Origin of the sequence: Streptomyces sp. NPDC051136 (genome assembly GCF_044455745.1) — a bacterium.
GTDB lineage: Bacteria > Actinomycetota > Actinomycetes > Streptomycetales > Streptomycetaceae > Streptomyces.
In genome coordinates, this window is sequence record NZ_JBITFE010000015.1 from 1 (window position 1) to 115,343 (window position 115,343).

Annotated in this window: 93 protein-coding genes, 1 rRNA gene and 1 riboswitch (1 of these 95 running past the window's edge); of the genes, 25 read left to right on the forward strand and 69 right to left on the reverse strand. The window is 73.2% G+C overall.

The genetic code is table 11. From position 1 onward, the window contains the following. Nucleotides 1-352, reverse strand: a 16S ribosomal RNA gene (locus ACIBCJ_RS33290); the annotation flags it as partial. 562 nt (nt 353-914) lie between these two features. On the opposite strand from ACIBCJ_RS33290, the gene ACIBCJ_RS33295 reads away from it, so the two are divergent. Beyond that, complete coding sequence (locus ACIBCJ_RS33295) at nt 915-1,364, forward strand: PTS glucose transporter subunit IIA (RefSeq protein ID WP_362096790.1); 450 nt, start codon at nt 915-917, stop codon at nt 1,362-1,364. A 98-nt stretch (nt 1,365-1,462) separates the two neighbouring features. Next, nucleotides 1,463-3,133: a phosphoenolpyruvate--protein phosphotransferase gene (gene ptsP / locus ACIBCJ_RS33300; RefSeq protein WP_362096793.1), complete on the forward strand. Its 1,671-nt coding sequence runs from the start codon at nt 1,463-1,465 to the stop codon at nt 3,131-3,133. Nucleotides 3,134-3,205: 72 nt separating this feature from the next. On the opposite strand, the gene ACIBCJ_RS33305 is transcribed toward ptsP, so the two are convergent. Together ACIBCJ_RS33305 and ACIBCJ_RS33310 are read right to left on the reverse strand one after the other, a co-directional pair. Beyond that, nucleotides 3,206-4,108, reverse strand: a complete 903-nt coding sequence (locus ACIBCJ_RS33305; protein WP_365980512.1) for a hypothetical protein — start codon at nt 4,106-4,108, stop codon at nt 3,206-3,208. A gap of 121 nt (nt 4,109-4,229) precedes the next feature. Continuing rightward, nucleotides 4,230-6,206 carry an acetoacetate--CoA ligase gene (locus tag ACIBCJ_RS33310; protein ID WP_365980513.1) on the reverse strand — a complete coding sequence of 659 codons (1,977 nt, stop codon included), beginning with the start codon at nt 6,204-6,206 and terminating at the stop codon, nt 4,230-4,232. A 214-nt stretch (nt 6,207-6,420) separates the two neighbouring features. Between ACIBCJ_RS33310 and ACIBCJ_RS33315 the strand changes: the two genes are divergently transcribed. Beyond that, nucleotides 6,421-8,799, forward strand: coding sequence for a glycoside hydrolase family 31 protein (locus tag ACIBCJ_RS33315; RefSeq protein ID WP_365980514.1), 2,379 nt, complete (start codon nt 6,421-6,423; stop codon nt 8,797-8,799). Here the strand turns inward: ACIBCJ_RS33315 and ACIBCJ_RS33320 are convergent. Next, entirely contained in the window at nt 8,790-9,326 is a 537-nt protein-coding gene (locus ACIBCJ_RS33320; RefSeq protein WP_362096804.1) for an NUDIX domain-containing protein, read from the reverse strand. The two genes, ACIBCJ_RS33315 and ACIBCJ_RS33320, sit on opposite strands and share 10 nt — an antisense overlap. A 47-nt stretch (nt 9,327-9,373) precedes the next feature. Beyond that, nucleotides 9,374-10,183, reverse strand: coding sequence for a M15 family metallopeptidase (locus ACIBCJ_RS33325; RefSeq protein ID WP_365980515.1), 810 nt, complete (start codon nt 10,181-10,183; stop codon nt 9,374-9,376). 150 nt (nt 10,184-10,333) lie between these two features. On the opposite strand from ACIBCJ_RS33325, the gene ACIBCJ_RS33330 reads away from it, so the two are divergent. Beyond that, nucleotides 10,334-11,959: a GGDEF domain-containing protein gene (locus ACIBCJ_RS33330; RefSeq protein WP_365980516.1), complete on the forward strand. Its 1,626-nt coding sequence runs from the start codon at nt 10,334-10,336 to the stop codon at nt 11,957-11,959. Nucleotides 11,960-12,272: 313 nt separating this feature from the next. On the opposite strand, the gene ACIBCJ_RS33335 is transcribed toward ACIBCJ_RS33330, so the two are convergent. From ACIBCJ_RS33335 to ACIBCJ_RS33350, 4 genes are read right to left on the reverse strand one after another with little or no spacing between them, the layout of a single operon-like run. Beyond that, on the reverse strand, nt 12,273-12,878 hold the full coding sequence (locus ACIBCJ_RS33335) for an ATP/GTP-binding protein (protein WP_133888198.1): 606 nt from the start codon (nt 12,876-12,878) through the stop codon (nt 12,273-12,275). Nucleotides 12,879-12,924: 46 nt separating this feature from the next. Further along, complete coding sequence (locus ACIBCJ_RS33340) at nt 12,925-13,320, reverse strand: DUF742 domain-containing protein (RefSeq protein WP_133888197.1); 396 nt, start codon at nt 13,318-13,320, stop codon at nt 12,925-12,927. A gap of 10 nt (nt 13,321-13,330) precedes the next feature. Continuing rightward, the gene (locus ACIBCJ_RS33345) at nt 13,331-13,765 is read right to left on the reverse strand and encodes a roadblock/LC7 domain-containing protein (RefSeq protein WP_362096814.1); all 435 of its coding nucleotides are present in this window, start codon (nt 13,763-13,765) and stop codon (nt 13,331-13,333) included. After that, nucleotides 13,762-16,551, reverse strand: coding sequence for a nitrate- and nitrite sensing domain-containing protein (locus ACIBCJ_RS33350; protein WP_365980668.1), 2,790 nt, complete (start codon nt 16,549-16,551; stop codon nt 13,762-13,764). The genes ACIBCJ_RS33345 and ACIBCJ_RS33350 overlap by 4 nt, the downstream gene beginning before the upstream one ends. 420 nt (nt 16,552-16,971) lie before the next feature. Between ACIBCJ_RS33350 and ACIBCJ_RS33355 the strand changes: the two genes are divergently transcribed. After that, entirely contained in the window at nt 16,972-17,514 is a 543-nt protein-coding gene (locus ACIBCJ_RS33355) for a hypothetical protein (protein ID WP_362096817.1), read from the forward strand. Nucleotides 17,515-17,706: 192 nt separating this feature from the next. Here the strand turns inward: ACIBCJ_RS33355 and ACIBCJ_RS33360 are convergent, their stop codons facing one another. The 7 genes from ACIBCJ_RS33360 to ACIBCJ_RS33390 form a co-directional block, all read right to left on the reverse strand. Further along, nucleotides 17,707-20,688: a hypothetical protein gene (locus tag ACIBCJ_RS33360; protein WP_365980517.1), complete on the reverse strand. Its 2,982-nt coding sequence runs from the start codon at nt 20,686-20,688 to the stop codon at nt 17,707-17,709. Nucleotides 20,689-20,690: 2 nt separating this feature from the next. Beyond that, nucleotides 20,691-22,550, reverse strand: a complete 1,860-nt coding sequence (locus tag ACIBCJ_RS33365; RefSeq protein ID WP_365980518.1) for an HSP90 family protein — start codon at nt 22,548-22,550, stop codon at nt 20,691-20,693. A 91-nt stretch (nt 22,551-22,641) separates the two neighbouring features. Further along, complete coding sequence (locus ACIBCJ_RS33370) at nt 22,642-23,640, reverse strand: hypothetical protein (protein ID WP_365980669.1); 999 nt, start codon at nt 23,638-23,640, stop codon at nt 22,642-22,644. 115 nt (nt 23,641-23,755) lie between these two features. Continuing rightward, nucleotides 23,756-28,429, reverse strand: a complete 4,674-nt coding sequence (locus tag ACIBCJ_RS33375) for a hypothetical protein (protein WP_365980519.1) — start codon at nt 28,427-28,429, stop codon at nt 23,756-23,758. A gap of 78 nt (nt 28,430-28,507) precedes the next feature. Further along, entirely contained in the window at nt 28,508-29,389 is an 882-nt protein-coding gene (locus tag ACIBCJ_RS33380; RefSeq protein ID WP_133888191.1) for a hypothetical protein, read from the reverse strand. A 112-nt stretch (nt 29,390-29,501) separates the two neighbouring features. Next, nucleotides 29,502-31,028 carry a hypothetical protein gene (locus tag ACIBCJ_RS33385; protein ID WP_362096831.1) on the reverse strand — a complete coding sequence of 509 codons (1,527 nt, stop codon included), beginning with the start codon at nt 31,026-31,028 and terminating at the stop codon, nt 29,502-29,504. 91 nt (nt 31,029-31,119) lie between these two features. Further along, complete coding sequence (locus tag ACIBCJ_RS33390) at nt 31,120-31,815, reverse strand: GntR family transcriptional regulator (protein ID WP_365980520.1); 696 nt, start codon at nt 31,813-31,815, stop codon at nt 31,120-31,122. Nucleotides 31,816-31,944: 129 nt separating this feature from the next. Here ACIBCJ_RS33390 and ACIBCJ_RS33395 point away from each other — a divergent pair, with 129 nt between their 5' ends. Together ACIBCJ_RS33395 and ACIBCJ_RS33400 are read left to right on the forward strand one after the other, a co-directional pair. Then, nucleotides 31,945-33,267 carry an MFS transporter gene (locus ACIBCJ_RS33395; protein ID WP_365980521.1) on the forward strand — a complete coding sequence of 441 codons (1,323 nt, stop codon included), beginning with the start codon at nt 31,945-31,947 and terminating at the stop codon, nt 33,265-33,267. Then, complete coding sequence (locus ACIBCJ_RS33400; protein WP_362508663.1) at nt 33,264-34,097, forward strand: putative hydro-lyase; 834 nt, start codon at nt 33,264-33,266, stop codon at nt 34,095-34,097. Before ACIBCJ_RS33395 ends, ACIBCJ_RS33400 begins: the two co-directional genes overlap by 4 nt. Nucleotides 34,098-34,661: 564 nt before the next feature. Here ACIBCJ_RS33400 and ACIBCJ_RS33405 read toward each other — a convergent pair. Further along, nucleotides 34,662-36,080 carry a HEAT repeat domain-containing protein gene (locus tag ACIBCJ_RS33405; RefSeq protein WP_365980523.1) on the reverse strand — a complete coding sequence of 473 codons (1,419 nt, stop codon included), beginning with the start codon at nt 36,078-36,080 and terminating at the stop codon, nt 34,662-34,664. A 334-nt stretch (nt 36,081-36,414) separates the two neighbouring features. Beyond that, the gene (locus ACIBCJ_RS33410) at nt 36,415-36,807 is read right to left on the reverse strand and encodes an ankyrin repeat domain-containing protein (RefSeq protein ID WP_362096843.1); all 393 of its coding nucleotides are present in this window, start codon (nt 36,805-36,807) and stop codon (nt 36,415-36,417) included. Nucleotides 36,808-37,008: 201 nt separating this feature from the next. Here ACIBCJ_RS33410 and ACIBCJ_RS33415 point away from each other — a divergent pair, with 201 nt between their 5' ends. Together ACIBCJ_RS33415 and ACIBCJ_RS33420 are read left to right on the forward strand one after the other, a co-directional pair. Further along, nucleotides 37,009-37,203: a hypothetical protein gene (locus ACIBCJ_RS33415; protein ID WP_115741101.1), complete on the forward strand. Its 195-nt coding sequence runs from the start codon at nt 37,009-37,011 to the stop codon at nt 37,201-37,203. A gap of 53 nt (nt 37,204-37,256) precedes the next feature. Next, complete coding sequence (locus ACIBCJ_RS33420) at nt 37,257-39,032, forward strand: hypothetical protein (protein ID WP_362508657.1); 1,776 nt, start codon at nt 37,257-37,259, stop codon at nt 39,030-39,032. 269 nt (nt 39,033-39,301) lie between these two features. Here the strand turns inward: ACIBCJ_RS33420 and ACIBCJ_RS33425 are convergent, their stop codons facing one another. Continuing rightward, the gene (locus ACIBCJ_RS33425; protein WP_365980524.1) at nt 39,302-40,801 is read right to left on the reverse strand and encodes a PLP-dependent aminotransferase family protein; all 1,500 of its coding nucleotides are present in this window, start codon (nt 40,799-40,801) and stop codon (nt 39,302-39,304) included. 101 nt (nt 40,802-40,902) lie between these two features. Here ACIBCJ_RS33425 and ACIBCJ_RS33430 point away from each other — a divergent pair, with 101 nt between their 5' ends. The 4 genes from ACIBCJ_RS33430 (at nt 40,903) to ACIBCJ_RS33445 (ending at nt 44,412) form a co-directional block, all read left to right on the forward strand. After that, on the forward strand, nt 40,903-41,586 hold the full coding sequence (locus ACIBCJ_RS33430; RefSeq protein ID WP_365980525.1) for a hypothetical protein: 684 nt from the start codon (nt 40,903-40,905) through the stop codon (nt 41,584-41,586). Then, a complete protein-coding gene (locus ACIBCJ_RS33435; RefSeq protein ID WP_365980526.1) occupies nt 41,583-42,350 on the forward strand; it encodes a glycerophosphodiester phosphodiesterase in 768 nt (255 codons plus the stop codon). The genes ACIBCJ_RS33430 and ACIBCJ_RS33435 overlap by 4 nt, the downstream gene beginning before the upstream one ends. Before the next feature lie 54 nt (nt 42,351-42,404). After that, nucleotides 42,405-43,760, forward strand: a complete 1,356-nt coding sequence (locus ACIBCJ_RS33440; RefSeq protein WP_362096859.1) for an MFS transporter — start codon at nt 42,405-42,407, stop codon at nt 43,758-43,760. Nucleotides 43,761-44,037: 277 nt separating this feature from the next. Further along, nucleotides 44,038-44,412 carry an RNA polymerase-binding protein RbpA gene (locus ACIBCJ_RS33445; protein WP_003977404.1) on the forward strand — a complete coding sequence of 125 codons (375 nt, stop codon included), beginning with the start codon at nt 44,038-44,040 and terminating at the stop codon, nt 44,410-44,412. 206 nt (nt 44,413-44,618) lie between these two features. Here the strand turns inward: ACIBCJ_RS33445 and fxsA are convergent, their stop codons facing one another. From fxsA to ACIBCJ_RS33465, 4 genes are all read right to left on the reverse strand, one after another. Continuing rightward, nucleotides 44,619-45,194: an FxsA family membrane protein gene (fxsA, locus tag ACIBCJ_RS33450; protein WP_362096862.1), complete on the reverse strand. Its 576-nt coding sequence runs from the start codon at nt 45,192-45,194 to the stop codon at nt 44,619-44,621. 47 nt (nt 45,195-45,241) lie between these two features. Beyond that, the gene (locus tag ACIBCJ_RS33455) at nt 45,242-46,129 is read right to left on the reverse strand and encodes a polyprenol monophosphomannose synthase (protein WP_365980527.1); all 888 of its coding nucleotides are present in this window, start codon (nt 46,127-46,129) and stop codon (nt 45,242-45,244) included. Between the two features lie 524 nt (nt 46,130-46,653). Next, nucleotides 46,654-48,258, reverse strand: a complete 1,605-nt coding sequence (locus ACIBCJ_RS33460; RefSeq protein ID WP_365980528.1) for an amidohydrolase — start codon at nt 48,256-48,258, stop codon at nt 46,654-46,656. A 101-nt stretch (nt 48,259-48,359) separates the two neighbouring features. Next, nucleotides 48,360-48,800: an Lrp/AsnC family transcriptional regulator gene (locus tag ACIBCJ_RS33465; RefSeq protein WP_104633953.1), complete on the reverse strand. Its 441-nt coding sequence runs from the start codon at nt 48,798-48,800 to the stop codon at nt 48,360-48,362. 266 nt (nt 48,801-49,066) lie between these two features. Between ACIBCJ_RS33465 and ACIBCJ_RS33470 the strand changes: the two genes are divergently transcribed. Continuing rightward, complete coding sequence (locus ACIBCJ_RS33470; RefSeq protein WP_362096872.1) at nt 49,067-49,504, forward strand: hypothetical protein; 438 nt, start codon at nt 49,067-49,069, stop codon at nt 49,502-49,504. A gap of 378 nt (nt 49,505-49,882) precedes the next feature. Further along, nucleotides 49,883-50,086 (forward strand): hypothetical protein, encoded by a 204-nt coding sequence (locus ACIBCJ_RS33475; protein WP_362096875.1) that lies wholly within the window; start codon nt 49,883-49,885, stop codon nt 50,084-50,086. On the opposite strand, the gene ACIBCJ_RS33480 is transcribed toward ACIBCJ_RS33475, so the two are convergent. Then, on the reverse strand, nt 50,049-51,221 hold the full coding sequence (locus tag ACIBCJ_RS33480; RefSeq protein ID WP_362508640.1) for an acyl-CoA dehydrogenase: 1,173 nt from the start codon (nt 51,219-51,221) through the stop codon (nt 50,049-50,051). The two genes, ACIBCJ_RS33475 and ACIBCJ_RS33480, sit on opposite strands and share 38 nt — an antisense overlap. Before the next feature lie 367 nt (nt 51,222-51,588). On the opposite strand from ACIBCJ_RS33480, the gene ACIBCJ_RS33485 reads away from it, so the two are divergent. After that, a complete protein-coding gene (locus ACIBCJ_RS33485; RefSeq protein ID WP_362508637.1) occupies nt 51,589-52,854 on the forward strand; it encodes a glycoside hydrolase family 18 protein in 1,266 nt (421 codons plus the stop codon). A 73-nt stretch (nt 52,855-52,927) separates the two neighbouring features. On the opposite strand, the gene ACIBCJ_RS33490 is transcribed toward ACIBCJ_RS33485, so the two are convergent. The 3 genes from ACIBCJ_RS33490 to ACIBCJ_RS33500 all read right to left on the reverse strand — a co-directional run bounded on the left by ACIBCJ_RS33490 (nt 52,928) and on the right by ACIBCJ_RS33500 (nt 55,361). Beyond that, nucleotides 52,928-53,590, reverse strand: a complete 663-nt coding sequence (locus ACIBCJ_RS33490; protein WP_362096884.1) for a TetR/AcrR family transcriptional regulator — start codon at nt 53,588-53,590, stop codon at nt 52,928-52,930. 128 nt (nt 53,591-53,718) lie between these two features. Next, nucleotides 53,719-53,859, reverse strand: a complete 141-nt coding sequence (locus ACIBCJ_RS33495) for an SCO1431 family membrane protein (RefSeq protein WP_133888172.1) — start codon at nt 53,857-53,859, stop codon at nt 53,719-53,721. A 110-nt stretch (nt 53,860-53,969) separates the two neighbouring features. Then, on the reverse strand, nt 53,970-55,361 hold the full coding sequence (locus ACIBCJ_RS33500) for a peptidase C39 family protein (protein ID WP_365980529.1): 1,392 nt from the start codon (nt 55,359-55,361) through the stop codon (nt 53,970-53,972). A gap of 345 nt (nt 55,362-55,706) precedes the next feature. Between ACIBCJ_RS33500 and ACIBCJ_RS33505 the strand changes: the two genes are divergently transcribed. Continuing rightward, nucleotides 55,707-56,372, forward strand: coding sequence for a hypothetical protein (locus tag ACIBCJ_RS33505; RefSeq protein WP_365980530.1), 666 nt, complete (start codon nt 55,707-55,709; stop codon nt 56,370-56,372). 429 nt (nt 56,373-56,801) lie between these two features. Beyond that, the gene (locus tag ACIBCJ_RS33510; RefSeq protein WP_365980531.1) at nt 56,802-58,658 is read left to right on the forward strand and encodes an AAA family ATPase; all 1,857 of its coding nucleotides are present in this window, start codon (nt 56,802-56,804) and stop codon (nt 58,656-58,658) included. Nucleotides 58,659-58,799: 141 nt separating this feature from the next. Here ACIBCJ_RS33510 and ACIBCJ_RS33515 read toward each other — a convergent pair whose 3' ends face one another. From ACIBCJ_RS33515 to ACIBCJ_RS33555, 9 genes are all read right to left on the reverse strand, one after another. Continuing rightward, entirely contained in the window at nt 58,800-59,837 is a 1,038-nt protein-coding gene (locus ACIBCJ_RS33515; RefSeq protein WP_362096896.1) for a hemolysin family protein, read from the reverse strand. After that, on the reverse strand, nt 59,834-61,165 hold the full coding sequence (locus ACIBCJ_RS33520) for a hemolysin family protein (protein WP_362096899.1): 1,332 nt from the start codon (nt 61,163-61,165) through the stop codon (nt 59,834-59,836). The genes ACIBCJ_RS33515 and ACIBCJ_RS33520 overlap by 4 nt, the downstream gene beginning before the upstream one ends. A gap of 201 nt (nt 61,166-61,366) precedes the next feature. After that, nucleotides 61,367-61,837: a PH domain-containing protein gene (locus ACIBCJ_RS33525; protein ID WP_365980532.1), complete on the reverse strand. Its 471-nt coding sequence runs from the start codon at nt 61,835-61,837 to the stop codon at nt 61,367-61,369. 35 nt (nt 61,838-61,872) lie between these two features. After that, on the reverse strand, nt 61,873-62,730 hold the full coding sequence (hisG, locus tag ACIBCJ_RS33530) for an ATP phosphoribosyltransferase (protein ID WP_362096906.1): 858 nt from the start codon (nt 62,728-62,730) through the stop codon (nt 61,873-61,875). 48 nt (nt 62,731-62,778) lie between these two features. Beyond that, entirely contained in the window at nt 62,779-63,051 is a 273-nt protein-coding gene (locus ACIBCJ_RS33535) for a phosphoribosyl-ATP diphosphatase (protein ID WP_030380826.1), read from the reverse strand. 33 nt (nt 63,052-63,084) lie between these two features. Continuing rightward, the gene (ribH, locus tag ACIBCJ_RS33540; RefSeq protein WP_133888166.1) at nt 63,085-63,570 is read right to left on the reverse strand and encodes a 6,7-dimethyl-8-ribityllumazine synthase; all 486 of its coding nucleotides are present in this window, start codon (nt 63,568-63,570) and stop codon (nt 63,085-63,087) included. A gap of 36 nt (nt 63,571-63,606) precedes the next feature. Further along, the gene (locus ACIBCJ_RS33545) at nt 63,607-64,896 is read right to left on the reverse strand and encodes a bifunctional 3,4-dihydroxy-2-butanone-4-phosphate synthase/GTP cyclohydrolase II (protein WP_362096910.1); all 1,290 of its coding nucleotides are present in this window, start codon (nt 64,894-64,896) and stop codon (nt 63,607-63,609) included. Further along, nucleotides 64,893-65,537, reverse strand: a complete 645-nt coding sequence (locus ACIBCJ_RS33550; RefSeq protein WP_365980533.1) for a nicotinamide mononucleotide transporter family protein — start codon at nt 65,535-65,537, stop codon at nt 64,893-64,895. Before ACIBCJ_RS33550 ends, ACIBCJ_RS33545 begins: the two co-directional genes overlap by 4 nt. Beyond that, the gene (locus ACIBCJ_RS33555) at nt 65,534-66,136 is read right to left on the reverse strand and encodes a riboflavin synthase (protein ID WP_362096915.1); all 603 of its coding nucleotides are present in this window, start codon (nt 66,134-66,136) and stop codon (nt 65,534-65,536) included. Before ACIBCJ_RS33555 ends, ACIBCJ_RS33550 begins: the two co-directional genes overlap by 4 nt. Nucleotides 66,137-66,291: 155 nt before the next feature. Further along, nucleotides 66,292-66,422, reverse strand: a riboswitch (FMN riboswitch). 216 nt (nt 66,423-66,638) lie between these two features. Here ACIBCJ_RS33555 and ACIBCJ_RS33560 point away from each other — a divergent pair. Next, nucleotides 66,639-69,008, forward strand: a complete 2,370-nt coding sequence (locus ACIBCJ_RS33560; protein WP_365980534.1) for a chitinase C-terminal domain-containing protein — start codon at nt 66,639-66,641, stop codon at nt 69,006-69,008. Nucleotides 69,009-69,456: 448 nt separating this feature from the next. Here ACIBCJ_RS33560 and ACIBCJ_RS33565 read toward each other — a convergent pair whose 3' ends face one another. After that, nucleotides 69,457-69,600, reverse strand: coding sequence for a hypothetical protein (locus ACIBCJ_RS33565; protein WP_365980535.1), 144 nt, complete (start codon nt 69,598-69,600; stop codon nt 69,457-69,459). A gap of 40 nt (nt 69,601-69,640) precedes the next feature. Further along, nucleotides 69,641-70,840, reverse strand: coding sequence for an ROK family transcriptional regulator (locus tag ACIBCJ_RS33570; RefSeq protein WP_362096920.1), 1,200 nt, complete (start codon nt 70,838-70,840; stop codon nt 69,641-69,643). A gap of 130 nt (nt 70,841-70,970) precedes the next feature. Between ACIBCJ_RS33570 and ACIBCJ_RS33575 the strand changes: the two genes are divergently transcribed. Then, a complete protein-coding gene (locus ACIBCJ_RS33575) occupies nt 70,971-72,182 on the forward strand; it encodes an MFS transporter (RefSeq protein ID WP_365980536.1) in 1,212 nt (403 codons plus the stop codon). Here the strand turns inward: ACIBCJ_RS33575 and ACIBCJ_RS33580 are convergent. Beyond that, nucleotides 72,142-72,600, reverse strand: a complete 459-nt coding sequence (locus tag ACIBCJ_RS33580; RefSeq protein WP_365980537.1) for a thioesterase family protein — start codon at nt 72,598-72,600, stop codon at nt 72,142-72,144. The genes ACIBCJ_RS33575 and ACIBCJ_RS33580 overlap by 41 nt on opposite strands. A gap of 184 nt (nt 72,601-72,784) precedes the next feature. Between ACIBCJ_RS33580 and ACIBCJ_RS33585 the strand changes: the two genes are divergently transcribed. From ACIBCJ_RS33585 to ACIBCJ_RS33595, 3 genes are all read left to right on the forward strand, one after another. Then, complete coding sequence (locus tag ACIBCJ_RS33585) at nt 72,785-74,206, forward strand: solute carrier family 23 protein (RefSeq protein WP_365980538.1); 1,422 nt, start codon at nt 72,785-72,787, stop codon at nt 74,204-74,206. A 120-nt stretch (nt 74,207-74,326) separates the two neighbouring features. Beyond that, nucleotides 74,327-75,022 carry a DUF5995 family protein gene (locus ACIBCJ_RS33590; RefSeq protein ID WP_362096932.1) on the forward strand — a complete coding sequence of 232 codons (696 nt, stop codon included), beginning with the start codon at nt 74,327-74,329 and terminating at the stop codon, nt 75,020-75,022. A 109-nt stretch (nt 75,023-75,131) separates the two neighbouring features. Next, a complete protein-coding gene (locus ACIBCJ_RS33595; protein WP_362096935.1) occupies nt 75,132-76,064 on the forward strand; it encodes an LLM class F420-dependent oxidoreductase in 933 nt (310 codons plus the stop codon). Nucleotides 76,065-76,101: 37 nt separating this feature from the next. On the opposite strand, the gene ACIBCJ_RS33600 is transcribed toward ACIBCJ_RS33595, so the two are convergent. The 15 genes from ACIBCJ_RS33600 to ACIBCJ_RS33670 form a co-directional block, all read right to left on the reverse strand. Further along, complete coding sequence (locus ACIBCJ_RS33600) at nt 76,102-77,799, reverse strand: NAD(P)/FAD-dependent oxidoreductase (protein WP_362096938.1); 1,698 nt, start codon at nt 77,797-77,799, stop codon at nt 76,102-76,104. Between the two features lie 47 nt (nt 77,800-77,846). Continuing rightward, nucleotides 77,847-78,635: a carbon-nitrogen hydrolase family protein gene (locus ACIBCJ_RS33605; RefSeq protein WP_362096940.1), complete on the reverse strand. Its 789-nt coding sequence runs from the start codon at nt 78,633-78,635 to the stop codon at nt 77,847-77,849. Between the two features lie 220 nt (nt 78,636-78,855). Then, a complete protein-coding gene (locus tag ACIBCJ_RS33610) occupies nt 78,856-80,106 on the reverse strand; it encodes an MFS transporter (protein WP_362511894.1) in 1,251 nt (416 codons plus the stop codon). A gap of 139 nt (nt 80,107-80,245) precedes the next feature. After that, on the reverse strand, nt 80,246-80,698 hold the full coding sequence (locus ACIBCJ_RS33615; RefSeq protein WP_133888152.1) for an Lrp/AsnC family transcriptional regulator: 453 nt from the start codon (nt 80,696-80,698) through the stop codon (nt 80,246-80,248). Nucleotides 80,699-80,713: 15 nt separating this feature from the next. Continuing rightward, nucleotides 80,714-82,204: an amino acid permease gene (locus ACIBCJ_RS33620; RefSeq protein ID WP_362096947.1), complete on the reverse strand. Its 1,491-nt coding sequence runs from the start codon at nt 82,202-82,204 to the stop codon at nt 80,714-80,716. 891 nt (nt 82,205-83,095) lie between these two features. Beyond that, entirely contained in the window at nt 83,096-83,491 is a 396-nt protein-coding gene (locus tag ACIBCJ_RS33625) for a hypothetical protein (protein ID WP_365980539.1), read from the reverse strand. A 69-nt stretch (nt 83,492-83,560) separates the two neighbouring features. Then, a complete protein-coding gene (locus ACIBCJ_RS33630; RefSeq protein ID WP_365980540.1) occupies nt 83,561-85,003 on the reverse strand; it encodes a GuaB1 family IMP dehydrogenase-related protein in 1,443 nt (480 codons plus the stop codon). Nucleotides 85,004-85,111: 108 nt separating this feature from the next. After that, complete coding sequence (locus ACIBCJ_RS33635) at nt 85,112-85,465, reverse strand: barstar family protein (RefSeq protein ID WP_362511888.1); 354 nt, start codon at nt 85,463-85,465, stop codon at nt 85,112-85,114. A gap of 40 nt (nt 85,466-85,505) precedes the next feature. Further along, nucleotides 85,506-86,549: a sugar-binding domain-containing protein gene (locus ACIBCJ_RS33640; RefSeq protein WP_362096959.1), complete on the reverse strand. Its 1,044-nt coding sequence runs from the start codon at nt 86,547-86,549 to the stop codon at nt 85,506-85,508. A gap of 77 nt (nt 86,550-86,626) precedes the next feature. Continuing rightward, nucleotides 86,627-87,313: a ribulose-phosphate 3-epimerase gene (gene rpe / locus ACIBCJ_RS33645; protein ID WP_133888146.1), complete on the reverse strand. Its 687-nt coding sequence runs from the start codon at nt 87,311-87,313 to the stop codon at nt 86,627-86,629. A gap of 149 nt (nt 87,314-87,462) precedes the next feature. Beyond that, a complete protein-coding gene (locus ACIBCJ_RS33650) occupies nt 87,463-88,668 on the reverse strand; it encodes an extracellular solute-binding protein (protein WP_362511885.1) in 1,206 nt (401 codons plus the stop codon). Continuing rightward, a complete protein-coding gene (locus ACIBCJ_RS33655; RefSeq protein WP_365980541.1) occupies nt 88,665-89,603 on the reverse strand; it encodes a hypothetical protein in 939 nt (312 codons plus the stop codon). Before ACIBCJ_RS33655 ends, ACIBCJ_RS33650 begins: the two co-directional genes overlap by 4 nt. Beyond that, entirely contained in the window at nt 89,600-91,063 is a 1,464-nt protein-coding gene (locus ACIBCJ_RS33660) for a VWA domain-containing protein (RefSeq protein ID WP_365980542.1), read from the reverse strand. Before ACIBCJ_RS33660 ends, ACIBCJ_RS33655 begins: the two co-directional genes overlap by 4 nt. A gap of 209 nt (nt 91,064-91,272) precedes the next feature. Then, on the reverse strand, nt 91,273-93,627 hold the full coding sequence (locus tag ACIBCJ_RS33665) for a tetratricopeptide repeat protein (RefSeq protein ID WP_365980543.1): 2,355 nt from the start codon (nt 93,625-93,627) through the stop codon (nt 91,273-91,275). Between the two features lie 49 nt (nt 93,628-93,676). Then, nucleotides 93,677-95,392, reverse strand: coding sequence for a serine protease (locus tag ACIBCJ_RS33670; RefSeq protein ID WP_365980544.1), 1,716 nt, complete (start codon nt 95,390-95,392; stop codon nt 93,677-93,679). Between the two features lie 75 nt (nt 95,393-95,467). Here ACIBCJ_RS33670 and ACIBCJ_RS33675 point away from each other — a divergent pair, with 75 nt between their 5' ends. Continuing rightward, nucleotides 95,468-95,764 carry a trypco2 family protein gene (locus ACIBCJ_RS33675; RefSeq protein ID WP_208298380.1) on the forward strand — a complete coding sequence of 99 codons (297 nt, stop codon included), beginning with the start codon at nt 95,468-95,470 and terminating at the stop codon, nt 95,762-95,764. A gap of 259 nt (nt 95,765-96,023) precedes the next feature. Here the strand turns inward: ACIBCJ_RS33675 and ACIBCJ_RS33680 are convergent, their stop codons facing one another. Both ACIBCJ_RS33680 and fmt read right to left on the reverse strand, forming a co-directional pair. Next, a complete protein-coding gene (locus tag ACIBCJ_RS33680; RefSeq protein WP_362096982.1) occupies nt 96,024-97,451 on the reverse strand; it encodes a transcription antitermination factor NusB in 1,428 nt (475 codons plus the stop codon). A gap of 80 nt (nt 97,452-97,531) precedes the next feature. Beyond that, complete coding sequence (gene fmt, locus ACIBCJ_RS33685) at nt 97,532-98,464, reverse strand: methionyl-tRNA formyltransferase (RefSeq protein WP_362096985.1); 933 nt, start codon at nt 98,462-98,464, stop codon at nt 97,532-97,534. A 304-nt stretch (nt 98,465-98,768) separates the two neighbouring features. Here fmt and ACIBCJ_RS33690 point away from each other — a divergent pair, with 304 nt between their 5' ends. Continuing rightward, entirely contained in the window at nt 98,769-99,320 is a 552-nt protein-coding gene (locus ACIBCJ_RS33690) for a hypothetical protein (protein ID WP_362096988.1), read from the forward strand. A 425-nt stretch (nt 99,321-99,745) separates the two neighbouring features. On the opposite strand, the gene ACIBCJ_RS33695 is transcribed toward ACIBCJ_RS33690, so the two are convergent. The 13 genes from ACIBCJ_RS33695 to ACIBCJ_RS33755 all read right to left on the reverse strand — a co-directional run. Continuing rightward, complete coding sequence (locus ACIBCJ_RS33695) at nt 99,746-101,896, reverse strand: primosomal protein N' (RefSeq protein ID WP_365980545.1); 2,151 nt, start codon at nt 101,894-101,896, stop codon at nt 99,746-99,748. 130 nt (nt 101,897-102,026) lie between these two features. Beyond that, nucleotides 102,027-103,235: a methionine adenosyltransferase gene (metK, locus tag ACIBCJ_RS33700; RefSeq protein ID WP_133888135.1), complete on the reverse strand. Its 1,209-nt coding sequence runs from the start codon at nt 103,233-103,235 to the stop codon at nt 102,027-102,029. Between the two features lie 239 nt (nt 103,236-103,474). After that, nucleotides 103,475-104,677, reverse strand: a complete 1,203-nt coding sequence (coaBC, locus tag ACIBCJ_RS33705) for a bifunctional phosphopantothenoylcysteine decarboxylase/phosphopantothenate--cysteine ligase CoaBC (protein ID WP_362096994.1) — start codon at nt 104,675-104,677, stop codon at nt 103,475-103,477. Between the two features lie 136 nt (nt 104,678-104,813). Beyond that, a complete protein-coding gene (rpoZ, locus tag ACIBCJ_RS33710; RefSeq protein WP_003977348.1) occupies nt 104,814-105,086 on the reverse strand; it encodes a DNA-directed RNA polymerase subunit omega in 273 nt (90 codons plus the stop codon). Between the two features lie 62 nt (nt 105,087-105,148). Further along, nucleotides 105,149-105,742, reverse strand: a complete 594-nt coding sequence (gene gmk, locus ACIBCJ_RS33715; protein ID WP_362096999.1) for a guanylate kinase — start codon at nt 105,740-105,742, stop codon at nt 105,149-105,151. A gap of 37 nt (nt 105,743-105,779) precedes the next feature. Continuing rightward, on the reverse strand, nt 105,780-106,103 hold the full coding sequence (locus ACIBCJ_RS33720; RefSeq protein WP_003977346.1) for an integration host factor: 324 nt from the start codon (nt 106,101-106,103) through the stop codon (nt 105,780-105,782). A 223-nt stretch (nt 106,104-106,326) separates the two neighbouring features. Then, complete coding sequence (gene pyrF, locus ACIBCJ_RS33725; RefSeq protein WP_362513889.1) at nt 106,327-107,172, reverse strand: orotidine-5'-phosphate decarboxylase; 846 nt, start codon at nt 107,170-107,172, stop codon at nt 106,327-106,329. A gap of 5 nt (nt 107,173-107,177) precedes the next feature. Further along, nucleotides 107,178-108,284 (reverse strand): quinone-dependent dihydroorotate dehydrogenase, encoded by a 1,107-nt coding sequence (locus ACIBCJ_RS33730; protein ID WP_362513881.1) that lies wholly within the window; start codon nt 108,282-108,284, stop codon nt 107,178-107,180. Nucleotides 108,285-108,365: 81 nt separating this feature from the next. Next, nucleotides 108,366-111,674, reverse strand: a complete 3,309-nt coding sequence (gene carB, locus ACIBCJ_RS33735) for a carbamoyl-phosphate synthase large subunit (RefSeq protein WP_362097005.1) — start codon at nt 111,672-111,674, stop codon at nt 108,366-108,368. Then, on the reverse strand, nt 111,667-112,809 hold the full coding sequence (gene carA / locus ACIBCJ_RS33740; RefSeq protein WP_362097008.1) for a glutamine-hydrolyzing carbamoyl-phosphate synthase small subunit: 1,143 nt from the start codon (nt 112,807-112,809) through the stop codon (nt 111,667-111,669). Before carA ends, carB begins: the two co-directional genes overlap by 8 nt. Further along, complete coding sequence (locus ACIBCJ_RS33745) at nt 112,806-113,384, reverse strand: hypothetical protein (protein WP_365980546.1); 579 nt, start codon at nt 113,382-113,384, stop codon at nt 112,806-112,808. The genes carA and ACIBCJ_RS33745 overlap by 4 nt, the downstream gene beginning before the upstream one ends. Beyond that, nucleotides 113,381-114,667 carry a dihydroorotase gene (locus ACIBCJ_RS33750; protein ID WP_362097014.1) on the reverse strand — a complete coding sequence of 429 codons (1,287 nt, stop codon included), beginning with the start codon at nt 114,665-114,667 and terminating at the stop codon, nt 113,381-113,383. Before ACIBCJ_RS33750 ends, ACIBCJ_RS33745 begins: the two co-directional genes overlap by 4 nt. Before the next feature lie 4 nt (nt 114,668-114,671). Further along, a protein-coding gene (locus ACIBCJ_RS33755) for an aspartate carbamoyltransferase catalytic subunit (protein WP_061445774.1) crosses the window boundary here: on the reverse strand, nt 114,672-115,343 show its 3' portion. It continues 309 nt past the right edge of the window; the window shows 672 of its 981 coding nt (coding positions 310-981); its start codon lies beyond the right edge, outside the window; the stop codon is at nt 114,672-114,674.

Genomic DNA, 115,343 nt, shown 5'->3' on the forward strand with positions numbered 1-115,343 from the left:
CACTGCTGCCTCCCGTAGGAGTCTGGGCCGTGTCTCAGTCCCAGTGTGGCCGGTCGCCCTCTCAGGCCGGCTACCCGTCGTCGCCTTGGTGAGCCATTACCTCACCAACAAGCTGATAGGCCGCGGGCTCATCCTGCACCGCCGGAGCTTTCGAACCTCGCAGATGCCTGCGAGGGTCAGTATCCGGTATTAGACCCCGTTTCCAGGGCTTGTCCCAGAGTGCAGGGCAGATTGCCCACGTGTTACTCACCCGTTCGCCACTAATCCCCACCGAAGTGGTTCATCGTTCGACTTGCATGTGTTAAGCACGCCGCCAGCGTTCGTCCTGAGCCAGGATCAAACTCTCCGTGAATGTTTACCCGTAATCGGGTGACACCACGAGAGCGGAACAGTCGGAGGAATGATCCGACCGTTCACAGCGTCCTCGCTGTGTGTTTCTTCAAAGGAACCTCGTCCTCCCGAATGGGAGAGACGGGGTATCAACATATCTGGCGTTGACTTTTGGCACGCTGTTGAGTTCTCAAGGAACGGACGCTTCCTTTGTACTCACCCGGAGAATTCTCTCGGGCTTTCCTCCGGGCGCTTCCCTTCGGTGTTTCCAACACTATCAGGCTTTCCCGGTGCTTCTGACCACCGTCCTGCGGGCATGCAGAAGGCGATCCAGCGATAGGATCTGACTCGGTTGGGTACTGCCCGGACGAGGACGCCTTGAACGCATCGCTCAGCCTCAGGCAGGAGTAACGACTGTACACGGGGCCACGGAACGGGTGCAAATCCGTGGCGAGTGTGGTCTAGACCTCTAATCGGAAGACTCATGCGGAACCGGTACTTCCTATGACATACCCTGCTGCTCAGTGTGCCGTCCGGGACAAGCAGTGACGGCTCGTACAGATCTCCGCCCTGGGAGGCTTCCCATGACCACCGTCTCGTCCCCGCTCGCAGGACGCGCCATCGGCCTGGCCGCTGTGCCCGATCCCGTCTTCTCCGGGGCCATGGTCGGCCCGGGCACCGCCATCGACCCCGTGCGGGAGCCCTCCGAGGCGGTCGCCCCCGTCGACGGCGTCATTGTGTCTCTGCACCCGCACGCCTTCGTCGTCGTCGACGAGAGCGGGCACGGCGTGCTGACCCACCTCGGCATCGACACCGTGCAGCTCAACGGCGAGGGTTTCGAGCTGCTGGTGAACAAGGGCGACACCGTCACGCGCGGTCAGGGCGTGGTGCGCTGGGACCCGGCCGCGGTCGAGGCCGCGGGCAAGTCGCCGATCTGCCCGATCGTGGCCCTGGAGGCCACGGCCGAGGCGCTCTCCGATCTCCGCGAGGACGGGGACGTGAAGGCCGGCGAGAGCCTCTTCCTCTGGAAGTGACGTCCGTGCCGTCCCTCCCCGGGCGGAGGGACGGCATCGACGGCTGGCAGGACAACCACCGCGGCGGCGGGACCCGCCGCATTATCGGGACGGGTGAGATGGAGACAACGCTGCGAGGCGTCGGCGTGAGCCACGGTGTGGCGATCGGCGAGGTTCGGCACATGGGGACGGCGGTTCTGGAGCCGCCGGCGAAGCAGATCCCGGCCGAGGAGGCGGAGCGCGAGCAGGGGCGCGCCCGCAAGGCCGTGGAAGCTGTGGCGGCCGATCTGATGGCGCGCGGCAATCTGGCGGGGGGCGAGGCCCAGGCCGTGCTCGAGGCCCAGGCCATGATGGCCCAGGACCCGGAGCTGATGGCCGACGTCGAGCGGCGGATCACCGTGGGGAGCACGGCCGAGCGTGCCGTGTACGACGCCTTCGCCGCGTACCGGGCCCTGCTGGCCGGTGCCGGTGAGTACCTGGCCGGCCGGGTGGCGGACCTCGACGACGTGCGGAATCGTATCGTCGCCCGTCTGCTCGGGGTGCCCATGCCCGGGGTTCCGGACAGCGACGAGCCGTACGTGCTGATCGCGCGGGATCTCGCGCCGGCCGACACCGCGCTGCTCGACCCGACGCTCGTCCTGGGGTTCGTCACCGAGGAGGGTGGGCCGACCAGTCACAGCGCGATCCTCGCGCGGGCGCTCGGTGTGCCCGCCGTGGTGGCACTGCCGGGAGCAGGCGAGCTTCCCGAGGGGACCGTCGTCGCCGTCGACGGCAGCACCGGTGAGATCTTCGTGAATCCCGGCGAGGAGAAGAAGGCGCGGCTGACGGCCGAGGCGGCCGAGCGGAAGGCCGCGCTGGCCGCGTCGACGGGTCCGGGTGCGACCTCGGACGGTCACAAGGTGCCGTTGCTGGCGAACATCGGTGGTCCCGCCGATGTGCCCGCGGCCGTCGAGGCCGGCGCTGAGGGTGTCGGTCTGTTCCGGACCGAGTTCCTCTTCCTCGACGACAGCGAGAACGCTCCCTCCGAGGAGAAGCAGGTCACCGCCTACCGCCAGGTGCTGGAGGCGTTCCCGGAGGGCCGGGTCGTGGTGCGGGTGCTGGACGCCGGTGCCGACAAGCCGCTGGACTTCCTCACGCCGGGCGACGAGCCGAACCCGGCGCTGGGCGTGCGGGGCCTGAGGACGCTGCTCGACCACCCGGACGTGCTGCGGACGCAGCTGACGGCGCTGGCCAAGGCTGCGGAGGGGCTGCCGGTCTACCTCGAGGTCATGGCGCCGATGGTGGCGGACCGGGCCGACGCCAAGGCGTTCGCGGACGCCTGCCGCGAGGCCGGGCTGCGCGCGAAGTTCGGCGCGATGGTGGAGATTCCGTCCGCCGCGCTGCGAGCCCGTTCGGTCCTGCAGGAGGTCGAGTTCCTGTCGCTGGGGACGAACGACCTCGCGCAGTACACCTTCGCCGCCGACCGTCAGGTGGGTGCGGTCTCCCGGCTGCAGGACCCGTGGCAGCCGGCGCTGCTCGACCTGGTCGCGCTGTCGGCCGAGGCGGCGAAGGCCGAGGGCAAGAGCTGCGGCGTCTGCGGCGAGGCCGCGTCCGACCCGCTGCTCGCGTGCGTGCTGACCGGTCTCGGTGTCACCTCCCTGTCCATGGGTGCGGCGTCGCTGCCCTACGTGCGGGCGACGCTGGCGAAGTTCACGTTGGCGCAGTGCGAGCGGGCCGCGGCCGCGGCCCGGGCGGCGGACAGTGCCGAGGAGGCACGGAACGCCGCGCAGGCGGTCCTGTCGGGCGAGTAGCGGCCGGCGGCGGCTGCCGCGCTGACTGTGGTGCGGGGCGCTCCACCTCCGGGTGGGGCGCCCCGCCCGCGTTCAGTGGTGGTGGCCCGGTGGCAGGCGGTCTTCTCCCAGGTCGGGCGGGGCGCAGTAGTCGACGTTGGATTCCGGGGAGATGAGGTCGCCGGACTCGATGTCGGTGCAGTAGGCGTCGAAGACCTCGGCCGCGGTGAGTGGTTCGAGCCCGTAGCCCCGCAGGCGCCAGCCGTGGATGCGGTCCGGGCCGCCCGGTGGGCTGACGCGCATGACGAGTCCGCCGGGGCTGTGGGTCGCCAGGCCGAGCGCGAGGACGCTGGTGAACTCCAGGGCCTCGGCCTCGTCGATGTGCGGGGCGCCGTCGATCTCCTGATCGACGAGGAGGGCGGAGACCAGCGTGTCCTCCGGGTGGCCCGAGACGCTGCAGACCAGGTGTCGACTGCCCGGGGGTGCCGTTTCCAGGACGCGGCGCAGGAGGCGGGTGGCCCGGCTGAAGGCGGCCCGGCCCAGGTCCTCGCCGCATGTGGAGCAGCTGCCGAGGCGGGCGAGCAGGCTCGACGTGTACTCCCAGGTGGCCTGGCGGACGGCTTCGTCGACGAGCGCCGGCAGCAGGTCGGCGAGGGACTGGCCCTCGTACGGCACGGTGGGGCCGTGGGCGGCGAGCTCGGCGGTGAACCTGGCGCGGCTGGCGGGGGCGTCGGCGTCGAGGCCCGCCGCCGTGCAGAACGCGGCGTACTCCTCGGGGTCGAAGAGCGCGAGCGTGGTGTGGGTGCCCTGGGCCGCGCGTGTCCTGAGCACGGCTTCCACCTGGCGGAGGTAGGCGGCGTGGTCGTGGAAGGTGAAGCTGCGGTAGCGCCGCATGGCGCGGAAGTCGTGTTCGTCGGTGAGCAGGCCGATGGTGCCCGCGATCTCGCGGCGCAGGACGCGTCGCTGGGTGTGGTCGGTGCGGTCGGTGTGCGCCATGTTTCCCCCTGTGCACGGTCGATCAATGCTCACTCACAGTAATCGTCGGCACTGACAACGGCGTCGGGCGGGCGCGGGGAGCCGGCCGCCGGTGGGGGCGGCCGGCTCGTCGGTGTCCTGGTCAGGCGCGTTCGCGGGCGAGGTCCTCGTAGAAGTGGAGCAGGTCGAGGTTGTCGATGGAGCCGGGGTTGACGGCCTTGTCGAGCGGGGTGCCCTGGAGGAGTCGCTTGACCGGGACCTCGATGCGCTTGCCGGTGAGGGTGTGCGGGATGCCGGGCACCTCGATGACTTCGTCGGGCACGTGACGTGGGGAGAGCTGGGCGCGGATGGTCTGCCTGATGCGGTCCAGCAGGGCGTCGTCGAGGGTGGCTCCGGGTGCCAGGTGCACGAAGAGGGGCATCCAGTAGCCGCCGTCGGGCTGTTCGATGCCGATGACGAGGGATTCCCTGATCTCGGGGAGCCGCTCGACGGCTTCGTAGATGTCGGCGGAGCCCATGCGGACGCCCTGCCGGTTGAGGGTGGAGTCGGAGCGGCCGTGGATGACGACGGAGCCGCGGGAGGTGAGGGTGATCCAGTCGCCGTGCCGCCAGACGCCGGGGTAGGTGTCGAAGTAGCTGTCGTGGTAGCGGCTGCCGTCGGGGTCGTTCCAGAAGCGGATCGGCATGGACGGCATGGGGTTGGTGACGACCAGCTCGCCGACCTCGTCGGTGAGGGGGGTGCCGTCGGGGTCCCAGGACTGGAGGTCCGTGCCGAGGCCGGGGGCCTGCAGTTCGCCGATGTGGACCGGGAGGGTGGGGACCGCGCCCGCGAAGCAGGAGCACACGTCGGTGCCGCCGCTGACGGAGGCGATCCACAGGTCGGCGCCGCTCGCGGCGAACTCGTCGTGGAGCCAGCGGAAGCCGTCGGGCGGGAGCGGGGAGCCGGTGGTGGCGACGCACTGGATCGCCGAGAGGTCCAGATCGCGTGCCGGGTGGACGTCGGCCTTGCGGCAGGCCATGACGTAGGCGGCGGAGGTGCCGAAGAGGGTGGCGCCGGTGCGTTCCGCGATGCGCCACTGGGCGTCCGTGGCGGGGAAGCCCGGGCTGCCGTCGTAGAGGACGATCGTGGTGCCGGTGAGCAGGCCGGAGACGAGGAAGTTCCACATCATCCAGCCGGTCGAGGTGTACCAGAAGAAGCGGTCGCCGGGGCCGAGGTCGCAGTGCAGGCCGAGCTGTTTGAGGTGCTCGACGAGGATGCCGCCCTGGGACTGGACGATGGCCTTGGGCAGACCGGTGGTGCCGGAGGAGTAGAGCACCCACAGGGGGTGGTCGAAGGGCACCTGCTCGAACACCGGCTCTGTGTCGGCCGAGGTCAGAGCCTGCCACTCCAGGGCGCCGTCCGGGGCCTCGGTGCCGAGGAGCGGGATGTGGATCACCGCGCGCAGGGTGGGCAGTTCCCTGCGCAGCTCCGCGACGGTGTCGCGGCGATCGTGTTCCTTGCCCCCGTAGCGGTAGCCGTCGACGGTGAACAGGACGACGGGTTCGACCTGCTGGAAGCGGTCCAGGACACTGCGGGCGCCGAAGTCGGGCGCGCAGGAGGTCCAGACGCCGCCCACGGCCGCGGTGGCGAGGAGGGCGACGACGGCCTGGGGGATGTTGGGCAGGTAGCCGCTGACGCGGTCGCCGGGGCGTACGCCGAGGGCGCGCAGTTCGGCGGCGAGCGAGCCGACCTGGCGGCGCAGCTCGGTCCAGGTGACGGCGGCCGGTTCGTGGGTCTCGTCGACGTACAGCAGCGCGGGTTCGTCCGCGTGGGTGGCGGCGGCGCGCAGGGCGTGTTCGGCGTAGTTCAGCGTGGCGCCGGGGAACCACTGGGCCCCGGGCATCGTCCGGTCGCCCAGCACGCGCGCGTAGGGGGTCGAGAAGCGGACGTCGAACCATTCCGTGACGGCTTTCCAGAAGGTGTCCAGCTCGTCGACGGACCAGCGGTGCAGCGCGGCGTATCCGCCGTCGGCGGGGGCTCCGTGGTGCTGCGCCGCCCAGGTCTGGAATGCGGTGATGCGGGCCTGGGCGATGCGTGGTGCATCCGGCTGCCAGAGCGGCTGCGGGTTCTCGGTCGGCATGGGGCGGCTCCCGGACTGTGCGCGTCGTGTGCGTCCTGCGCGCACGGGCTGGGGTGTGCGCGTGACGCGGCTGACAGGGACGATGCCATGTGATCGACTTCCGCACCAGGGCGCGCCCCGCATGGTCCGGTGACATGAAGATCTGCTCCGGTCCCGGGTGAACGGCAGTTGAACGAGGCCCGGGTGTGCGGTCGTGGATGGCAGGGTGAGCAGCATGGACGGTCGTGACCTGGTGCGTTCGATGAAGACGGTCGGTTCCGCCGGGGTGGCGCGGGGGTTGCGTACGGTGCGGGTGGCGTGGCGCAGACAGCGTGCCGATGCCGCCGCGCTGCCTCCCCGGGGTGCGGAGCGGGCACGGGTGCCGGGGCCGATGTGTGAGGTGGAGCCCGGACCGGGGGGCGGGGTCGTCCGGTTCGGCCGCTCGGAGCTCTGTGTACTCGTCGCGGTCAACGGCGCCGTCTTCTGGGGCTGGGACGGGGCTGGGCCGGAGCCTTCGTACGCGTTGGCGGGGCGCTGTCCCGAGCCGGATCCGCGTGCGGTGCTGGAGCCGGACAAGGACGGTGGCTGGCGGGTGGTGGCGGAGCGCGCGACGGTGGCCGTGTCCCGGCACGGCGCGGTCGAGGTCCGTACACCGGGGGGTGTGGTGCTGCGCCGTGAGCTGCCGCCTCGCTGGTGGGAGCCGGTGCAGGGGGGTCCGGCCCGCTGGACGCAGCGGTCGGAGGTGGCCGCCGACGCGCGGTTCTTCGGGCTCGGCGGGCGTTCTTCCGGTCCCCGGCTGCGCGACGGTACGTACCGGCTGTGGAACTCCGGTCCGGGACGGCCCGGCGCCGCGGGTGAGAATGTGGCGTCCGTGACGATGCCGGTGCAGATGGTGGTGGCGGACGCGGGGACGCATCTGGTCTTCCACGACAGCACGTGGGACGGCACGGTGGTGCTGCGGGAGGGTGAGGAGGGAGCGGGTTCGGGGCACGACCGGCCGGGGCGGAGTGTGCTGCGGATGGACGGGGGGCCGCTGCGGTGCTGGGTGACGGTGGGCACCCCCGCGCGTGCGCTGCTGACCTGGGCGTCGCTGACCGGTGCGCCCGCGCTGCCGCCGTCGTGGGCGCTCGGGCACCATGTCGCGCGGTCGGGTTGCGGCGACGAGCAGGAGCTGCGGCGGGTCGTGGCCGGTCATCAGGAGCGCGATCTGCCGTTGGACGCGGTGCATCTGGGGAGTGGCCACGCCGATGCCGGCCGGGGGTTCACGGTGGACGAGGAGCGGTTCCCGAAGCTGGCCGTGCTCGCCGAGGAGTTGCGCCGGGAGGGCGTCCGGCTGGTGTCGGCCGTCGAGCCGGCGGTCGCGGCGGCGCCCGGCAGCGCCGTGTACGACGACGGCATGCGCGCGGACGTGTTCGTGCGGGACGCCGTCGGCTCGGTGGTCCGGGGTGCGGGGCGGTCGGGGGACGTGGTCTTCCCCGACCTGACGCGCGCGCGGGTGCGCGAGTGGTGGGGCGGCCTCTACGACGAGCGGCTGGGGCAGGGGTTCGCCGGGGTCTGGCACGATCTGGACGCGCCCACGTCGTTCGCGGCCTTCGGGGAGCCGACGCTGCCGCGCTCGGCACGGCACGCGCTGGAGGGCCGGGGCGGCGACCACAGGGAGGCGCACAACGTCTACGCCTTGTGCATGGCGCGGGCCGGGTACGAGGGGCTGCGGGCGCTGTCGCCGGACGAGCGGCCGTTCGTCCTCGCCCGTGCCGGGTGGGCAGGACTGCAGCGCTACGGCGGTGTCTGGTCCGGTGACGTGGTGTCGGGCTGGGCGGGGTTGCGGGCTTCGCTGGCCCAGGTGCTGGGCCTCGGGCTGTGCGGAGTGCCGTGTTCGGGGCCCGACGTGGGCGGGGCCGAGGGGGATGTGCCGCCCGAGCTGTATCTGCGGTGGCTCCAACTGGCCGCCTACCTGCCGCTGCTGCGGACCCACGCCGGTCCCCGGGCCGGACTCGGGGAGCCGTGGGGGTTCGGGGCCGAGGTCCTCGGGTACGCGCGCGTGACGCTCGCCGAGCGGCGCCGGCTGCTGCCGTACTTCGTGACGCTGGCGCACCTGGCCCGGCGTACGGGGGCCCCGTACGCGCGTCCGGTGTGGTGGCAGTCGCCGGAGGACCGGGCGTTGCGGGACTGCGAGGACGCCTTCCTGCTGGGCGACTGCCTGCTGGTGGCGCCGGTGCTCCGGCCCGGGTCGGACCGGCGGGAGGTGCGGCTGCCGCGGGGGCGCTGGTACGACGTGGCGACGGAACGGGCCTACGAGGGGCCGGCGCAGGTGCTGGCCGAAGCCCCTCCGGGGCGGATTCCGGTGTTCGCGCGAGCGGGATCCGTGGTCCCGGTGCGCGGGGCTGACGGTGCGCCGGAGCTGGAGGTGTGGGCGCCCGCGCGGGGGCGGACCGGCGGCGGGCTGGTCGTACCGGACGCGGGCGACGGCTGGGTGGAACCGGAGATCGAACGGTACGTGTCCCGCTGGGAGGGACACCGGGTGGTCGTGCGGCGGGAGGGCGAGGACGGTCCGGGTGAGCCGTCCTGCCCTGTCCGCGTCCGCGGGCTCGCGGAGCGCCCGGCTCAGATGTAGCGGCCCTCGAAGAAGCCCCGTACCGCCAGGGTGTGGAGCGGGAAGGCGAGCTCCTGCGCCCCGCGCAGCAGGTGCCAGCCCTCGGTCTCGTCCGTGGCGGCGGAGGGCGGCAGGCCCTCGGCCGGACGTTCGGGCAGCAGCCCGAAGAGCAGCAGGTGGCCGTCGGGCGAGCTCATGGCGTCGGCGAGCCGGACGTCGCGGCTCGCCGCGTCGATGCCCGTCTCCTCCTTCAGCTCGCGGACGACGGCCTGCCGCCAGTCCTCCCGGTCGTCGATGTAGCCGCCGGGCAGGGCGACTCCTCCGCGTGCGGGGGTGACGGTGCGGGTGATGACGACCAGGGCGGTGCCCTGCGTGTCGTACACGGGCTGGAGGGCCACCGCGACCGGCAGTGGGTTGCGGTAGGCCACGGTGCCGCACGCGGGGCAGGTGCGGGGCCAGCCGGAGACGCCCTCTCCGTAGGGCGATCCGCAGCGCGAACAGTGGGAGTCGGGCGCGGAGTTGGGAACGGAGGTTTCAGTTTCGGACACGCGGCGGACTGTATCCGATCGCGGAGGGGGCGGCTCCGGCAGGCCGGTCAGCGGCGGCCGGCGAGCGACCTGGCCGAGACCGGGAAGTCGAAGTAGGTGTCCGGGTGGGGCTCCGGCTTGTAGGTGAAGTGCCACCATTCCTCGGGGAGGTTGACCAGCCCGACGGCCTCCAGGGTGTCCTTGAGCAGCAGCCGGTTGGTGCGCTGGGCGCCCTGGACGCGGGGGTCGAGGGTGTGCGAGCGCGTGTCGAAGCAGTCGTAACCGGTGCCCATGTCGACGGAGTTGTCGGGGAAGCGCTCGTCCTGCGCAGCGAAGCACGGGACCAGGGGCTGCCCGGGGTGGTACGGGCGGGTGGGCCGGGCCGGGAGCCGTACGAGGGTGAGGTCCATGGTGGAGCCCCGGCTGTGGCCGGATTTCTCCGCGATGTAACCGTCGGCGAAGAGGCGGGTCTTGTCGACCTCCGGGTAGAACTCGGCCTTCATCTTCTGGTCGTCGAGGTCCTCCGCCCAGCGCACGAAGTGGTCGACGGCACGCTGGGGGCGGTAGCAGTCGTACACCTTGAGGGAGTAGCCCTTGCGCAGCAGCCGGGTCTGGGCGAGGTGCAGGGCCTCGGCGGCGGGGCGGGTGAGGATGCACAGGGGCTGCCGGTAGCCGTCGACCCGCTCGCCGACGAAGTTGTGCGCGGTGACGTAGCGCATCTCCTCGATGATCGTCGGATCGACGCTTCTCAGCGCCACGAAGTCCTCCGGGGCCCGCGGCTCGGGCCGTGCCTGCGCGTCGGCCGGGACGGCCGTGACGGCGAGCAGGGCGGCGAAGGAGGTGACCAGACCGCGGAGGGCGGTGGAGAGTCGTGTCATGTCCCCTGCATCTATCAGGGTCGGGCGCCGCGGGGGAAGGGGCCGGCCCGGCGGGCGCGCCACCGGTACGCCGGGTGAGCGACCCGGAACGGTGCGTGAACGTCGCGTGAACTGGCCCCGGGCGGTAGCCGGTCGCGCCATCCTGCTCCCGTGCGCTCCTGGACGGACACTCTCCGCTTCGCCTTCCAACCGGTGGTCAACCTGATGACCGGAGGAGTCGCGGCGCTGGAGATACTGGCCCGCCCGGAGGCCGGTGACGTGCTGGCCGAGGCCCGGCGCGACCCGGAACTCGACGGTCTGCTCACGGTGTCCGCGCTGCGCGCGGCGGTGCGCCGGGAGACGCTGCTGCCGCTGCACGTCAACGTGTTCGCGGGTACCCTCGCCGACCTCGGCGGCCTCCAGCCGCTGCACGACGCCGTGCGCGAGGCGGGCCGGCTGCCCTGGGAGGTGACGCTGGACGTCTGTCCGCCGTACGCCCATGTGCCGCGGCGGGCCCTGCTGGAGGCGGTGGCCGCCTTGCGGGAGCAGGGGTTCCGGATCTGCGCGGACGGGGTCGGGGACGGGGACGCGCCGTTGCGGCTGCTGACGGATCTGGCACCGGAGCTGGTGAAGCTCGACGCGTCGCTGCTGGCGCGGCCCGCGGCCGTGCGGGCGATGCGGGTGCTGTGCGACGGCTCGGGAGCGCTGCTGGCCGTCGAAGGCGTGGAGACGGAGGCGCAGTACGCCGTCGCACGGTCGGCCGGGGCCCAGTTGGCCCAGGGCGCGCTGTTCGCACCGCCCGCACGGCTGCCCGCGGCGGACGTGTACGTGCCGTCCGGCTCGCCTGGCCCGGCGTCGGCGGCGCGGTCGGGGCCGTCGGTACGGCAGTTCGTGCGGCCGGCGGCGCTGTTGCCGGCGACGGCGTCTGCGGGGCGGGTGCGGGCGCTGCTGACCGGGGCGCCGGACGTGTCCGGGGTGCTGCTCGTGGACCGGGACGGGGTTCCGGTGCGCTCGGTGCACCGCTCCCGCTTCCTGCTGTCGATGTCGGGCCGCTACGGGCACGCCCTGTACGCCGACCGGCCCGCCGCGAAGCTCGGCGACCCGCCGCGGACGGTGGGGGTCGACGCCACGGCCTGGGAGGTGCTGGACGTGGTGGCCGTCGGTGCTGCGAGCCGTACGTCGGACGACGTGGCGGTGGTGGACGCCCGCGGGCGGTGTGTGGGCGTCGTACGCCTCGCCGACCTGGTGCGGGCACTGGCGGAGAGCAGGGTGGAGGAGGCGGTGGGACTCAATCCGCTGACGCGGCTGCCGGGTTCGGACGCGATCACGGACGAGGTGGACCGGCGGATCGCGGACGGGCGGGCGTTCACGTTGAGCTGGCTCGACGTGGACCAGTTCAAGCAGGTCAACGACGGGGCCGGGTTCGCCGCGGGCGACGAGCTGATCCGGGCGGTCGGGCAGACGCTGCTGCGCACGGCGGCCGGGGAGACCCGCGTGGGGCACATCGGTGGTGACGACTTCCTGCTGCTCACCGATCCGGACGGGGTGGATCCGCTGGCCGCCGCGGTGCTGGACGTTCCGTGGTCGGCCGGGGGGCGGCCCGTGACGCTGTCTCTCGCGACGGTCCTGTGCGTGCCGGGGAGCGTGCCGGACCACCGGCGGGCGGCGGCCCGTCTGGCGCCGCTCAAGAGGGCCGCCAAGGCGCTGCGCGGGACGAGTTGGGTGCTGGGCCGGGCGGAGGTCCCGGGGCACGAGGTGCGGCGCGGCTCGGCACGGACGGCGGCACCGACCGGGTGAGCGAGGGCGCGCCGCCGGTGCGGGCAGGAGCCGGGCTGCCCGTCCTGGAGCCGGACGCCCCGTGCACCGAGTCCCTGACGGGGGCCCGGTGCCCGAGACGCCGGGAGCGGCCTCCCGAGCGAGACGCCGGGCGCCGGCCCCGGAGCGGGACGCCGGGCCGGACCAGGACGGCCGGCCGGTCAGCCGGCCGGCGCGGGCACGCCGGTGAGCACCGGGCGGTGTCGCGACCGGCGCAGAGGCGGTGTCGCGACCGGCGCAGGGGCGGTGTCGCGACCGGCGCAGGGGCGGTGCGGAGGATCGGACGGGCGGAGTCTCAGGTCGTGACGGCCCGGCGCCGGTCCGCGGCCTGGGACATGGCGTGCTGGACGACGCCGATCAGGACCTCCTTGACGGACTCCCGGTCCCGGGCGTCGCAGAGCACCAGGGGCACGTCCTCGTCCAGGTCGAGGGCCTGGCGGACGGTCTCGGTCGGGTAGCGCGCCGATCCCTCGAAGCAGTTGACGCCGACGACGAACGGGATGGACCGCCGTTCGAAGTAGTCGACGGCGGCGAAGCAGTCCTCCAGGCGCCGGGTGTCGGCCAGGACGACTGCGCCCAGCGCGCCCTCGGAGAGCTCGTCCCACATGAACCAGAACCGCTCCTGGCCGGGCGTGCCGAAGAGGTACAGCACCAGGTCCTCGCGCAGGGTGATCCGCCCGAAGTCCATGGCCACCGTGGTGGTGTGCTTGCCCTCCACCCCGCTGACGTCGTCGACGGGCCGGCCGGCCTCGGTGAGCAGTTCCTCCGTGCGCAGCGGCCTGATCTCGCTGACCGCGCCGACGAGGGTGGTCTTGCCCACGCCGAAGCCGCCGGCCACCAGGATCTTCAGCGTGACGGGCTCGACCGGCGGCTTGCCGCGCTGAGAACGCCCGAAGATCATCGATCTCTTCTCCTTAACGTGCCGCCCGACGTGCGCGGGGGCCGGTTCACAGTGCCCTCAATCCGCTGATCACGTCGCGCAGTATGTTCTCGTCCGGCAGTTCGGCCGGGGGCACGGGCCGGTTGACGTGCACGAGTTCCCCGTCCACGAGGTCGCCGACCAGGACCCGCACGACCCCGACGGGCAGGTCGAGTTCGGCGGCGAGTTCGGCGACCGACTGCGGGGTGTCGCGGCACAGGCCGACGATGTCCACGTGCTCCGGGGAGAGGGTGACGTCCGCCTCCGGATCGTCCGCGTGGGGTTCCGTGACGACCACCGCGATCAGGTCGAGGCGGTGCTGGGCCGCGCTGGTGGTGCGGCCGCGCGTCATGGCGTACGGACGGACGACGGGCCCGGCCTCGTCGTCGAACCAGTGGTTGCTTCCCTGACCGTCTGCGCTCATGTCATCCCACTTACCCGTCCGAGGGCAGTTCGGTGCGCGGAGCGGTGCCCAGGTGCACGCCGACCCGCTTGACCAGGAGGGTCATCTCGTAGGCGACCTGGCCGACGTCCGAGTCGGCGTCGGACAGGACGGCCAGGCAACTCCCGTCCCCCGCGGCGGTGACGAACAGGAAGGCGTCGTCGAGTTCGACGACGGTCTGCCGGACGCTGCCCGCCTCGAAGTGCCGGCCCACGCCCTTGGCGAGGCTGTGGAACCCGGACGCCACGGCGGCCAGGTGCTCGCTGTCCTCCCTGGTCAGGTCCTTGGATACGCCCGTCGCCAGACCGTCGCCGGACAGCACGACGGCCTTGCGGATGCTCGCGACGCGGTCCACCAGGTCGTCGAGGAGCCAGTTCAGCTCGCCGGACTTGGTCGCGGTGTGGCCGGTCGCCTTCGGTGCGGTCATCGACCGTCCCCCTTTGTCGTTCCTCGTGGTGCTGATGGTGCTGTGCCGCCGGGTGGGTCGTCACCCGCGGCGTTCTCCTTGCGGCCGCGCTGCCAGCCGCGCTGGAGCGAGGCCATACGGCTGCGGACCTCGTCGGCGTCGCGGTCGGCCGGGTCGGAGCGGTCCTCGGCGGAGGGTTCGGGACTCTGCCTGAGCTGAGGGGCCAGGTTGGCCTGGCGTACGCGCCGGGGCAGCGCGCCGGTCCCGGCGCCGGGGGCCTGCGCAACCCCGCTCTCAGGGGGCACGCCGCCGCCGTCACGGCCGGGACGGGGGCCGTCCGCATCCGCACGGCCTTCCCCGCGCTCCCCGGTGCGGTCTCCTCGGCGGCGGGCGGGCAGGGCGGGCAGTTCGTCCGCCCGCGGCGGGGCGGCGGCCGGGTGCTCCGGCCGGTCGGTGCCCGTCGTGCGCGGCTCGTCGGCGTCGCCGCGGGCGGGCCGTTCGGGGACCGGGCGTCCGTGCGAGCTGACCAGCTTGGGGGTACGGCGGCGCGGCAGCGCGACCGGCGCGTTCTCCGCGGTCCCGTCCTCGGCCGGTTCGCCCTCGGGCCGGGTCTCGGGGCGTCGCCGTCCACCGCGGTGGGCCGCCGGGTCGTCGTCGGCCGCGGTCAGTGAGCGGCGCGGGCGGAACAGGCCGCCGCGCTCGCTGTCCTGGTCGTCCAGCGCTCCGGGCAGGCCGTCGAGGGCGTCCAGGTCCACGGGCGCCTCCAGCTCGACGGGGCCGTCCAGCAGCGCGGTCGGCCGGTCCTGGAGCCGGGCGGGCACGTGCGAGAGGCCGGAACGGCGGCTCTCCTCGCGCTCCTTGTCTTTGACGTGCTGAGGACGGTCGAGGCGGAAACCGACGCCGTTGGTGTCCGGGGCGTCGTCGGTGAGGAGGGCGTCGGGGACGAAGACGACCGCGGTGGTGCCGCCGTACGGGGAGGGCTGCAGGGACACCCGGACGTTCTGCCGCTGGGCGAGCCGGCTGACGACGAACAGGCCGAGCCGGTCGGTGTCGGACAGCTCGAACTCGGGTGTCTCGGCCAGCCGGAGGTTGGCGTCGAGGAGGGCGTCGGCGGCCATGCCGAGGCCGCGGTCGTGGATCTCCAGGGTGAAGCCGTTGGCGACGCGCTCGCCGAGCACCTGGACCGCGGTGTGCGGGGGCGAGAACACCGTGGCGTTCTCCAGGAGTTCGGCCACCAGGTGGGTCAGGTCGGCGACCGCGGGTCCGGTGACGGCGACGCGCGGCAGCCTGCGGACCTCGATGCGCTCGTAGTCCTCGACCTCCGCGACGGCGGCGCGGACCACGTCCATGAGCTGGACGGGCTTGCGCCACTGCCGGGAGGGTGCGGCGCCGGAGAGGATGACCAGTCCCTCGGCGTGCCGGCGCATGCGGGTGGTCAGGTGGTCCAGCCGGAACAGGTCCGCGAGTTCCTCGGTGTCCTCGGTCCTGCGCTCCATGGTGTCGAGCAGGGTGAGCTGCTTGTGCAGGAGCACCTGGCTGCGGCGGGCGAGGTTGACGAAGACCTCGGAGACACCCGCGCGGAGTTCGGCCTGCTTGACGGCGGCTTCCACGGCGGCCCGCTGGAGCGTGTTGAGGGCCTGGCCGACCTCGCCCATCTCGTTCCTGTCGTACTCCAGGCGCGGCACCTCGGTCTCGACGTCGACCTCCTCGCCCGCCGAGAGGCGGCGCATCACGCTGGGCAGGCGGACTCCGGAGGCTTCGTGGGCCTCCAGGCGCAGCTGCTTGAGGTCGCGGATGAGGGAACGGCCGACGCGTACGGACAGGAAGAGCGAGTAGAGCAGGGCGATCAGGCCGAGCGCTCCGGCGATGACGGCCTTGGCGATGGTGTTGGTGGCGACCGGGTCGACACGCTCCTGGTAGCGGTCGGCGGCCTGGTCGTCGAGGTCGGCGAGTTCCTCCAGGACGCTCCCGGCGGCGGTGTCCCAGCTCTTGGCGGTGACACCGCGCGGCATCCCGCTCGCGGTGGAGACGGCGGCCTGTTCGGCGACGCGCAGCGGTGCGGAGGCCGCGTTCTTCCAGAAACGCTGGTAGCGGCCGCGTTCGGTGGCGGGCAGCAGCGGCAGGTTGATGTCGTACATCATGGTGCGCTGGGCGACCAGGTCGGAGACGTCCCGGGTCTCGGTGCGGGTGAGGCCCCCGGTGACCAGGGCGGAGCCGAGGAGGGCGTCCTCGCGGGAGAGCAGTTCACGCGCGCGGGAGACGTTGACCAGCGCCCGGTACTGCTTGTCCAGGCCCACGTCGTCGACGACGTCGAGGTTGGCGAGGAGATCGTGGCAGGGGTCCACCAGACGGTTGTAGAGGCCGAGGGCCTGCGCGCGGTCGACGGTGCCGTCCTCGACGCTGCGGCGCAGGGAGCCGATGCTGTCGAAGGCGTCCAGTACGGCGGTGAGCCGTTCCTGTGCGGCCCCGCCGAGGTCGTCCCGTACGTCGGCGTCGGCCGCGTTGCGGCGGATCTCGGCGACGGCCTCGTCCGTGGCGGTGCGGCTGCGCTCCAGGGCGGCGAGTCCGTCGGAGGCACGCGGGTCGGCGAGGTGGACGAGGGTCTGCCTGCGCTCCTGCTGGAGCACGCGGACGGTGTCCTCGACCGGGTAGCCGATCTTCTCGACGACGGTGGAGGCGCTGAACAGCTGTGCCGCCTCGCGTCCCGTCAGTACCGTGGCGAAGGCCCAGATCACGGTCAGGGACACCAGCGGCACGAGAAGCAGCGCCACGATCTTCCGGCGGATCGACTTCCCGCGAAAGCGCATGGCCTCCCCCAGCTCGACCCCCACCGACGGGGGGTACACATGTGCGTCAACAAACGGCGCGAGCCTACTACTGACGCACAGGTAACTCGAAGACCTATCCGGAGGCCGAACCTCCGCACCGGGGACCAGCGATGGTCAGTTGTCCGGTCATTACGGGAGATTGCCTCCCGTGATCGGCTCGCCGGGGCTGGACGGTTCGTCCGGCGTGACGGGCGGATTGGCCGAAATTCTTCGACTGCGCGGGCTTTTCGGGAATCTCGGGGACCCGTCGTTCGTCCTTCACTACGGGAAATGGAGGCGGAATCGGCCACAGGAGCCGCAACCCGTCTCCGGGTGGCGTGAAGCGGCGCAAGCCGGGCAGCCAGAGGGGAGCCGTGTCGGGTGACACGGACGAGCTGTCTGCTGGCGGTGGGGAGTGACATGTTGATGGGCACGGCGGAGCGGCGCGGGGCGCCGGACGGTGGCACGACCGGGGTGGGCGCACCGGTGGCCTCGGGGGCACCCGAGGCACCGGGCCGCGGCATTCCGGTGGCCGGGCCGGACGGACGGGCGCGTGAAGGACAGCCGGAACACCGGCCGTTGTGGCGCGAGGAGCCGGCGCGGCGTCCCCGGTTGCCGGATCCGGTGCGGACGGCGGCCGTGCGGGCGGTGCTCGTCGTCGCCGTGACGCTCATCTCGGCGATGGTGGCCTTCCTGTGCACGATGGCCCAGTCCTGGCTGGCGTTCCCGATGGTGCTCGCGAGCGTCGCGGGCACGGTGGTGGCCACCTGGGGCGTGCTGGACGTGTGGGTGACCCGGCAGGTGTGGAACCAGCGGCACGGGGTGGTGTCGGCGCCGAGCAGCACCGCCCGGGCCATGCGCCGCGAGCGTCGCCGGGCGAGGCGGCAGACCCGGGCCGCCGAGCGGGGCCAGGAGCGGATAGGCCGACGGGGCGGCCGCACGGGACAGCTGTCGCACCCCTGAGCCGACGGCGACGACAGCGGCGTCCGCGACCGAGCGGGGGTTCGGCGGCTGCCCGGTGTGACACGCGGGGCTGTTCGGGGCTCCCGGAGGACGTTCCGGCAGTCCCGCGTGCCGTGGGAGCCCCGGGGATCCTGACAGGTCCCGGAGCCCCCGGAAGCCCCGCTGGGCTCCGGGGGCTCGCGACGGCGCGTGTTACTCCTCGTCGCGCAGCCGGGCCGCCAAGGACGTCAGCGGCTCGGCGACCTCGGTGTGACCCAGGGCGATCAGCCGGGAGGCCGCCGCGTCCAGGCGGGTGAGCGCGGGAGCGGGTCGCTCCAGGTAGAGACCCTCCACCGCGCCCGCGAGCCGGACGCACTCGGCCCACTCGCCGGCGCGCTCGCCGTCCGGGCCCGGCTCGCCGATCAGGGCCAGAGCCTGCTCCAGCGCGCTCAGAGCGTCCTCGTACGCGCCCGCGTAGGCGTTGACCCGCCCGTACTCGTAGGCGAGCGCGGAGTCCAGCGGCCGGCCGTGGGCCTCGTACCCCGCGGAGCGGGCGCCGTCGGCGACGCGGCCCGCGTCGGCGAGGAAGGCGAGGGCGTCGGGCAGTCCGTCGGGCCCCTGCCGCTGGGCCTGGAGGCGGGCCAGTTCGCGCAGGCAGTTGCTGAGCGCCTCATGGCGAGGATCGCGGGCATGGGCGGCGAGCGCCTGGTCGGCCGCCTCGCGGGCCCGGCCGAACTCGCCCGACTCGGCGAGCAGTACGGCCGTCTCCGCGGCGATCATGGCATGGCTCCCGGGGTCGTCGTCCCAGCCCGCCGACTCGGCCGCGAGGGCGACGAGCTCGGTCGTGGCGGCCTTGAGATCGTCCCCCGCGTGCAGCGCGCGAGCGCGGGTCAGGCGCAGCTGGGCGGTCAACCGGTCGTCCAGCTCCCCCGCGGTGACGTCCGGTTCGGCCAGCACGGAGTCGAGCAGGGCGATGCAGTCCTCGACACGGCCGAGGTCCAGGCTGAGCCGGGCGGCGTTGCTGTAGGTGCAGTAGGCGTCGAACCGGCTGCCGCCGCGGAGGCTCAGCTCGGCCGAGCGGGTCAGATGGCGCAGGGCCTCGTCGGGGCGGCCCAGATGCACGCAGGTTTCGGCGAGATCGCTGTGGAGGCGAGCGGTGTCCATGGCATCGGCGGGCCAGTCGGCGGCCAGCCGCAGCGCCTCGCCGAGGTCCGCGTGCGCGGCCGACGCGTCCCGCAGGCCGAGGTGCAGTTTTCCGCGCAGTCCCAGCGCGCGGGGCAGGTGCCAGGCGGGTCCGTGCGCCGTCAACCGGTCGAGGAGCGCGTCGGTCCGGGCGAGGGCGGTGGACAGGTCGCCGGAGATCGCATGCGTGCTGGCCCGCAGCAGCAGGGCGCCGGAGACCTGCCCGTCGATGTCGTGCCGGGTGGCGAAGGCGTGCAGCAGGTCGACCTCGGCGAGCACCGGCGCCACGTGCTCCTCGCGGCCCGAGGTTTGCAGGCGCAGGCCGAGCGCGGTCGCCCGCAGCCGCAGCAGACGGGCCTCCTGGTGCGGGGTGAGACCGGGCGTCCTCTCGTGCAGGCGGACCATGGCCGCGTGCGCGGCGGTCAGCGCGGCGGCCTTCGTCTCCGCCGCCGCCTCGGCAGAGGCGTCCACCGCGTCCTCGGCCGAGGCACCCGCCCGGGCCGTTCCCGCGGCCTCGGCCGTGGCGAGCAGGGCGCACGCCCGGGCGAGTGCCGCGTGGCCGGGGGCTCCGGCGTCGTCGTACAAGCCCGCCGCCTCCTCGTGGAGGTCGGCCGCCTCCGCGAAGTCGTCCCTCTCTCCCGCCCGGCTCCCCTCCTCGGCGAGCAGGTCGGCGCGCAGCCGCGCGAGCGGACCCACGGCCGGGTCGTCGGGGTGCGTGTAGTCACGGGCGGTGACCCGGGTGCGCAGTTCCGCCCAGCAGGCCGCCGCGTCCGGGTGGCCTTGCTCGTGCAGCGCCCGCGCCCTGGTGACGAGTTCGGCCAGTGACTCGGGTACGGCGACGGCCGCGGGGGCGGCGGGAGCGGCGACCGGCACGGCCGGAGCCACGTCTTCCAGGGCACGGGGGCGCAGGGTCAGTTCCAGCGCGTCCAGGAGCGGGGCGCGGTCGAGGCGGGCCCGGCGGCGGTCGCCGTGGGCGGTGGTCCCGTTGCGGACGTCGAAGCGGGAGGCGAAGTCGTCGGCGCGACCCCGTACCTCGGCGCGCAGGGCGGCCACCGTCCAGGTACGGCCCGGGTAGCCGGCGGCGGGCAGTGCGCCGTGGCCGAGGGCCTCGACCCGCTGGAGGAGAACCTCCACGCCGGTGAGGAAGTCGAGCAGGGAGAGCGGGGAGTCGAGCTCCTCGAACAGGTTCCGGTTCTCGGCGAGCAGTTCGAGGCCGCGGGCCTCGTTGCCGGTCAGCGCGCAGAACTCCAGGTGCCGGCCGACCTCACCGGCCATGCCGGGGTTGCGTCGGCAGCCGCGGTAGCCGGCCAGGTGCAGTTCGCGGGCCCGGTCGACGCGACCGGTGCGCACCAGGGGCAGCAGCGCGTACGAGACGGAGCGAGCCGGTTCCTCCTGGCACGACTCCTTTCCTGCCAGGACGGGCTCCCAGACGTCGAGCGCCCGCTCGTCGTCGCCCGCCGCGAGCCGGTACAGGGCGCGTTCGCAGGTCTCGCACGCCTCGCAGTCGCTGAGCCGGGTGCGGGTGCGCGCCGCCCACAACTCGTAGGCGGGGGCGGTGTCCTCGCCGACGTGGGCGGCGAGCTGGTACATCTGCCCGTAGTAGGGCTGGAGGCCGAGGCCGGCCTTCTCGTACCGCTCGCGCATCTCGGTCATCCACCGGCGCAGGCTGGCCAGCGGTATCTCGGGCAGGGCGCGCAGGGCGTTGGCCACCCACTTGAACCGCCAGAAGAGCGTGTGCCGCAGGCGCTCGTCGAAGACGTCGGGCTGCTCGTCGAAGAGGGTGAGCAGGCGGGCGAAGACGACGGGCGACTTACGGGGCTCGGAGCCGTAGGTGTACGCCTCCTGCAGTTCGAGCAGCGCGTGGACGAGCGGGACGGGCTCCTCGAACTGTTCGGCGACGTCGACGAGTTCCTCGGCGGTGACGGTGCGGGTCCGGCCGTAGGGCAGCCGGTCGTTGGCGCGGAGGGCCTCGTACAGCTCGTCCGTGCTCTGGGCGTGGGGTGCGGTGGGCATCGTCAGCTGTCCTTGCGGAGGGCGTGGGCGAGGAGGTCGAGGAAGGAGCGGTTGATGAGGCTCGACTCGGCGGGTCTGAGCGGACGCCGGGACAGCAGCGCGGCCTGGCCGTAGAGGGCTTCGGCGCTGGTGCGGGCCAGTTCGGGTTCGTCGATGGCGACGGCGGTGCGGACCAGCGGGTTCAGCTGGTTGAGGATCAGCTGGGCCCGCGGGGCCTCCTGGCGCAGGGCGCCGAGGATGTCGCCCCACAGGCCGCCCTCCTGCTCGCGGGCGAGCTGGGAGCGGGTGCGCTCGTGCCGGGCCTCGCGGCTGTCGACGAGGAGGGCGGGGGCGGAGGCGGGCTGGAAGGTGCGCAGCGCCACGTCGCAGTCGAAGACGGCGAGGGCGTCCCGGGCGCGGGCGAGGTAGGCCGCGGCGGCCAGCTCCGTCTCGCGGTCGACGGGGTCGAGGTGCGCGGTCAGGGTCGCCGGGTCCAGGTCGGCGACGCTCGCCTCGGGCTTGATCTCGGGCAGCCGGTGGACCAGTTCGCGGTCGTACGTGTAGCCGCCGTTGACGACGCCGAGCCCGGCGGCGGATGCGATGGAGGCGACCTGCCGGAACTCCTCCACGCTGGACGTGACGAGCACGGTGCGGTGGGTGCGGGCGAACTCGTCGAGGGTGGTGTGGCCGTCGGTGGTCTCGAACGGCAGCCAGGGCAGCAGCATCCGCAGGATCTCGTCGTCGTGCACGGCGAGCGACTTCACGGCCAGGTGGTGGGCCTGGAGGAAGCGGGCGAGCAGGTCCGGGTCGCTGGCGGCGGCGCGGGCGATCCAGGCACGCAGCCGCTCGGCGAGGGCGTCGCGGACGGCGGCCAGGGTGTCGTCCTCGTACAGGGACTCGCGGGACGCCGTCGGGCGCAGGCTCTCGGCGTCGACGACGCACCGCACGAAGAACGCCCACTCGGGCAGGATCTCCTCGGCCTGCTCGGACAGCAGCATGCCCTTGACGTGGACGCGGTGGCCGTGGCGCCGCCCGGCGGGCACCGCCTCCGGCAGCACGCACGCGATGCCCTTGAGGCCGACGGCCGGCAGGTCGAGTTCGATGGTGTCCAGCGGCGTGAACCCGAGGACCTCCTGGCCGTACGCGGCCAGCGCACGGGAACGGGCGCCCGGGGTGGGGTACGTACGCGTCCAGGGGGCGGGCTCGGGGTTGACGGGCGCGCCGCCCGGTCCGTCCGTGCCGTGCGTGCCGTCGTCGAAGGTCACCGGGTGACGCAGCAGGGAGCCGAAGTGCCGGGCCAGCGCGTGCACCTGCGCGGGCCGGGTCCACTCACCGGCGTCGGCGCGCGGGGTCAGCGTGACCGTGGTGCCGGGCCGGGGGCGTGCGGAGGCGCGCAGGGTACGGACGGTGTAGCTGCCGTCACCGCGTCCGCGCCACTCCACGGCGGGCGCGTCGGGGGTGCGGGCGGAGCGGCTCAGGACGTGGATCTCGTCAGCGACCAGGAAGCAGGAGAGCAGTCCGATGCCGAACTGGCCGATGAAGTCGGCGCGCTGCTCCGCGACCTGCTCGGCGCGCTTGCTGCTGCGGCCGATCGTGGCGAGGAAGGTGTGCACGTCGGCCTCGGTGAGTCCGACGCCGTCGTCCTCGACCCGGACGACCGAGCCGTCGGCGTACAGGCGGATGCCGAAGGCGCCGGCGGGGGCGGCCGGTTCGAGGCGGTGGCGGGCGGTCAGCGCGTCCACCGCGTTCTGCAGGAGTTCGCGGAGGTAGACGCGAGGGCTGGAGTAGAGGTGGTGGGAGAGGAGGTCGACGAGGCCGCGCAGGTCCACTTGGAAGGTGCGGTCGGCGCCGGCCGGATGCGAGGAGGTGTCGGACGAAGTCATCGTGCGGTCCCGGGGGTGGCGTGAACGAGGGCGGGGGCCGGGTGAGCGGCGGGGTGCGGGGCGGGCGGTGGAGCGCCGGCCCGGTGGTGGCTCAGGCGTGGCGCCGGAAGCGGGCGTAGGCCTTCTCCGGCTGCGCCATGTACGTCCAGGGCCACGGCGTGTAGGCGCCGTCCAGCTCGTGGAAGACGCGCGGGGCGACGACGCCCTCCGAGGCCAGGCTCAGAGCCATGGCGAACACGTTGAAGTCCTGCTGCCAGCCGGGGCGCCGCTCGTAGGCGGGATGGAGGATGCTGTGCTTGGCCGCGTCGCGCAACTCGGCCTGGATGTACGGCAGGTCGAGGCAGCTCGGGCTGTCCGACTCCACCCAGTCCTCGATGTGGGCCATCGCCACCACGCAGCCGAGGCGGTGCCCCTCGGGCGCACGGGTGAAAACCTTGCGCGCGTACGTCATGGCCTGCCCGGGCCGGCCGCCCCAGCGGGGCTGCAGCTGGGAGACCCACTGGATGTGGGTCTCCAGGTCCAGCGGATCGCGGCGCAGGGCGGCCTCACGACGGGCCCGTTTGACGTCGTCTCCCAGGGACGTGCCGCGGGCGGAGGTGAGGAGGCGGCGCCACGGGGTGATCCAGTCGGGTCGCAGCTCGGCGGCCCGCAACAGGTGTTCGTCGGCGGTTTCCAGCCGCTCGTGGAAGACCCGCCACTGCTCCCGCGTGACGTTCGCGGCCCGCCCGGTGGTACGTGCCTCCCAGCCCCAGGCGACGTGACGCGCCCCGGATATCAGCAGGGCCGTCGCCCGGTGCTCCGCGTCCTCCTCGACGGCCCGGCCGATCCAGTCCTGCACACCGTCCAGATCGGCCAGCTGGTCGAGCACCTGGTGGTCCCGGCCCAGGTCGAACGGGGCCAGCGCCGTCTTCACCCCGTCCCAGTCCCCCGCGTCGGCCGCTTCCACCAGGGTCAGCACCCGGGTGTCCCCGAGGGCGCGCAGGGGATAGGTCCCGTTGCGCCGTGCGCGCTGGGCCGGCAGGGCGTGCGGATCCGCCGCCGGTCTCCGCCCCGCCGTCTCCCCCGCCTTGCCGAACAGCTTGCCGAGCATGTCGCGCGCCCTCCCCAGGTGCTGCTTGATCAATCCGGAGCAGCATAAGGGGAAGCACCGACATCGCCTCCACCTCGTTTTCACACCGGCTCCACACCGGTCGGGGCGCGCGGGATTACGCGGGTGCCTGGGCGGGCCGCCTGTACATACGGGTCGCCGTGATCTCGCTGTGCACCGCGTCACCGTCCCCCTCGGCGGCCGGCGTCGGCTGGGGCAGGCCGGGCCGCAGGTGCTCCTCCACGCTGATGTACTTCAGTCCAGCCCTGAGGTCGGCGTCGTTGCGCAGCCGGATGACCAGCGGGAACTCGGCCAGCGCGGTCGTGTCGAACAGGCCGGTGGTGTACAGGAGCTGGACGCCGAGCGCGTCGGAGACGGCGCGCTGGAGCTCCAGCAGGTAGGTGGCGTTGGCGCGGCCGATGGGGTTGTCGAGGAACAGGGTGCCCGCGTGCCGGTGCCGGTCGCGGCCCCGGTCGTTGCTGCGCAGCGCGGCCATCGTGCAGTACAGGGCGATGGCGGCGGTGAGCAGCTGGCCGCCGGAGAACACGTCGCCCATCTGGCCCACGGGGACGCGTTCGGCGCGCAGTACGGCGTCGGGCTTGAGGATCTCCACGGCGACGCCCTTGGGCTGGAGGGCGGCGCCGACTCCGCGCAGCAGCAGGGACATGCCGTCGCGGCGCAGGTCGGAGTTCTTCTTGACGGCGGCGCGGGTGGCCTCGTCGACCACCTCGCCGAGGCGCTCGGTGAGCGTGGCCTGGTCGGGCTCCTCGAAGCGGATGCGCAGGAATTCCTGCCCGGACCACTCGCCGAGGCCCTCCGGCAGCCGGGAGAGCCGCTGGGCGGAGCGGAGGGTGGCGAGGGCGGACTCGACCAGGCCGCGCAGCCGGTCCACGATCGAGTCGCGGTTGCGTTCCAGCTGGGACAGCTCGTCGGTGAGGACGCGCAGCCGGGGCGCGAAGGCGTCCGCCCACTTGGCGGCGTGTTCGGGCAGTGCGGCGGCGGGCAGTTCGCGGATCTGCTGGCGGGCGGGGGTGCGGACCTGCTCGTAGCGGGTGGAGTTGGCGTGCCGGACGAGGACGTCGCTGGCCTCGCGGACGGCCGACTCGGCGGCGGACAGGTCGGCGGCGCAGCCGCGCAGCGAACGGCGGGCCTCCGCGGCCGCCCTGCGGGCTTCCTCCAGGCCGCCCTCGTAGGGCTCGGGTTCCTCCTGCTCCTCGTCGGGCGCGTGCTCGCGCAGCAGGTCGCGGAGCATGGCGGCGACCTCGTCGAAGCCACCGGCCGCGTCCTCGGCGGCGCGGTGCGCGTCGAGCAGTTCGGCGTGGGCCTCCCGGGCCCGGGCCAGTGCCTCGGTGCGGGCGGTGAGTTCGGCGGTCGCCGTGCGCAGCAGGGTCTGGGCGTGCTCGGCGTCGCGCGGCTGGAGTTCCTCGGGGAGGTCGGTGTGGGTGTCGCCGTCCTCGGGCGCGTGCCGCTCGGCCTCGCCGCGCAGCCGGCCGAGCTGCTCGCTCGCGCTGGACATGCGGGTCTCCAGGAGCTGCACCAGCTCTTCGGCGCGGGCGGCGGCGGCCTGCCGGGAGGGTCCGTCGGAGCCGTCGGGCGACTGGAGGAGCTGTCCGGCGCGGGTGCGGACCTTGTTGCTGAGCCGGTCCAGTTCCGCGCGGGCGCTGCTCTCGTCGCTCTCCGCGCGGGCCTGCTCGGCGCGCAGGTCGGCGCCGACGCCGACCTTCTCGTACACCTGCGACGCGGCGCGGTAGGCCTCGCGGAGATCGGGCAGGGACGCCTTCGTCCCCGCCGCCTCCGCGCCGTCCCCGGGCGCGTTCTCCGGTACGTCGTCGGGGGCGCCGGCGATCTCGGAGCGCTCGGCGCGCAGGGCGCGGGCGGTGCGGCGGGCGTCGTCGGCGGCGCGCTGGGCGGCACGCCGGTCCTCGTCGGCGGCGCGGGCGCGCTCCAGGCAGGCCTGGGCGCGGGCCTCGGACTCGGCGCCCTCGTCGGCCAGTTCACGCAGCCGGACCTGCCAGCCGGCGCGTTCGCGCAGCCGGAAGGCGAGTCCGGCGAGGGCGTCGGCGGCGCGGCGGGCCTTCTGCGCGGCCTCCTGCCGCTCGTCGCGCAGGTGGACGGCCTCGGCGGCGCTCTCGTCGGCTTCCGCCCGCACGGTACGCGCCTCGGTCAGCTCGGCCTCGGCCTCCTCGGCGAAGGCGCGGGCCTCCGCTGCGGCCCGGGCCAGTTCCGCGAGGCGCCCGGTCGGGCAGCCGGTGCGCCAGGAGGCGAGCCGGGCCGCCAGCTCGCGGTCCTTGCCGAGGCGTGCCGCGAGGGCGCGGATCTCCTCGTCGCGCTCCCCCGCCCGCGCCCGCAGCGCGTGCCGCTCCTCGTCGGCGGCCTGCTCGTCGTGCATGGCCGGGTTCGGCGGTACGAGGAAGACGTCGCCGGTGCCCGCCGCCTCGGCGGCCGGGGCCGGGGCGAGGAGGGCGGCGGCGGTGCCGACGGCGACGGCGGAGCGCGGCAGCAGGGCCGCCTCGCCGAGGACCTCGCGGGCGCGGGTGTGCGAGTCGGGGTCGGTGATGATGACGCCGTCGACCAGCTCGGGGCGGGCGGACAGCACGCGCGCGTGGTCGGCGGGGTCCACGGCCTGGGCGAGGTAGCGCCAGCCGGGCAGGGCGGGGATGCCGTGCTCGCCGAGGAACTCGACCGTGGCCAGCACGTCCGGGCCCGGCGGCAGCAGTCCCCCGTCGCCGAGTGCGCCGAGGATGCGGGAGTCGTCGGCCGCGGCGGTGCGCAGGTCGAACAGCTGGCGTTCGGCCGAGGAGACGGTGCCGTCGAGCAGTTCGCGCAGCTCGTCGGCGAAACGGTCGAGTTCCTCGGGGGTCAGCGTGCCGTCCGACGCCACGGGAGCGGCGGCCTTCTCGTCGTGGTCCGCGTCCCGGCGGGGCTGGGGGATGCCCGGACGGGTCCCGGCGGCCAGGCCCAGCAGCTCGGCGAGCCGTTCTTCCGCGGCCAGTGCCTCGGCGGTGCGCCGCTCGCTCTCGTGGGCGCGCTCGGCCGCGGTGGCGGCGTCGGCGGCACGGGCCGCGGTCAGTTCGGCGCGGCTCTCCGCGGCCGCGGCCTCACGGGCGTGCTCGGTCGCCCGGCGGGCCGCCTCGCGGGCGGTGTCCCACGCGGCGACGGTCGTCTTCTCCGCGTCGCTGGCGGCGAGGGCGGCGCGGGCCGGGTCGGCGTCGGGTGCGCTGTCGTCCAGCCAGCCGGCCCGGACGGCCTCGGCGGTCTCCTGCTCGACCTCGGTGAGGCGCTGGCGCAGGTGCCCTGCCTCGCTGCGGGCCCGCTGGGCCTCGGTGGCGGCGTTGGTGGAGTCGCGGTGGGCGGCGTCGCTGACCTCCTGGAGGGTGGCGGACCTCGCCTCCTCCTCGTTGGCGTGGTGCTCGGCCTTTCCTGCCGCCGCGTGCAGGGCGCGGACGAGCGCCACGGCGGCTTCGGCGCGGGCCGCCAGCGCGGGAGCGGCGTCGCGCTCGGCCTCCTGGATGGCGGCGGACACGCGAGTGACGCGGTCGGCGGCGGCGCGGTGGCGCAGAACGGCCTCGGCGGCCTGCCAGGCGGAGTGCAGGGTGCGCGCGTCGGCCAGTTCGCGCTTCTGCGCGGCGGCGGACTTCTCGGCGCCCGCCAGGGCCAGGGACGCGTGCCGGTAGGCGAGTTCGGCGGCGACGAGCCCGCTGCGGTCCCGGGCGGACTCGGCGTGGGTGACGGCGTACGCGGCGGCCGTGACCCGCTGGGCGAGGTCGCCCGCCCGGACCCGCTCCCTGGCGCCGCGGGCGGTGAGCCGCCGGGCCAGGTTCCTGGTACGGCGTTCGGCGGCGCCGTGGATGTCCCGCGCGCGGGTGCGGGTCCCGGTGGCCTCGACGATCCGGCCGAGGAGATCGACGGACCCCGCGGTGAAGTCGCGTTCGGCGATCAGCTCGGCGCGCCGGCCGAGCTTGTTGCCGAAGCCGCCGACCAGGTCGGCGAGTCCGTCGGTGTCGCGGGTGTCGGTGACGGCCCGCAGCAGCAGGTCCGTGAAGTCGGAGTCCTTCTTGACCGCGAAGAGTCCGGCCGCCTCGCCCTCGTCGGCGTTCATCTCGCGCTGGTAGCGGAAGAGTTCGGGGTCGAGTCCGAGGTCACCGAGGTGCTCGTTCCAGCGGTCGTGGATCTCCTCCCAGTGCACCTCCAGGTGCGGATAGGCCTTGCCGGCCTCGGTGATCGCGTCCCGGAAGCCCTTCATGGTGCGCCGCCTGCCCTGCGCGCCGGAGGCGCCCTCGACGGGCGGGCGCACGGCGGTCGCCTCGGCGACCGGCAGGTTGTCCAGGGTCAGGCCGGGGCCCGGCCGGAAGGAGTACCAGGCCTCGGCGAACTTCCGCGGGTCGCCGGAGACCTGCCGTCCGCGCCACTCGCTGACCTTGCCGACGACGACGCACTCGCCGGTCTGCACGTGCTGCCACTCCAGCGCCACGTGGCCGCAGTCGTCGGCGAGCAGGAACTTGCGCAGCACGCCGGAGCTGGCGCCGCCCAGGGTGTTGCGGTGGCCAGGCAGCATCACCGAGAAGATCAGTTTGAGGAGCACGGACTTGCCGCCGCCGTTCTCCAGGAAGAGCACACCGGCGGGCGCGGGCCTGCGCGGCGGGCCGACGGGCTCCTCCTCGAAGAACTCCGCCTGCGTCGGCGCGGGGTCGGGCACGGGCTCGCCCACACCGCGCAGGTCAAGCACGGTGTCGGCGTAGCGCGCACCGGCGGGCCCGATGGAGTAGAGGCGGACCCGGGACAGCTCGTACATGGCGGACTCTCGTAAGTCTTCGGACGTCGGGGACGGTCGGGCGGTGCGGGCGGGCGGTGCGGCGGGAGGGCCGGGTGGTCAGGAGGAGTGGAAGGGCAGACCCGCGTCGGCGACGAGGTCCAGATCGTCCGTCTCCTCGGCGGGCAGCAGTGTCGCGGTGCCGTCGGTGACCGGGACGACGCCCAGATCGAGGAGCTCGGCCAGCGCGGCGCTGCCCGCCATGTCGCGCACCTGGAGCTGGTAGCGGGCCGTCGTCCGGTAGGTGCCTCCGTGGTCGTCGCCGGTGCGCTGGAGGAAACCGGACTCGGTGAGGAACGCGGCGGCCTTGCCGACGATGCCGGTGGTGGACCCGGGGAGTCTGCGCGCGTCCTTGGTGGCGCCGGTCGCGCTGCGCCTCACCCAGATCCGCCAGGCGGCCTCGAGACCCGGGGCGTCGGTGGCCGGGTCGGTGTTCTCGCCCTGCTCCTCCGCCCGCTCCTCCAGCCTCCGGCAGGCCTGGCGGACGAACGCGTCCACGCCGTTGACCGTGACGCGGCCGATGTAGCCGTCGTCGGCGAGGTCCTCGGGGCGCGGGTAGGCCATGGCGGCCACGGCGAGGTGGGCGAGGCCGTGCAGGAAGCGGTCGCCGGAGTCGGTGGCGGCGCGACGCGCGTAGTCGCCCATGCGGACGGCGAACACCGAGTCCTCGGCGGCGGCCACGGCCATCCCCGCGCGCGGGGACACCTCCAGGACGATCAGGCCGAGGCCGGCCGCCACGGCGTCGGCGAGCCGCGCGAAGGGCGGGTCCTCGCGGTAGCGCCGCAGCAGGTCGGCGTACTCCTGGTCGCGGGCGGGCAGCAGCTTGGGCTGGAGACCGAAGGAGACGAGCCGCGCCGCGTCGGCGGCGTCGGCGGGCGTGACGGCGGCGGTGGCCGGCGCGGCACCCGCCTCCGGTTCGCTCCGGTCGACGTGCTCGGTCACGGTCGGTACTCCTCGCTGTGCTGGGGCTCGGTGCTGCGGTACTGGGTGCGGCGGTGGTGAGCGGGGCGGCGGTGGTGAGCGGGGCGGCGGCCGGGACGGTGCGGGCCGGTCGTCATGCCGCCTCCTTCCGGTCCGCCGCCATGCCCGCCGCGTCCAGCAGCGCCGTGCCGACGATGAGGTCGGCGCCGCCGAACTCGGGGTCGTCCAGCTCGGTGCCGTCGTCCACGGCGAACAGGAGCTTCGGCTCGCCCTGGCGGTAGGCGGTGCCCACCGGCGGGCTGGCCGCGTGGACGGCGAGCAGGGCCACGAGGTACGGCAGTTCGGCGTCGCGGGCGCGGGCGTCGGCCAGCAGCCCCGACAGCCGGCGTGGGGCGTCGTGCGGCAGGTCGAGCAGTTCCATGGCCGCGGCGAGCTGCTCCTCGCTGAAGCGGCTGTCGTCCGGGGTGGCGATCAGGTCGGGTTCCGGCATCTCGGCGCCCAGGTGCTCGCGTTCCACCGGCGGGGTCAGGAGTATGTCGACGAGGTCGCCGACCCGGACGGAGACGGGTGTGCGCAGCCCGGTGCCGCGGGCGAAGAAGGCGTCGGTGACCCGGAGGGCCTGCTCCGCGGGCAGGGGCAGGACGGGCGCGACGAGGTGGCCGTACAGGTCCAGGCCGGAGGTGGCGAGAGGGGCGGCGAAGGCCTGCCGGTCCTGCTCGGCGCGGAAGAGCGGGCCGGCCTCCAGGAGGCGGGACTGGAGCTGGGTGTGACGGCGGATGCAGTCCTTGACGATGTCGACCAGCTCGGCGGCACGGCGCTTGTGCTCGGCGCCCTCGGTCTCGTCGCGGGCCTTGCGGATGTTGGTGAGGATCGCGTTCTCGTGCCGGTACCGGTCGGCGACGTGGTCCAGGGCCTCGGCGATCATGTCGGGCACGGCACTGAGCCAGTCCACCGCCCGGACGTTGCGCCGGGTGGCGTCCAGGGCCCTGCGCAGGGTCTCGGAGTACTGCACGGTCCGGTACCTGGCCTGTTCGGCGGCGAGCTGCGCGTCGGCGAGGCGGCCGCGGCTGATCAGCACCTCCAGCTTGACCTCGGCGGCGATCTGGGCGCTGGTGACGTCGGTGTCCAGGGCGCCGACGAGGACGTTGACCGCTTCGTCGGTGGTCCGCAGGTAGACGGTGCCGCCGGGTCCCGGGACCTCTTCGAGCAGCTTGAAGTCGTAGTCCCGGCGGACGTAGGTGCCGTCCGCCCCGAAGGTGCCGTACACCGCGCGGAAGCCGCGGTCGACGCTTCCGACGTTGATCAGGTTCTCCAGGACCCAGCGGGCCACCCGCTCGTGCTCGGCGGCGGGGCGGTGCGGGGCCTGGGCGGCGACGCGCGGGATCAGCCTGGCCACTATCTGGTCGTGGTCGGCGCCCGTGTCGAAGTCCATGTTCAGCGTGACCAGGTCGATGGCGGCGAGGGCGACCTCCGCCATGCCGTACACCGAGTACTCGCCGGCCAGGTTGGCCTTGCGCGCGTCGAGGTCGTGCAGCGGTGCCGTGCAGGCGAGGGCACGCAGCCGCCGCGCCAGCCCCTCGTCGGCGGCCGGGCCCGGGGCGGGGCGCGGCCCCGCGCTGAGCTGGGGCGGAACGCTGTCCGTCGATGCAGGCGAAGTCACGGTGCACAGACTAGGTCCTCGGTCTGACATCGGCCCAAACGACGCAGATGTGCCCCGGGCGGCCCGGGGCCGGCCGCCGTGCGCCTGCCGCCTACCCGTCGTCCCCGACCCGGCGCAGGTAGACGTCGACGACACGTTTGAGGGAGTTCTCGAGGTAGACCGCGAGCAGCCGCGCCGCCGTCTCCCGCTCGCCGCTCCGCAGGGTGTCGAGGAGCTCCGCGTTCCGGGCGATGTACGGCTCGTGCAGGCGCCGCGGGTCGTCCACGACGTGGAAGGCGAGGCGCAGTTCGGCGAAGACGCTGCGCATCAGCTCGTCGGTGCGTTCGCTGCCGGCGAGGGCGACCAGCTCCCGGTGGAAGTGGATGTTGGCCGTACCCACGCCTTTCCAGTCACTTTCGCGGGCCGCCGCGCGCCCGTCCTCGACGGCCTCGGCGAGCCCGTCGAGGGCGTAGGGCGGTTCGCCGAGACCGCGGACCACGGCGCACTCGACGAGGGAGCGGGTGCGGTAGATGTCCTCGACGTCCTCGACGGTCAGGACCCTGACGAAGACGCCCCGGTTGAGCTCGTGGACGAGCAGGCGTTCGTGCGTGAGCAGCCGGAACGACTCGCGCAGGGTGTTGCGGGACACACCGAGGGCGCCGCCGATGCTGTCCTCGGACAGCCGGGTGCCGGGCGGGAAGTAACCGTCGGCGATCCGGCTCCTGAGGATGTCCGAGACCCGCTCCGCGGTGCTGGTGCGCCCGAGAAGCGCGCGGTCGTCGGCCAGTCCCGTCAACTGCTCTGCCATGCCCGGAATTCAATCGCAGATGCCAGAACGAAACAACAGGGGTATTGAGGGATCGTTGAACGATCCCCTACGGTGCCAACACGTACCGCTCGACCAGCACCCTCCGTCCTCCCCTCTGCGAGGTGCACCATGAGCACTCCCCCTCCGCCTCCGGCCCCGCCCGCCGGCACCCGTTCCCTCGGTACGGCCGAACACCCCCCGGAGGAGGGCCCGTTCGGCTGGCTGCGCGCCCTCGGCCCGCGGGGCCGCCGTGCCTTCGGCGGCGCGTTCGGCGGGTACGCCCTCGATTCGTACGACTACTTCACGCTGCCGCTGACCATGGTCGCGCTGGCCGCGTACTTCGGTCTGGACAGTGGTCAGACCGGACTGCTCACCACGGTCACGCTGGTCGTCTCGGCGGTCGGCGGCGCGCTCGCGGGTGTGCTGGCGGACCGCGTCGGCCGGGTCAGAGCGCTGCTGCTCACCGTGATCACCTACGCCGTGTTCACGGTGGCCTGCGGTTTCGCGCCCAACTACGAGACGCTGCTGGTCTTCCGCGCCCTTCAGGGTCTCGGTTTCGGCGGCGAGTGGGCGGTCGGTGCCGTCCTCGTCGCCGAGTACGCGAGTGCCAGGCACCGGGGGCGCACGCTCGGCGCGGTCCAGAGCTCCTGGGCCGTGGGCTGGGCGCTCGCGGTGCTCGTGTACACGCTGGTGTTCTCGCTGGCCGGCGACGACCTGGCCTGGCGGATCATGTTCTGGACGGGCGCGCTCCCGGCGCTGCTCGTGGTCTGGGTGCGGCGCAGCGTCCACGACGCGCCCAGGGCCGCCGAGGTCCGCGAGAAGGGTGCGGGCAGGGGGTCGTTCGCGGCGATCTTCAAGCCGGGCACGGCGGCCTCTCCGGGCCTGCTGCGCGTCACGCTCTTCGCGAGCCTGCTCTCCACCGGTGTGCAGGGCGGCTACTACACCCTCGCCACGTGGGTGCCGACGTACCTGAAGGACGAGCGCGACCTGTCGGTCGTCGGCACCGGCGGCTACCTGACGTTCCTCATCTCGGGTGCCTTCATCGGCTACCTCACCGGCGGCCATCTCACCGACGTGCTGGGCCGCAGGCGCAACATCTGGCTCTTCGCGCTGCTGTCGGCGGTCTGCATCCTGGCGTACGCGAACATCCCGAGCGGCGCCGACACCCTGCTCCTGGTGCTGGGTTTCCCGCTCGGCTTCTGCATGTCGGCCATCTTCAGCGGCTTCGGTTCGTACCTGAGCGAGCTGTACCCGACGGCGGTACGCGGCGCGGGCCAGGGCTTCACGTACAACACCGGTCGCGCCGTGGGCGCCGTCTTCCCCACCACGGTCGGCTTCCTCGCCGACAGCTGGGGCGTGGGCGGCGCGCTGGTCTTCGGCGCCATCGGCTACGGCATCGCGGCCCTCGCCCTGCTGGGGCTGCCGGAGACGCGCGGAAGGGAACTGGCATGAACCACCCGCACCCCGCGACCGGGGACCGGCCGCTCGCCCTCGTCGACGAGCACGCGCACGCGTGGAGCCCGAAGGCGGCCCGCTCCCGCTTCCGACGGGGACTGGCCGGCCCCACCGCCGGGATCGCGGCCGGCCACACCCAGGCCAACCTGATCGCGGTGCCCGCCGACTGGGCGTACGACATGCTGCTGTTCTGCACCCGCAACCCGCAGCCGTGCCCGGTGCTCGACGTCACGGACGCCGGGTCCTGGACGACCGTGCTCGCCGACGGCGCCGACCTGCGGACCGATCTGCCGCGCTATCGGGTGTGGCGGGACGGCGTACTGGTGGACGAGCCGACGGACGTGCGCGAGTACTGGCGGAACGACCTGGTGACGTTCCTGATCGGTTGCAGCTTCACCTTCGAGTGGGCGCTGGCGGCGGCCGGCGTCCCGATCCGGCACGTCGAGCAGGGCCGCAACGTCCCCATGTACCTCACCTCCCGCCGGTGCCGTCCGGCCGGGCGGCTGCGGGGTCCGATGGTGGTGTCGATGCGTCCGGTGCCGCCCGCGCACCTGTCGGCGGCGATCCGCGAGAGCAGCCTGCTGCCCGCGGTGCACGGCGGTCCGGTGCACTGCGGAGACCCTTCGGCGCTCGGCATCGGCGACCTGGACCGGCCCGACTTCGGCGACGCGGTGGCCCGCGAGCCTGACGACATCCCGGTGTTCTGGGCCTGCGGCGTGACTCCGCAGGCGGCCGTCATGGCGTCGCGTCCGCCCTTCGCGCTGACCCATGCGCCGGGGCAGATGTTCCTCACCGACGTCCGTGACGAGCAGTACCGCGTGGCCTGACCGGGATGCCACGAGGCGGATGCGGGGCCTCAGCGGCGGCGACAGCCCGGGCGCGCCTGGGAGAGGACCGCGATCGCTCTGAACGCGGATCCGGCCCAAGGCCCGTATGCCGGACGCGGCAGACCGGACGCTGCGAGCCGGAAACCCGGGCGCGGTGCGCCGGACTCGGAAACCCGGGCGCGGTGGGCCGGTCGCGGTGCGCCGGGCGCCGGGCGCCGCATGCCGGACACCGTAGACGGACGCCGTAAGCCGTGCGCCGCGCACCGGACGCCGTAAGCCGTGCGCCGCGCACCGGACACCGTAAGCCGTGCGCCGCGCACCGGACGCCGGACGCCGGACACCGCAGCACGGGCCGCGGCCCCCACGGGCCCCGTCACCGGAGCGGACGCCTCCGGCCGCTCCGCACCGCGCGTCGTGTCCTCGCCGGTCCTGTCCCGTCGCCGCCGTCGTACGACGGCACGTCCGGCCGGAGCCGACCCCGCCCGCCCGCGGGTGCGGCGGGACGGGCCGCCCGCACCGCCGCGCCGCACTCACCGGCACCCGGCAGCTCGGCACCGCCAGTGCTCACTTCGCGGGTGCGTCCGGCCCGAAGCGGCTGCGTACCGCCGTCTGGACCTCGTCCTCCTCGGCCGGATCCGCGGCGAGTCGGCGCAGCCGTTCGACGACCCGGTTGTCACCGGTCTCGGCGTGGCGGGCGGCGACTTCGCGGGTGGACTCCTCGCAGTCCCACAGGCACTCGATGGCGAAGCCCGCCGCGAAGGTCGGGTCGGTGGCGGCCAGCGCGCGGGCGGCCCGGCCCCGCAGGTGGGAGGAGGCGGTCTCGCGGTAGATGTGACGCAGCACGGGCGCGGCGCAGGCGATGCCGAGCCGTCCGGTGCCGTCCACCAGGGTCCACAGCGTCGGCGCGTCGGGGCCCTCGCCCCGTACCGCCTCCCGCAGTGCGGCGAGGACGAGGTCGCGGTCCTGGGCGGCGCCCCGGCAGGCCAGTACCCGTCCGGCGGCGGCGCCCAGGGCGTCGGGCCGGTGCACCCAGCCGCGCGCCCGGTCCACGGCGGCGAGACCGCGCATCCGTTCGTAGGCGGCGACGGCGGCCTCCACGACCGGGGCGGAGCCCGTGGCCACGGCACCCTCGATCAGATCGAGGACGTCCGGATCGTTGCTGTCGGCGAGATGGCGCAGGGCCGTGCAGCGAGCGCCCTCGGTGCCGGACCGCGCGGCCTCGACGATCTCGGGGCGGTCCTCGGGGGCGGCGACGGCCGCGAGGCACCGGGCGGCCGGCACGTGCAGCGGGGTGCCGCGCTCCACGCCCTGCTCGGCCCACTCGAAGACGGCGCGCACGCTCCAGCCGGGGCGCGGACCGGTGGAGTTCATCTGGCGCTGCCAGCGGTCGAAGCAGCCCGCCTCCTGGGCGGCACGCACGCGCGCGGCGATCGGTTCGCGGGGATCGTCGGCCCACAGGCGCCAGGGCCGGGGTTCGAAGGCGTCCCGCACGGCGACGGCCAGCTCGGCGTCGCCCTCGGCGTCGTGCGGGAAGCGGGCCAGGACGGGTGCGGCGAGGGCGCGCAGGCCCGCGTCGTCGTCCCGCAGCGCCAGCTCGTCCAGGGCCCACGCCCAGTTGACGCCGTGGGCGGCGTACCGGCGCAGCAGCCGGAGCGCGTCCGGCCTGCCGTAGGAGGCGAGGTGGCCGAGGACCGCCAAGGCCAGCCCGGTGCGCGACTCGTCGGCGTCCAGGACGTCCTCGGGGTCGAAGAGGTGGGCCTCGATGGCGTCCAGCTCGCCGTTCAGGTCGAGGTAGAGGCGGGCGTAGTAGAGGGAGCGGTTCTCGACCTGCCAGTCGTGGCGGGGGTCGTGGAGCACACAGTGGTTCAGCGCCGCGAGCGCTTCGGCGCGCGGAGCGGTGAGCGCGTGCAGCGTGCCGTCGCCGCGACCCCGCTGAAGCAGGCCGAGCAGCGTACCGCTGGGCGCTATGACCGGATCGAACATGGGAAACAGCCTCACATCAAGCGTCGACGCAACCGGGGAGCACGCGTTACCTGGCCGTGCGCCAACACGTCGGAGCGCCCGCCGTCTCTTGCTTGCTGAAGACCATGTTCCTCTGCCTCTCGTCGGTGGCCCTTGCGGGCCGTGTCACGGCCCGCGCGGTGCGGCAACACCTGCCCAGCCATCACGTCCGTGAACCACGTCGTCATGATGGCCCGGCGGTCACACCTGCCGCGACCGAAATTTCGGCGGCCCTGTACCGCCTCCCCCGTTTTGTGTGTTCTTCCTGGTCAGGACGTATGGAGCGAGACCGGACCCGGTCCTGCCCGCCGTCCCCTCACTGGGTGCCGAACAGCTCCAGCAGGTCCGTCCGGGCGAACATGCGCGCCGTGTCGACGGCCGACGGGGTGCCCGCCGCCGGGTCCGCTCCGGCCTCCAGAAGCGCCCTGGTCACTTCCGTCTCACCCTTGAAGGCGGCTCCGGCGAGCGGGGTCTGCCCCCGGTCGTTGACACGGTCGGCGTCGGCGCCACGCGCGAGCAGTGCGCGCACCGCGTCGTGGTGGCCGTGGTAGGCGGCGAGCATGACGAGGGAGTCACCGCGGTCGTTGGTGAGGTCGGCCGGCACACCGGCGTCCACGTACGCCACCAGTTCCTCGGTCCGCCCCTGCCGGGCCAGATCGAAGATCTTGGTCGCCAGCTCCACGACCTCGGGGTCGGGGGCTTCACTCATCGGCCGGACCACCTCTCACTGCGAACATTCGGCGAATCGCCAGGGTACTGGCTTGCGGGACACCCGAGCGGACCAAGGACTCCTCCGCCACCCGGGGTAATTCCGGCGAATTTCGCCCATTTGCACCTTTTATCGTATGGATACATGCTGTGAGCCTGGAAGTACTCATGGTGACTGTCCCCGTGAACCAGGAGAACTCACATGATCCTCTCGATCTCAGGCGTCGTCCTGCTCGGCATCGTCGTCTTCATCTTCTTCCGCAAGGACGGCCTCAAGGCCTCGCACCTGCTGGTGGCCGTGCTGTTCGGCTTCTACCTCGCGAGCACCGCCATCGCGCCGAGCATCAAGGCGGGCGGCGAGAGCCTGGCGGGCCTCCTCGGCGGCATCAAGTTCTGACGGCCCGCTCTCCCTGCCCGACATCCGTACGTACGCACCTCCAGGAGGCACCTGTGGCCCGGCGGCCCCTCCCCCGCATTCTGAGCAACGGCGGCGCACAGCTCGCCCGGAGCCGGGAGCTGGCCCGGACGGCGGCCGACAGTGCCACCGACGTCCTCCAGCCGCTGATCACGATCGGCCGCGGTCTGCGCCGGCTGGCCGCGGCCGCGCGGCGCAGATTCGCCGAGACCCCCAAGGACCGGCGCGGCGCGCTGCTCTTCCTGGTGGCCTCGGTGGTCCTGGTCGTGGCGCTCGTACCGTACGGACCGCTGCTCGCCGTCATCGCCCTGATGGCGGCGGCAGCCTGGCAGGGCAGGGACCGCACACCGCCCGCGCCCGAGGGTCCCGACGACTCCCAGACCCGGCGCCTGCAGTCGCTCTACGAGGCGCTGGTGCCGTACTTCTCGATCGCCGAGGACCCCGACCCCCTGTACGCCCACGGCGGCGGCTGGGACAGGGCGTTCCCGGCGTACGAGTTCGACGACGGCGGGCGCTTCACCCACCTGGTGATCCACTATCCCGCCTACTTCACCGACGGGGAGGCCGCGTCCCGGGCCCGCATCGAGCACCTGCTCGCCGCCAAGGCCGGCCGGGGCCGGGAGTACCGCTTCACGTGGGACGAGGAGGCCAACCACCTCTCCGTCGACGTGCTGGCGGCGCTGCCCACGGACATCGTCGCCCAGCGGTTCGTGACGGCGCCCGGCGAGACCGTCCTCGGCTTCACCGACCCGACCGGGGTCCAGCGCACGCTCCCGCTCACCCACGGCGTGGAGCAGCGGGACGTACCGCCGGTCGTCTGGCGCACCGGCATCCGCTCGACCGAACCCCATCTGCTGGTCCTGGGACAGCCCGGCACCGGCACGTCCACCCTGCTGCGCTCGGTCGCCCTGCAGGCACTGCACCACGGCGACCTGCTGATCGTGGACGGCGGCGGCACCGGGGAGTACGCCTGCCTGGTCGGCCGGGACGGCGTGCTGGCCGTGGAGTGCGGCCTCACCGGCGCGCTGACCAGCCTGGAGTGGGCCGCCACCGAGACGGAACGGCGGCTGGTCTCCGTCAACCGGGCCCGTCAGCAGGGGCTGGCGGCACCGGACGACACCCGGCGCCCGCTGTGGGTCTTCGTGGACCGTCCGACCGCGTTCGCGCACCTCGCCGGGACGGACGGGCGCCGGGACCCCCAGACCCTCCTCCAGATCCCGCTGCGGCACGGCCGCGCCGCGAACGTGACGGTGGTCGTCGCCGACCAGCTGGACGCCCTCGACGGCCTCACCGACGCGGTACGCCAGCACACGCGCGCGCGGGTCGTGCTCGGTCCGGCCACGGCGGACGAGCTGGCGACCGTACTGGGCGCTCCGCCGCACACCACTCCCCTCGACCAGGTCCCGCCCGGCCGGGGATACGCCAGGCTGGGCACGGGGCCGGTGCACCGCCTCCAGGTCCCGGCCACCCCTGACCCCTACGACGACGCGACGAGCGACGCGCACCGGCAGGCGGTGCTCGATCTGCTCCCCCCGCGCACGACACCGGCGGACGGGGAGAAGGCGCCCCTCCCTCCGGAGGCCCAGGCGGAGAGGGAAGCGGAGGCCGAGTCGAAGTCGGTCTCCATGGAGAAGCGGGACGAGCCGGACCCGAAGTCCCCGGGCGAGTCAGAGGGAAACGCGACGGCACCGGAGCAGGCCCCGGTGCCGGTGGAGAAGACGACGGCCGGGACGCCGGCCGAGCCGGCCTCCGCTGATTCGGCCCCCGCCGAGACGGTGCCCGCCGAAGCGGTCGCCGCGGAGACCGCCTGACACGCCGGCCGGGGCGACGCGGGCGACCGCTCACCCCCCGGCCCCTCGCCCCTCGCCCCTCGCCCCTCGTCCCGCTGCGCCCGCGGTCCGCGCCCTGCCCACGGCGCGACCCACCACGGCACCGAGGGTCACCGGGGCTCGTTCGGGCCCGCCGGGGACCGCGGGAAGACGGGGCAGAGGCGGGGCGCAGGCGGGCCTGTCGCATCCGCCTCTGCCCCGCCGCCCCTGACGGTGGCCGACGCCCCGTTCCGACGCAGGACCGCCGCGAATCAGGCCACGAACGTCCGTGGCGCCTCGCCGCTCCCGGCGCCCCCGTTCTCCACCAGCCGGGCCGCCGCGGCCAGTCGTACGGCCGCCTCCTCGGCCACCGCCCCGCCGACCGTGAACGGCAGCCGGACATACCCCTCGAAGGCACCGTCGACCCCGAAGCGCGGCCCGGACGGAACGCGGACGCCCACCCGCTCCCCCGCCTCGGCGAGCCGGGAGCCCGACAGCCCCCCGGTCCGCACCCACAGGGTGAGCCCGCCCCGGGGCACCTCGAACTCCCAGCCGGGCAGCTCCCGCCGTACCGCCGCCACCAGCTCGTCCCGGTTCTGCCGGGCCTGTTCGCGGCGCACGGTCACGGCCTGCTCCCAGCCGCCGGTGCTGAACAGCCAGTGCACGGCGAGCTGCTCCAGCACCGGTGTCCCCAGGTCGGCGTAGGCGCGCGCGGCGACCAGGCTGCGGATCACGTCGGGCGCCGCCCGGACCCAGCCGATGCGCATCCCGGCCCAGAAGGCCTTGCTCGCGGAGCCGACGGTCACGACGGTGGAGCCGGCCGGGTCGAAGGCGCACACGGGACGCGGCATCTCGACGTCGTCCTCCAGCCACAGCTCGCTCATCGTCTCGTCGGCCACGAGCACCGTCCCCGCCGAGCGGGCGGCGTCCACCAGGCGCCGTCGCTGGTCGTCGTCGGCGAGCGCGCCGGTGGGGTTGTGGAAGTCGGCGACGACGTACGCGATGCGAGGCGCGGCGTCGCGCAGCACCTGGCGCCAGCGGTCCACGTCCCAGCCGGTGAGCCCCTCGGCCATCGCGACGGGCACCAGCCGGGCGCCGGCCTCGCGCATCAGCTGGAGGATGTTGGCGTAGGACGGGGACTCCACGGCGATGCGCTCGCCGCGGCCCCCGAAGAGGTGGCAGATGGCGTCGATCGCGCCCATCGCCCCCGTGGTCACCATGATCTGCTCGGGCATGGTCGGGATGCCCCGCGCGGTGTAGCGCTCGGCGATCATCGCGCGCAGCGCGGGCAGCCCCGCCGGGTAGTCACCGTGGGTGTGCGCGTACGGCGGCAGCTCCTCCAGGGCGCCCTGAACCGCACGGGTGAGCCAGGGCTCCGGCGCGGGCAGTGCCGCGCAGCCCAGGTCGATCACCGAGCCGAGAGCCTCGGGCGGCAGCGGCTCGAGTCCGCGGGCCGGCAGCGGGTTGCCGGCCGGGACCGCGGTCCAGCTGCCCGCGCCGCGCCGGGACTCCAGGAAGCCCTCGGCACGCAGCGCCTCGTAGGCGGCGGCGACGGTGGTCCGGCTGACGGTCAGGGCGAGGGCGAGTTCACGCTCGGCGGGCAGCCGGGCGGCGACCGGCACCCGGCCCTCCAGCACGAGCAGCCGGATGCCGTCGGCGAGCGCGCGGTAGGCGGGCGGGCGGCGGGTACCGGGTCCGGCCGGGCGGTCATGCTGGGAGCCGAGCAGCCGCGCGAGCTGACCCGCCCCCACCGCCGAGGTCCACTGCGCCATGGAAATCAGTCCACCTTCCCCGAATTGGCCATGGTTGACTCTCCTTCTCAAGCCACAGGGTGTCATGTGGCAGGCCACTACCACCACTCAGGGGGCACCTCTTGTCCAGGCAGTCCAGGCAGTCCAGGCGGCCCGCGTCGTCCGGGCCACTCGCTCGGCGGCTGATCCAGCTCTACGGCGGCCTCGCGCTGTACGGCGCCAGCTCCGCGCTGCTGGTCAGGTCCGGGCTGGGTCTGGAGCCGTGGAACGTGCTGCACCAGGGCCTCGCGGAGCACACCGGGCTGTCGATGGGCGTGGTGCTCACCCTTGTCGGCGCGGCGGTCCTGCTGCTGTGGATCCCGCTGCGCCAGCGGCCGGGCCTCGGCACCGTCTCCAACGTGCTCGTGATCGGCGCCGCGATGGACGCCACGCTGAGCGTCGTCCCGGACGCCCAGGGCTGGACGCTGCGGATCGCGGCCATGGTCGCTGGCATCGTCCTGAACGGGGCCGCGACCGGGCTGTACATCGCGGCGCGCTTCGGACCGGGGCCGCGGGACGGCCTGATGACGGGGCTGAACCGGCGCACGGGACTGTCGGTACGCCTGGTGCGGACCGCCGTCGAGATCACCGTCGTCGTGACGGGCTTCGCCCTCGGCGGCACCGTCGGCCTCGGCACCCTGCTCTACGCCGTGTCGATCGGCCCGCTCGCCCAGGTGTTCCTCCGGGTGTTCGCCGTCCCGCCGACACCGGACGGCAGCACGGTGGTTGCCGCCGGTCGGCCGCAGCACGCCATACTGCGTCGGTGACCACCCCGATACGCCACCCGTACCTCGACCATCCCGGCCCGATCGCCTTCGCCCACCGGGGCGGGGCCGCGGACGGCCTGGAGAACACGCTGCGGCAGTTCCGCCGGGCGGTCGAGGCGGGCTACCGGTACATCGAGACGGACGTGCACGCCACCCGCGACGCGAGGCTCGTCGCCTTCCACGACGCGACCCTGGACCGGGTGACGGACGGGGCGGGACGGATCGCCGACCTGCCGTGGGAAGACGTGCGCCACGCGCGCGTGGCGGGGGAAGAACCGGTACCGCTGTTCGAGCAGCTCCTGGAGACCTTTCCCGGGGTGCGCTGGAACATCGACGTGAAGGCGGAGCCCGCGCTGCGGCCCCTCCTGGAGCTGATCGCCCGGCGGGACGCCTGGGACCGGATCTGCGTCGGCTCGTTCTCCGAGGCCCGCGTGGTCCGCGCGCAGCGGCTCGCGGGCCCTCGCCTGGCCACCTCGTACGGCATCCGGGGCGTCCTCGGTCTGCGGCTGCGCTCCTGGGGCGTGCCGGCCGCGCCGCGCCGCCCGGCGGTGGCCGCGCAGGTTCCCGAGGCGCAGTCGGGCATACCGGTGGTGGACCACCGCTTCGTGCGCGCCGCCCATGCGCGCGGACTGCAGGTGCACGTGTGGACCGTGAACGATCCGGACCGTATGCACCGGCTCCTGGATCTGGGGGTGGATGGCATCATGACCGATCACATCGACACACTGCGCAAGGTCATGGAGGACCGCGGCGTCTGGGTCTGAGACCCGGACCGCGCCCCGGGGACGGTGCGCGTTCACGGGGAAGCGAGGGCACGGGTGGGCACCGACACCCTGCGGACGGGCGCGGCCGACGGGGCCGACCCGGTGGCCGAACGGCGGCGCGAGCAGCGCGGCTGGTACTTCTACGACTGGGCGTGCTCGGTCTACTCGACGAGCGTGCTCACCGTGTTCCTGGGGCCCTACCTGACCTCGGTGGCCGAGTCGGCGGCGGACGCGGACGGCTACGTCCACCCGCTGGGCATACCGGTGCGCGCCGGGTCCTTCTTCGCGTACTCGGTGTCCCTTTCGGTGATCGTGGCGGTGCTCGTGATGCCCCTGGTGGGCGCCGCGGCGGACCGCTCGGGGCGCAAGAAGCCGCTGCTGGCCGCCGCCGCGTACACCGGCGCCGCGGCCACGACCGCGATGTTCTTCCTCGACGGCGACCGCTACCTGCTGGGCGGCGTGCTCCTGGTCGTCGCCAACGCGGCGCAGTCGGTCGCGATGATGCTCTACAACTCCTACCTGCCCCAGATCGCCCCGCCCGAGGAACGCGACGCGGTCTCCTCCCGCGGCTGGGCCTTCGGCTACGCCGCGGGGGCCCTGGTCCTGATCGTCAACCTGGTCCTCTACACCGGCCACGACTCCTTCGGGCTGAGCGAGAGCGCGGCGGTCCGCATCTGCCTGGCGTCGGCGGGGCTGTGGTGGGGGGCGTTCGCGCTCGTCCCGCTGCGGCGGCTGCGGGACCGCCGCGCGGTGGCCCGGGAGGCGGCGCTGCCCGGGTTCCGGCAGCTCGCGGCGACCGTGCGCGACATGCGCCGGCGCCCGTTGACGCTGGCCTTCCTGCTGGCGTACCTGGTCTACAACGACGGCATCCAGACGGTGATCTCACAGGCTTCCGTCTACGGCTCCGAAGAGCTGGATCTCGGGCAGTCCACGCTGATCGTGGCGGTGCTGCTGGTCCAGGTACTGGCGGTGGTGGGCGCCCTGGCGCTGGGCCGGCTGGCCCGGAGGTACGGGGCCAAGCGCACGATCCTCGGGTCGCTGGTCGCCTGGACGGTGACCCTCGGGGCCGGGTACTTCCTGCCGGCCGGTGCGCCGGCCTGGTTCTTCGTGCTGGCCGCCGGGATCGGGCTCGTCCTGGGCGGCAGCCAGGCGCTGTCCCGCTCCCTGTTCTCCCACCTGGTCCCGCCGGGCAAGGAGGCCGAGTACTTCTCGGCGTACGAGCTGAGCGACCGCGGGATGAGCTGGCTCGGGCCGCTGCTCTTCGGGCTCACGTACCAGCTGACCGGGAGCTACCGCGACGCGATCATCTCGCTGGTGGCCTTCTTCGTCATCGGGTTCGCACTGCTCGCGCGGGTCCCGGTGCGCCGGGCGATCGGCGACGCGGGCAATCCGATACCCGAAAGGATTTAGCGCTCGGCGCGAAAGGGCTGTAGTGTACGCGTTTGGCCTGCCAGGCGTACCGTTACTGCGCGTCAAAGGTGCCGAATCGCTATGTCACATCTGCCAGCAGAGGTGACAAACCGGACGTCGGCGGGTACTGCACTGGTTGCAAGGCTGCGGCTGCGACGGCGACGCAGGGCCCGGATCGGGAGTCGGGACGGGAATCTTTACCGCCGCCCGGACGTTGACCGGATGACGACGACAGCGACACCTGTCCTGTGGGCGACAAGCCCGGGAGGCACGATTCATGAGTGAGCGAGCTCTTCGCGGCACGCGCCTCGTGGTGACCAGCTACGAGACGGACCGCGGCATCGACTTGGCCCCGCGCCAGGCCGTGGAGTACGCATGTGAGAAGGGGCACCGGTTCGAGATGCCCTTCTCGGTCGAGGCGGAGATCCCGCCGGAGTGGGAGTGCAAGGTCTGCGGGGCCCAGGCACTCCTGGTCGACGGCGACGGCCCTGAGGAGAAGAAGGCCAAGCCCGCGCGTACGCACTGGGACATGCTGATGGAGCGCCGCACCCGCGAGGAACTCGAAGAGGTCCTCGAGGAGCGGCTGGCCGTTCTGCGCTCCGGCGCGATGAACATCGCGGTCCATCCGCGAGACAGCCGCAAGAGTGCATAGCGGGAAACCGTAGGCGACACAACCGAACAACCGCGGGTGCCGTACATGATCTTCATGTACGGCACCCGCGGTTTTGTCGTGTCCCGCGCCCGGCGAGACCTGCGCCCCGGCGCACTCCGAGCCGGGCCTCGCCGGGACCGGACGCGGCCGGGACCGGACGCGGCCGGGGCTCAGCGGTCAGCGCGTCAGCCGAGGACGCTCAGCGGTCAGCGCGTCAGCGGAGGACGGGGTTCCTGCGGGGCGTCGTCCGGCTCGTCCCGCACGACCTCGCCCTGGACGACCTTGCCGTCCGGGCGGTGCATCCGGGCCTGACGGAAGGCGTCGCCCAGGCCGCCCGGGGCGGCGTCGCGGAGCTTGCGCTCCACCGTCCGCTGGGCGTAGCGGCTGACGGCCTTCTGCACCGGGGGCAGCAGCAGGAGCAGGCCGAGCGCGTCCGAGACCAGGCCGGGCAGGATCAGGAGCAGCCCGGCCAGCATCATCAGGCCGTTGCCCTCGCTGTTCGGGCGGGGGGTCCCGGGGGGCATGCCCGACTGCTGCTGGTTGATCGTCTCCGTGAGGTTGCGGAAGGCCCGGCGGCCCGCCGCCTTGATGACCACGGAGCCCAGGACCACGCCGGCGACCAGGAGCAGGAAGACCACGAAACCGCTGGACGCCCCCGCGACCACGGTCAGCAGCCAGATCTCCAGGACCAGCCACGCGGCGACGCCGAGCGGCAGGAAGGTGCGCAGCCGGGAGCGCGGTGGCCGGGCGGGGGACCTGGGGGTCTGGGCGCCAGTCGTCATGCTTCCAGTGTGCCTGGCCCCGGCTCAGCGCGGCATAAGGGGGACGATCAGGCGTTGCCGCCGGACACCTTCGTCGGATCGGTCGGATGCGCCGGCTTCGCCGGGTCGTCGCCCGCCGTGTCCTGCCCGCCGGGCGCCGTCGCGGACCGCCGGTCACGGCCCAGGACCTTGCCGACCCTCTCCCCCACGCCCCACGTGGTGACCCGCCACAGGGCCTCCACCACGATGTCGCGGCTCATCTTGGAGTCACCGAGCTCGCGCTCGACGAACGTGATCGGCACCTCGACGACGTGGTAGCCGGCCTTGATCGCCCGGCGGGCGAGGTCGACCTGGAAGCAGTAGCCCTGCGAGGAGACCTCGTCGAGGCCGAGCCCCTCCAGGGTCTCGCGGCGGAAGGCGCGGTAGCCGCCGGTGATGTCGCGCAGCGGCAGGTCGAGCGCGATGCGCGAGTACATGCTGCCGCCGCGCGAGATGAACTCACGGGACTTCGGCCAGTTCACCACCCGGCCGCCGGGCACCCAGCGGGAGCCGAGCACCAGGTCGGCGCCCTTGAGGGCGGTCAGCAGCCGGGGCAGTTCCTCGGGCTGGTGGGAGCCGTCGGCGTCCATCTCGATCAGCACGCCGTAGTCGTGCTCCAGGCCCCAGCGGAAGCCCGCGAGGTAGGCGGCCCCCAGTCCCTCCTTGCCCTTGCGGTGCATGACCTGGACGTGGTCGTCCGCCGCCGCCAGCTCGTCGGCGAGCTTGCCGGTGCCGTCGGGGCTGTTGTCGTCGGCCACGAGCACGTGTGCTTCGGGGACTGCCTCGCGCACGCGCGTGACGATCGCCTTGATGTTCTCCGCCTCGTTGTAGGTCGGGATGATCACCAAGGCCGTACCCAGGGGGCCGAACCGCCTCTCACGCCCCGCAGCCGCGGGCGTCCCGTCGCCGTCGTTCACCACTGCCCCTTCGTGTCCGTACACAGAGGACCACCATAATCGCCGCGGCCTGCGCCGACGTGTCAGGACGGCCGTACGGTGGTGTCGTTTTCCCAGGAGCGGGGTAGGGATGGCCGTTTCGGGCCGTTGTGCGACGGATGGGGGCCCGGCGCCCTTCGGGCCGGCCCGGGACCCGCCGGCTGCGGGTCGACCTGAGCCGTTGTCTACTGAGCGCCCGGGCCCCACCCGGGTCACACCTCCCGACCGGCCGGAACGTTCCCTCGCCGCGGTGCGGGCGCTGAGCCTGGCTCCCAGTGGCGGTGCCCCGGTGCGGCACACCGTCCCTGACTCAGCGGCGCCACGACGCGCATGCGGAAGGTTCCCCGGTCGGGCGTCCGGTGGTGGACCCGGCCGAACCTACCGGCCCCCAGCCGTCGCCTGTCAACAGTCGTTCGACCTGCGCCTTTGCCCTCAATGCGCAGGTCAGCGCGGAGGAGCCGCAGGTCGCGACCGCGCGAAGATCATCGCCCCGTCGGCGGCGGAGATCACTCGCCCGGCCGTACGAAGACGGTCCGGCCGCCCACCACGGTCCGCAGACAGACGGGCAGGTCCCGGCCGGGGGTGAGGTCGGGCAGGCCGGGGGTGCCGGAGCGCGGGTCGGTCGACCAGCGTGCCACCCGGTCGTCCGGCGCCTGGACCACGAGCTCGCCGGTACGCCACACGGCGTAGTCCGCGGGCACCCCCGGTACCAGGACGCCCGCGTCGTCGCGGCCGATCGCCCGCCAGCCGCCGCGCGTGTGCGCCGTGAACGCGGCCCGCACGGAGACGCGGTGCTCCGGCGTGCGGTGGAACGCGGCGGCCCGGACGGTGCCCCACGGGTCGAGGGGCGTGACCGGGCTGTCGGAGCCGAAGGCGAGCGGGACGCCCGCGCGCAGCAGGGCGGCGTAGGGGTTGAGAGTGCGGGCCCGCCCGGCGCCCAGACGCCGGGCGTACATGCCGTCCTCGCCGCCCCAGAGCGCGTCGAAGGCGGGCTGGACGGAAGCGGTCAGCCCCAGCTCGGCGAAGGCGGCGACGGTCTCCGGGGTGAGCATCTCGGCGTGCTCGATCCGGTGGCGGGCGGCGCGGACGCGGGCGAGGCCGATCTTGTCGGCGGCGGCGCGCACCCCCTGCACCACGGCGGTCACGGCGGCGTCGCCGATGGCATGGAAGCCCGCTTGGAGGCCCGCCTCGGTGCAGGCGACGACGTGGGCCGCGACGGCGGCGTCGTCCAGGTGCACGGTTCCGGTGTGGCCGGCGTCGGCGTAGGGCTGGTGCAGGCAGGCGGTGTGCGAGCCGAGCGAGCCGTCGACGAAGAGGTCACCGGCGGCTCCGACGGCGCCCAGCTCCCGCGCCTTGTCGACGTCCTGTTCGGCCCAGTAGCCGATCACCCTCGGCCCCGGCTCCCCGGCCGACAGGCGCAGCAGGCCGGTGAGGTCGTCCTCGGAGGAGATCTCCGGGCCTGCGCATTCGTGAACGGTTCCGATGCCGAGGGAGGCGGCGTGCGCGAGGGCGGCGCGCTGGGCCCCGGCCCGCTGCGCGGGGGTGACGGCTCCGAGGGCGGCGGCGCGTACCGCGTGGTGGGCGTCGCCGGTGAGCGGGCCGTCGCCGCAGACCGGGACACCGGGTGCCAGGTCGAGCAGGGCGGTGGTGACGACGGCCGAGTGGACGTCGATCCGGCTGAGGTAGAGGGGTCGGCCGCCGGTCGCGGCATCCAGCTCGGCGCGCGTCGGAGGCTGCCCGTCCGGCCAGCGGGCGGCGTCCCAGCCGTGGCCGAGGAGGACCCGGTCGTCCGGCCGGGCGGCGGCGAAGTCCCGCACCAGGGTGAGGGCCGCCGCGCGGTCGGGGGCGCCGGACAGGTCGAGGCCGGTGAGGGCGAGACCCGTGGCGGTGGTGTGCACGTGTGCGTCGGTGAACGCCGGCGTGACGAGGGCGCCGTCCAGGTCGACCACCTCGTCGACCCCGTCCGCGAAGGCGTCCGCGGCGCCCTCGGAGCCGACCCAGGCGACCTGGCCGCGCTCGACGACCATGGCCGTCGCGAACGGGTCGGCGGGACTGTGGACCTCGCCGCGGCGCAGCAGGACGGTCGTGGACGGGGTGGTGGACTCGCTCATGGACACCAGTCTCGCCCCTCGCGGGGTCCGCCCCGCAGCCGGGGCGGCCGCACGGCATGCCGGATCCGGCGCTCCGCCGGCCGTCGCCGGGCGGGCGCCGGTCAGATCCGCGGCGGCCGGGACTCGTAGGGGGTGGAGAGGACCACGGTGGTACGGGTCGACACACCCGCGAGCGAACGGACCCGCGCGAGCAGTTCCTCCAGCTCGTGCGGGGTGGCCACCCGGACCTTGAGGATGTAGTTCTCGTCGCCCGCGACGCTGTGGCAGGCCTCGATCTCGGGGACTCCGGCGAGGCGGTCCGCGATGTCGTCGGGGGCGCTGGGATCGAACGGTTTCACCGAGATGAAGGCGGTCATCGGCAGCCCGACGGCCTCGGGGTCGACGACCGCGGCGTAGCCGCGCACGACGCCGCGCTGTTCCAGCCGTCGCACCCGCTGGTGCACGGCCGACGTGGACAGGCCCGTGGCCTTGCCCAGGTCGGTGTAGCTCATCCGCCCGTCCTTGACGAGCAGCTGCACGATCTGTCGGTCCAGCTCCTCCATGGCGCAAGAACCTACAGTGCGCTTGATCTCCTCGGATACCTGAGCAGTACGGGTCATGCCCTGTTCGTGATGTGACGGGAGGTCGGACGGCGGCCGGGCGGGGACAAATCCGCCGCACGGGGCATCTGCGACAGGCATGTGACGAAGACCACACTGGTTGAACGTTCTCCGTAATGTTCCCGTGATTACCCCGGAGGGGGGACGGGAAGTGCTTGCTGTGGTCGAGGCCGCAGTGCCGTCACGGCCCAGCCCGAGGGGGAGATCCCATGCAGAGTCTTAAGAGCCCTGGTCGTACCGCGTCCAAGCGGCAGCAGCCCGTCGTCGAGCCCGTATCGGAGGGCGTCGAACCCGACGCCTTCGACGACGAGGAGTTCGACGCCTACGACACCTTCGAGATGTACCGGGTCATCTGCCCGGACTGCGCGCAGCCCATCGCGCTTCTCGCGGACGAGGAGAAGCTGCCGGAGCACGCGCTGTGCGCTTCGCCGTGGAACCCGTTCGGGCTCACGGTCTGCGCCGGCACCGGCCGCAGGGCCACCGAGGCGCGTCCGGCGGACGAGTCGTTCCGGCCCCACGAGCAGGACACCGCGCTGCTGTTGACGCTCCCCCGGGGCCTGGACTGGCGGACCCAGCCCTTCTCCCACGTCGGCGGCCCGGGCTCGCGCCCGATGCGGGTGCCGACGATGCGGCGCGAAGCGGCCTGAGGCCCCCGGGCGGCCCGCTACGGGGCTCGCCCACCCCACCCGTGATCCCACCGGCGCCACGGCTCGCAGACCGCCGTGGCGCGGGTCGGCGTGCGCTGCCCGCCCCCGCCGACGGAGGACGGGGGCCGTACGGGTGACTCCGGGAGCACTCCGACGGGGCGTCAGACCGCGGTCGGCAACGGGCACTTGCCCGGGGACACCTGTGAACGCACGCTCGATTGCGCCCACCGGTGACCTGTCCGCGCTTCCCCGCGTTGCCCGGGCATGACCCCCACGTACTCGGCGACCGGGAGTCGCCGCCGCGTGTTCGTACCGGTGCCTGCGGGGCCGGTTCCTCCGGCCCCGCAGATCCCGGACCCGCCGATCTACCGTGAGCTGATGCGGACCTGGGCCGACGGCGGCCGCACCCTGCCGGGGCGCCACGACCCGGAGTGGGTCAGGCTCGCGGAACCCCCGCGCGGACTGGGCGACTTCTTCGCCACGGGTGACGCGTTCACCACCGGCGACTTCCGGGTCACCGCCGATTTCCGGGTCACCGCGGACGTCACCGCTCCTCGGGACCCGCGAGGTGACGTGCGATGACCATCCGCTGAATCTGGTTGGTGCCCTCGACGATCTGCAGCACCTTGGCCTCGCGCATGTACCGCTCGGCCGGGAAGTCGGCGGTGTAGCCGTACCCGCCGAGCACCTGCACGGCGTCGGTGGTGACCCGCATCGCCGTGTCGGTGCAGTGCAGCTTGGCCATGGCGGCCTGCTTGGCGAACGGCAGGCCCGCGTCGCGCAGCCGGGCGGCCGCCAGGTACAGCGCCCGGCCGGCCTCGATCTGCGTCGCCATGTCGGCGAGCATGAAGCGCAGCCCCTGGAAGTCGGCGATCGGCTTGCCGAACTGGCGCCGCTCGGCCGCGTAGGAGACCGCTTCGTCCAGCGCCGCCTGCGCCACGCCGATGGCGCAGGCGGCGATTCCGAGCCGGCCGGAGTCGAGCGCGGACAGGGCGATCGCGAAGCCCTGCCCCTCGTCGCCGATCCGCCGGGCGTCGGGCACCCGCACGCCGTCGAGGTGGACCTGGGCGGTGGGCGAGCCCTTGAGCCCCATCTTCTTCTCCGGCACCGCGGCGCTCAGCCCCTCGGCGTCACCGGGCACCAGGAACGCGGTGATGCCGCGGGCGCCGTCCGGGCCCGTGCGCGCCATGACGGTGCAGAAGTCGGCGATGCCGCCGTGCGTGATCCACGCCTTGGTGCCGGTGATGACCCAGTCGTCGCCGTCGCGCACGGCCTTGGTGCGCAGCGAGGCGGCGTCGGAGCCGGAGGCGGGTTCGGAGAGGCAGTAGGCGCCCAGCAGACCGCCGCCGAGCATCGCGGGCAGGTGCTCCGCCTGCTGCTCCTTGGTGCCGTAGGCGGCCAGGGCGTAGGAGGCGAGCGAGTGGACACTGACGCCGAGTCCGACGGTGAGCCGGGCCGCGGCCAGCTCCTCCAGGACCTGCAGGTAGACCTCGTACGGCTGCTCGCCGCCGCCGAACTCGGCGTCGTACGGCAGGCCGAGCAGGCCGGAGTCGGACAGGAGGGTGAAGACCTCGCGCGGGAAGCGTCCGGCGTCCTCCTCCTCGGCCGCGCTCGGGACGATCTCACGCTGCGCGATGTCGCGGACGAGCGAGATCAGGTCCCGTGCCTCGTCCGTGGGCAGTTGCCGGTCCACCGGCTGCGGGGCGCGGTCGGGCATGGCGACGCTCTCCTCCCTGTCGGGCACATCGGCGGGCGTGCGCCTTGGGTGGAGGCGGCTCCGCCGGGTCGTTCGGCCTGGCCGATGCTCGCACTCCCGGGTCGCGGAAGCTGCTGACCAGCGGCTGTGCGCTGTGAGTATGCCCGATCGGAGGCACGGAGTCACCAGTTAACGACCGCTTACTCCAAGAATTCGGAGAATGGCCGACGCCGGCCCCGCGGAGTCGCGATTCGGGCCCCGGACGGAGCGAGATGGTCCGAACCATTGACCACACTGGTCTAGTCCTCCTACGGTGACGACCCGAACGCGTTACCGCGTTCATGCCAATCGGCGCGCGTTCCCTCTTCCCCCCACGAGGAGACACCCGATGCACGTCCCGCACCTCCCTCGCGTCCGCCCCGTCCGGGCGCTGCTCTCCGCCCTGTGCACCGCCGCCCTCGGCGCCGGCCTGCTGGCCGGCGCCGGTCCCGCGACGGCCACCGCCGCGGCCTCCACCGATCGGGCCGGGGCTCCCGCCGCGCAGGCCGCGGCCGGCTCCAAGGTCGTCGGCTACTTCACCGAATGGGGCGTCTACGACCGCAACTACCACGTCAAGAACATCGAGTCGTCGGGCTCGGCGAACGAACTCACCCACATCAACTACTCGTTCGGCAACGTCACCGGCGGCAAGTGCGCCATGGGTGACGCCTACGCGGCGACCGACCGGGCCTACACCGCTGCCGATTCCGTGGACGGCACGGCCGACACCTGGGACCAGCCGCTGCGCGGCAACTTCAACCAGCTGCTCGAGCTGAAGAAGAAGCACCCGGACCTGAAGATCCTCTGGTCGTTCGGCGGCTGGACCTGGTCCGGCGGCTTCGCGCAGGCCGCGCAGAACCCGGAGGCGTTCGCGCAGTCCTGCTACGACCTGGTCGAGAACTCCAAGTGGGCCGACGTCTTCGACGGCATCGACATCGACTGGGAGTACCCGAACGCCTGCGGCCTGAGCTGCGACACCAGCGGGCGGGACGCCTTCCCGAAGCTGATGGGCGCCCTGCGCGCCAAGTTCGGCCAGGATTACCTGGTCACCGCGGCCATCACGGCCGACGCCACGTCCGGCGGCAAGATCGACGCGGCGGACTACGCGGGCGCCGCCCAGTACGTCGACTGGTACAACCCGATGACGTACGACTTCTTCGGCGCCTGGGACGCCACCGGCCCCACCGCCCCGCACTCGCCGCTGACCTCGTACTCCGGCATCCCGAAGGAGGGCTTCCACACCTCGGCGACGATCGCGAAGCTCAAGGGGCTCGGCATCCCGTCCTCGAAGCTCCTGCTCGGCATCGGGTTCTACGGCCGCGGCTGGACCGGCGTCACCCAGTCGGAACCGGGCGGGACCGCGACCGGCCCGGCGAAGGGCACGTACGAGAACGGCATCGAGGACTACAAGGTGCTGAGGAGCAGCTGCCCGGCGACCGGCACGGTGGGCGGGACCGCGTACGCCAAGTGCGGCGACGACTGGTGGAGTTACGACACCCCGCAGACCATCGCCACGAAGATGTCGTACAAGAACGAGCAGGGTCTGGGCGGCACCTTCTTCTGGGAGCTGAGCGGCGACACCGCGAACGGTGAGCTGATCAAGGCGATCGACTGAGCCACCCGGCCCGCACGGGGGCGGAGGGGCGGAGACCGGCTCGGTCTCCGCCCCTCCGTCACGGCCGGCCCCGTCAGGCGTCGTCCCGGCGGGCGGGGTCCGGGGCCGGGCAGGCGGGGTCCAGTTCCTCGATGGCGCGCAGCGTGCCGCCGAGCGACTTCACCAGCAGCTCGCGCATGGTCTCGCGGGGCAGTTCGGGGCGGCCGATCCAGTCCAGCGTGGCGCCCTCGACGCCGCACACCCAGGCGAGCAGGCCCATGCGGGCCAGCGGGCCGACGTCGGAGCGCCCGTAGGCCCCTTCGGCGATGGTGTGGACGATCGCCTCGCGCACCCCGTCGCGGATGGCGTGCACCTCGGTGTCGAAGCCGACGCCGCCGCTGACGATCGTGCGGTAGGCGGCCTGGTTGTGCTCGGCGTAGCGCAGATAGCCGTCGATGGTGCGCTGGACGCGGTCCACCTGCGGCAGTTCGGTGCCGCGTGCCGCGGTGGTGACCAGGCCGGTGACGGAGTCCTGGATGATCGCCAGGTAGTAGCCCCGCTTGGACTCGAAGTAGTAGTAGATCAGCCCCTTGGCGACATGCGCCTGGCGGGCGATGTCGTCCATCGAGAGCGCGTCGTAGGACGTGTCGGCGAACAACCTCCGCCCGATGGCGATGAGTTCGGCGCGGCGCGCCAGCGAGCGCTCGGTGCCGCGCGCCCGGGGTCGGACCTCGGCACCTTGTTGACTGATATTCAAATTCGACCCTGGTCTCCTACGGGCGGCCGGACACCCGCAGTATGGCAGGTCGCACCGTGGGACAGGTCACACGCGGATCACGCCGGACAAGGCCCGTGGAGCACAGCGGAGAAGACCCGCGGGTCACGTCACAGAAGGCCCAGCTGGACCACGAGCATCGCGACCACCACGACGAGGGTCCAGCCCATGACGTGCTCGAGGATCTGCGGGCCCTCGTCCTTGGGGCCGCCGGTACGGACGCGGGCGGCGGTTGCGGTGTGTGCGGTCATGGCTTCTCGCTGATCTCGGGGTCGGCTGGGCGGAGTCCCCCCGCTCACGGTGTCCACCTTGCCACCGTGAGCGGCTTTTGCGGCCGAGAGCTTGGTCACAGCGGGGCCGGTCAGCGCACCCCCACCGCCGCGAGGGCCTTGCGCTGGCGGGCACTGGGGTGGGCGGGGAAGTACAGGTAGCAGACGCCGCCGGTGCCGGAGACGACCTTGCCACTGGCGTTGTACCGCTTCGTCCGGAGCCAGATGTTCTCCCACTCGCGCCGCTTGTAGACGCGGCGCACGGCCTCGTCGTCGTCCGAGGCCGGGTCGTTGGCGATCACGTCGCCGTCGGCGGTGAAGCCGATCACGGTCATCAGGTGGCCCGAGGTGCCGTAACCCGACCCGGTCAGCTCCTCCTCCAGGAAGGACTGGGACGTTATGGCGGGGATACCGGCCGCGATCAGCGTCTCCAGGTCGGTGAGGGAGCCGAGGCGGGTGACCACGCCCTGGATGCCCTCGAAGGTGGCGGCGTAGGCGGCGTTGAAGGGCCAGTTGCCGCAGCCCGCGTACTGGTTGTCGTACGTGTACCGGGCGGCGTGGCAGACCTGCGGGTCGGCGTAGGAGGGATCGACCCAGGCGAGTTGCTCGGCGGTGAGGCGCCCGCCCCAGTACTCGACGATCATCTGCGAGGAGGTGGGGCTGCACCAGGCCTCGCCGCCGTTGTCGTACTCGGGGTACTGGCCCTTGTGGATCTCCTGCGAGTAGCGCGGGACGCGCAGTTCCCCGGCGTGGCGCGGGACGGAGGCCGGCACGGTGAAGCGGTCGGGGATGTCGGAGGCCATCGCGCCGAGCCGCCAGACGGTGGGCGTGGTGCGCGTGCCGGGGCGGCGGCGCAGGGTGAGCCGGAGCCGGTAGGAAGTCAGGCGCAGGCCGGTGGAGGTGTCGTCGATCGAGAAGGTGTCGGTCCAGATGCTGCTCCGGCCGTCGCTCTGGTCGTCGACCGAGGTGCGCCTGATGTCCTGGTCGCCGTCGCCGGCCGTCCAGCGGCCCATCACGTACCAGGGCGTGTCCGTGCCGTCGGAGTAGGTGCCCTTCAGCTCGACCTCGATCCAGGTCCCGGTCGGGGTGTGCGCGTTCCAGGAGGCGATCACCTCCGTGGCGGGTACGGCGAGCCGGTGGACGGGTGAGGTCCAGGTCGCGTACTCCCAGGCGGCGGTGGTGCCGGTGTGCGGGTCGGTGTAGTCGGCGGTGCCCGCCGGGGTGCCGATCGCCACGCCGGGGCGGGCGCCCGCGACGGGACGGGTCCCCCGCGCGGTTCCGTGCCGCCAGTCCTGGAACGTGGTCCAGGCGTGGTAGTCGACCGGTCGCCGGGCGGCGGCCCGGTCGGGGTCCGCGGTGCCGTCGCCGGTGCCCCCGGTGGGCGTGGCGCGGGCGGCGGCCGGGACGGCGCCGCCCGCCACGGCGGCCGCGGCGACGGCTGCGGCGAGGAGGGCTCTGCGGGACGGCTGTTCGACTCTGCTCATGAGCGGGAGACCCCCAGGTGTCCGGGTCGGGCGGGTCCGTCGTTGCACGGTCGTGCGCCAACTATGGCCGCCGGTGCCCGCTCCTGCCAGCACTTCCACGCACGCCACGCGACCAATATTGGTGTCGACCAGTGGTGGGGCGGGCAGCGGGCCCGGACGGCGGAACCGAGGCAGGGGCCGAGGTCCGGGCAGGAGCCGAGTCCAGGGCGCGAGCCGACGCACGGGCCGATGCGGGAGCCGAGTCCAGGGCGGGAGCCGAAGCACGGGCCGAGGTCTAGGCAGGAGCCGGGGCGCGAGCCGAGGCCGGGGCCGGTCCCGGAGGGCGCGCGGGTGGTGGCGGTTAGAGTGCGGGGAACGCGTCCGTCCCCCTCCCGCCCCACAGGATCCGCCATCCTCGACCTAGCAACCCGGCTCCGCCGGCTTCCCCCCTCCTGCGGACCCGTCCGCCTGATCGGCGTCGACGGCCACGCCGGGTCCGGGAAGTCCACGTTCGCCGGGCGGCTCGCGGCCCGCCTGGACGGGGCGCCGGTGCTGCACCTCGACGACATCGCCAGCCACGACGAGCTGTTCGGCTGGACCGGGCGACTGCTCGACCAGGTGATCGATCCCCTGCGTCGCGGCGAGACCGCGCTCTACACCCCCTACGACTGGCAGACCCGGCGTTTCGGCGCGCCGCGCCCCCTGCCGCCCGCCCCCGTGATCCTGGTGGAAGGCGTCGGCGCGGGCCGCGAGGCACTGCGGCCGCACCTGGCCGGGCTGCTGTGGATGGAGTTGCCGCGGGAAGAGGCGTGGGCGCGCGGACGGGCGCGCGACGGGGCACGGCAGCGGGCGTTCTGGGACGGGTGGATCCCGGCCGAGCGCCGGCACTTCGCCGAGGACCCCTCGCGCCCCTTCGCGCATCTTCTGGTGCGACAGCGCGAACGGGGGTACGAGGTGCTGCCGGGACCCGCGGGAACGGTCACCGGAGCCCACTTTCTCACTCAGAGTGACGACCCCTCCGCAATGTGCTGAACTCGTGAAGATCACATCCGGGCGACCCGCCGACGTGCCCCAACTTCGCTTGACCCAGGGGCCGTACAGGTCTTACGTTCTGGATGTGCGGCAGTTCGAGGCCGCCGACAGACGCGAAGCCCCCGGTTGTTCCCCCGTGACCGGGGGCTTCGTTCTGCCCTGAGCCCGATTTCCGGCTCCTCCCCGACGCCGGATGCTCACCCTCGGTCACCATGCGACCGGTCGCCTCACCCGCTCCCACCTCGCGGAACGACCCCTCCCGCACCCTTCGGAGGAAAGACCGCCGCGGGTACGATGCCCTCGGTGCGACCTGTGGGAGATTGCCGCGCGCACCTGCAACTCCGGTCCGCGGTGGAGCCGTTGACCGAGGCGGCCGACGGGCGACGGCTCGGCGGCTTACCGACGGGGGCACGGTAGGTGGGGGACGTGATGGACTTCGGCACGCAGGGCCCACAGGCCCCGGCCGAACTCGCCTGGCTGCGCGGGGTGGACGCCTACACGATGGGGGCCTACCCGCAGGCGGAGGAGGAGTTCCGGACGGCGGTGCGGATCGATCCCACGATGGCCGACGGCTGGCTGGGACTGCACGCCCTGCGCGTCGACACCACGAACGCGCTCCTGCGAATGTTCCGCAACCGCGACCGCTTCGGCGAGCAGCGAGGGCGTCATCGCCGCACGCTCAACTCCTGGTACTGGCTGGGCTGGTGGGTGCAGCCGGTGCTGGAGAACCCGCGTGACCTGCTGCTGGCGCACGCCTCGCACTGGCTGGACGGCCGGCACGTCCCGGAGCTGGACCGGGCCCTGGCCGGACTGCCGCCGGTGGACTCCGACGCCCAGGTCCGCTTCCTGCACGCCTGCCGCGCCTACCTCGTCAAGGACTGGGAACAGCTCGTCCGGCACACCGACCCCCTGCTCGGCGATCCCTTACTGGGCATCGAGGCGGGCCTGTTCAGCGGCATGGCCCGGGTCCGCCTGGAGATGTACGGGCAGGCCGAACCCTTGCTTTCGGCAGCCCTGATGCGGTGCCGCAGCGAGCAGCCCCAGCGCAAGGAGCTGCGCTACTGGCTGGCGCGGGCCCACGAAGGCACCGGACGCAGCGCCGCCGCGCTCCCGCTGTACCGGGCGGTGCACCGCGTCGACCCGGCCTTCATGGACACCTCGGCCCGGCTGGCGGCGATCGCCGAGGGCGACGACTACGACGATCCGGCCGATCTGGCGGCGCTCGCGCAGACCGGCGCGGGGGTGGACGCCCTGGACGGACTCGACCCCCTGTTCGGCGTCGAGGAGCGCGGCGTCAAGCTCTCGATGCCCGATCCCCCGCTGTCGGCCCCGCTGCCTCCGCTCGGCGGACCGTCGGTGCGTGAGAAGGCGGGCGGCCCCGATCCGTCCCTGCCCACCGGGCCGACCGACCCCGAACTGCTGGAGGAGGCGCTCTCCGAGCTGGAGCGGATGGTGGGCCTCGAACCGGTGAAGCGGCAGGTCAAGGCGCTGTCCGCGCAGCTGAACATGGCGCGGCTGCGGGCCGGCCAGGGGCTGCCCGTGCAGCCGCCCAAACGTCACTTCGTCTTCTCCGGCCCCTCCGGCACCGGCAAGACCACCGTGGCCCGCATCCTGGGCCGCGTCTTCTACGCGCTCGGACTGCTCGGCGGCGACCACCTGGTGGAGGCCCAGCGGGCCGACCTGGTCGGCGAGTACCTGGGCCAGACCGCCGTGAAGGCGAACGAGCTGATCGACTCGGCGCTCGGCGGTGTCCTCTTCGTCGACGAGGCGTACTCGCTGTCCAACTCGGGGTACGGCAAGGGTGACGCGTACGGCGACGAGGCGCTGCAGGTGCTGCTGAAGCGGGCCGAGGACAACCGGGACCACCTGGTGGTGATCCTGGCCGGTTATCCGGAGGGCATGGACCGGCTGCTGGGTGCGAACCCCGGCCTGTCCTCGCGCTTCACGACGCGGGTGGACTTCCCCTCGTACCGGCCGTTGGAGCTGACCTCGATCGGGGAGGTGCTCGCGGCGGAGAACGGGGACGCCTGGGACGAGGAGGCGCTGGACGAGCTGCGGTCGATCGCCGGGCACGTGGTGGACCAGGGGTGGATCGACGAGCTGGGGAACGGGCGGTTCCTGCGGACGCTGTACGAGAAGAGCTGCGCGTACCGGGATCTGCGGTTGTCGGTGTATCCGGGGGCGCTGAGCAGGGACGATCTGGCGACGTTGCGGTTGCCGGATCTGATGCAGGCGTACGGGGAGGTGCTGTCGGGGCGGGGACCGGGGGGACCGTCGGCCGTGTAGGGCCGAGCCTCGGTGCCCAGGGAGGACGGGACGCAGCCCGGCGTGGCGGGGTGCCCCGGAGGGGGGCACCCCAGCGCCCACCGTGCCATCCCAGCGGCACACGACTGCCCGCAGTGGCGGCGGGGGCACCACCGCTCGCTGCTACGTCGCCAACGTCACCTCGCGGTGGGCCGGGTCGTTCACCTCGCCGACCAGGAGTTCCAGTACGTCCTCCAGGGCGACCAGACCCAGCACCCTGCCCGACGCGTCCGCGACCTGGGCCAGGTGGGTGGCCGCCCGGCGCATGACGGTGAGGGCGTCGTCCAGCGGGAGTTCCGGGCGGAGCGTGGTCATCGGGCGCCACAGGTGCTGCGGGACGGCACGGTCGGACTCCTCCAGGTCGAGGACGTCCTTGACGTGCAGGTAGCCCATGAAGGCGCCCTGTTCCGCGGCGATCGGGAAGCGCGAGTACCCGGTGCGGGCGGTGAGCGCCACGATCTCGCCTGGGGTGACCGAAGGGCTGACCGTGACCAGGGACTCCCGGCCGAGCAGTACGTCGGTCACCGGGCGGGAGCCCAGTTCCAGGGCGTCCTCCAGGCGTTCCTGCTCCTCCGGGTCGAGCAGTCCGGCCTGGCCGGCGTCCTCCACCAGGCGGTTGAGCTGCTCGCTGGTGAAGACGGCCTCGACCTCGTCCTTGGGCTCGACCCGGAAGAGCCGCAGGACGCCCTGGGCGCAGGCGCCGAGCGCGACGGTGATCGGCCGGCACAGGCGGGCGAAGGCGACCAGTCCCGGACTGAGCCACAGCGCGGCCTTCTCGGGCGCGGCCATCGCGAGGTTCTTCGGGACCATCTCGCCGATGACCAGATGGCAGAAGACCACGGCGGCCAGTGCGATGACGTAGCCGAGCGGATGGATCATGCCGTGCGGCAGGTGGATCCACTCGAAGACCGGCTCCAGCAGGTGGGCGACGGTCGGTTCGGCGACCGCGCCGAGGGTCAGCGAGCAGACGGTGATGCCGAACTGGGCGGCGGCCATCATCTGCGGCAGCCGTTCCAGGCCGTACAGCACCTGTCGGGCGCGAGCGGTGCCGAGCGGTTCGATCTGGCTGCGGCGCACGGAGACGAGGGCGAACTCGGCGCCGACGAAGAAGCCGTTGGCGAGCACGAGCAGGGCGGCGAAGAGGAGTTGCAGCACACTCATCGGGCCGCCTCCAGGACGGAGACCGGCGCGGTGCGCACCAGTCGTATGCGTTCGGCGCGGTAGTGGCCGACCTGACGGACCGAGAGCCGCCAGCCGGGCAGCTCCGCGCGGTCGCCGACGGCCGGGATGCGGCCGAGCAGGTCGGCGACGAGGCCGGCCACGGTCTCGTACGGGCCCTCGGGCGCCTCAAGACCGATGCGGCGCAGGGCGTCGACGCGGCAGCTGCCGTCGACGTCCCAGGCGGGCCGGCCTTCGTCGGGCGGCGCGGGGGCGAGTTCGGGTGCGTCCAGTCCGTCGTGCTCGTCGCGGACCTCGCCGACGAGCTCCTCGACGATGTCCTCCAGGGTGACGACGCCGGCCGTACCGCCGTACTCGTCGACCACGACCGCGATGGGCTGCTCGCTGCGCAGGCGGGTGAGCAGCGGCCGTACGGGCAGGGTTTCGGGGACGAGCAGCGCGGGGCGGGCGATCCGGCCGGCGGGGGTGCGCAGCCGGTCGTGCACCGGGACCGCGAGGGCGTCCTTGAGGTGGACCATGCCGACGATCTCGTCGATCTTCTCGCGGTAGACGGGGAAGCGGGACAGGCCGGTGGCGCGGGTCAGGTTGACGACGTCCTCGGCGGTGGCCGAGGAGTGCAGCGCGCTGACCTTCACGCGGGGGGTCATGACGTGCTGGGCGGTCAGGTCGCCGAGCGACAGGGTCCGGACGAAGAGGTCGGCGGTGTTCTGCTCCAGGGCGCCGGCCCGGGCGGAGTGCCGGGCCAGGGAGACCAGTTCGCCCGGGGTGCGGGCGGAGGCCAGTTCCTCGGCGGGTTCGACGCCCAGCGTGCGGACCAGCCGGTTGGCCACCGTGTTGAGCGCGGCGATCACCGGGTGGAAGAGGCGGGCGAAGGCGTGCTGCGGGCCTGCGACGAAGCGCGCGACCTGGAGCGGCTTGGACACCGCCCAGTTCTTGGGCACCAGCTCGCCGATGACCATCTGCACCGCGGAGGCCAGCAGCATGCCGACGACGACCGAGACACCGGAGACGGCGCCTTCGGGGACGCCGGCCGCCGTGAACGGGCCGTCGAGCAGTTGGGCGAGCGCCGGTTCGGCGAGCATGCCGACGACGAGGGAGGTGATGGTGATCCCGAGCTGGGTGCCGGAGAGCTGGAAGGACAGCTCCTTGAGGGACTCGACGACCCGCTGGGCGCGCCGGTCACCGGTCGCGGCGGCCTGTTCGGCGTCGGGCCTCTCGACGGTCACCAGGCCGAACTCGGCCGCGACGAAGAAGCCGTTGGCGAGGATCAGCAGGAGCGCGGCTGCCAGGAGCAGCAGGGGGGTGGTCATGATGCCGCCGCCTGTGGGATGTCACAGCAGGGGGCGACGCAGGTACTGCAGGACGATCCGTCCATCGCCGGAGGGAGTCACTCCTCGGGTAGCAGGAACCCCGCGCACCGGGCGGAGCGACGGGGCGAGGACGCGACGGCCGCGTCCTCGTTCCAGATTAATCAGGAAAAGGGTGCCCGCGGCAGGGTCGGCGCTGCCGCGTCAGTCACGCGGGGCCTCGGGGCGGGCACCGGAACGGGCCTCCACGAGGTCGCGCAGGGCACGTGCGTCGGCGAGGGCGCGCTGCTTGGCGATGCCCGGCTGGATGCCGAGCGCGGGCAGGCTGGTGCCGTCGCTGAGGTCGAGGAAGACCCAGGGGTCGCCCTGGCGGAGGTTGACCCGGAGGATCTCCGGCCAGTCGAGGTGACGCCTGGCGGTCAGGTTGACCACCGTGACGCCCGACTCGTCGGCGACGACGCGGGGCCGGGCCAGCAGGAGCAGGACGCCGGCCAGGACGAGGGCGGTCAGCACGAAGCTGAGCCGCTCCCCGGGTCCGAGGCCGCGCAGCAGCATCCCGAGCGCCGTGACGGTCACGAGGGTGACGGCCGCGAGGACGGTCAGGACGGCACGGGTGCGGCCCGGACGGAAGGTGACGGGCAGGGCCGGCAGGTCGTCCGGCGTGGTGTCGGGCATGGTGGGGCTCCGGTCGTGCTCCGGTCCGGCGGGCGTCAGAGCCGGCAGGCGTGGATGGCCGTGGTCAGGATGGCCCGGGCGCCGATCTCGTACAGGTCGTCCATGATCCGCTGCGCCTCCTTGGCGGGGACCATCGCGCGGACGGCGACCCAGCCCTCGTTGTGCAGCGGGGACACGGTCGGGGACTCCAGGCCGGGGGTGAGCGCGACGGCCTTCTCCAGCTGCTCCACCCGGCAGTCGTAGTCCATCATCACGTAGGTGCGGGCCACCAGGACGCCCTGGAGGCGACGCAGGAACTGCTGGACCTTCGGCTCGGTGGTCTCGTCGGGCTCCGCGTCCGAGCGGCGGATCACGATGGCCTCGGACTGCATGATGGGCTCGCCGAAGACCTCCAGGCCCGCGTTGCGCAGGGAGGTGCCGGTCTCGACGACGTCCGCGATGACCTCGGCGACGCCCAGCTCGATGGCGGTCTCGACGGCGCCGTCCAGGTGGACGACGGAGGCGTCCACGCCCCGGTCGGCCAGGTGGGCGGCGACGATGCCCTCGTAGGACGTGGCGACGGTGCGGCCCTTGAGGTCGTCGATGCCGTCCGCGGTGCCGGGCTTGCCGGCGAAGCGGAAGGTGGAGCGGGCGAAGCCGAGCGGGAGGATCTCCTCGGCGCGGGCGCCGGAGTCGACCAGCAGGTCGCGACCGGTGATGCCGATGTCGAGCTTGCCGGAGGAGACGTAGATCGCGATGTCACGGGGGCGGAGGTAGAAGAACTCGACCTCGTTGACCGGGTCGACGATGCGCAGTTCCTTGGACTCGCGGCGCTGCTGGTAGCCGGCCTCATGCAGCATCTCCCCCGCGGGGCCTGACAGGGAACCCTTGTTGGGGACGGCGATGCGCAGCATGAGGTCGGCTTCCTTTGCGTAAGAGGTGGGGAAAGGGGGTGCGGTGACTTACAGGTGGGCGTAGACGTCGTCCAGGGAGATGCCGCGGGCGACCATCATGACCTGGACGTGGTACAGCAGCTGGGAGATCTCCTCGGCGGCGGCGTCCTTGCCCTCGTGCTCGGCGGCCATCCAGACCTCCGCGGCCTCCTCGACGACCTTCTTGCCGATGGCGTGGACGCCCTTGTCGACCAGCTCGGCGGTGCGGGAGGTGGCGGGGTCGCCGTGGGCTGCCTTGTGCTGGAGCTCGGTGAACAGCTCCTCGAACGTCTTCTTGGACATGATGGCCCCCACCTTACGCGTGTGCCGGACGGCCTAGCGCCACGGTTCGGATACTGAGCGGAGCGTGGCCGCCGTGGCGACGGCCGCGGTCACCGCCTCGTGCCCCTTGTCCTCGCGGGAGCCCTCGATGCCGGCCCGGTCCAGGGCCTGCTCCTCGGTGTCGCAGGTGAGGACGCCGAAGCCGACGGGGACGCCGGTCTCGACGGAGACCTGGACGAGGCCCTGGGTCACGCCCTGGCACACGTAGTCGAAGTGGGGGGTGCCGCCGCGGATGACGACGCCGAGGGCGACGATCGCGTCGTAGCCGCGGCCCGCGAGGACCTTGGCGACCACCGGGAGCTCGAAGCTGCCGGGGACCCTGAGCAGGGTCGGCTCGTCGATCCCCAGCTCGTGCAGGGCGCGCAGGGCGCCGTCCACCAGTCCGTCCATCACCTTGTCGTGCCACAGTGACGCGATCACGGCGACCCTGAGGTCCCCGACGTTGCGTACGGACAGTTCCGGTGCACCCTTGCCGCTCACGTGTCTCCTCGTATCGCTTTGCTTACTGCTTACTGCTTACTGGTTGCCGCAGGTGGACACGGGGGTCGTGTCCAGCCAGGGCAGGTCGTGCCCCATCCGGTCCCGCTTGGTGCGCAGGTAGCGGAGGTTGTGCTCGCCGGCCTGGACGGGCATGGGCTCGCGGCCGGTGACCTCGATGCCGTGCCGTTCGAGGGCCTCGCTCTTGTCCGGGTTGTTCGTCATCAGGCGGACGGAGCGCACCCCGAGGTCCGCGAGGACCTGGGCACCCGCGCCGTAGTCGCGGGCGTCGGCGGGCAGGCCGAGTTCCAGGTTGGCGTCGAGGGTGTCGCGGCCGCGCTCCTGGAGTTCGTAGGCGCGCAGCTTGGACATCAGGCCGATGCCGCGTCCCTCGTGGCCGCGCAGGTAGACGACCACGCCCCGGCCCTCGGCCTGGATGCGGTCCAGGGAGGCGTCGAGCTGGGGGCCGCAGTCGCAGCGCTGGGAGCCGAAGACGTCGCCGGTGAGGCACTCGGAGTGGACGCGGACCAGGATGTCCCGTCCGTCGCCGAGGTCGCCGTGCACGAGGGCGATGTGCTCGACGCCGTCGACGGTGGAGCGGTAGCCGTACGCCGTGAACTCGCCGTGCCGGGTGGGCAGGTGGACCTCGGCCTCGCGGCGGACGGTGGGCTCCTCGCTGCGCCGGTAGGCGATGAGGTCCTCGATGGAGATGATCGTCAGGCCGTGCTTGCGGGCGAACGGGATCAGCTCGGGCAGCCGCAGCATGCGCCCGTCCTCGCCGGCGATCTCGACGATGGCACCGGCCGGACGCAGTCCGGCGAGGCGGGCGAGGTCGACGGCGGCCTCGGTGTGGCCGTTGCGGACGAGCACGCCGCCGGGGCGGGCGCGCAGCGGGAAGATGTGGCCGGGCCGGACCAGGTCGGTGGGCTCGGCGGTGCCGCCCGCGAGGAGCCGGAGGGTGGTGGCGCGGTCGGAGGCGGAGATGCCGGTGCTGACGCCGTGCGCGGCGGTGGCGTCCACGGAGACGGTGAAGGCGGTCTTCATCGACTCGGTGTTGTCGTCGACCATCTGCGGAAGCCGGAGCCGGTCCAGTTCCGCGCCCTCCATGGGGGCGCAGATCAGTCCGCGGCACTCGCTCATCATGAAGGCGACGATCTCCTCGGTCGCCTTCTCGGCGGCGATGACGAGGTCCCCCTCGTTCTCGCGGTTCTCGTCGTCGACGACCACGACCGGACGGCCGGCCGCGATGTCGGCGACGGCGCGCTCGACGGGGTCGAGGACCAGGTCCTCGGGGCCGTCGGGGCTGTAGAGGATGGGTGCCGTGCTCATGCGGGCGCTCCTTCCGGGAGGGGGCGGGCCGCGTTGCGCGAGCGCAGCCACCAGTCGCGCAGGCCCCACAGGACGAGCGCGCCGTAGAGGACGTAGACGAAGCCGGAGAAGGCGAAGCCGTTGGCGAAGTTCAGCGGGACGCCGACGAGGTCGACCAGCAGCCAGGCGAACCAGAACTCGACCATGCCGCGGGCCTGGGCGTACATGGCGACGACGGTGCCGACGAAGATGTACGCGTCCGGCCAGGGGTCCCAGGAGAGGGTGGGGTAGGCGGTGAACAGGGCGCCGACCGTGAGGGTGCCGACGGCGGCGGCGGCGACCAGCGCGCCGCGTTCGCGCCAGGTGGCGAACCGTACGGCGACGGAGCCGTCCTGTGTCCGCCGCCGGCCGCGGTTCCACTGCCAGAAGCCCCAGGCGGCGACGACCATGACGACGATCTGCTTGCCGGCGCTGCCGGAGAGGTGGGCGGTGGCGAAGGCCGCGAAGAGGACGAGCCCGGAGACGAACTGCACGGGCCAGGTCCAGATCGAGCGCCGCCAGCCGAGCGCGAGGCCGAGCAGGCCGATCACGTTGCCGATCATGTCCGACCACTTGATGTGCTGGTCGAAGAGCGTGAACGCCTCGGAGTTGAGCCAGTTCACCGGGTGCCCCCCTGCGTGCCGAGCAGCCGCTCGACGTACTTGGCGATGATGTCGACCTCGAGGTTGACCGGGTCGCCGCTCTGCTTGATGCCGAGCGTGGTCAGGGCGAGGGTGGTGGGAATGAGGCTGACGGTGAAGAAGTCCGGGCCCGCGTCGACGACGGTGAGGCTGATGCCGTCGACGGTGATGGAGCCCTTCTCCACGACGTAGCGGGCGAGGCCGGCGGGCAGGGAGATCTTCACGATCTCCCAGTGCTCGGAGGGCTTGCGCTCCAGGATCTCACCGGTGCCGTCGACGTGTCCCTGCACGATGTGGCCGCCGAGCCGGGCGCCGACGGCGGTGGGGCGCTCCAGGTTGACGCGGGAGCCGACGGCGAGGACGCCGAGGCTGGAGCGGTTCAGGGTCTCGGCCATCACGTCGGCGGTGAACTCGTCGCCCTCGTGGTCGACGACCGTGAGGCAGACGCCGTTGACGGCGATGGAGTCCCCGTGCCGGGCCCCTTCGGTGACCGCGGGGCCTCGCAGGCGGAAGCGACAGGCGTCGTCGAGGGTCTCGACGGCGGTGATCTCGCCCAGCTCTTCGACGATTCCGGTGAACACTTCCCGGGTCCTCCTGCCTCTTCGGGCACGGACTCCGGGGCTGTCGACGAACGACAGAAGGGACGAGCGGGAACACCGGGAGCGACGACGCCGGACGGGGCCCGCCCGTGACGGACGCGCCCCAGAGATCGGCGGCGCGCACGTGTGCTCGCCCGCCGCGCACTGCCTCCCATCCGGACTTTAACCGTCGGTCCAGGAATTTCACCTGGTCAACCGGCCGCTGGAGGCGACCGGGTCGCGGACTGTAACCGCCGGTTCGGACTTTCACCGACCCCGGAGTGCGCTGCTTCTGGTACAGGGCCAGTGTGCCACGACTGATCCCCTCCCATACGGACAGTGCGTGTGGGGTGGCTCACAGGACGTCCGGATCCCGGCGGTCGGGGCGCGCCACGGCGGCCCAACCGAGCGGACACGCCGACGTCTTGAGATTGGTCCATACCTATTGACTCACTGGTCTAGTCCTCTCTAGGGTCTGCGCAACTTCCGTGGAGAGGAACCGACTGTGCCTTCCCCGTCACGCTCCAGATCCCGCCACAGAGCGGGTCCGGCCCTGTTCGCGGCGGTCGCCGCCGTGGCCGGCCTGCTGCTCGCCGGTCTCCCGGCCACCGCGTCGCAAGCCGCCGACCAGGAGTCCTGTCGACCCGACGGGCTCTACCGGACCCCCGGCACGGACGTCCCCTACTGCTCGGTCTACGACTCGGCGGGCCGGGAGAAGATGGGCGCCGATCATCCGCGCCGGGTGATCGGCTACTTCACCGGCTGGCGCACGGGCAAGGACGGCAAGCCGGCCTACCTCGCCTCGGACATCCCGTGGGACAAGATCACCCACATCAACTACGCCTTCGCGCACGTCGACGGCGGCAACCGGCTCTCCGTGGGCTCGGACGGCGAGCGGAACGCGGCGACCGGCATGACCTGGCCCGGCGTCGCGGGCGCCGAGATGGACCCGTCCCTCCCCTACAAGGGTCACTTCAACCTGCTCAACAAGTTCAAGAAGCAGCACCCGGACGTCAAGACGATGATCTCGGTGGGCGGCTGGGCCGAGACGGGCGGCTACTTCGCGGACGACGGCTCACGCGTGGACTCGGGCGGCTTCTACTCGATGGCCACCAAGGCCGACGGCTCGGTCAACCAGACCGGCATCGACACCTTCGCGGACTCGGCGGTCGACTTCGTCCGCAAGTACGGCTTCAACGGCGTCGACATCGACTACGAGTATCCGACCACGATGAAGGACGCGGGCAACCCGCTCGACTGGTCCTTCGCGAACGGCCGCCGGGCCGGACTGGTCAAGGGCTACGCGGCGCTGATGAAGACGCTGCGCGAGAAGCTCGACCGCGCGGGCGCCGCCGACGGCAGGCACTACCTCCTCTCCGTGGCCGCGCCGTCCTCCGGGTACCTGCTGCGCGGCATGGAGACCTTCCAGGTCCAGAAGTACCTGGACTACGTCAACATCATGTCGTACGACCTGCACGGCGCCTGGAACGAGTACGTCGGCCCGAACGCGTCGCTCTTCGACGACGGCAAGGACGCCGAGCTGGCCGCCGCGGGCGTCTACGGCAGCGCCCAGTACGGCGGCGTCGGCTACCTCAACACCGACTGGGCCTACCACTACTTCCGCGGCTCCATGCCGGCCGGCCGCATCAACATCGGCCTGCCGTACTACACCCGCGGCCACAAGAACGTCCAGGGCGGAACCGACGGGCTGTGGGGCAAGGCGTCCGCCTCCTCCTGTCCGGCGGGCTCCGGCCTGGCCAAGTGCGGTGACGGCGCCGTCGGCATCGACAACCTCTGGCACGACCTCGACACCGGCGGCAAGGAGTCCCCGGCGGGCTCCAACCCGATGTGGCACGCCAAGAACCTGGAGAAGGGCATCGTCGGCGACTACGTCACCGACTACGGCTTCCCGGCGGACACGAAGCTGACGGGCACGTACGCCCGCAAGTACGACGCGACGCTGGTCGCGCCCTGGCTGTGGAACGCCGAGAAGAAGGTGTTCCTCTCCACGGAGGACGAGCAGTCGGTCGGGGCCAAGGCCGACTACGTGGTGGACCGCGGCATCGGCGGCGCGATGATCTGGGAACTGGCCGGCGACTACGGCTGGAACGCCGCCAAGGGCCAGTACGAGGCGGGCGACACCCTCACCTCGCTGATGTACGACACGTTCAGGTCGGCCGCGCCGTACGGTGCGCGCAAGTCCGGCGCGGACCTGCCGGCGGAGGCCGTGGACGTGGGCGTGGAGTTCACGGACTTCAAGCTGGGCGACTCCAACTACCCGATCACGCCCAAGCTGCGGATCAAGAACAACACCGGGACCGCGCTGCCGGGCGGCACGGAGTTCCAGTTCGACTACGGGACCTCGGCCCCGGGGAACGCCTCCGACCAGTCCGGTTTCGGCACCAAGGTGATCAGCAGCGGCCACACGGGCGGCAACGTGGGCGGTCTGAAGGGCGACTTCCACCGGGTGTCGCTGAAGCTTCCGGCCTGGCAGTCGCTGGCACCGGGCGCGACCGTCGACCTGGCATTCAACTACTACCTGCCGGTGTCGACCCCGTCGAACTGGACGGTGACGATCGGCGGCAAGCCGTACGCCCTGGCCGGCGACCTCGCCCGGGGCACGACCGTGGTGACACCGGGGACGCAGACGCCGACCCCGACGCCCACGGGCACCGGGTCGCCGGAGCCGAGTCCCAGTCCGACGGGCGGCACCGGGCAGTGCGCCGCCCCGGCCTGGGACGCGGCCGCCTCGTACGGCGGTGGCAGCACCGTGTCCCACCAGGGGCACACGTGGAAGTCCAAGTGGTGGACGCAGGGCGAGAAGCCCGGGACCACCGGTGAATGGGGTGTCTGGCAGGACCTCGGCGCCTGCTGACCCCACCCGAACGGGCCCGGCGGCGGTGACGAAGGCCCTTGCCCGCCGCCGGGTCTCCCCACATCCGCCCGCCCGGCCGTCGTCGCACGCCACGGGTGCCGGACGGTCCGCCGGGCGGGTGCCTGACCTGGGCGGCCCCGGGGTGCGCGGCTTCGCTCAGCCGGCCCGCGCCTGTCCGAGCGCGACGGAACACCGGCGGGTCGTGGTCGACGTGCCGCTCGCGGGCGAGGCGTACCCCGCGTTCCGTGCGGGCGGGCACCCCGCGCCCGGGCACCCGTGCCCCTGGATGTCGCACCTGCCGCCCGGCAACGAGCGTCTGCCCCGGGACTTGGCGGCGCGTCCCTCGCGCTCGCCGTGATGCTGTGCGCGGCGGCGGCGACGATGGAGCGCCGCCTGGTGCTGACGGCGCCGGCCGCCCACCTCGTATCCTCCGCCTTCCGCCTCCTCTTCACTGCCCGGCACCGGAGCCGCCGTCGGCGAGCGCCGCGGACTTCCGGGCCCTGCCGGGAGCGGCGACGGTGCCGCTCCCGGCGGTGCTGGTGTGCCCGGCGGCGGACGGCGCGGCGTTCCGGGAGCGGGGTCCCGCGGGCACCGGCCGGCCTCCCGCGTGAGCCCTCTCCCGGCTCGGCGGGCTATCGCTCCGGCGCGCCGAAGAGGTCGTCCTGGGCGCGGTCCCGGGCCGTGAGCAGGGCGCCGCGCAGGACCGCGCCGCCGCCCAGGGTGCTCGGCCGTACCTCCGTGGCCAGCGGGGACATCCGGGTGAGGCGACGCTGGACGCGGTCGGCGAGGGCGTCGGCGCCGGCCCGGCCGACCTCGCCCGCGAGGACCAGGCAGCCCGGGTCCAGGACGGAGACGACGGCGGCGGCGCCGAGGACGACGCGGTCGGCGAGCGCGTCGAGAAAGCGCTCGGCGGCCGGGTCCGCCCCGGCGGACGAGCGCCGCACCGCCTCGCGGACCAGCCCGGCGGCGTGCGGCTCGGCACCGGTGGGCCGTGCCGTCACCCCGTGCTCCGCGGCGAGCGCGGTCACCGCCGCCGCGCCCGCCACGGAGTGGAAGCCGCCGTCGCAGTCGGTCGCGGAGGGCAGGCCCGCGGTACCCGGCACCGGCATGAAGCCGATCTCGCCCGCGCCTCCGGAGACCCCCCGGCGCAGGGTGCCGTCCAGGACGACGGCGGCGCCGATGCCGAGACCGAGCCACAGCAGGACGAAGGTGTCCCGGTCCCGGGCGGCTCCGTCACGCTGCTCGGCGAGGGCGGCGAGGTTGGTCTCGTTCTCCACGCCCACGCGCGCCTCGGGGAACTTCTCCTGGAGCGCGGTCATCAGGCGCCGGTGCCACTCGGGCAGGCCCATGGAGTCGCGGAGTTCACCGCCGGCCGGGTCGATCAGGCCGGGGGCACCGATGCCGACGGTGTGCAGCCGGTCGGCGCCCGCCTCCTTCGCCGCCCGCTCGACCAGGCTCACCGCCTGCTCCACGGCGGGACCGGTGCCGGTGTGGTCGTCGATCGGTCCGGACGCCTCGGCCAGCACCCGGCCGAGCAGGTCGGAGACGAGCACGGCGACCCCTTCGGTGCGCACGTCGAGGGCGGCGAGGTAGGCGCGCTCGGCGACGATGCCGTACAGCTTGGCGTTGGGCCCGCGGCGCTGCTCGCCGGACTCCCCCGCCACCTCGATCAGCCCGGAGACGGTGAGGCGTTCGACGAGGTCGGCGACGGTGGGCCGGGACAGGCCGGTCAGCTGCTTCAACTGGCCTGCCGTCAACGGGCCCTCCTGCTGGAGCAGATGGAGGGCGAGCCGGTCGTTGATGGCCCGGGCGGTGCTCGGGGATGCGGGCATGCCGGGATCCTTCCAGATCGGTGGCGTGGAGGCGCACGCCGGTAATCCACTATCTATCAGGCAGGCTCCCTGATAGTTTACGCCCCGCGCTGCCACACCGCGGCGCGCCGGAGACACGGAGGGGTGGACCATGAGCACAGGGCTGTACGGACGAGGCGAGGTGAAGCGCGCCCGGTACGCGGTGGCGGCCGTGTTCGCCGTGCACGGCGCCGTCACCGGCTCCTTCGCGACCCGGGTGCCGTGGATCCAGGACCACGCCGGGGTGAGTGCGGGCCAGTTGGGACTGGCACTGGCCTTCCCGGCGCTCGGCGCCTCCCTCGCCATGCCGCTGGCCGGGAGCGTCAGCCACCGCTTCGGCGCCCGGACCGCCCTGCGCGGCCTGCTGGCCCTGTGGACGCTGGCGCTGGTGCTGCCCTCCCTCGCGCCGAACCTGCTCACCCTGTGCCTCGCGCTGTTCGTCTACGGCGCCTCGGCGGGCATGTCGGACGTGGCCATGAACGCGCTCGGGGTCGAGATCGAGAACCGGCTCGACAAGTCGATCATGTCCGGACTGCACGGCATGTGGAGCACCGGAGCACTGATCGGTTCGGCGGCCGGTACGCTCGCGGCCCATCTGGGCGCGGACGCCCGGACGCACCACCTTCTGGCGGCCGCGGTGCTGACCGTGACGGGCCTGGTCGCCTGCGCCTGGGTCCTGGACCTCCAGCCCGCCGAGGACGAGGACCCGCCGCCGCGCTTCGCGCTGCCGCCCAGGTCGGCGCTGCTCATCGGCGCGGTCGGCTTCTGCGCGGTGTTCGCGGAGGGTGCCAGCCTGGACTGGTCGGCGGTCTACCTGCGCGACGAGCTGGAGACCTCGGCCGGTCTCGCGGCGGCGTGCACGACGGGCTTCACGCTCACGATGGCGGTGGCCCGGCTCGTCGGTGACAAGGTGGTGGACCGGTTCGGCGCGGTGCGGACCGTCCGGGTGAGCGGTGTGCTGGCCACCCTGGGCGGGCTGCTCGTCGTGGTCGGCGGCCACCCGGCGGTGGCGATGACCGGCTTCGCGCTGATGGGTCTCGGCATCGCCGTGGTCGTGCCGCTGTGCTTCGCCGCGGCGGGCCGGGCGGGCTCCAACCCGAGCCTGGCCATCGCGGGCGTCGCCACCATCACGTACACCTCGGGACTGGTCGCGCCGAGCGCGATCGGCGGCCTGGCCCAGGCGACCAGCCTGGTGGTGTCGTTCGGTCTGGTGACCGTGCTGGCCTGCTGCCTGGTGGCGTTCGCGCGGGTGCTGCGGTCCGGGGACCGCAACCGGCCGACGATCAGTCCGTCGGCCGCAGAAGTGCCCGGCCGGCAGTCCTGAACGTCTCGCTCCACGGCGCCGGGCGCAGCGTCCCGGAGTCCAGCCGGACCAGCACCCGGGTGCCGTGGGCGTAGGTGGTGGCGCCGTCCGCCGAGCAGAACCGGAAGCCGTAGGTCAGGCCGGTGGTGCCCAGCCGGTCCAGCCACAGGTGGACGGCGTACCCGCCGGGCCTCGTGACCGGCGCCTCGTAGCTGATCGTCAGTTCCCTGACCGCGTTGCAGGCGTCGCCGGCCGCCGCCCAGTCGCCCTCGAAGCGGACGCCGTGCCCGGCCCACAGCTCGGTCCAGGCGCGCTCGACCATGACGGGGTAGCGCGCGTTGTGCAGCAGCCCGAGCGCGTCGAGGTCGTCGAAGTGGACGGTGACGGGGACGAGCCGCCCGTAGGACAGGGCGGGGGCGGTGGGGGCTTCGGCGGTCACGGGCGGGACTCCTGGCGGTGCTCGGCGATGCTCACGTACAGCGGTTCTCCCTCATCCTAAGCGGACGCTCACCAGGAACCCGGGGGAAGGTGCTGGTCAGCGGGGGGCGCGGGACGTGAGCACGCCGGGTACCCCTGACAATGGTCCGGACAGACCTCACGTACAGAGAAAGCGAAACCTCACCATGGACCTCGGCGTGCGCTGGAAGCTGCACGGGGACGGAAAGGTACCCGCCCCCGGAGCGGTGGTCCGCCCCGACGAACGGCTCTCGTGGCCCCGCACGGCCGGGCTCGGCGCCCAGCACGTGGTGGCCATGTTCGGGGCGTCCTTCGTGGCCCCGGTCCTGATGGGCCTCGACCCCAACCTCGCGATCATGATGTCGGGCGTGGCGACCGTCATCTTCCTGCTCGCCACCCGCGGCCGGGTGCCCAGCTACCTGGGCTGCTCGCTCTCCTTCGTCGGTGTCGCCGCCGTGATCCGGGCGCAGGGCGGCACCAGCGCCACGGTGACCGGCGCGGTCCTGGTGGTCGGGGTCGCGCTGTTCCTGGTGGGGCTCGCCGTGCAGCGGTTCGGGGCGCGGATCATCCACGCCGCCATGCCGCCGGTCGTCACCGGCGCGGTGGTGATGCTGATCGGCTTCAACCTGGCCCCGGTCACCGCGTCCACCTACTGGCCCCAGGACCAGTGGACGGCGCTGCTGGTGATGCTGTTCACCGGTCTGGCCGTGGTGTGCCTGCGCGGCTTCTGGTCCCGGATCGCGATCTTCCTGGGGCTGGTCTTCGGGTACGTCCTGTCCTGGGCGCTCGACCGGATCTTCGGGAAGATCCACTCGGTGGACGGCAGCGGCAAGCTCACCGACCACTGGCGGCTGGACTTCTCCGCCGTGGGGCAGGCCGACTGGATCGGGCTGCCGGCCTTCCACGGGCCGAGCTTCGAGTGGTCGGCGATCCTGGTCGCCCTGCCGGTCGTCATCGCCCTGATCGCGGAGAACGCCGGGCACGTCAAGGCGGTCGGCGAGATGACCGGCGACAACCTCGACGACCGGCTCGGCACGGCCATCTCCGCCGACGGCATCGGCTCCGTGCTCTCCACCGCGGTCGGCGGCCCGCCCAACACCACCTACTCCGAGAACATCGGCGTGATGGCCGCCACCCGGGTCTACTCGACGGCCGCCTACTGGGCCGCGGCGGGCTTCGCCCTGCTGTTCGGCCTCTGCCCCAAGTTCGGCGCGGTCGTGGCCGCGATCCCGGGCGGCGTGCTCGGCGGCATCACCGTCATCCTCTACGGCATGATCGGGCTGCTCGGCGCGCAGATCTGGATCAACGCCAAGGTGGACATGCGCAACCCGCTGAACCTGGTCCCGGCCGCCGCGGGCATCATCATCGGCGTCGGCAACGTCAGCATGGAGTTCACCGACACCTTCTCGCTCAGCGGCATCGCGCTCGGCACCCTGGTCGTCATCACCGGCTACCACGCGCTGCGCGCCTTCGCCCCGGCCCACCTCAAGACGCAGCAGCCGCTGCTCGACGAGGGCACGTCGTCGTACGACGTGAAGAACGGGAGCGACGACGGTGACGACGGCGGGGCTCGACGCGCCGGGTCGTAGGCGTACGAGGGGTGAACGCGGTCGGTGCCCTCCCCCCGCGCGGCGGGCGCGTTCCCCCGTTCCGGGGAAGCCCCGGGCCCGCCGGCGCTCCGGTCACCCGAAAGCTGCGACGCTGCCGCCATGGCGCACTGCGAGCAAGTCCCGACGGCCACCGTGACGGTGGACAGCGTCCTGTCCCGGATGCGCGCCCTCGACACGGCGCTGCCGGCCCGCGACGGCCTGGCGGTCTTCAACCGCGTCTACCTGGCCGTCACGGAGGCCGTGGACCGGCACATCGACGGCGGCCGGTTCGCGGACGCGGGAGCGGCGAGCGCGCTGGACGTGCGGTTCGCGGAGCGCTATCTGGCCGCCGTGGACGCGGCGGAGGAGGACCGCCGTCCGCCCGCGTGCTGGCGCCCGCTGTTCCAGTTCCGCCGCCACCCCGGGGTACGGCCGCTGCAGTTCGCGCTGGCGGGCATCAACGCGCACGTCGGCCACGACCTCGCGCTGGCCGTGGTGGACACCTGTCGTGCGCTCGGGTGCGAACCGCGCGACCTGGAGGACGAGTTCGACCGCGTGGGCGACCTCCTCGTCTCGCTGGAGGAGCGCATCCGCGACGAGCTGATGCCCGGTCCCGACCTCCTCCAGATCGCCGACCCGCTGACCCACCTGCTCGGCTCCTGGAGTCTCGAGCGAGCCCGCGAGGCCACCTGGGCGACGGCCCGCGCACTGTGGGCGCTGCGCCGGCTCCCGGACGTCGCCGGGGAGTTCACCGAACGGCTGGACGCCGCCGTGGGCTTCGCGGGCCGCATGCTGCTCACTCCGCTGCCGGACTGATCCGGCCGGTTCCCGCCGGGCGTGCCCCCCGACGCCCCGGCGATCGCTGTACGTTGAAACCGGTTGGACCCATGGGCAACATCGCACCCGACTGCGAAGGAGCACCGGCATGACGACCCGGCTCGGACTCGGCCTCCCCCAGATGCGGCAGTACGACCTCGGCAAGGACGTCCCCGACGTGGCCCGCGCGGCGGAACGGACGGGTTACGACAGCCTGTGGGTGTTCGAGCGCGCCCTGTTCCCCGAACCCGCCACCCAGGGCCTGTACGGCATCGAGGGCCTGCCCTGGCCGGACACGTACCGGAACGTGGCCGAGCCGCTGGTCACCCTCGCCCTCGCCGCCGCGGCCACCGAACGGGCCCGGCTGGGGACCAGCGTGCTGGTCGCCCCGCTGCACGTCCCCTTCCAGCTGGCCAAGGCCCTGGCGTCGCTGGACGCGGCGAGCGGCGGCCGGGTGGTGGCGGGCTTCGGCACCGGCTGGTCGCACGACGAGTACGCGGCGGCGTCCGTGCGGCCGTTCGCCGAGCGCGGCGCCGCCCTGGACGAGCTGATCGGGGTGTGCCGCGCGGTGTGGGGTCCCGACCCGGTGGTGTACGACGGCGAGGTCACGAAGATCGCGTCCGCCGTGGTCGGCCCCAAACCGGCCCGGCCGATCCCGATCCTGCTGGCGGCGGGCGGCAGCGGCCGGGCCCGGCGCCGCCTGGTCGACCACGCCGACGGCTGGCTGCCGACCGGCGTCGGCACCGAGGCAGTCGCCGAGCAGTGGCGGCAACTGCGGGAGCTGGCCGCCGAGCGCGGCCGCACGGAACCGATCCGGACGGTGCTGCGGGTCAACGCCCGGTACAGCGCGGCGAACCACGAGGGCTCCGACCGGCGGCCCTTCCAGGGCGGCGTCGACCAGATCGTCGAGGACCTCGCCGCGCACGCCGAGATCGGCCTGGACGAGATCCTCGTGGACCTGCAGAGCGGCACGCGCGACGCCGAGGAACTCAAGGACGTCGCCGCCCGGGTGTACGAGAAGGCGAGGGCGGCCGGGATCTAGACCGCCACGGCCGGCACCCCTGCTCCTCCCGGTTTCCCTAGTCCTCGGGGAGTTCCACCGGCGCGATCTGCTCGTACAGGTCGCCGGGGCCGGGGTTGGTGGCGTCGGTCTCGCCGCCGAAGTGGTGCATGACGCCCCAGACCGCGTTCAGCGCGGTCTGGACGGCGCCCTCGGCCCAGCCGGCCGTCCAGGAGATGTCGTCGCCGGCCAGGAAGATGCCCCGCTTGTCCTCGGGCAGTTCCTCCTGCATGAAGTGCGTGAACAGGCGCCGCTGGTAGCGGTAGTGGCCGGGCAGGTTGGCCTTGAAAGCGCCCATGAAGTAGGGCTCGTTCTCCCAGGAGACCGTCACCGGGTTGCCGATGACGTGCTTCCTGATGTCGACCTTCGGGTAGATCTCGCCGAGCGACTTCAGCATGACCTCCATCCGCTCGTTCGCGGACAGCGGCAGCCACTTCAGGCTGTCGTCGCACCAGGTGTAGGAGAGGCAGATGACGGCGGGCTTGTCGGGACCGTCGTCGAGCAGGTACGTGCCGCGGGTCATCCGGTCGGTGAGCGTCATCGACATCACGTCCCGCCCGGTGTCCTCGTCCTTGTCCAGCCAGAACGGCCGGTCCACCGGTACGAAGAGCTTGGAGGACTCCATGTAGTGGGTCCGCTCGATCGCGGTCCAGTGGTCGATCGGGAAGAGCGAGTCGTCGCAGGCGATCTTCGAGAGCAGCATCCAGGACTGGGCGGTGAAGATCGCCGCCCGGTAGGTGCGGATGTCGCCGTCGGCATCGGTCACCGTGATGCGGTTGCCGGCGGTGCGGTTCAGCCGGGTCACGGCCGGGCGGGGTGCGCCGCCCGGGTGCAGGGAGCTGAGCGAGGTGCCGTGGGGCCAGTGGACGATCTTCTCCGGTTCGCGCTCCCAGAGCCGGAGCGGCAGCTGCTGGGAGCCGCCGACGATGCCGCGGTGGTGGTCGTCGGCCTCGGTGTAGACGACGCGGAGGATCTCCAGGATGGAGTTGGGGAAGTCGGTGTCCCAGCCGCCGGTGCCGAAGCCGACCTGGCCGAAGATCTCGCGGTGCCGGAAGGACTTGAAGGCCTCGGAGTCGCACAGGAAGCCGTAGAAGGTCTGGTTGTCGAGCTTCTCGACCAGCTCGGCCCAGATCTCCCGGATGCGGGGGACGTCGCGCTCGCGCAGGGCGCGGTTCATGTCGGAGAAGTCGGCGCCCTCTTCGAGGCACTTGGCCCAGGCCTCGGCCACGTCCCGGTAGACCTGCGGCAGGTCGTCGAGCGTCTCGGCGTAGTGCGACTCGCCCTTCAGGTCGACGACGGTCGACGGCGTCGCCTCGGCCAGCGGGTTGGGGAAGGCCCGGGTTTCGAGGCCCACCAGGTCGATGTAGTGCTGGAGGGCGGTGGAGGACGGCGGGAAGCGCATCGCGCCCATCTCGGCGGTCAGCGAAGGGTCGCAGCCGTCGAAGCCGACGGTGCGCAGGCGGCCGCCGATCCGGTCGGCCTCGTAGACGACGGGCTTGAGACCCATCTTCATCAGCTCGTAGGCCGCCACGATGCCGGACAGGCCGCCGCCGACGACGGCGACCTCGGTGCCGTGTTCGGTGGCCGGTATCTGGCCGAGTCCGGCCGGGTGGGCGAGGAAGTCGTCGTACGCGTACGGGAAGTCCGGCCCGAACATGGTGATCGGCGGCTGCTGCTCGTCTGCGTGCTCGATCGCGTTGGGCACGGTGGACGTCATGGGGTACGGACTCCTTGCGCGGGTGGTACGGGGGTGGTGGTGGGTGTTCAGACGAGGGACCCGTAGAGACCGGGACGGCGGTCCTTCAGGTACGGGTTGGCCTCGCGGGACGCGGCGAGGAAGGCCGGGTCGGCGTCGGCGAGGACCAGTTCCTCGGCGCGCCCCGCCCTGCCGCGGGCGACGCCGTCGGGCCCCGCGAGGCAGGAGAGGCCGACGAACTCGAACTCGCCCTCCGGGCCGACGCGGTTGACGTACGCGACGTACATCTGGTTCTCGAAGGCCCGCACCGGGACGACGGACTCGGCGACGAACTGGAACGGGTGCATCTGCGCGGTCGGGACGAGCAGCAGGTCGGTGCCGGCCAGGGCGTGGGCGCGCACGTTCTCCGGGAACTCGACGTCGTAGCAGATCATCAGGCCGACGGTGAGGCCGTTCAGCTCGGCCTGCGCGACGGGCCGGTCGCCCGGGGTGAAGTGGTCCCGCTCGAAGCAGCCGAAGAGGTGGGTCTTGCGGTGGTTGACCAGGCGGGTGCCGTCGGCGGAGATCAGCTGGACGCTGTTGAAGACGCGCTCGCCGTCCCGCTCCGGATAGCCGTAGGCGACGGCGAGACCGTGGCGCCCGGCGATCTCCGCGACGGCGTCGGCCGCGTCGCCGTCGGCGGGCTCGGCGAGGACGGCGACGTCGTCGCCGATGGCGTAGCCCGTCAGGAACAGCTCGGAGGTGACGAGCAGCGCGGCGCCCGCGGCGGCGGCGCGGCCCGCGGCCTCGTCGAGGACCTTGAGGTTCTCGGCGGTGGAGCCGGGGCGGCCGGAGCTCTGGAGCAGGGCGGTGCGCATGCGGGGTTCCTCGCCGGGGGGAGGGGGGTCGGGGGGCCAGATAGACGGTACGGTCGGCGGACTCGGCCGGACAAGACGGACCTGTTGCGCGCCGGTGAGCGGATCGTTGCGTCCGCCCGGCGCCTGACGGCTGTTCGTTGCGCGCCTCGCGGACGGCGAGCCGCTCTCCCTCCGGTCACCGGTCCCCCCCCCCCCCGGCGCCACCCTGTGACGCCGGGGATCAGGAGGCGGACCGGCGACGTCGGCGCCGGTCCGCCACGGCCGGCGCCGCGGTCCGGGCCGCGCCCGTCAGCAGCAGCGCCGTCAGCAGGTACGGCACCGCGGACAGCGCGAAGGCGGTGCCGTGGCCCCACGCCGTGGCCGCCGTCGCGTAGGCGGCGTAGGTGGCGAGGTTGCCCAGCTCGCTGCCGAGGCCCGCGACCGAGGTGAGGGTCGCCCGCCCCGAGTCGTCGATGCGCTGCTGGAGGCGGGCGTCGGCCAGCACGGTCGCCAGCTGGAAGCCGCCGAAGGCGACCGCGACCAGGACCAGGGCGACCGGTGTGCCGGCCAGGCCGCCCACGGCCAGAGCGAGCGCGGAACCGGCGAGCAGCGCGGCGAAGCCGTTGCCGGTCAGGCGTTCCGCGGGACCGGCCAGCAGGCTGCCTGCCGTGGCGCCGGCCCAGATCATCAGCAGCAGCCAGGGCACCGTCTCCGATGCCACGCCCGTGTCGCGGGCCAGCAGCGGCGTGTACTCGTCCAGCGCGCCCCACACCGCGGTCACGGCCGGCACGAGGAGCAGTGCGCCGCGCACGGAGCGGTCGGCGCGGGCCTCGGCGAGTCCCGCGCGCAGGGCCGCGGACCAGCGCTCGCCGCCGCCGGAGGGTGTGCGGTGCTCGGTGAACCGGGTCGCCACCACCGCCCCGGCCAGACAGGCCAGCACGCTCGCCGCGCCCACCGCGTCGTAGCCGCCCCAGGCGAACACCGGGCCGGCCAGGCCCATGGCGGACATGGTCGCGGCAATGCCGATGGCCCGGGCGCGGCCCATGACGCGGGCGTAACGGTCGGCCGCGCCGGCGCGTTCCAGCTCGTCGTAGACGAGGGCCTCCAGGGCGCCCGAGCCGAGCGCGCCGCCGGCGCCCCACAGCACGAAGCCGAGCGCGAAGGCGCCGTAGGAGGGCACGAGCACCCACAGGGCGAAGCCGGCGGCGGTGAGCAGCGGGCCGAGGATCAGCAGCAGCCGCCGGGACACGGCGTCGGCCCAGGCGCCGGAGGGCACCTCGAGCAGCACGCCGGTCAGCGACCACAGGGCGAACAGCGAGGTCGTCTGCCAGACGGACAGACCGGTGTCGCTGAACAGCAGCGCGTACACCGGGTAGAGCAGGACGAACTCGTCGCAGAACGCGGAGGCGTACAGCGTGCGCACGAGGCGGCGGACACCGGCGGGCTGGTGGGCACGCTCGGACGAGGGCGAGGGCGGAGGTGTGACGGACATGAGGCCTTCCCGAGGGGGCGGATCGGACACCGGATGCACGGCGTCCGGGGCGGCCCTCGGGAGGAGGCGCTACGGGAGGATCAATGTCGCCAGGTCATGGCACCGATGCTAGACGGCACCCGGGGCGCCGGCCATCGGTTTAGGCGGGTGAGCCCGACGAGAAGCGCCGCAGCAGCGGCGAGAGCACCAGCACGGACTTGGTCCGCTCCACGAACGGCTCTCCGGCGATGCGCTCAAGGACCCGCTCGAAGTGCCGCATGTCGGAGGCGAAGACCTGGGCGACCGCGTCGGCGTCCCCGGTGACGGTGGACGCGGCCACGACCTCCTGGTAGCGCTCCAGGCCCCGCTGGATGGTCTCCGGCGAGGTGTTGCGGCGGCAGAAGATCTCGACGAACCCCTCGGTCTCCCAGCCGAGCGCGGCGGGGTCGACCCGTACGGTGAAGCCGGTGATGGCCCCGGTGGCGCGCAGCCGGTCCACGCGCCGTTTCACGGCGGGCGCGGACAGGCCGACCGACTGCCCGATGTCCGCGTAGGAGCGGCGGGCGTCCTCGGCGAGGGCGTGCACGATGCGTTCGTCGAGATCGTTCAGCACTGCGGGTCGTTCACTTCACTTCTGGTGCGCCCGGACCTCGGACGGGTCCGGCGTGGCGAGTCGGGAGCGGCGGTGGCCGTACAGGAAGTAGAACACGAGGCCGCCGCCCATCCAGACACCGAAGACCACCCAGGTGACGGTGGACAGGCTGCCCATCATCCAGACGCAGAGGCCGAAGCCGAGGGCGGGCAGCACCGGCGACAGCGGCACCCGGAAGGTGCGGCGCATGTCGGGACGGGTCCGGCGCAGCACCACGACGGCGATGTTGACCAGGGCGAAGGCGAAGAGGGTGCCGATGCTGGTGGCGTCGGCGAGCTGCCCGAGGGGGATCGCGGCGGCCAGGACGCCGCAGAACAGCGAGACGATCAGCGTGTTGGCGCGGGGCGCGCCGGTCTTCGGGTGGACCTTGGAGAACACCTTGGGCACCAGTCCGTCGCGGGACATGGCGAACAGGACGCGGGTCTGCCCGTAGAGGACGGTCAGGACGACGCTGGCGATGGCCACGACGGCGCAGAAGGCCAGCAGGGTGCCCCAGAAGCTCTGGCCGGTGACGTCGCTCATGATCTGGGCGAGGGAGGCCTCGGAGTCGGTGAAGGTCCGCCAGGGCCGGGCGCCGACGGCGACGGCGGCGACGAGGACGTACAGCACCGTGACGATGATCAGGGACAGCATGATCGCGCGGGGCAGGTCGCGCTGGGCGTTCTTCGCCTCCTCGCCCGCGGTGGAGGCGGCGTCGAAGCCGATGTAGGAGAAGAAGAGCGTCGCGCCGGCCGCGCTGACCCCGGCCATGCCGAGCGGCATGAAGTGCTCGTAGTTGCCGGAGCGGAAGCCCTGCACGCCGATCGCGCAGAACAGCACCAGCGCCGCGATCTTGACGACGACCATGATGGTGTTGGCGCGGGCGGACTCGCGTGCGCCGCCGAGCAGGAAGGTCATCGCCAGCAGGACCACGATCAGCGCGGGCAGGTTGAAGATGCCGCCGTCGCCGGGCGGCGCCGACAGGGCCGCGGGGAGGGTCACGCCGATGGTGCCGTCGAGCAGCTCGTTCAGGTACTCGCCCCAGCCCACGGCGACGGCGGCCACGGAGACGCCGTACTCCAGGACGAGGCACCAGCCGCAGATCCAGGCGACCAGCTCGCCCATGGTGGCGTAGGCGTACGAGTACGAGGACCCGGCGACCGGGATGGTGCCGGCCAGCTCGGCGTAGGACAGGGCCGAGAAGAGCGCGGTGAGTCCGGCGATGACGAAGGAGAGCGTGACGGCGGGTCCGGCCTTGGGAACGGCCTCGCCGAGGACGACGAAGATGCCGGTGCCCAGGGTGGCGCCGATGCTGATCATGGTGAGCTGCCAGAGGCCGAGGGAGCGGCGGAGGCTGCCGCCCTCGCCCTGGCCGCCCTCGGCGACCAGGCGTTCCACGGGCTTGCGGCGCATGAGGCGCGTGGCCAGGCCCGGGGACGGTGGGGTGGCCGATGCGTCGTGGTGCGGGGGTGCGCCTTGGTCGAGCACGCGTTGACTCCTTTGTCGCTGCCGGGGGCGCCGCCGGGGTGAGCGGGCGGGCTCTCGGCGGGCCTGGGGAGCGGCGGGGACCGGCGGGCGCGCTCGTGCAGAACGGGAACCCACCGAGCGGGGTCCCCGCCACGCCACGTACAGCGCAGAACCCTACGAGCGGGGAGGTGCCTCGGTAATGCAGCAACCTTGCGCGTGTGAGCACGATCGTTGCGTTCGACGGGGCGGCGCGGGTGTTCGTTGCGCGAGGGGCGCGCGGCGTTGCGCGGACGCCCGTGGACGGCGGATCGGACCTGGTCAGCACCGGTACGACGCCCGGGGCCGACGCCCCGCACGCCCTGCACGGGCGACCCGCCGGGAGGAGCGGGCGGGGCGGCGGCCGTGCCGCAGCCGGCGGGCGGCGGTCCGACGGACACGGGTCGCACGGACGGGGCCGGGCTGTACCGCAGCCGGCAGACGGTGATCCGGCGGAGGCGGTCCCGCAGTCGGGGCTCCGCTGAACGCCGGCCCACTCGGCCGCCCGGCGGGCAACGGGCCCCACAGGCACGCGTCCGACGAGCGCCGGCCGCAGACGGGATCAGTCCGTGCCGGTGGGCCCGGCAGGCGGCGGTCCGGCTGGGGCGGTCCCGCAGGCCCTTGTACGGCGAACACCGGCCGCCGCAGACGGGATCAGGCCGTACCGCAGCCGGCGGGCCGCGGTACGGCGAAGCCGGTGCCGGAGGCGGGGGCCGCTGAACGCCAACCCGCTGGCACCCGCCCGGCGGACACCGGCCACGCAGACACCCGCCCAGCGGACACCGGCCACGCAGACACCCGCCCAGCGGACACCGGCCACGCAGGCACGCGTCCCGGGAATGTCGGCCCCACCCCTGCTCGTCCGGCGGACGCCGGTCAGTGGTCGTCCGGTTCGCCTGCCGCGGCGCGTGCCTCGGCCGCGTCGGCGGGGTCGAAGCCGATCTGGCCGGGCCGGCCGCGGGCGGCCTCCTGGGCGTCGATCCAGCGCGTGTGCGCCTCCCAGGCGGCCTGCTTGCTGGTGCCGAGGGCGGCCCCGATCTGCGACCAGGAGGCGCCGGCCTCGCGGGCGGCGCGGACGGTCAGCTGACGTCCATGGGCGGCCTTGCGGGCGACCACCTCGCTCAGTGCGAGCGATTCGAGGAGCTGGGGACGGTCCAGGGCCTCGTCGTCGCTGCCGAAACCGGCGAGGGACTCCCGGGCGCGCAGTTCGTCGAGACGGGCCACGGCGGTCAGCAGGGTGTGCTCCGGCTCGATGCTCTGTGGAGTCGTCATGGCCGCAGCGTCCCGTCAGGCGCACGTGACGTCAAGCACGCCTGACGGGGGTGTCGGCCCCGGCGGGGATCAGCTCCAGCTGGCGTGCAGCGGCTTGCCCTCGGCGTAGCCGGCGGCGCTCTGGACGCCGACGATGGCCTTCTCGGCGAACTCCTCCAGGGAGCCCGCACCGGCGTAGGTGCAGGACGAGCGGACGCCCGCGATGATCGAGTCGATCAGGTCCTCGACGCCGGGGCGGGCCGGGTCGAGGAACATCCGGGAGGTGGAGATGCCCTCCTCGAACAGCGCCTTGCGGGCCCGGTCGTACGCGGACTCCTCCGAGGTGCGGTTGCGCACCGCGCGCGCGGAGGCCATGCCGAAGGACTCCTTGTAGGCGCGGCCGTTCGCGTCGTGCTGGAGGTCGCCCGGGGACTCGTAGGTCCCGGCGAACCAGGAGCCGACCATCACGTTGGACGCCCCGGCCGCCAGCGCCATCGCCACGTCGCGCGGGTGGCGGACACCGCCGTCGGCCCAGACGTGCTTGCCGTACTTCTTCGCCTCGGCGGCGCACTCCAGGACGGCGGAGAACTGCGGCCGGCCCACGCCGGTCATCATGCGCGTGGTGCACATGGCGCCGGGGCCCACACCGACCTTGACGATGTTGGCGCCCGCCTCGATCAGGTCCCGCACGCCCTCGGCGGAGACGATGTTGCCGGCGACGATCGGGACCCGCGGGTCCAGCGCGCGCACGACCCTGACCGCGCTGATCATCGACTCCTGGTGGCCGTGCGCGGTGTCGATGACGAGGGTGTCCACGCCCGCGTCGAGCAGCTGCTTGGCCTTGCCGGCCACGTCGCCGTTGATGCCGACGGCGGCGGCGACGCGGAGCCTGCCGTTCGCGTCGACCGCCGGGGTGTACAGCGTGGCGCGCAGGGCGCCCTTGCGGGTGAGGATGCCGGCGAGGCGGCCGTCCTTGTCCACGGCGGGCGCGTAACGGCGGTTGGCGGCGTCGAGGGTGTTGAAGGCCTCGCGCGGGTCCAGGTCCGCGTCGATGAGGATCAGGTCCTTGGACATGACCTCCTCGAGCTGGGTGAAGCGGTCGACGCCGGTCAGGTCGGTGTCGGTGACCACGCCGACCGGCTTGTGGTCCCCGTCCACGACGACGCCCGCGTTGTGGGCGCGCTTGGGCAGCAGGGCCAGCGCGTCGGCCACCGTCTGGTGCGGGGCCAGCACGATCGGGGTGTCCAGGACGTGGTGGCGGCTCTTCACCCAGGAGACGACCTCGGTGACGACCTCGATCGGGATGTCCTGCGGGATGACCACGAGGCCGCCGCGCCGGGCCACCGTCTCGGCCATCCGGCGGCCCGCGATGGCGGTCATGTTGGCGACGACCAGCGGGATCGTGGTGCCGGTGCCGTCCGGGGAGGCGAGGTCCACGCCCTGCCGGGAGCCCACGGCGGAGCGGCTCGGCACCATGAACACGTCGTCGTACGTCAGGTCGTACGAGGGCTGGATGTCATTCAGGAAACGCACGTGCTGCACATCCCAGTCGATCAGAGGTGGCCCCCGGACAGGTCAGCCAGGGGGAAAGAGCACGTACTTCATTCTCCCATGACGGGTGGCCGATAATCCCCGGGCAGATCATCCAGGCTGGTCAGCGACCTCCTTGGAGGTTCCTCCAGGGCCCAGGGTCACGAAGAGCCCCGGACCGCGGTCGGTGGCCTCGGCGAAGACCTCCTCGGCCACGGCCCACTCCTGCGGCTGTGCCTCGGCGTACGAGCGCCAGCCCTCCACCACGAGGACCAGCCCCCGGTCCGCCGCGCCCTCGGGCCAGACGGAGGGATCGGCCAGGGAGTCGGCGAGCGCGTCCCAGTTGCGGCCGAACCAGTCGGGCAGCGACAGGTCACGGGCGCAGCGGTCCATCAGGCCCGCCTTGTCCGTGACCCCGCCGAGGTCCAGCGTGACCACGAGCCGTCCCGCGGGGTCCTCGGTCATCCCGCTTCCCTCCTGCTGCGCGTCGCGTTCTGCCGGGTGGTCAGATTCCGTCCGGGTCGGCCCGGTTCAGCGTCGACTTCGGTGCCGATCCCGCCGTCATCAGGTAGTCCGCGGCCGACGTGTCCGTCACGAGGCTGGTGACGAGTCCGGAGCGCAGCACCGCGTCGATGGCCGCCGCCTTGCGCTGCCCGCCCGCGATCGCCACCACCTCGGGGATGCGGCGCAGCTGGTCGGCCTTGACCGTGATGCACCGCTCCCCCAGGTCCCGCCCGACCCGGCGGCCCTCGGCGTCGAAGAGGTGCGCGGACATCTCGGCGGCGACCCCGAGCGAGGCGTAGTGCGCGCGCTCCTCGTCGCTGAGCATGTCGTGCACCGTCGAGATGCCCGGCTCCCAGGAGCCGATGGAGACGCAGGCGACCGTGACCTTGTCGAAGTACTCGAAGGCCCGGGCGATCCCGGTCTGGTGCCGCAGCGCCTGCGCGGTGGCGGCGTCCGGCAGCAGCATCGGCGCGTAGATGGGGTGGGCGTCGCCGCCCGACACCTGGGCGGCCCGGCGCACGGCCTCCACCGAGCCGCGCTCGGCGGTGCCGGCGTCGTACACGCCGGTCAGCTGGACCACGGTGCAGGGCGGCAGCCGGTCGAGCGCCGCCGCCATGTGGATGGTGGAGCGGCCCCAGGCCAGGCCCAGCACGTCGCCCTCGTTGACCAGCTCGCCGAGCAGGTCGGCGGCCACCTCGCCCAGGTTCTCCGGGTCGGGTGTCTCCTCGGCGTCGGCCGGGGACTCCACCACGACGGCGTGTCTGAGCCCGTAGCGGGCCCGCAGGGCGTCCGAGCGCTCCGCGTCCAGCTCGGCGGGCACCCGGATCTCGATGCGTACAAGGTCCCGTTCGAGGGCGGTCTCGAGAACCCTGGCCACCTTGAAGCGGCTGACGCCGAACTCCTCCGCGATCTGGATCTTGGACTTGCCCTCGAGGTAGAAGCGGCGGGCCATGGCCGCCGCCTGGACCAGCTCAGCGGGTCCCATCCGCATGGCTGAACGGCCCGCCGACATACCCGACACGGCGATCTCCTCACTGCTGTTCACACTCTGGATACGCCGTTCATCCTTGCAGATTCGGCGCTGTTGATCAGCCCTGATGGGAGCCGTTCACTTTCTGTTCCTCAGTGGTCGCAGGACCAGGATGCCCCGGCGGTGGCCGCGTCCGCCTGCGTGCGCAGTGCACGTACCGCCTCGGCCGGGTCGGACGCCCCGTACACGGCGGAACCCGCGACGAAGACGTCGGCGCCTGCGTCCGCGCACCGCTCGATCGTGGACGCCGAGACACCGCCGTCGACCTGGAGCCACAGCTCCAGACCGTGCTTCTTGATCAGCTCACGGGTGCGGCGGATCTTCGGCAGCATGATGTCGAGGAACGCCTGCCCGCCGAAGCCCGGTTCAACCGTCATGATCAGCAGCATGTCGAGTTCGGGGAGCAGGTCCTCGTAGGGCTCGATCGGCGTCGCGGGCTTGAGCGCCATGGACGCGCGGGCGCCCTTGGCCCGGATCTCGCGGGCCAGCCGCACCGGCGCGGCGGCCGCCTCGGCGTGGAAGGTGACGGAGCCGGCGCCCGCCTCGACGTACTGCGGCGCCCAGCGGTCGGGGGCCTCGATCATGAGGTGGCAGTCCAGCGGCGTGTCGGTCGCGCGGGCCAGCGACTCGACCACCGGCACGCCGAGTGTGAGGTTCGGAACGAAGTGGTTGTCCATGACGTCGACGTGGAGCCAGTCGGCTCCCTCGACCGCCTTGGCCTCGTCCGCGAGGCGGGCGAAGTCGGCGGACAGGATGCTGGGGTTGATCTGCGCGGCCATGGGGCAAGCCTCCCATGCCCGCCGGGGGTGGGTGGGACGGGTCCGGGACGGACGGGGTCGTGCGCCCGCCGCGGGCCCGGTGCCGGTTGCCCGCGCCCGCGCGGCGGAGCCGCACGGTGTCACAGCCCCGCGCCCCTCCCTGGCGCCTCTCAGCCGGTGCTGCACACCGGCAGGTTCTGCGGTCTGCGGAGCGCTTCGAGTTCCCTCAGGCGGCTCTCCAGGTCGGACGGGTCGGCGAAGTGGCGCAGGACCGCCTGGTGGAAGGCGTCACGGGTGGCGCGGGGCATGGCATCGGAGGCGTCCCAGCACCGGGTGCGGCCGGGTTCGCGCAGGAGGGTTCCGATCTCCCGTTCCGTGGCGTCCTGCTCGGTGTCCGCGGCGGCCGCCCTGTTCGCCGTGTACTCCGGCAGCGCGGTGTCCGGGTCGGCGAGGTAGCGGATCAGCCGCTCCGCCTCCGGGGTCGGATCGAGTACGGCCGCGAGGTCGCCGGAGACCTCCCAGGCGCCGGCGTCCGCACCGGCCTCCGGTACCACCTCGGAGAAGTGGACGTAGTCGCCGCTCTCCTCCCGCCAGTGCCCGGCCCGGAACGAACCCTGGTGCTCCAGGCGGCCCGCCGCGCAGTCGGCGTCGAAGGCGGTGGTCAGCACCTGCTCGGCCCGGGCGGCGTCGCCCGCGCCCACCAGGCCGGCCCAGGTCGTCCAGGCCTTGCGCACGGCGTCGTCGGTCCACGGCAGCCTGCCGTTGGCCCAGTCCGCGTACACCCCCGGTCCGGCCTGCTGGAGCAGGATGTCCTCCACCCAGTCGGTGCCGGGCCAGCCGGAGGTCGCCCCGGACTCCAGGCCGGCGCACCAGCGGGCGGGCGGGCCGGCCGACTGCGCGGTCGGCGCCTGGCCGGCGTACCAGACCATGCTCTTCAGGCCGGTCTTCACGGGCAGCCAGTAGGTGTGGGCGCCCTGCCCGGGCACGGTCACCTCGGGAGCCCAGAAGCGGTCGTACTCCCCGGTGTCGAAGAGGCCGTCCAGCGGGTGCAGCCGGCCGTCGACGGCGTACGCGAGCAGTTCGCCGGGCCCGGGCAGCACCGCCACGTCGGGCGGGTCGCCGGCCGCCATGTCGGCGGCCAGCACCTGGCTGAGGGCGGAGCTGCCCTGGTAGACCACGTCGATCCGGTACTTCTCCTCGAACGGCTCGACGACGTGCTCCTCGAACTGCTCGCGTTCCGTGCCGCTCCAGTTGGCGAGCAGGGTGACGGAGCCCTCCCAGTCGCGCGCCCAGCGCACCCCCGCGTACACGCCGGCGCCGAGCAGGACCAGGCACACGCACAGGACGCCCAGCGTGCGGGCGCCGGGGCGGTTCATCGCCGCCCCCGGAACCGGTACTCGGCGATCCGCGGCCACAGTCCCCACAGCGTCAGGGCCACCACCACGGTTCCTCCCAGCAGTATCCAGTCGGACAGGGAGGCCCAGAACCCGGCGTCGGCGAGCGCGCCCCGGACCTCGTCGGCCGCCTCGGGGATGGCGGCCGGGACGGTCGGCGGCACCCGCATCCCGGCGACGGAGTCGGTCATCGCGCGGTGGGCCGAGAGGGTCTGCCAGGCCAGCACCGGCACGGCGACGGCGCAGAGGGCGGTGGCGGCCAGCAACCGCAGCTGCACGGCCCGCCGGAAGCGGCGCCGCAGGAACCGCTGGGTCTCCAGCAGCGCCCCGCACAGCGCCGCGTACAGCACCGCGACCGTGCTCCAGCCCAGCCACAGCTGCCAGGGGAAGGCGGCCTGCCGCCGGGCCTCGGCCAGCTGTCCGGCGCGCAGGGCGTCGAGGCGGCTCATGATGTCGCCCTCGGTGCCCGCCTCGGCCCGCGGACCGAGGACCTTCTCGGCGTAGTGGAGGTAGGCGCCGCGCAGCGGTGAGCCCTCCGGCTCGCGGCCCCGGCGCTCCACCCAGCCCGAGTAGACGGCTATCAGCCCGGTGACGGTCTGGACGTCGTGGCGGCCCGCGAGGCCGGTGACGTTCTCCGAGGCGGCCAGGGCGAGGCTCTGCTGGGCGACGGAGACCTGGGTGAGGAACTCGCCACTGGTGTCGCCCTCGGCGCCGGCCCGGCGGACGATGTCGTTCGCCTGGCGCAGCGCGCTCTGCGCGGTGTCGACGGCGCGGATGCCGGGGGTGCTCGCGGTGGACAGCGGCACGGTGTCGTCGTGCACGCCCCGGTAGGCGAAGAACAGCGCGAGGGTGGTCGCGGTCGTCAGGGCCAGCAGCAGTCTGAGCCGGCGGACCAGGTCCGCGCCGGTGGTGCTCACGGCCGTGCCTCGAAGCGGTGGCCGCACGACGGGCAGAACCGGGCGCCCGCCGGAGCCTTGTGCGAGCAGGCGGGGCAGCGCACGGTGGCCCCGTCGCCCGGAGCGACGCCCGGGGCGGCGCCCGCCGTGCCGGTGCCGGGGGCGGGGCCGTAGGTGCTGTGGCTGCTCGCGGTGATCAGGTGCTGGAAGTCGACGGCCGCCACGTCGGGGCGCAGGGCGACCCGGCCGCCCTGCGCGTCCTCGATCCGCACCAGCCGGGCCAGCCGGGCCAGCTGCTCCTCGGCGCCCATGGCATGGGCGAGCCGTACGGCCCGGCCAAGGTGCCGCTCGGCCAGGTCGTGCTGTCCCCGGCGGTGGGCGTCGGTGGCGGCGGCGACGGCCTCGCCGAGCCGCTGGTGCTGCTCGAAGTGCTCGACCTGGGCGTCGGTGTACCGGGACAGGGCCGGATCGTCGGTCCAGTGCACCAGGCAGGCCCGGGGCTGCGGCAGCCGGACCGCGTCACCGCCGGGCACCTCGACGGCGACCACGGCGAGCTGGAGGTCCTCCCGGCGGGGGCGGCCGGCCGGGTCCGCCGCCAGGCACAGCTGGTAGCGGCGCACCTCGTCGCCCCAGGCCCGGGTGACGAACCGGCCGGTGCCCTCCTCGGCGCTCAGCTCGGCCTCGGCCGGGAAGACCTGTTTGAGGTAGCGCACCGTGCATCCGGGCATCGCCGTCACGGAGATCACCAGCTCGGGGACGGTCTTGGTGAGCAGCCGGTTCATCAGCTGCTCGTACTCCCCCGGCAGCGCCGCCTCCGCACGCACCGAGGAGGCGCTGCCGTGCAGCCGGCGGGTGATGCCCAGCAGTTCCCGGGCGTCCCAGCCGTCGCCGATGCCCCAGGCGTCGCAGACGAACCGGCCCGCGCACTCCTCCAGGACCCGGACCAGCGGCATGTGCTCGTCGTGCTGGTTCTTGCCGTCGGTGAGCAGCAGGACGTGCCCGATGGGCGCGTCCTGTTCCGCCAACAGCCGGCGGCTCAGGTCCAGCCAGGCGCCGATGCAGGTTCCGCCGCCCGCGACCGTCCCGCGCACGGCCCGCTCCGCCCGGGAGCGGGTGTACGCGGAGGCGCGGGCCATGCGCGGGGTGTCCGGGTAGACCACGGTCGCCTCCTCGCTGCCCCGGACCACCGCGAACGGGGTGCCGTCGGGCAGCTTGCGGATCGCCGCGACCGCCGCCTGCTGGGCCGCGTGCAGCTTCTCCACCGGCCAGGTCATCGAGCTGGAGCAGTCCATCACCAGCACCTGAGCGAGCACCGGGCCACCCGGGCCGCCGGCGCTCCCGGTGCCGTCCACGCGCACGCTGAGGATGGCGTGCATCTGCGGGTCGTCCGCCTCGCCGGACAGGTACTTCCACTGGCTGATCTCCAGCCCGGCGGTCACCTGCCCGGCCGTCTCGCCCGCTCGGGACGTTCCTGTCGCCACGATGTCCGTGCCCCCTCGTCCACGTAGTCGCCTGCCTCGCCCGCCTTGCCCTCGTCGCCCGCGTCGCCGCTGCCGTTCCCGGCGTCGTCGCGGTTCCGTCCGCGTCGCCCATGTCGTCGCGATGCCGCCCGCGTCGCCGCCGCCTCGCCCACGTCGCCGTGGTCCCGCCCCCGCCGGGCGGACGGTACCGGTCCCGCGCCGTCACCCGCTCACGCCGTACGCCGCCACCCCCGTACCAGGTCGCGCAGCCCGGCCGGGGCCGGGAGGACCGCGTAGGCGGTGTCCAGCAGATCACCGCGCTCGGCGGCGCTGCCCGCCTGGTCGGCAAGGCGCCTGAGCGACCCGGACAGCAGCCTGCGCAGCGCCTCCTCGGTGTCCTGCGGCCCGAACAGCTCCCCGGCGGGGAAGCCGCTCCCCCAGCCGCCGGGCGGGCGGCAGGCGAGCGCGTGTTCGCGCAGCTCGGTCACCAGCCGGTCCCAGGACCCGCTGCCGTCCAGGTGCAGCCCCGCGAGCCGCTCCGCGGCCTCGTGCAGCTCGTCGGCGAGCGGCCCGGGCGCGCCGGGAAGCCGGCCCGCCAGGACCCGCACCGCGGCGACGCGCGCGGCGTCGTAGTGCCGTGAGGTGGTCGGCACCTCGTCCAGCACCTCCACGGCCCGGCGGCGGCCGCCGCGGCGCAGCCGGACCCGGGCCAGCCCGAAGGCGGCGCTGCCCTGGGTGGGGTCGCGCCGCAGGACGGCCTCGTAGAACTCCTCGGCCTGCGTCTCACGGGCCCGCGCGCGTTCCGCCCGCGGCTCGGCGGGCTCACCGGTGTCCGGCTCCCGCAGCCGCTCGGCCAGGTACTCGGCGCAGTACCCGAGCGCCAGCTTGGGCGCCGCCTCGCCGGGCAGCGCCGCGTAGGTGGCGGCGAACTCGTCCTCCGCCTTGTCGACGGCGCCGCGCGTGAGGTGAACCAGGCCCCGGTGCCAGAAGATCCGCCAGTCGTAGTCGCCGCTCCATCCCTTGGCCCGGGCCACCCACTCCTCGGCCCGCGCGTGGTTGTGGGCGTCCAGGTAGGCGCGGCACAGCCACAGCGCCGTCTCCACGGTGCGCAGTGCCCGGTCGCCCTCCGCGCGTGCGGCGATGCGGTCGGGGGTGTCCGCGGCGAGCCCGCCGAGCAGTACGGCCGCCGGGTCCGACGCGTCCGGCAGCGGGACCGGCAGCGCGCGGGCCGTGGCCCGGGGCTCGGGGGCACCGGCCGGCAGCTCCGGTGCCCCGGTGCCGGGGCGTCGCGTCCACCACTGGAGCGCCGGGACCGTGCCGAGCGCGGCGCCGAAGACCGCCGCGGTGGGCTCGAACCGCGTGGAGCGCTCGGGGTACGGCTCCCGTCCGCCGAGCGCCTGGTCCTCGCGCAGCACTTCCCACAGCTGGCGGGACATCTCGGCGGCGGAACGGAACCGGGCGGCCGGCTCGGGGTGGGTGGCCCGGCGGATCAGTGCCTCGAAGGAGCGGGCGGCCAGTCCGGCGGGGCGGGTGGCCCGTTCGGCGAGCACCTTCAGGGTCCGGCCGACGGTGTAGAGGTCGCTGTCGACGTCGAGGCCGCGCCGGTCGCGTTCGCTCCTGGGCGGGGCGTAGCCGTGGGTGTGGACGAGCCCGGAGGAGTGGTCGTCGATCCGGCGGATGGCGCCCAGGTCGATGACCTTGATCTCACGCCCGTAGTGGATGACGTTCTCGGGCTTCATGTCGCAGTAGAGCAGGCCCCGGTCGTGCAGGTACTCCAGCGCGCCGAGGATCTTGCAGCCGTACGTGATGACGTGCCCGAACGCGAAGCCGCCCGCGCCGAAGAGCCGCGCCAGCTCCTCCTCGGGGGCGAAGCGGATCCAGGCGAGGGAGCGGCCGCCGACGTACTCCATCACGATGTAGCCGGTCGGTTCGGCGTCGCCGGGCGCCCGGTGCTGGACGTGGGTGACGATGCGGACGATGTCTCGGTGGTGGAGCGTGCTGAGCGAGCGGCGCTCCTCGACCGCCGCCCGGCGGGCCACGGCGTCACCGGTGTTGATCAGCCCCTTGAGGACGACGTGCAGTCCGGGCACCCGGGTGTCCTCGGCCAGGTAGACCCAGCCGTGGCCGCCGACCGCGAGGTAACCGAGCACCTCGTAGTGTCCGCCGACCCGGTCGCCGGGACGCAGTTTCGGCCGGAACGAGTACTCCGTACCGCACTGCGGGCAGAACCCGTGGTCGGGAGCGGGACCGCCGTCGTAGGAGACGCCGATGGTGCCGACGCAGTTGTCGACGCCGCAGCGCCGGCCGCCGGTCGGGGGCCGGGCGACGGTGTCGGCGGCCTCGGCGGGGTCCGGGGAGGGCAGGGCCGGCAGCACCAGGAGCCCGTCGCGGTCCAGTTCACCGGCGGCCGGGGCGGCCGGGCCCCGCGGGGGCTCCACCGGGGCCGCCGGGTCGTCCGGGCCGGGGGCCGGCGGCGCCGGAGGGGAATCGGGGGTGAGGGGGCGGCGGAAGCAGGTGTCGCAGAACCCGGTGACCATGACGCTGCCGCCGCGGCAGTCGGCTCTGTCGCAGGCTCTCCCGCTCATGCCGAGACCCCCCGGTGCGGTCGCGGGGCGGACCCGGGTGTTCCCGCCGTCATCGCGCGTCCCCTTCCCGGTGGTCGTCCACGCGCCGGGTGTAGGCGTCCACCGCCGATTCCGCCGCCCGCACGTCGCAGGGTCGCGCCCGGAGCAGCGCGTGGGCCCGGAGGTAGAGGTCGTCCACCGCGGGGTCCTCCTCGCCCCGCAGCGAGTGCTGGTGCAGGACCTGGTAGCCGCGCAGGCGTCCGGCGAGTTCGTCCCGCCGGTCGCGGAGTCCGTCGAGTTCCGCGACACCGGTCGCCAGGCGGCCCGCCACCCGGTCGGCCAGCCGTTCGTACCGGTCGAGGGCGGCGGCCTGTCCGGAGTCCGGGCCGGATTCCCGGTGCTCGCCCTCCCGGTCGTCGTCGGTGCGGAGCAGGTCGGCGAGGGCGGCGTGCGCGGCCACCAGCTGCGAGTCGAGCGGGCGCATTCCGTGCGGGACCACGGCGGCGAGGCGTTCGTGCAGGTCCTCGGCGAGCGGTCCGGTGATCTCCCGCAGCCGCTCCACGAGCCGGGCGCGGCGCTCCCGCGCGGGCCGGGTGAGCAGTGTGTCGCAGGCCAGGCGGTGGCAGTCGCCTGCGGTACGGAACACCAGCAGCAGACGGCTGCCGCCGGCGCGCAGCACGTCCAGGAGGTCCAGCAGGGGCAGCGGGTCGGCCGCCTCGTCGACGCCGACGACGACCAGGTTGAGGGTGGCCTTCGAGGCCCGGATGCGGTCGAGCGGCGGGTTCTCCGGGTGCAGCCACAGGCCCATGCGTTCGGCGATCCGCTCGGCGATCTCGGCGGCGGTCGTCCCGCTCGCCTCCACGGCGAGGTCGTGGCCGCCGGCCGACGGCACGGTGCCGGGCGGGTCGAGGGACGCGCGGTCGATCGAGACCGCGGTGCGTAACTCGCGGTCGGCGAGGGTGATGGCGCGGCGCAGCGTGGCCTCGCGTGCGGCGTCCCCGGGATCGACGACGCTGATCTTCACCTGGCTCCCGTCGTCGCGCAGCCAGGCGGCGAGGCGCTGGGCGAAGGGCTCGTCGAGCAGGTCCTGGGAGCCGTCGTCGTCGGCGGGCAGCAGCCGCTCGTCGACGGCCGCGGGTCCCACGATGTACGGCTTGAGCCCGGGCAGGTGCCGGGCGATGGTCTCGGCGGGACTCATGAAGGAGAACCGGTTGCCGTGCTGGTCCAGCTGACCGCTGAGCACCATGCCGATGACCTCGCCGGTCCGGTCGTCGGCGACGCCCGCGCCGCTGCACCCGGGGCTGGCCAGCTCGCCGGGGCTGACCGGGCTCAGCTGCACCTGCCCGTCGCGCCCGCAGCCGCCGACGACGGTGCAGCGGAACCAGATGCCGCCGTTGTGGGCGTAGGGAAAGCCGTACATGCGCACGTCGCGGTTGCGCGCCGACAGCCGGTGCAGCCGTACCGTCTCCTCCGTCGGCCGGGGCCGCTCCAGCCGCAGCAGCGCCACGTCTCCGCTGGGGTCGCCGTCGGCGTCCCGCGTCTCCGGCACGTAGGCGGTCGCGTCCACCCGGGCGGGCACCGCGGGCACGCTGTGATCGGCCGCGCCGACGAACTCGGCGGTGATCCGGGTCTCGGCCCGGTCCACGACGTGCGCGCAGGTGAGCACCTGGTCGGGGGTCAGCAGGATGCCGGCACCCGCGATCTCCCCGTCCGCTCCCCGGATCCGCACCGCCCAACTCGGCGTCTTCATGGGCGAGGCGGCCGGATCTCCCCCGCCAGCAGCCATATGCGAACTATACGGGCGTGTGCTCCTGTCGCATACTGCTGCGGCAAGAGTGAACCAGCTCTGTACGGAGGCGAGTTGACGAACGAACCGGGTTTCGTGGGGCTGGCCGAGGTGATCGGCCGGATACGCGGCGAACTGGAGGAGGCACGCGCCGACGCGGAGGGCCGGGACCTCGGTTTCGCCGTGGAGAACGTGAGCCTGACCTTCACCGTGCAGGTCCACCGGGCCGGCAGCGGCCGGGGCGGCGTCCGCATCGGCGTGGTGACGGCCGAACTGGGCGGCTCGGTCGACCACCAGACCACCCATCAGGTCCAGGTGGACCTCAAGCCGGAGCTGACGGGAGGCGAGCGGGTGAAGGTGAACAGACGCTAGACGTGCCGAGGACGGACGCCGGACGTGCCGAGGGCTCGAGCCGGTGAGAGGGCCGAAGCCGCTTCGGGGCCGAAGCCGCTTCGAGGAGCGGGGCCCGTTCGATGAGCGGAGCCTGTTCGAGGAGCGGAGCCAGTTCGAGGTGCGAGGCCCGCTCGATATGGGACGCCCGTTCGACGAGCGCGGCCCGCTCGATACGCGAGGCCCGCTCGATACGGGACGCCGGCCCCGAGGCCGGCGTCGATCCGGTGGACGCGGCCGGTCACGAGGTCCGGCGCACCAGTGCCAGGAACATGGCGTCCGTGCCGTGCAGGTGCGGCCAGAGCTGGACGTCGGGGCCGTCGCCCAGGTCGGGAACGCCGGGCAGCAGCGGTCGCGCGTCGAGCAGCTCGGTGCCGGGATGCTGCTTGAGGACGTCCGCGACGACGGCGCGGGTCTCGGCGAGGTGCGGCGAGCAGGTCGCGTAGGCGACGACGCCCCCGACCCGTACGGCCTCCAGGGCCCCGCGCAGCAGCCCGCGCTGGAGCGGGGCGAAGCCCTCCAGGTCCTCGGGGCGGCGCCGCCAGCGCGCCTCGGGACGGCGTCGCAGGGCGCCCAGGCCGGTGCACGGCACGTCGACCAGGACGCGGTCGAAGCTCCCGGGCCGCCACGCCGGGCGGGTCCCGTCGGCGGCGATGACCTGGTACGGCCCCGGGTTGCCGTCCAGCGCCCTGGCCACGAGACCGGCGCGGTGCGGCTGCTTCTCGGAGGCCAGCAGGAAGGCGCCCCGCTCGGCGGCGAGCGCGGCGAGGAGCGCGGCCTTGCCCCCGGGGCCCGCGCACCCGTCCAGCCAGCGCCGGTCCGGCCCGTCCAGAGGGGCGTTGGCCAGAGCCAGGGCGACCAGCTGGCTGCCCTCGTCCTGGACGCCGGCGCGGCCCTCCCGCACGGCCTCGACCGCACCGGGCTCGCCGCCCTCGCTCAGCCGCACGGCGTACGGCGACCAGCGTCCCGGCAGCGCGGCCTCCTCACCGAGCAGTTCCTCGCGGGTGGCCCGGCCCGGCCGCGCGACCAGCGTGACCTCGGGGCGTTCGTTGTCGGCGGCCAGCAGGTCCTCGATGCCGGATCGGCCGCCGCCCAGCGAGTCCCACAGCGCGGAGACGACCCAGCGCGGGTGCGAGTGCACGACGGCCAGGTGGTCCTCGGGGTCCTCGTCGTAGGGCGGGGCGACCCGCTGGAGCCAGCCGTCGAGATCGTCCCGGGCCACCTTGCGCAGGACGGCGTTGACGAACTTGGCCCGCCCGTCGCCGAGCACGACCCGCGCCAGCTCCACGGAGGCGGAGACGGCGGCGTGACTGGGGATCCGCGTCCCGAGCAGCTGGTGCACGCCCAGGCTGAGCACGTCGAGCACCGGCGGGTCGACCTCGCGCAGCGGGCGGTCCACGCAGTCCGCGATGATCGCGTCGTACGTCCCCTGCCGGCGCAGCGTCCCGTAGACCAGCTCGGTCGCGAGCGCCGCGTCCCGGGTGTCGAACTTCTCCGGCCCCTCCTTCTCCCGCGCCTTGCGCAGCAGCGGCGGCAGGACCAGGTTGGCGTACGCGTCCCGCTCGTCGACGGCCCTGAGCGCCTCGAAGGCGAGGATGCGGACGGGGTCCTTCTGGGGCCTGCGGTACGGCTTGCCGGGCTTGCGGGGACGGCGGGGCTGCTCGCTCACGAAAAAGGTGCTCCGGGTATGAGGTGAAGTGCGCTCACCAGCGTACGCCGGGCCGGTGAACGGTGCGGTGGGGGCGCGGGTCAGCCGCCGAGCAGCTCGCCCTCGGTGATCCGCACGCCGCGCGCCCAGTCCGCGGCCCGCATCGGCTTCTTGCCCTGCGCCTGCACCCACAGCAGCTCGACGGCGTGCGAGCCGGTGCCGACGTACACGTTGTTCTTGGCCGCGGCGAGCTGCCCGGGCGCGAGGTCGGTGCGGTCGGGCAGCGGGACGGCCTGCACGAGCTTGAGGCGCTCGCCCCGGAAGGTGGTCCAGGCGCCGGGGGCCGGGGTGCAGCCGCGCACCACCCGGTCCACCCGCAGCGCCGGGGCGGCCCAGTCGATCCGGGCGTCCTCGACGGTGATCTTCGGGGCGAGGGTGACGCCCTCGTCCGGCTGCGGCACGGCCTTCAGGCTGCCGTCCTCGATGCCGTCCATGGTGGCCGCGAGCAGACCGGCGCCGGCGAAGGCCAGCCGGGTCAGCAGGTCACCGCTGGTGTCGGTGGGGCGGACGGTCTCGGTGACCGTCCCGTACACGGGGCCGGAGTCCAGGCCCTCCTCGATCAGGAAGGTGGACGCACCGGTGATCTCGTCACCGGCCATCAGCGAGTGCTGCACGGGAGCCGCGCCGCGCCAGGCGGGCAGCAGCGAGAAGTGCAGGTTGACCCAGCCGCGGGCGGGCACGTCCAGGGCGACGCGGGGCAGCAGGGCGCCGTAGGCGACGACGGGGCAGCAGTCGGGCGCGATCTCGCGCAGCCGCTCCAGGAAGTCCGCATCGCGCGGCTTCGCGGGCTTGAGCACCTCGATGCCCGCCTCCTCGGCCCGCTCGGCCACGGGCGAGGCGACCAGCCGGCGCCCGCGCCCGGCCGGAGCGTCGGGCCGCGTGACGACGGCGGCCACCTCGTGGCGCCCGGAGGCGATCAGGGCGTCCAGGGCGGGAACGGCGACCTCGGGGGTACCGGCGAAGACGAGCTTCATGGGTGGGACGGGCCTCTCGGGCGGGGACTTTGCGGGCGACGCACCAGTCTACGAGCCGTCAACCGACGAAGGGCCGCCGACGGCGCGGCACCCCGACGGCGGACGCTCACGCCGCGACCGACGGCGTTCAGGTGGTGCGCGGGTGGGAGACCCTCCGGGACCGCGGACCGAGGGGGCGCACGAACAAACCCCCACGCCCCCGCCCCGTGACCAAGTCCGCACCCGCACGTTGGTCAAGGAAGAGTTGACACACCGGGCCGTCGCGCGGCCCGATTCCTTCAACGCCGGTTCGAGAGGCTTGTTCATGGCCGACCACGCAACCCACGACGCCCAGGCTCGGGCCAGCCTGCACTTGCTGGTGCGGGACATCGAGCGGGTCCGCCGGCAGGTGGACGCACTGCGCACCCTCACCGCCCAGCTGGGCAACGTCTACCGTCCGCGCCGCCCCGGACCCTCCACGGGCTTCGTCGTGTACGGACGCGCCCCCGCCCCGACCGTCCGCCTCGCCCAGGAGCTGCGGGACAGTGTCGAGACCCTGGTCACGGCCGCCGTGGACTTCGACCGTTCGCTCGGCTTCTCGTGGGACGCGGTGGGCTCCGCGCTCGGCGTCACCAAGCAGGCGGTGCACCGCCGCTACGGCTCCCGCCGCGCCGCGGCCCAGACGGCGCCCGCCGCCGAGGCCCCCGAGCACGCTCCGGAGCCGACCGGCGGCCGTCCGGTCAACGTGGGCGCCGCCCTCCCCCCGGTGCCCACGGTCCCGGCGGCCCGCTCCATGCCGACCCAGCCCACGTCCGGCAGCCCGGCCCTGCGCGACGAGGTCCGTCCGACCGCCTTCCCCAGCCCGCGCAACGGCTGACCCGCACCGACCGACGCGCAGCGTCCGCCTCCCACCGGCTGCCCCGCACCGGCCGAGCGACAGCGGTCCCACCGGCTGCCCCGCACCGGCCGAGCCGCGACCTCCACACCGGCCCTCCGCCCTCCCCCACCCGGGAGACGGAGGGCCGCGGCACGTACACCCGCCCAAGCCGAAACGTCGGCCCATGCGAACTCGCCCCCAGCCGGGACAAGCCGGATTACCGCCAACCGATGCTCCCCTGCCCCCGGCCTGACAAGCCCCATCACCACCAGCCGGTGCAAACCGGCGCAGTCCAGCCGGCGGAAACCGGCACGGCCCCGAAGCCGGTGCAAACCGGATCGGCCACAGCCGGCGAGAACCGGCACGGCCCCCAACCGCTCCACGCCGGAAGGCCCTCCCCCGACCGACGCGAGCCGGATCACCCCTCAGCCGATGTCGGGCGGATCGATCCGCACCCACACCGCCGTGTCACTCCCCCGGGCCGTCCGCGCCGCCTGGGCGGCCTTCAGCGCACCGGCGAGCGCGGCCCCGCGGCCCGGCGGGACCCGAATCAGTGCCCGCTCCCAGTGCTCGCCGGGGGGCGGCGCCCCCACCCGGCGCGGCCGTCCCGCCGCCGTGACGGGCAAGGGCACCGGACCGAGCACCTCCGCCTCGGTGGGCAGCTCGACGGCGCCCAGGAAGCCGGTCACCGCTTCCGGTGGCCCGGACACGGCCGCCATCCGCGACACCGGCGGAAAACCCAGCTCGGCCCGTTCGGCCAGCTCCCGCAGCGCGTGTCCGACCGGGTCCCAGCGCACCAGCGCCTGCACCGGCCGCAGCGTCGGCTCGGCCACCGCGACGACGGTGCCCCCGGCGCTCTGCGGGCGCACCAGGGCGGCGGCGGCCAGCCAGCGGCGCAGCGCGTCCTCACCGGCACGCAGATCGGGCCGGCCGAGCATCGCCCACCCGTCGAGCAGCAACGCCGCCGCGTAACCGCCCTCGGCGACCGGTTCGGCGCCCGGGGTGCTCACGACCAGCGCGGGAGCCTCGGACACGGTGTCCAGCACGTGCTCGCGCCCGGACGTGCGCACCGGCACGGCCGGGAAGGCTCGCCCCAGCTCCTCCGCGGTGCGGCGGGCGCCCACGACCTGCGCGCGCAGCCGGAACGCCCCGCACTCCGGGCAGTGCCAGGCGGCCTCCTCGCGCCCGCACCAACCGCACCGCAGGGCGGAGGACGACTCCTGCCCCTCCAGCGGGCCCGAGCAGTGCCGGCACCGCGCGGGTGTCCGGCACGCCGCGCAGGCCATCCGGGGCACGTAACCGCGCCGGGGCACCTGGACGAGCACCGGCCCGTGCCGCAGCCCGTCCCTGACGGCCTGCCAGGCGAGGGTCGGCAGGCGCGCGGCGCGGGCGGCCTCGTCCCGGGCCAGGTCCTGGTCCCCGACGGTCCGCACCAGGGGCGCGGCGGCCCGTACCTGCTCGCGCGCCGCGACCAGGGGCCGGGCCCAGCCGGTCTCCACGAGCTGGGCCGCCTCCACGGTGCAGCTCAAGCCGCCCAGCAGGAAGGCGCACCGGTCCTGGGCGGCCCGCAGCAGCAGCACCTCGCGCGCGTGCGGCTGCGGGGCGTGCGGCTCGCTGTGGCTGTCGTCGCCGTCGTCCCACAGGGCGACCAGGCCGAGGTCCCGCACCGGCGCGAACATGGCGGCCCTGGTCCCGATCACGGCCCGTACGGCACCGCGGCGCACCGCGAGCCACTGCGCGTACCGCTTCTCGGGGCCGGCGTCGGCGGTGAGCACCGCGTGCCGGCCCTCGCCGAGGAGGGCGGTGAGCGCGGCGTCGGCACGGGCCACGGCCCGCCCGTCCGGCAGGACGGCCAGGGCGCCCCGGCCTGAGGCCAGCGTCGCCGCCACGGCCCGGGCCAGCTCCTGCGCCCACTGCGGGCCCGGCAACGCGTTCCACACCGCGCGCGGCGCGCCGCCCGCCGCGAGCGCCGCCACGAACGCGGGCCCCTGCTCGTAACGCGCCCACGTCCCCGGCTCGGGCGCGGGGGGCGCGGGCAGCGGTTCGGGCGAGGCCCGCTTCTCGGCGCGCGCGTTGCGCGGGGGTACGGCGAGCTGGAGGACGTCGGCGACGCTGCCCGCGTACCGGTCGGCGACCGCGCGGACGAGGCCGAGCAGCTCCTCGTCGAGGATCCGCTCGGGCGAGACGACCTGGGCCAGGGCGGCCAGGGGCCCCGCGTAGTCGGACTCGGCGAGCCGCTCGACCAGGAAGCCGTCGATGAGCCCGCCGCCCTCGCGCCGACCGTCCCGCACCCGGTGCCGTCCGGCCCCGAAGCGCACCCGCACCCGCACGCCGGGCCGGGCCTCCGCGTCCAGCTCCTCGGGCACGGCGTAGTCGAAGTACCGGTCGAGGTGGAGCACGCCCTTGTCGACGAGGACCCGGGCGACCGGCAGCTCCTTGGCGAGCGCGGCGCCGCGCCAGGTGCGCGGCTTCGCCCGCGGGGTCTTCGCCGCGCGCACGGTCTCCCGGATGAGCGCGAGCTGCTCGGGCGGCGCGTCCTGCGCGCCGCCCTGCTCCGGTCCGTCCTCGCTGCTCATCGCCTGCATTCTCGCAAAGACCACTGACAGCGCCGACGGGGTCCTGAGCGTGCCAAGAGGCCCGGTGCCCCCGTCGGGGGCACCGGGCCTCTTCATGTGCCGTCGGGCGCGCCGGCGCCCGGAGTCGTGCCTACAGGCCCGCGGCCTCGCGCAGCGCGTCCACGCGGTCCGTGCGCTCCCAGGTGAAGTCGGGCAGCTCACGGCCGAAGTGACCGTACGCCGCGGTCTGGGCGTAGATCGGGCGGAGCAGGTCGAGGTCGCGGATGATGGCGGCCGGGCGCAGGTCGAAGACCTCGTCGATCGCCTTCTCGATCTTCTCGGCGTCGACCTTGGCGGTGCCGAAGGTCTCCACGAACAGACCGACCGGCTCGGCCTTGCCGATCGCGTAGGCGACCTGGACCTCGCAGCGGGCGGCGAGGCCGGCGGCCACGACGTTCTTGGCGACCCAGCGCATCGCGTACGCCGCGGAGCGGTCGACCTTCGACGGGTCCTTGCCGGAGAAGGCGCCGCCGCCGTGGCGGGCCATGCCGCCGTACGTGTCGATGATGATCTTGCGGCCGGTCAGGCCGGCGTCGCCCATCGGACCGCCGATCTCGAAGCGACCGGTCGGGTTGACCAGGAGGCGGTAGTTCTCCGTGTCGATCTTGATGCCGTCCTCCAGGAGCGCCCTCAGCTCCGGCTCGACGACGAACTCCTTGATGTCCGGTGCCAGCAGCGACTCCAGGTCGATGTCGCTCGCGTGCTGCGAGGAGACGACGACCGTGTCCAGGCGGACCGCCTTGTCACCGTCGTACTCGATGGTGACCTGGGTCTTGCCGTCCGGGCGCAGGTAGGGGATGGTGCCGTTCTTGCGGACCTCGGACAGGCGCTTGGACAGGCGGTGCGCCAGGAAGACCGGCAGCGGCATCAGCGTCGGCGTCTCGTCGGACGCGTAGCCGAACATCAGGCCCTGGTCGCCGGCGCCCTGACGGTCCAGCTCGTCCTCGTCGCCCTCGACCCGGTTCTCGTACGCCGTGTCGACACCCTGCGCGATGTCCGGGGACTGCGCGCCGATGGAGACCGAGACGCCGCAGGAGGCGCCGTCGAAGCCCTTCTTGGAGGAGTCGTAGCCGATCTCCAGGATCTTTCCGCGGACCAGGTTGGCGATGTCCGCGTAGGCCTTGGTGGTGACCTCACCGGCCACGTGCACCAGACCGGTGGTGATCAGGGTTTCGACGGCGACCCGAGAGGTCGGGTCCTCACGCAGAAGCGCGTCGAGAATCGTGTCGCTGATCTGGTCAGCGATCTTGTCGGGGTGACCTTCGGTCACGGACTCCGAGGTGAACAGGCGACGGGACACAACGCTCCCTGGGGTTGCAGCGGCTGCTGGCTGATCATTTGTGGACGGCACGGGGAGCTGCACCCGGCGACGTCCGAGAACAGTTTATCGGTCGCACTCTGCCGCGGGCCCACCTGTCTCAGCTCTCGGGAGGGCTGTGACCTGCGGCACGGGCATTCTGCCCAGAAGGAAGCCCCCTTGGCCAGGGGCGCCACGCTGGAATGCGCCGTCTTCGGAGCGTCTTCGAGCGAATGGGTCATTCACTCCAGACGGCGGACGACGAGATCCCAGACGGTGTCGGCCAGAGCTTCCTTCGGGCCGTGGGCGACCGGCGTCTCGCTGCCGTCGGCGCCCAGGACCACCGCCTCGTTCTCCTCGGAACCGAAGGTCTTGCGCTCCCCCACCTCGTTCACCACGAGGAGGTCGCAGCCCTTCCGTTTCAGCTTGGCCCGTCCGTTGGCCAGGACGTCGTCGGTCTCGGCGGCGAAGCCGACGATCACCTGTCCGGAGCGGGCCCGGGTCCCGGAGATCTCCGCGAGGATGTCCGGATTACGCACCAGGGCGATCGGCGCGGGCTCCTGGCCGTCCTGCTTCTTGATCTTCCCGGTGGCGTACGTCGCCGGCCGGAAGTCGGCCACCGCCGCGGCCATGACGACGGCGTCGGCGTCCGCCGCGGCGCGCAGCATCGCCTCGCGCAGCTCCACCGCCGTGCCGACCCGCACCACGTCCACACCGGCCGGGTCGGGCATGGCCGCGTTCGCCGCGACCAGCGTGACGCGGGCGCCGCGGGCGGCAGCGGTGCGGGCGAGGGCGTAGCCCTGCTTGCCGGAGGAGCGGTTGCCGAGGAAGCGGACCGGGTCCAGGGGCTCCCGGGTGCCGCCGGCGCTGACGACGACGTGCCGCCCGGTGAGGTCGGGCTCGCGCACCCCGCGGGCGAGGACCCGGCGGCAGACCTCGAAGATCTCGCCCGGGTCGGGCAGCCGGCCCTTGCCGGTGTCGACGCCGGTGAGGCGGCCGACGGCCGGTTCGATCACGACGGCGCCGCGGCGGCGGAGCGTCGCCACGTTCTCCTGGGTGGCCGGGTGTTCCCACATCTCGGTGTGCATCGCCGGGGCGAAGACGACCGGGCAGCGGGCCGTGAGCAGGGTGTTGGTGAGCAGGTCGTCGGCCAGGCCGTGAGCCGCCTTGGCGAGCATGTCGGCGGTGGCCGGGGCGACGACGACCAGGTCGGCGTGCTGGCCGATCCGGACGTGCGGGACCTCGTGGACGTCGGCCCAGACCTCCGTCGACACGGGGTTGCCGGACAGGGCGGACCAGGTGGCGGCGCCCACGAAGTGCAGCGCGGACGCGGTGGGGACGACGCGGACCTCGTGCCCGGACTCGGTGAGTCTGCGCAGCAGCTCACAGGCCTTGTACGCGGCGATGCCGCCGCTGACCCCCAGAACGACCTTGGGCTTGTCCACCGTCTCTCCCCGGCTCGGATGACGCGCTCGGAGTGCGCGCACGTCCCATCACACACCACAGGCCCGACAGTCGGGCTGCCGGGCCTGTGGATAAGTCAGCGTAAGGCTGAAGATACTACCGCCGATGCTGCTGGTGTTACTGCGCCGGGCCCTCGATGGCCTCGGAGGTCAGCAGCCCCGCGTTGATCTCGCGCAGGGCGATCGAGAGCGGCTTCTCGTGGACGTGGGTGTCGACGAGCGGACCGACGTACTCGAGGAGGCCCTCACCGAGCTGCGAGTAGTACGCGTTGATCTGGCGGGCCCGCTTGGCCGCGTAGATCACGAGGCTGTACTTCGAGTCCGTGGCCTCGAGGAGCTCGTCGATCGGCGGGTTGATGATGCCCTCGGGCGCGGAGATGGAAGAGGACACGCTCTACCTTCCGATGGATGGGAAAGATTCAGTCGGGACGATCGCAGGACGAACAGTGACGATCACACGACGTTCGTCAAGGCTAGCAGCTCGCGCGCCACGTCCTCGACGGAGGTGTTCACCAGCGTCTGGTCGAACTCCGGCTCGGCCGCCAGCTCCACCCTGGCCGCGGCGAGGCGGCGCTCGATGACCTCCGGCGGTTCGGTGCCCCGGCCGGTGAGCCTGCGCACCAGCTCGTCCCAGGAGGGCGGGGCCAGGAACACGAGGCGGGATTCGGGCATGGAGGCGCGGACCTGCCGTGCTCCCTGGAGGTCGATCTCCAGGAGGACCGGCTCACCGGCCTCCAGGCGCTCCAGCACCGCCGTGCGCGGCGTGCCGTAGCGGTTGCCGGCGAACTCGGCCCACTCCAGCAGCTCACCGTTGGCGATCAGCTTGTCCATCTCCTCGTCGCTGACGAAGAAGTAGTGGACACCGTGCTGCTCTCCGGGGCGGGGCTTGCGCGTCGTCGCGGAGACCGACAGCCATACCTCGGGATGCGCCTTGCGCATATGGGCGACGACCGTGCTCTTGCCGACCCCGGAGGGGCCGGAGAGCACGGTCAGCCGCGGACGTGCGTCCGGGGGTACGGGGGACGTCCCCCGGGGTGTTGCAGCCATACGGCGATTATTCCAGCAATCCCGGAGTGGTCCGGACTCAGCTGCCGGTGCTGCCGAACTCTCGCTCCAGGGACGCGATCTGGTTGGACCCGAGACCGCGCACGCGACGGCTCTCGGAGATGCCCAGTCGCTCCATGATCTGCTTGGCGCGGACTTTGCCCACGCCCGGCAGGGACTCGAGAAGGGCGGAGACCTTCATCTTGCCGATGACGTCGTTCTCCTGACCCTGCTTGATGACCTCGTGGAGGGAGGCGCCGGAGTGCTTGAGTCGATTCTTGACCTCGGCCCGCTCCCGGCGAGCCGCGGCGGCCTTTTCGAGCGCGGCTGCGCGCTGTTCAGGGGTAAGGGGCGGAAGAGCCACGCCTACGTCACCTCGGATGTCGAACTGTCGGATACGGACCGGTGAGGAACCTAGTCGCCCCTCACCTGGTGAGCCGCGAGCAACACGCTTGCCCGTTGACTCTCGACGGAGACTAGCGGTCAAGTCCGCCAGAGTCAGCGAGAACAGCGGAAAAGTCCTGGTCAGCCTCCGTCAGGCCAGACATTTAGGACATACTCCCTCTGATTTGAGGATGTATCCAGAGTCAGGGCGTCGTGACCGCGGTCCGGATCTCCGCCGCGAAACGGTCGGCGGCCCTCCGCAAAGCGCCCACATCGGGACCGTGACGAAGCACACCCCGGCTGGCGCTCGGCACCACGTTGCCCGCCGCGGCCCCGAACACGCGCGGCAGGTCCGCGGGCGTGGCGCCCTGGGCACCGATGCCGGGGGCCAGCAGCGGACCGTTGATGGCCAGGTCGTACGCGGACAGGTCCCCGAGCGTGGCACCGACCACCGCGCCGAAGGAGCCCAGCGGCTCCTCCCCCGCGTTCTCGGCGGCCAGGTGGGCCAGCATCGTCGCGCCGACGTTCCGTCCGCCGTCCCGCACCGCGTGCTGGACCTCGCCGCCCTCCGGGTTGGAGGTCAGCGCCAGCACGAACAGGCCCGCACCGCTCTCGCGCGCCAGGTCGACGGCGGGCTTCAGGGAGCCGTAGCCGAGGTACGGGGAGACGGTCAGGGCGTCCGAGAACAGCGGGGCGTCCTTGCGCAGGAACGACTCGGCGTACGCGGCCATGGTCGAGCCGATGTCGCCGCGCTTGGCGTCCATCACGACCAGCGCACCGGCCGCCCGAGCCTCCTCCACCGCCTTCTCCAGCACGGCGACGCCGCGCGAGCCGAACCGCTCGAAGAAGGCGCTCTGCGGCTTGAGCACGGCCACCCGGTCGGCCACCGCCTCCACGACGGTGCGGCTGAAGCGCTCGAGACCGGCCACGTCGTCGTTCAGGCCCCACTCGGCGAGCAGGGAGGCGTGCGGGTCGATGCCGACGCACAGGGGACCGCGCTCGTCCATCGCGCGGCGCAGCCGGGCACCGAAGGGCTCGAGCACCGTGATGCTGGTCATCGGGGTTTCCTCACGTCGGCGCCGACCGCGTCGGCGAGGGTGGCGTACGGGCTCTGCCGCAGGCGCGCGGCGAGCCCCTTGTGGATCGCACGGCCCCAGAAGGGCCCCTCGTAGATGAACGCGCTGTAGCCCTGGACCAGCGTGGCGCCGGCCAGGATGCGCTGCCAGGCGTCCTCGGCGGTCTCGACGCCGCCGACGCCCACCAGGGTGATGCGGTCGCCCACGCGCGCGTAGAGGCGCCGCAGCACCTCCAGGGACCGCGCCTTGAGGGGCGCGCCGGACAGTCCGCCGGTCTCCCCCACGAGGGCGGGAGAGGAGGTCAGGCCGAGTCCCTCGCGCGCGATGGTGGTGTTGGTGGCGATGATGCCGTCCAGGCCCAGCTCCACGGCCAGGTCGGCAACCGCGTCCACGTCCTCGTCGGCAAGGTCGGGGGCGATCTTGACCAGCAGGGGGACCCGGCGGGCGGTCACCGCGCGGTCGGCGGCCTCGCGGACCGCGCTGAGCAGCGGACGCAGCGCCTCGGTGGCCTGGAGGTTGCGCAGGCCGGGCGTGTTGGGCGAGGAGACGTTGACGACCAGGTAGTCGGCGTGCGGGGCCAGGCGCTCGGCGGACTTCACGTAGTCGCCGACGGCCTCCTCCTCCGGTACGACCTTCGTCTTGCCGATGTTGACGCCGACGACGGTGCGGAGGACGGGCTTGCGGGAGGCCAGACGCGCCGCCACGGCCAGCGAGCCGTCGTTGTTGAAGCCCATGCGGTTGATCAGCGCCCGGTCGGCCACCAGGCGGAACAGCCGCTTCCTGGGGTTGCCGGGCTGCGGCTCCCCGGTGACCGTGCCGATCTCGACGTGGTCGAAGCCGAGCATCGCCATGCCGTCGATCGCGACGGCGTTCTTGTCGAAGCCCGCGGCGAGGCCGAAGGGGCCGTGCATGCGCAGGCCCAGGGCCTCGGTGCGCAGCTCCTTGTGGCGGGGTGCGAGCGCGGCGGCGACGAAGGTGCGCAGCACGGGGACGCGGACGGCCAGGCGGATCCAGCGGAAGGCGAGGTGGTGGGCCGCCTCCGGATCCATGCGGGAGAAGACGAGCTTGAAGAAGATCTTGTACATGTGTCCCTCGGGAAGCCTCTGTGGTGCTCGGGGCTCATGAAGAGGGGGACACCGTTTCCGGTGTCCCCCTCTTCACGGCCGCTAGTCGCGGGCCGCGGTCAGGAATTCGGCGTGTTCCTGGAGCGAGCGCACTCCCACGTCGCCGTGGTTGAGGGCGTCGATGCCCTGCACCGCCGCCGCCAGCGCCTGGACCGTGGTCAGGCAGGGCACGGAGCGGGCCACGGCCGCCGTACGGATGTCGTAGCCGTCGAGGCGGCCGCCGGTGCCGTACGGGGTGTTGACGATGAGGTCGACCTCGCCGTCGTGGATCAGCTGGACGATGGTCTTCTCGCCGTTCGGGCCGGTGCCCTCGGACTGCTTGCGCACCACCGTGGCGTTGATGCCGTTGCGCTTGAGGACCTCGGCGGTGCCGGAGGTGGCCATCAGCTCGAAGCCGTGGGCGACCAGCTCGCGCGCCGGGAAGATCATCGAGCGCTTGTCCCGGTTGGCCACCGAGATGAACGCCCGTCCCTTGGTCGGCAGCGGCCCGTAGGCGCCCGCCTGCGACTTGGCGTAGGCCGTGCCGAAGACGGAGTCGATGCCCATGACCTCGCCGGTGGAGCGCATCTCCGGGCCGAGGACCGTGTCGACGCCGCGGCCCTGGATGTCCCGGAAGCGGGACCACGGCATGACGGCCTCCTTGACGGAGATCGGCGCGTCCAGGGGCAGGGTGCCGCCGTCGCCGTCGGCCGGGAGCAGGCCCTCGGCGCGCAGCTCGGCGACGGTCGCGCCCAGCGAGATGCGGGCGGCGGCCTTGGCCAGCGGCACCGCGGTCGCCTTCGAGGTGAAGGGGACGGTGCGCGAGGCGCGCGGGTTGGCCTCCAGGACGTAGAGGATGTCCCCGGCCAGCGCGAACTGGATGTTGATCAGGCCGCGCACGCCGACGCCCTTGGCGATGCCCTCGGTGGAGGCGCGCAGTCGCTTGATGTCGAAGCCGCCGAGCGTGATCGGGGGCAGCGCGCACGCCGAGTCGCCGGAGTGGATGCCGGCCTCCTCGATGTGCTCCATGACGCCGCCGAGGTAGAGCTCCTCGCCGTCGTACAGGGCGTCCACGTCGATCTCGATCGCGTCGTCGAGGAAGCGGTCGACCAGCACCGGCCGGGACGGGCTGATCTCGGTCGACTCGGCGATGTACGCCTCGAGGCGGGTCTCGTCGTAGACGATCTCCATGCCGCGGCCGCCCAGGACGTAGGAGGGCCGCACCAGGACCGGGTAGCCGATCTCGTCGGCGATGGCCTTGGCCTCGCCGAAGGTGGTGGCGGTGCCGTGCTTGGGGGCGGGCAGGCCCGCCTCGGCGAGCACGCGTCCGAAGGCACCGCGGTCCTCGGCGGCGTGGATGGCCTCCGGGGAGGTGCCGACGATCGGCACGCCGTTGTCCTTCAGCGCCTGCGACAGGCCGAGCGGGGTCTGCCCGCCGAGCTGGACGACGACGCCCGCGACCGGTCCGGCCTGCTGCTCGGCGTGGACGATCTCCAGGACGTCCTCCAGGGTGAGCGGCTCGAAGTAGAGCCGGTCGGAGGTGTCGTAGTCGGTGGAGACGGTCTCCGGGTTGCAGTTGACCATCACGGTCTCGTACCCGGCGTCGGACAGCGCGAAGGAGGCGTGGACGCAGGAGTAGTCGAACTCGATGCCCTGGCCGATGCGGTTCGGGCCGGAGCCCAGGATGATCACCGCGGGCTTCTCGCGCGGCGCGACCTCGGTCTCCTCGTCGTAGGAGGAGTAGAAGTACGGCGTCTTCGCGGCGAACTCGGCGGCGCAGGTGTCGACCGTCTTGTAGACCGGGCGGACGCCGAGCGCGTGCCGCACCTGGCGGACCACGTCCTCGCCCAGGCCGCTGATCTCGGCGATCTGCTGGTCGGAGAAGCCGTGCCGCTTGGCCTCGGCGAGCAGGTCGGCGGTCAGCTCACGGCTCCCGGCGATCTCGTCGGCGATCTCCTTGATGAGGAAGAGCTGGTCGACGAACCAGGGGTCGATCTTCGTGGCGTCGAAGACCTCCTGCGGGGTGGCGCCCGCGCGGATGGCCTGCATGACGGTGTTGACGCGGCCGTCGGTGGGCCGCACGGCCTCGCGCAGCAGCTCGTCCTTGTCGCCCGTCTCGCCGACGAAGGTGAACTGGCTGCCCTTCTTCTCCAGCGAGCGCAGCGCCTTCTGGAAGGCCTCGGTGAAGTTGCGGCCGATGGCCATGGCCTCGCCGACCGACTTCATGGTCGTGGTCAGCGTGGAGTCGGCGCTCGGGAACTTCTCGAAGGCGAACCGCGGAGCCTTCACGACCACGTAGTCGAGGGTCGGCTCGAAGGAGGCCGGGGTCTCGCGCGTGATGTCGTTCGGGATCTCGTCGAGGGTGTAGCCGACGGCCAGCTTGGCGGCGATCTTGGCGATGGGGAAGCCGGTCGCCTTGGACGCCAGTGCCGAGGAGCGCGACACGCGCGGGTTCATCTCGATGACGATGACGCGGCCGTCCTCGGGGTTCACCGCGAACTGGATGTTGCAGCCGCCGGTGTCGACGCCGACCTCGCGGATGATCGCGATGCCGACGTCGCGCAGCACCTGGTACTCGCGGTCGGTCAGCGTCATCGCGGGCGCCACCGTGATCGAGTCGCCGGTGTGCACGCCCATGGGGTCGAAGTTCTCGATGGAGCAGACGACCACGACGTTGTCGTTCTTGTCGCGCATCAGCTCCAGCTCGTACTCCTTCCAGCCGAGGATGGACTCCTCCAGGAGCACCTCGGTGGTCGGCGAGAGGGTGAGGCCCTGTCCGGCGATGCGGCGCAGCTCCTCCTCGTCGTGGGCGAAGCCGGAGCCGGCGCCGCCCATGGTGAAGGAGGGGCGGACGACGACGGGGTAGCCGCCGAGCGCGTCGACGCCCTTGAGGACGTCGTCCATGGAGTGGCAGATGTAGGAGCGCGCGGACTCGCCGTGGCCGGTCTTCTTGCGGACCTCCTCGACGACCTCCTTGAACAGGTCGCGGTCCTCGCCCTTGTTGATGGCCTCGACGTTGGCGCCGATCAGCTCGACGCCGTACTTCTCCAGGACGCCGTTGCCGTGCAGGGAGATGGCGGTGTTGAGGGCCGTCTGGCCGCCCAGGGTGGGCAGCAGGGCGTCGGGCCGCTCCTTGGCGATGATCTTCTCGACGAACTCGGGGGTGATCGGCTCGACGTAGGTGGCGTCGGCGATCTCCGGGTCGGTCATGATCGTCGCCGGGTTGGAGTTCACCAGGACGACGCGCAGGCCCTCGGCCTTGAGCACCCGGCACGCCTGGGTGCCGGAGTAGTCGAACTCGGCGGCCTGGCCGATGACGATCGGGCCGGAGCCGATGACCAGGACGGACTGGATATCGGTGCGCTTAGGCACGCTGGCCCTCCATGAGGTTCACGAAGCGGTCGAACAGGTAGGCGGCGTCGTGCGGGCCCGCTGCCGCTTCGGGGTGGTACTGGACGCTGAAAGCCGGCCGGTCGAGGAGCTGGAGCCCCTCCACCACGTTGTCGTTGAGGCAGACGTGGGAGACCTCGGCACGGCCGTAGGGGGTGTCGGAGACCTGGTCGAGCGGGGCGTCGACGGCGAATCCGTGGTTGTGCGCGGTGACCTCGACCTTCCCGGTCGTGCGGTCCTGCACCGGCTGGTTGATGCCGCGGTGGCCGTACTTCAGCTTGAAGGTGCCGAAGCCGAGCGCGCGGCCCAGGATCTGGTTGCCGAAGCAGATGCCGAAGAGCGGGGTGCCGCGCTCCAGGACGCCCCGCATGACCGAGACCGGGTGGTCGGCGGTGGAGGGGTCGCCGGGGCCGTTGGAGAAGAACACGCCGTCCGGCTCGACGGCGTAGACGTCCTCGACGGTGGCCGTGGCGGGCAGGACGTGCACCTCGATGCCGCGTTCGGCCATGCGGTGCGGGGTCATGCCCTTGATGCCGAGGTCGACGGCGGCGACGGTGAACTTCTTGTCCCCGATCGCCGGGACGACGTACGCCTCGGTGGTGGCGACCTCGGCGGAGAGGTCGGCGCCGCTCATCTCGGGGGCCTGGCGGACCTCGGCGAGCATGGTGCCCTCGTCGGGCAGCGCGTTGCCGGAGAAGATGCCGACGCGCATGGCGCCGCGCTCGCGCAGGTGGCGGGTGAGGGCGCGGGTGTCGATGCCGGAGATGCCGACGACGCCCTGGGCGGCCAGCTCCTCGTCGAGGGTGCGCGTCGAACGCCAGTTGGAGGGCACGCGCGCGGGGTCGCGCACCACGTAGCCGGAGACCCAGATCTTCTTGGACTCCATGTCCTCGTCGTTGATGCCGGTGTTCCCGATGTGCGGGGCGGTCATGACGACGACCTGGCGGTGGTACGACGGGTCGGTGAGGGTCTCCTGGTAGCCGGTCATGCCGGTGGAGAACACGGCTTCGCCGAACGTGGCCCCCACGGCCCCGTAGGCTCGGCCGCGGAAGATCCGGCCGTCCTCCAGGACGAGTACGGCGGGAGTCCGGTGGGCTCCCCTGGTGGAGGTCGTCATCGTGCGCCTTCCGTTTCCGTCTTGTTGTAGATCATGTCGTTCAGGGTGTCGACCCACTCGCTGTGCTCGGCCGCGTGGTCGGAGCGGAAGCCGGAGTCGATCAGCTTGTCGCCGTGGGCCCAGGTGACGACCAGCAGGCCGCCCTCGGTGAGGACCTTGCCGGCGATGCCCTTGTCGAGCCGGGCCTCGCGCAGCGCCGCCACGGGGACGAAGAAGTCGGCGGCGCCGGGGCGCACCACGTCCAGTCCCGCGTCCGTCAGTGTGAGCTCGACCCGGCTGCGGGTGCCCAGGCCGTGCGCCACGATGCGGTCGAGCCACTGTCCGGCGGTGGTGGAGCCGTGGTAGCGGCCGCTCATCGTCAGTCTGGCCCGGCCGGGCGTGTCCGGCGCGGTGGGGAGGTCCGGCAGGTCGCTCTGGAGCGTGCCGCGCCACTTCCAGCCCTCGCGCATCAGCCAGTAGACGAGCGCGACGAACAGGCCGAGGCCGACGACCCAGCCGACGCGGGCGGCCCAGTCGGTCACTTCCGCCGATTCCTTCTCGGCGGCCAGCAGGATTACCGGTGCTACAGATGTCACGTGAGCTTCCCGTCGACGAGCGTGGCCCTGCCCCGCAGCCACGTGTGCGTCACACGGCCCGGCAGCTCACGACCCTCGTAGGGGGTGTTGCGGCTGCGCGAGGCGAAGCCCGCGGGGTCCACCCGGCCACGGTATGCCGTGTCGACGAGGGTGAGGTTGGCGGGCTCACCAGCCGAGACGGGACGGCCGTGTCCGGTGGCCTGTCCGATCTGCGCGGGCTTGACGGACATCCGGTCGGCGACGCCGGCCCAGTCCAGCAGGCCCGTGTCCACCATGGTCTCCTGCACGACCGACAGCGCGGTCTCCAGGCCGACCATGCCCATGGCGGCGGCGGCCCACTCGCAGTCCTTGTCCTCGTGCGGGTGCGGGGCGTGGTCGGTGGCGACGATGTCGATCGTGCCGTCGGCGAGCGCCTCACGCAGCGCCATGACGTCGCGCTCGGTGCGCAGCGGCGGGTTGACCTTGTAGACCGGGTCGTACGACCGGACCAGCTCGTCGGTGAGGAGCAGGTGGTGCGGGGTGACCTCGGCGGTGACGTCGATGCCGCGGGACTTGGCCCAGCGGACGATCTCGACGCTGCCGGCGGTCGACAGGTGGCAGATGTGGACGCGGGAGCCGACGTGCTCGGCGAGCAGCACGTCCCGGGCGATGATCGACTCCTCGGCGACGGCGGGCCAGCCGCCCAGGCCCAGCTCGGCGGAGACGACACCCTCGTTCATCTGGGCGCCCTCGGTGAGCCGGGGCTCCTGGGCGTGCTGGGCGACGACGCCGCCGAAGGCCTTCACGTACTCCAGGGCGCGCCGCATGATCACGGCGTCGTGGACGCACTTGCCGTCGTCGGAGAAGACGGTGACGCCGGCCGCGGACTCGTGCATGGCGCCCAGCTCGGCGAGCTTGGCCCCCTCCAGGCCGACGGTGACGGCGCCGATGGGCTGCACGTCGCAGTAGCCGGACTCCTGGCCGAGCCGCCAGACCTGCTCGACGACGCCGGCCGTGTCGGCGACCGGAAAGGTGTTGGCCATGGCGAACACGTTGGTGTAGCCGCCGCTCGCCGCGGCGCGGGTGCCGGTGAGGACGGTCTCGGAGTCCTCGCGGCCGGGCTCGCGCAGGTGGGTGTGGAGGTCGACCAGGCCGGGCAGCAGCACCTTGCCGCCGGCCTCGATCACCTCGGCGCCCTCGGCGGACAGGCCCCGGCCGACCGCCTCGACGACGGTGCCGTCGATCAGGACGTCCTGCGGCTCGCCGCCGAGCACCTTCGCACCGCGGATCAGGGTCTTGCTCATCGTCTTACTTCTCCTCGGTGGGGCGGGCGTGGGTCACGGCGGGCTCGGCGCCGCCGAGCAGCAGGTAGAGGACGGCCATCCGGACGGAGACGCCGTTGGTGACCTGCTCGACGACGGTGCAGCGGCCGGAGTCGGCGACCTCGGCGGTGATCTCCATGCCGCGGACCATCGGGCCGGGGTGCATCACGATGGCGTGGTCGGGCATCTTGGCCATGCGGTCGCCGTCGAGGCCGTAGCGGCGGGAGTACTCGCGCTCGGTCGGGAAGAACGCGGCGTTCATGCGCTCGCGCTGCACGCGCAGCAGCATCACCGCGTCGGACTTGGTCAGTGTCGAGTCGAGGTCGTAGGAGACCTCGCAGGGCCAGGTCTCGACGCCGACCGGCAGCAGGGTGGGCGGCGCGACCAGGGTGACCTCGGCGCCGAGGGTGTGCAGCAGGTCGACGTTGGAACGGGCCACGCGGCTGTGCAGGATGTCGCCGACCAGGGTGACGCGGCGGCCGTCGAGGTCCTTGCCGAGCCCGGCGTCGGGGCCGACCAGGCGCCGGCGCATGGTGAAGGCGTCCAGCAGGGCCTGGGTGGGGTGCTGGTGGGTGCCGTCGCCCGCGTTGATGACGTGGGCGTCGATCCACCCGGAGGTGGCCAGGCGGTAGGGCGCGCCGGAGGCGCCGTGCCGGAT

Coding starts and splice junctions, on each gene's coding strand:
- ACIBCJ_RS33295 (WP_362096790.1), top strand. CDS start 915: ATGACCACCGTCTCGTCCCCGCTCGCAGGACGCGCCATCGGCCTGGCC.
- ptsP (WP_362096793.1), top strand. CDS start 1,463: ATGGAGACAACGCTGCGAGGCGTCGGCGTGAGCCACGGTGTGGCGATC.
- ACIBCJ_RS33305 (WP_365980512.1), bottom strand. CDS start 4,108: ATGGCGCACACCGACCGCACCGACCACACCCAGCGACGCGTCCTGCGC.
- ACIBCJ_RS33310 (WP_365980513.1), bottom strand. CDS start 6,206: ATGCCGACCGAGAACCCGCAGCCGCTCTGGCAGCCGGATGCACCACGC.
- ACIBCJ_RS33315 (WP_365980514.1), top strand. CDS start 6,421: ATGGACGGTCGTGACCTGGTGCGTTCGATGAAGACGGTCGGTTCCGCC.
- ACIBCJ_RS33325 (WP_365980515.1), bottom strand. CDS start 10,183: ATGACACGACTCTCCACCGCCCTCCGCGGTCTGGTCACCTCCTTCGCC.
- ACIBCJ_RS33335 (WP_133888198.1), bottom strand. CDS start 12,878: ATGATCTTCGGGCGTTCTCAGCGCGGCAAGCCGCCGGTCGAGCCCGTC.
- ACIBCJ_RS33340 (WP_133888197.1), bottom strand. CDS start 13,320: ATGAGCGCAGACGGTCAGGGAAGCAACCACTGGTTCGACGACGAGGCC.
- ACIBCJ_RS33345 (WP_362096814.1), bottom strand. CDS start 13,765: ATGACCGCACCGAAGGCGACCGGCCACACCGCGACCAAGTCCGGCGAG.
- ACIBCJ_RS33350 (WP_365980668.1), bottom strand. CDS start 16,551: ATGCGCTTTCGCGGGAAGTCGATCCGCCGGAAGATCGTGGCGCTGCTT.
- ACIBCJ_RS33355 (WP_362096817.1), top strand. CDS start 16,972: ATGTTGATGGGCACGGCGGAGCGGCGCGGGGCGCCGGACGGTGGCACG.
- ACIBCJ_RS33360 (WP_365980517.1), bottom strand. CDS start 20,688: ATGCCCACCGCACCCCACGCCCAGAGCACGGACGAGCTGTACGAGGCC.
- ACIBCJ_RS33365 (WP_365980518.1), bottom strand. CDS start 22,550: ATGACTTCGTCCGACACCTCCTCGCATCCGGCCGGCGCCGACCGCACC.
- ACIBCJ_RS33370 (WP_365980669.1), bottom strand. CDS start 23,640: ATGCTCGGCAAGCTGTTCGGCAAGGCGGGGGAGACGGCGGGGCGGAGA.
- ACIBCJ_RS33375 (WP_365980519.1), bottom strand. CDS start 28,429: ATGTACGAGCTGTCCCGGGTCCGCCTCTACTCCATCGGGCCCGCCGGT.
- ACIBCJ_RS33390 (WP_365980520.1), bottom strand. CDS start 31,815: ATGGCAGAGCAGTTGACGGGACTGGCCGACGACCGCGCGCTTCTCGGG.
- ACIBCJ_RS33395 (WP_365980521.1), top strand. CDS start 31,945: ATGAGCACTCCCCCTCCGCCTCCGGCCCCGCCCGCCGGCACCCGTTCC.
- ACIBCJ_RS33400 (WP_362508663.1), top strand. CDS start 33,264: ATGAACCACCCGCACCCCGCGACCGGGGACCGGCCGCTCGCCCTCGTC.
- ACIBCJ_RS33405 (WP_365980523.1), bottom strand. CDS start 36,080: ATGTTCGATCCGGTCATAGCGCCCAGCGGTACGCTGCTCGGCCTGCTT.
- ACIBCJ_RS33410 (WP_362096843.1), bottom strand. CDS start 36,807: ATGAGTGAAGCCCCCGACCCCGAGGTCGTGGAGCTGGCGACCAAGATC.
- ACIBCJ_RS33415 (WP_115741101.1), top strand. CDS start 37,009: ATGATCCTCTCGATCTCAGGCGTCGTCCTGCTCGGCATCGTCGTCTTC.
- ACIBCJ_RS33425 (WP_365980524.1), bottom strand. CDS start 40,801: ATGGCGCAGTGGACCTCGGCGGTGGGGGCGGGTCAGCTCGCGCGGCTG.
- ACIBCJ_RS33445 (WP_003977404.1), top strand. CDS start 44,038: ATGAGTGAGCGAGCTCTTCGCGGCACGCGCCTCGTGGTGACCAGCTAC.
- fxsA (WP_362096862.1), bottom strand. CDS start 45,194: ATGACGACTGGCGCCCAGACCCCCAGGTCCCCCGCCCGGCCACCGCGC.
- ACIBCJ_RS33460 (WP_365980528.1), bottom strand. CDS start 48,258: ATGAGCGAGTCCACCACCCCGTCCACGACCGTCCTGCTGCGCCGCGGC.
- ACIBCJ_RS33465 (WP_104633953.1), bottom strand. CDS start 48,800: ATGGAGGAGCTGGACCGACAGATCGTGCAGCTGCTCGTCAAGGACGGG.
- ACIBCJ_RS33470 (WP_362096872.1), top strand. CDS start 49,067: ATGCAGAGTCTTAAGAGCCCTGGTCGTACCGCGTCCAAGCGGCAGCAG.
- ACIBCJ_RS33475 (WP_362096875.1), top strand. CDS start 49,883: ATGCGGACCTGGGCCGACGGCGGCCGCACCCTGCCGGGGCGCCACGAC.
- ACIBCJ_RS33480 (WP_362508640.1), bottom strand. CDS start 51,221: ATGCCCGACCGCGCCCCGCAGCCGGTGGACCGGCAACTGCCCACGGAC.
- ACIBCJ_RS33485 (WP_362508637.1), top strand. CDS start 51,589: ATGCACGTCCCGCACCTCCCTCGCGTCCGCCCCGTCCGGGCGCTGCTC.
- ACIBCJ_RS33495 (WP_133888172.1), bottom strand. CDS start 53,859: ATGACCGCACACACCGCAACCGCCGCCCGCGTCCGTACCGGCGGCCCC.
- ACIBCJ_RS33500 (WP_365980529.1), bottom strand. CDS start 55,361: ATGAGCAGAGTCGAACAGCCGTCCCGCAGAGCCCTCCTCGCCGCAGCC.
- ACIBCJ_RS33510 (WP_365980531.1), top strand. CDS start 56,802: ATGGACTTCGGCACGCAGGGCCCACAGGCCCCGGCCGAACTCGCCTGG.
- ACIBCJ_RS33515 (WP_362096896.1), bottom strand. CDS start 59,837: ATGAGTGTGCTGCAACTCCTCTTCGCCGCCCTGCTCGTGCTCGCCAAC.
- ACIBCJ_RS33520 (WP_362096899.1), bottom strand. CDS start 61,165: ATGACCACCCCCCTGCTGCTCCTGGCAGCCGCGCTCCTGCTGATCCTC.
- ACIBCJ_RS33525 (WP_365980532.1), bottom strand. CDS start 61,837: ATGCCCGACACCACGCCGGACGACCTGCCGGCCCTGCCCGTCACCTTC.
- hisG (WP_362096906.1), bottom strand. CDS start 62,730: ATGCTGCGCATCGCCGTCCCCAACAAGGGTTCCCTGTCAGGCCCCGCG.
- ACIBCJ_RS33535 (WP_030380826.1), bottom strand. CDS start 63,051: ATGTCCAAGAAGACGTTCGAGGAGCTGTTCACCGAGCTCCAGCACAAG.
- ACIBCJ_RS33545 (WP_362096910.1), bottom strand. CDS start 64,896: ATGAGCACGGCACCCATCCTCTACAGCCCCGACGGCCCCGAGGACCTG.
- ACIBCJ_RS33570 (WP_362096920.1), bottom strand. CDS start 70,840: ATGCCCGCATCCCCGAGCACCGCCCGGGCCATCAACGACCGGCTCGCC.
- ACIBCJ_RS33575 (WP_365980536.1), top strand. CDS start 70,971: ATGAGCACAGGGCTGTACGGACGAGGCGAGGTGAAGCGCGCCCGGTAC.
- ACIBCJ_RS33585 (WP_365980538.1), top strand. CDS start 72,785: ATGGACCTCGGCGTGCGCTGGAAGCTGCACGGGGACGGAAAGGTACCC.
- ACIBCJ_RS33590 (WP_362096932.1), top strand. CDS start 74,327: ATGGCGCACTGCGAGCAAGTCCCGACGGCCACCGTGACGGTGGACAGC.
- ACIBCJ_RS33595 (WP_362096935.1), top strand. CDS start 75,132: ATGACGACCCGGCTCGGACTCGGCCTCCCCCAGATGCGGCAGTACGAC.
- ACIBCJ_RS33600 (WP_362096938.1), bottom strand. CDS start 77,799: ATGACGTCCACCGTGCCCAACGCGATCGAGCACGCAGACGAGCAGCAG.
- ACIBCJ_RS33605 (WP_362096940.1), bottom strand. CDS start 78,635: ATGCGCACCGCCCTGCTCCAGAGCTCCGGCCGCCCCGGCTCCACCGCC.
- ACIBCJ_RS33610 (WP_362511894.1), bottom strand. CDS start 80,106: ATGTCCGTCACACCTCCGCCCTCGCCCTCGTCCGAGCGTGCCCACCAG.
- ACIBCJ_RS33625 (WP_365980539.1), bottom strand. CDS start 83,491: ATGACGACTCCACAGAGCATCGAGCCGGAGCACACCCTGCTGACCGCC.
- ACIBCJ_RS33635 (WP_362511888.1), bottom strand. CDS start 85,465: ATGACCGAGGACCCCGCGGGACGGCTCGTGGTCACGCTGGACCTCGGC.
- rpe (WP_133888146.1), bottom strand. CDS start 87,313: ATGGCCGCGCAGATCAACCCCAGCATCCTGTCCGCCGACTTCGCCCGC.
- ACIBCJ_RS33650 (WP_362511885.1), bottom strand. CDS start 88,668: ATGAACCGCCCCGGCGCCCGCACGCTGGGCGTCCTGTGCGTGTGCCTG.
- ACIBCJ_RS33665 (WP_365980543.1), bottom strand. CDS start 93,627: ATGAGCGGGAGAGCCTGCGACAGAGCCGACTGCCGCGGCGGCAGCGTC.
- ACIBCJ_RS33670 (WP_365980544.1), bottom strand. CDS start 95,392: ATGGCTGCTGGCGGGGGAGATCCGGCCGCCTCGCCCATGAAGACGCCG.
- fmt (WP_362096985.1), bottom strand. CDS start 98,464: ATGAAGCTCGTCTTCGCCGGTACCCCCGAGGTCGCCGTTCCCGCCCTG.
- ACIBCJ_RS33690 (WP_362096988.1), top strand. CDS start 98,769: ATGGCCGACCACGCAACCCACGACGCCCAGGCTCGGGCCAGCCTGCAC.
- ACIBCJ_RS33695 (WP_365980545.1), bottom strand. CDS start 101,896: ATGAGCAGCGAGGACGGACCGGAGCAGGGCGGCGCGCAGGACGCGCCG.
- gmk (WP_362096999.1), bottom strand. CDS start 105,742: ATGGCTGCAACACCCCGGGGGACGTCCCCCGTACCCCCGGACGCACGT.
- ACIBCJ_RS33730 (WP_362513881.1), bottom strand. CDS start 108,284: ATGTACAAGATCTTCTTCAAGCTCGTCTTCTCCCGCATGGATCCGGAG.
- carA (WP_362097008.1), bottom strand. CDS start 112,809: ATGACGACCTCCACCAGGGGAGCCCACCGGACTCCCGCCGTACTCGTC.
- ACIBCJ_RS33750 (WP_362097014.1), bottom strand. CDS start 114,667: ATGAGCAAGACCCTGATCCGCGGTGCGAAGGTGCTCGGCGGCGAGCCG.